At 58.9% G+C, this 113,287-nt stretch carries 99 protein-coding genes, 3 tRNA genes and 3 pseudogenes (1 of these 105 cut by a window edge); 70 read left to right on the forward strand and 35 right to left on the reverse strand.

Annotation, left to right across the window (positions count from 1 at the left end):
- Positions 1-231: 231 nt before the first annotated feature.
- From narI to ABRP84_RS06755, 5 genes and pseudogenes are all read right to left on the reverse strand, one after another.
- A complete protein-coding gene (narI, locus tag ABRP84_RS06735; protein ID WP_005280178.1) occupies positions 232-1,011 on the reverse strand; it encodes a respiratory nitrate reductase subunit gamma in 780 nt (259 codons plus the stop codon).
- Between the two features lie 10 nt (positions 1,012-1,021).
- A pseudogene (narJ, locus tag ABRP84_RS06740) lies at positions 1,022-1,849 on the reverse strand (nitrate reductase molybdenum cofactor assembly chaperone).
- Positions 1,850-1,857: 8 nt separating this feature from the next.
- Complete coding sequence (gene narH / locus ABRP84_RS06745; RefSeq protein WP_349853103.1) at positions 1,858-3,450, reverse strand: nitrate reductase subunit beta; 1,593 nt, start codon at positions 3,448-3,450, stop codon at positions 1,858-1,860.
- Positions 3,450-7,187: a nitrate reductase subunit alpha gene (locus ABRP84_RS06750; protein ID WP_349853104.1), complete on the reverse strand. Its 3,738-nt coding sequence runs from the start codon at positions 7,185-7,187 to the stop codon at positions 3,450-3,452. The genes narH and ABRP84_RS06750 overlap by 1 nt, the downstream gene beginning before the upstream one ends.
- Before the next feature lie 19 nt (positions 7,188-7,206).
- The gene (locus tag ABRP84_RS06755; protein ID WP_349853105.1) at positions 7,207-8,532 is read right to left on the reverse strand and encodes a nitrate/nitrite transporter; all 1,326 of its coding nucleotides are present in this window, start codon (positions 8,530-8,532) and stop codon (positions 7,207-7,209) included.
- Positions 8,533-8,760: 228 nt separating this feature from the next.
- Here ABRP84_RS06755 and ABRP84_RS06760 point away from each other — a divergent pair, with 228 nt between their 5' ends.
- A complete protein-coding gene (locus ABRP84_RS06760; RefSeq protein ID WP_349853106.1) occupies positions 8,761-9,240 on the forward strand; it encodes a molybdopterin-binding protein in 480 nt (159 codons plus the stop codon).
- Between the two features lie 51 nt (positions 9,241-9,291).
- On the opposite strand, the gene mobA is transcribed toward ABRP84_RS06760, so the two are convergent.
- The 5 genes from mobA to ABRP84_RS06785 form a co-directional block, all read right to left on the reverse strand.
- Positions 9,292-9,867, reverse strand: coding sequence for a molybdenum cofactor guanylyltransferase (gene mobA, locus ABRP84_RS06765; protein ID WP_349853107.1), 576 nt, complete (start codon positions 9,865-9,867; stop codon positions 9,292-9,294).
- On the reverse strand, positions 9,867-10,346 hold the full coding sequence (moaC, locus tag ABRP84_RS06770; RefSeq protein ID WP_023026346.1) for a cyclic pyranopterin monophosphate synthase MoaC: 480 nt from the start codon (positions 10,344-10,346) through the stop codon (positions 9,867-9,869). Before moaC ends, mobA begins: the two co-directional genes overlap by 1 nt.
- Positions 10,347-10,361: 15 nt before the next feature.
- Positions 10,362-11,567 (reverse strand): molybdopterin molybdotransferase MoeA, encoded by a 1,206-nt coding sequence (locus tag ABRP84_RS06775; protein WP_349853108.1) that lies wholly within the window; start codon positions 11,565-11,567, stop codon positions 10,362-10,364.
- A gap of 11 nt (positions 11,568-11,578) precedes the next feature.
- On the reverse strand, positions 11,579-12,691 hold the full coding sequence (gene moaA, locus ABRP84_RS06780; protein WP_349853109.1) for a GTP 3',8-cyclase MoaA: 1,113 nt from the start codon (positions 12,689-12,691) through the stop codon (positions 11,579-11,581).
- A gap of 61 nt (positions 12,692-12,752) precedes the next feature.
- Positions 12,753-14,540 carry a long-chain fatty-acid--CoA ligase gene (locus ABRP84_RS06785; RefSeq protein WP_034659269.1) on the reverse strand — a complete coding sequence of 596 codons (1,788 nt, stop codon included), beginning with the start codon at positions 14,538-14,540 and terminating at the stop codon, positions 12,753-12,755.
- A gap of 374 nt (positions 14,541-14,914) precedes the next feature.
- Between ABRP84_RS06785 and rho the strand changes: the two genes are divergently transcribed.
- The 25 genes and pseudogenes from rho to ABRP84_RS06910 all read left to right on the forward strand — a co-directional run bounded on the left by rho (position 14,915) and on the right by ABRP84_RS06910 (position 37,231).
- A complete protein-coding gene (gene rho / locus ABRP84_RS06790) occupies positions 14,915-16,792 on the forward strand; it encodes a transcription termination factor Rho (RefSeq protein WP_349853110.1) in 1,878 nt (625 codons plus the stop codon).
- Positions 16,785-17,861, forward strand: coding sequence for a peptide chain release factor 1 (gene prfA, locus ABRP84_RS06795; protein WP_349853111.1), 1,077 nt, complete (start codon positions 16,785-16,787; stop codon positions 17,859-17,861). Before rho ends, prfA begins: the two co-directional genes overlap by 8 nt.
- Before the next feature lie 9 nt (positions 17,862-17,870).
- Positions 17,871-18,704, forward strand: coding sequence for a peptide chain release factor N(5)-glutamine methyltransferase (gene prmC / locus ABRP84_RS06800; RefSeq protein WP_349853112.1), 834 nt, complete (start codon positions 17,871-17,873; stop codon positions 18,702-18,704).
- A 32-nt stretch (positions 18,705-18,736) separates the two neighbouring features.
- The gene (locus ABRP84_RS06805; protein ID WP_023026353.1) at positions 18,737-19,405 is read left to right on the forward strand and encodes an L-threonylcarbamoyladenylate synthase; all 669 of its coding nucleotides are present in this window, start codon (positions 18,737-18,739) and stop codon (positions 19,403-19,405) included.
- Positions 19,406-19,419: 14 nt separating this feature from the next.
- Entirely contained in the window at positions 19,420-20,595 is a 1,176-nt protein-coding gene (locus ABRP84_RS06810; RefSeq protein WP_349853113.1) for an MraY family glycosyltransferase, read from the forward strand.
- Positions 20,596-20,605: 10 nt separating this feature from the next.
- Positions 20,606-21,037 carry a Cg1360 family ATP-synthase-associated protein gene (locus ABRP84_RS06815; protein WP_349853114.1) on the forward strand — a complete coding sequence of 144 codons (432 nt, stop codon included), beginning with the start codon at positions 20,606-20,608 and terminating at the stop codon, positions 21,035-21,037.
- A 442-nt stretch (positions 21,038-21,479) separates the two neighbouring features.
- The gene (atpB, locus tag ABRP84_RS06820) at positions 21,480-22,280 is read left to right on the forward strand and encodes a F0F1 ATP synthase subunit A (protein ID WP_005280195.1); all 801 of its coding nucleotides are present in this window, start codon (positions 21,480-21,482) and stop codon (positions 22,278-22,280) included.
- Positions 22,281-22,384: 104 nt separating this feature from the next.
- Positions 22,385-22,624: an ATP synthase F0 subunit C gene (locus tag ABRP84_RS06825; RefSeq protein ID WP_005280196.1), complete on the forward strand. Its 240-nt coding sequence runs from the start codon at positions 22,385-22,387 to the stop codon at positions 22,622-22,624.
- Between the two features lie 43 nt (positions 22,625-22,667).
- Positions 22,668-23,237, forward strand: coding sequence for a F0F1 ATP synthase subunit B (locus ABRP84_RS06830; protein ID WP_349853115.1), 570 nt, complete (start codon positions 22,668-22,670; stop codon positions 23,235-23,237).
- Positions 23,238-23,243: 6 nt separating this feature from the next.
- A complete protein-coding gene (locus ABRP84_RS06835) occupies positions 23,244-24,059 on the forward strand; it encodes a F0F1 ATP synthase subunit delta (RefSeq protein WP_349853116.1) in 816 nt (271 codons plus the stop codon).
- A 60-nt stretch (positions 24,060-24,119) separates the two neighbouring features.
- Entirely contained in the window at positions 24,120-25,760 is a 1,641-nt protein-coding gene (gene atpA, locus ABRP84_RS06840; protein ID WP_349853225.1) for a F0F1 ATP synthase subunit alpha, read from the forward strand.
- Positions 25,761-25,810: 50 nt separating this feature from the next.
- Complete coding sequence (locus ABRP84_RS06845; RefSeq protein ID WP_349853117.1) at positions 25,811-26,800, forward strand: F0F1 ATP synthase subunit gamma; 990 nt, start codon at positions 25,811-25,813, stop codon at positions 26,798-26,800.
- Between the two features lie 3 nt (positions 26,801-26,803).
- A complete protein-coding gene (gene atpD, locus ABRP84_RS06850; protein ID WP_349853118.1) occupies positions 26,804-28,249 on the forward strand; it encodes a F0F1 ATP synthase subunit beta in 1,446 nt (481 codons plus the stop codon).
- Positions 28,250-28,259: 10 nt separating this feature from the next.
- Positions 28,260-28,634, forward strand: coding sequence for a F0F1 ATP synthase subunit epsilon (locus ABRP84_RS06855; protein WP_023026361.1), 375 nt, complete (start codon positions 28,260-28,262; stop codon positions 28,632-28,634).
- A gap of 182 nt (positions 28,635-28,816) precedes the next feature.
- Positions 28,817-29,296 carry a DUF2550 domain-containing protein gene (locus ABRP84_RS06860; protein ID WP_005280203.1) on the forward strand — a complete coding sequence of 160 codons (480 nt, stop codon included), beginning with the start codon at positions 28,817-28,819 and terminating at the stop codon, positions 29,294-29,296.
- A 21-nt stretch (positions 29,297-29,317) separates the two neighbouring features.
- Positions 29,318-30,010 (forward strand): endonuclease NucS, encoded by a 693-nt coding sequence (gene nucS, locus ABRP84_RS06865; protein WP_349853119.1) that lies wholly within the window; start codon positions 29,318-29,320, stop codon positions 30,008-30,010.
- Positions 30,010-30,294, forward strand: coding sequence for an Rv1322 family protein (locus tag ABRP84_RS06870; protein WP_237791990.1), 285 nt, complete (start codon positions 30,010-30,012; stop codon positions 30,292-30,294). Before nucS ends, ABRP84_RS06870 begins: the two co-directional genes overlap by 1 nt.
- A gap of 10 nt (positions 30,295-30,304) precedes the next feature.
- Positions 30,305-30,613 (forward strand): thiamine-binding protein, encoded by a 309-nt coding sequence (locus tag ABRP84_RS06875; protein ID WP_034653892.1) that lies wholly within the window; start codon positions 30,305-30,307, stop codon positions 30,611-30,613.
- Positions 30,613-31,530 (forward strand): tetratricopeptide repeat protein, encoded by a 918-nt coding sequence (locus ABRP84_RS06880; RefSeq protein WP_349853120.1) that lies wholly within the window; start codon positions 30,613-30,615, stop codon positions 31,528-31,530. The genes ABRP84_RS06875 and ABRP84_RS06880 overlap by 1 nt, the downstream gene beginning before the upstream one ends.
- A 50-nt stretch (positions 31,531-31,580) precedes the next feature.
- Complete coding sequence (locus tag ABRP84_RS06885) at positions 31,581-32,399, forward strand: ABC transporter ATP-binding protein (protein WP_349853121.1); 819 nt, start codon at positions 31,581-31,583, stop codon at positions 32,397-32,399.
- Positions 32,399-33,226 carry an NUDIX hydrolase gene (locus ABRP84_RS06890; RefSeq protein WP_349853122.1) on the forward strand — a complete coding sequence of 276 codons (828 nt, stop codon included), beginning with the start codon at positions 32,399-32,401 and terminating at the stop codon, positions 33,224-33,226. Before ABRP84_RS06885 ends, ABRP84_RS06890 begins: the two co-directional genes overlap by 1 nt.
- A pseudogene (locus ABRP84_RS06895) lies at positions 33,223-34,357 on the forward strand (THUMP-like domain-containing protein). The gene ABRP84_RS06890 and the pseudogene ABRP84_RS06895 overlap by 4 nt, the downstream one beginning before the upstream one ends.
- Before the next feature lie 26 nt (positions 34,358-34,383).
- Positions 34,384-35,166 (forward strand): electron transfer flavoprotein subunit beta/FixA family protein, encoded by a 783-nt coding sequence (locus ABRP84_RS06900; RefSeq protein ID WP_349853123.1) that lies wholly within the window; start codon positions 34,384-34,386, stop codon positions 35,164-35,166.
- Between the two features lie 8 nt (positions 35,167-35,174).
- The gene (locus tag ABRP84_RS06905) at positions 35,175-36,116 is read left to right on the forward strand and encodes an electron transfer flavoprotein subunit alpha/FixB family protein (RefSeq protein ID WP_349853124.1); all 942 of its coding nucleotides are present in this window, start codon (positions 35,175-35,177) and stop codon (positions 36,114-36,116) included.
- Positions 36,116-37,231, forward strand: coding sequence for a cysteine desulfurase family protein (locus ABRP84_RS06910; protein ID WP_349853125.1), 1,116 nt, complete (start codon positions 36,116-36,118; stop codon positions 37,229-37,231). Before ABRP84_RS06905 ends, ABRP84_RS06910 begins: the two co-directional genes overlap by 1 nt.
- Here the strand turns inward: ABRP84_RS06910 and ABRP84_RS06915 are convergent.
- Positions 37,228-38,406 carry an HNH endonuclease signature motif containing protein gene (locus ABRP84_RS06915; RefSeq protein ID WP_349853126.1) on the reverse strand — a complete coding sequence of 393 codons (1,179 nt, stop codon included), beginning with the start codon at positions 38,404-38,406 and terminating at the stop codon, positions 37,228-37,230. The two genes, ABRP84_RS06910 and ABRP84_RS06915, sit on opposite strands and share 4 nt — an antisense overlap.
- 206 nt (positions 38,407-38,612) lie before the next feature.
- Here ABRP84_RS06915 and ABRP84_RS06920 point away from each other — a divergent pair, with 206 nt between their 5' ends.
- Positions 38,613-39,776, forward strand: coding sequence for a glycoside hydrolase family 25 protein (locus ABRP84_RS06920; protein WP_349853127.1), 1,164 nt, complete (start codon positions 38,613-38,615; stop codon positions 39,774-39,776).
- On the opposite strand, the gene ABRP84_RS06925 is transcribed toward ABRP84_RS06920, so the two are convergent.
- Positions 39,757-40,593 carry a spermidine synthase gene (locus ABRP84_RS06925; protein WP_349853128.1) on the reverse strand — a complete coding sequence of 279 codons (837 nt, stop codon included), beginning with the start codon at positions 40,591-40,593 and terminating at the stop codon, positions 39,757-39,759. The two genes, ABRP84_RS06920 and ABRP84_RS06925, sit on opposite strands and share 20 nt — an antisense overlap.
- 96 nt (positions 40,594-40,689) lie before the next feature.
- Here ABRP84_RS06925 and mnmA point away from each other — a divergent pair, with 96 nt between their 5' ends.
- A complete protein-coding gene (mnmA, locus tag ABRP84_RS06930; RefSeq protein WP_349853129.1) occupies positions 40,690-41,775 on the forward strand; it encodes a tRNA 2-thiouridine(34) synthase MnmA in 1,086 nt (361 codons plus the stop codon).
- Entirely contained in the window at positions 41,776-42,693 is a 918-nt protein-coding gene (locus tag ABRP84_RS06935) for a uroporphyrinogen decarboxylase/cobalamine-independent methonine synthase family protein (RefSeq protein WP_349853130.1), read from the forward strand. It abuts the gene before it with no gap.
- Positions 42,694-42,714: 21 nt separating this feature from the next.
- Here ABRP84_RS06935 and ABRP84_RS06940 read toward each other — a convergent pair whose 3' ends face one another.
- On the reverse strand, positions 42,715-43,386 hold the full coding sequence (locus tag ABRP84_RS06940) for a 3'-5' exonuclease (protein ID WP_349853131.1): 672 nt from the start codon (positions 43,384-43,386) through the stop codon (positions 42,715-42,717).
- Between the two features lie 45 nt (positions 43,387-43,431).
- Here ABRP84_RS06940 and ligA point away from each other — a divergent pair, with 45 nt between their 5' ends.
- A complete protein-coding gene (gene ligA, locus ABRP84_RS06945; RefSeq protein ID WP_502879793.1) occupies positions 43,432-45,501 on the forward strand; it encodes an NAD-dependent DNA ligase LigA in 2,070 nt (689 codons plus the stop codon).
- Between the two features lie 11 nt (positions 45,502-45,512).
- Here ligA and ABRP84_RS06950 read toward each other — a convergent pair whose 3' ends face one another.
- The gene (locus ABRP84_RS06950) at positions 45,513-46,175 is read right to left on the reverse strand and encodes an ACT domain-containing protein (RefSeq protein ID WP_349853133.1); all 663 of its coding nucleotides are present in this window, start codon (positions 46,173-46,175) and stop codon (positions 45,513-45,515) included.
- Positions 46,176-46,374: 199 nt separating this feature from the next.
- On the opposite strand from ABRP84_RS06950, the gene gatC reads away from it, so the two are divergent.
- From gatC to ABRP84_RS06965, 3 genes are all read left to right on the forward strand, one after another.
- The gene (gatC, locus tag ABRP84_RS06955; protein ID WP_349853134.1) at positions 46,375-46,671 is read left to right on the forward strand and encodes an Asp-tRNA(Asn)/Glu-tRNA(Gln) amidotransferase subunit GatC; all 297 of its coding nucleotides are present in this window, start codon (positions 46,375-46,377) and stop codon (positions 46,669-46,671) included.
- A complete protein-coding gene (gatA, locus tag ABRP84_RS06960; RefSeq protein ID WP_349853135.1) occupies positions 46,672-48,159 on the forward strand; it encodes an Asp-tRNA(Asn)/Glu-tRNA(Gln) amidotransferase subunit GatA in 1,488 nt (495 codons plus the stop codon).
- Between the two features lie 104 nt (positions 48,160-48,263).
- On the forward strand, positions 48,264-48,779 hold the full coding sequence (locus ABRP84_RS06965) for an META domain-containing protein (protein WP_349853136.1): 516 nt from the start codon (positions 48,264-48,266) through the stop codon (positions 48,777-48,779).
- A 77-nt stretch (positions 48,780-48,856) separates the two neighbouring features.
- Here the strand turns inward: ABRP84_RS06965 and ABRP84_RS06970 are convergent, their stop codons facing one another.
- Complete coding sequence (locus tag ABRP84_RS06970) at positions 48,857-49,180, reverse strand: hypothetical protein (RefSeq protein WP_349853137.1); 324 nt, start codon at positions 49,178-49,180, stop codon at positions 48,857-48,859.
- Positions 49,181-49,227: 47 nt separating this feature from the next.
- Between ABRP84_RS06970 and ABRP84_RS06975 the strand changes: the two genes are divergently transcribed.
- The 3 genes from ABRP84_RS06975 to ABRP84_RS06985 all read left to right on the forward strand — a co-directional run bounded on the left by ABRP84_RS06975 (position 49,228) and on the right by ABRP84_RS06985 (position 52,697).
- Positions 49,228-50,604 carry a DHA2 family efflux MFS transporter permease subunit gene (locus tag ABRP84_RS06975; RefSeq protein WP_349853138.1) on the forward strand — a complete coding sequence of 459 codons (1,377 nt, stop codon included), beginning with the start codon at positions 49,228-49,230 and terminating at the stop codon, positions 50,602-50,604.
- A 23-nt stretch (positions 50,605-50,627) separates the two neighbouring features.
- Complete coding sequence (locus ABRP84_RS06980; RefSeq protein WP_349853139.1) at positions 50,628-51,659, forward strand: ATP-dependent 6-phosphofructokinase; 1,032 nt, start codon at positions 50,628-50,630, stop codon at positions 51,657-51,659.
- Positions 51,660-51,731: 72 nt separating this feature from the next.
- The gene (locus tag ABRP84_RS06985) at positions 51,732-52,697 is read left to right on the forward strand and encodes a bile acid:sodium symporter family protein (protein ID WP_349853140.1); all 966 of its coding nucleotides are present in this window, start codon (positions 51,732-51,734) and stop codon (positions 52,695-52,697) included.
- Here the strand turns inward: ABRP84_RS06985 and ABRP84_RS06990 are convergent.
- Positions 52,694-53,479 (reverse strand): DUF4261 domain-containing protein, encoded by a 786-nt coding sequence (locus ABRP84_RS06990; RefSeq protein WP_349853141.1) that lies wholly within the window; start codon positions 53,477-53,479, stop codon positions 52,694-52,696. The two genes, ABRP84_RS06985 and ABRP84_RS06990, sit on opposite strands and share 4 nt — an antisense overlap.
- A 57-nt stretch (positions 53,480-53,536) precedes the next feature.
- On the opposite strand from ABRP84_RS06990, the gene gatB reads away from it, so the two are divergent.
- From gatB to ABRP84_RS07005, 3 genes are all read left to right on the forward strand, one after another.
- Positions 53,537-55,042: an Asp-tRNA(Asn)/Glu-tRNA(Gln) amidotransferase subunit GatB gene (gatB, locus tag ABRP84_RS06995; RefSeq protein WP_239275322.1), complete on the forward strand. Its 1,506-nt coding sequence runs from the start codon at positions 53,537-53,539 to the stop codon at positions 55,040-55,042.
- Positions 55,043-55,170: 128 nt separating this feature from the next.
- Positions 55,171-56,223 (forward strand): NAD(P)-dependent alcohol dehydrogenase, encoded by a 1,053-nt coding sequence (locus ABRP84_RS07000; protein ID WP_349853142.1) that lies wholly within the window; start codon positions 55,171-55,173, stop codon positions 56,221-56,223.
- A 202-nt stretch (positions 56,224-56,425) separates the two neighbouring features.
- Entirely contained in the window at positions 56,426-57,856 is a 1,431-nt protein-coding gene (locus tag ABRP84_RS07005; RefSeq protein WP_349853143.1) for a YkvI family membrane protein, read from the forward strand.
- 102 nt (positions 57,857-57,958) lie between these two features.
- Here the strand turns inward: ABRP84_RS07005 and ABRP84_RS07010 are convergent, their stop codons facing one another.
- Entirely contained in the window at positions 57,959-58,684 is a 726-nt protein-coding gene (locus ABRP84_RS07010; RefSeq protein WP_349853144.1) for a LysE/ArgO family amino acid transporter, read from the reverse strand.
- A 69-nt stretch (positions 58,685-58,753) separates the two neighbouring features.
- On the opposite strand from ABRP84_RS07010, the gene ABRP84_RS07015 reads away from it, so the two are divergent.
- Positions 58,754-59,626 (forward strand): ArgP/LysG family DNA-binding transcriptional regulator, encoded by an 873-nt coding sequence (locus tag ABRP84_RS07015; protein ID WP_349853145.1) that lies wholly within the window; start codon positions 58,754-58,756, stop codon positions 59,624-59,626.
- Here ABRP84_RS07015 and ABRP84_RS07020 read toward each other — a convergent pair.
- The gene (locus ABRP84_RS07020) at positions 59,595-60,692 is read right to left on the reverse strand and encodes a glutathione S-transferase family protein (RefSeq protein WP_349853146.1); all 1,098 of its coding nucleotides are present in this window, start codon (positions 60,690-60,692) and stop codon (positions 59,595-59,597) included. The two genes, ABRP84_RS07015 and ABRP84_RS07020, sit on opposite strands and share 32 nt — an antisense overlap.
- Positions 60,693-60,885: 193 nt before the next feature.
- Between ABRP84_RS07020 and ABRP84_RS07025 the strand changes: the two genes are divergently transcribed.
- The 3 genes from ABRP84_RS07025 to ABRP84_RS07035 all read left to right on the forward strand — a co-directional run bounded on the left by ABRP84_RS07025 (position 60,886) and on the right by ABRP84_RS07035 (position 62,699).
- A complete protein-coding gene (locus ABRP84_RS07025; protein WP_349853147.1) occupies positions 60,886-61,797 on the forward strand; it encodes a DoxX family protein in 912 nt (303 codons plus the stop codon).
- Between the two features lie 145 nt (positions 61,798-61,942).
- Positions 61,943-62,398, forward strand: a complete 456-nt coding sequence (locus tag ABRP84_RS07030; protein ID WP_349853148.1) for a cb-type cytochrome C oxidase subunit IV — start codon at positions 61,943-61,945, stop codon at positions 62,396-62,398.
- A complete protein-coding gene (locus tag ABRP84_RS07035) occupies positions 62,388-62,699 on the forward strand; it encodes a transcriptional regulator (protein WP_349853149.1) in 312 nt (103 codons plus the stop codon). Before ABRP84_RS07030 ends, ABRP84_RS07035 begins: the two co-directional genes overlap by 11 nt.
- Here the strand turns inward: ABRP84_RS07035 and ilvD are convergent.
- Together ilvD and ABRP84_RS07045 are read right to left on the reverse strand one after the other, a co-directional pair.
- Entirely contained in the window at positions 62,696-64,549 is a 1,854-nt protein-coding gene (gene ilvD / locus ABRP84_RS07040) for a dihydroxy-acid dehydratase (RefSeq protein WP_349853150.1), read from the reverse strand. The two genes, ABRP84_RS07035 and ilvD, sit on opposite strands and share 4 nt — an antisense overlap.
- A gap of 55 nt (positions 64,550-64,604) precedes the next feature.
- A complete protein-coding gene (locus ABRP84_RS07045; RefSeq protein WP_284782927.1) occupies positions 64,605-65,147 on the reverse strand; it encodes a PH domain-containing protein in 543 nt (180 codons plus the stop codon).
- 301 nt (positions 65,148-65,448) lie between these two features.
- On the opposite strand from ABRP84_RS07045, the gene ABRP84_RS07050 reads away from it, so the two are divergent.
- The 9 genes from ABRP84_RS07050 (at position 65,449) to ABRP84_RS07090 (ending at position 76,103) form a co-directional block, all read left to right on the forward strand.
- Complete coding sequence (locus ABRP84_RS07050; RefSeq protein ID WP_349853151.1) at positions 65,449-67,299, forward strand: acetolactate synthase large subunit; 1,851 nt, start codon at positions 65,449-65,451, stop codon at positions 67,297-67,299.
- A 3-nt stretch (positions 67,300-67,302) separates the two neighbouring features.
- Positions 67,303-67,818 (forward strand): acetolactate synthase small subunit, encoded by a 516-nt coding sequence (gene ilvN / locus ABRP84_RS07055; RefSeq protein ID WP_023026400.1) that lies wholly within the window; start codon positions 67,303-67,305, stop codon positions 67,816-67,818.
- Positions 67,819-67,920: 102 nt separating this feature from the next.
- Positions 67,921-68,934, forward strand: coding sequence for a ketol-acid reductoisomerase (gene ilvC, locus ABRP84_RS07060; RefSeq protein WP_005280254.1), 1,014 nt, complete (start codon positions 67,921-67,923; stop codon positions 68,932-68,934).
- Between the two features lie 127 nt (positions 68,935-69,061).
- The gene (locus ABRP84_RS07065) at positions 69,062-70,852 is read left to right on the forward strand and encodes a GmrSD restriction endonuclease domain-containing protein (protein ID WP_349853152.1); all 1,791 of its coding nucleotides are present in this window, start codon (positions 69,062-69,064) and stop codon (positions 70,850-70,852) included.
- Positions 70,836-71,747 carry a hypothetical protein gene (locus ABRP84_RS07070; protein WP_349853153.1) on the forward strand — a complete coding sequence of 304 codons (912 nt, stop codon included), beginning with the start codon at positions 70,836-70,838 and terminating at the stop codon, positions 71,745-71,747. The genes ABRP84_RS07065 and ABRP84_RS07070 overlap by 17 nt, the downstream gene beginning before the upstream one ends.
- Before the next feature lie 64 nt (positions 71,748-71,811).
- Complete coding sequence (serA, locus tag ABRP84_RS07075) at positions 71,812-73,398, forward strand: phosphoglycerate dehydrogenase (RefSeq protein ID WP_349853154.1); 1,587 nt, start codon at positions 71,812-71,814, stop codon at positions 73,396-73,398.
- Between the two features lie 132 nt (positions 73,399-73,530).
- Positions 73,531-74,550 carry a 3-isopropylmalate dehydrogenase gene (locus ABRP84_RS07080; protein WP_349853155.1) on the forward strand — a complete coding sequence of 340 codons (1,020 nt, stop codon included), beginning with the start codon at positions 73,531-73,533 and terminating at the stop codon, positions 74,548-74,550.
- Positions 74,551-74,665: 115 nt separating this feature from the next.
- Positions 74,666-75,478 carry a fumarylacetoacetate hydrolase family protein gene (locus tag ABRP84_RS07085; RefSeq protein WP_284782948.1) on the forward strand — a complete coding sequence of 271 codons (813 nt, stop codon included), beginning with the start codon at positions 74,666-74,668 and terminating at the stop codon, positions 75,476-75,478.
- Positions 75,479-75,530: 52 nt separating this feature from the next.
- Positions 75,531-76,103, forward strand: coding sequence for a class I SAM-dependent methyltransferase (locus ABRP84_RS07090; protein WP_502879795.1), 573 nt, complete (start codon positions 75,531-75,533; stop codon positions 76,101-76,103).
- A gap of 10 nt (positions 76,104-76,113) precedes the next feature.
- On the opposite strand, the gene ABRP84_RS07095 is transcribed toward ABRP84_RS07090, so the two are convergent.
- Positions 76,114-77,217: an isochorismate synthase gene (locus tag ABRP84_RS07095; protein WP_349853156.1), complete on the reverse strand. Its 1,104-nt coding sequence runs from the start codon at positions 77,215-77,217 to the stop codon at positions 76,114-76,116.
- Between the two features lie 109 nt (positions 77,218-77,326).
- Between ABRP84_RS07095 and ABRP84_RS07100 the strand changes: the two genes are divergently transcribed.
- On the forward strand, positions 77,327-78,433 hold the full coding sequence (locus ABRP84_RS07100) for a CE1 family esterase (RefSeq protein WP_349853157.1): 1,107 nt from the start codon (positions 77,327-77,329) through the stop codon (positions 78,431-78,433).
- A 24-nt stretch (positions 78,434-78,457) separates the two neighbouring features.
- Here ABRP84_RS07100 and ABRP84_RS07105 read toward each other — a convergent pair whose 3' ends face one another.
- The 7 genes from ABRP84_RS07105 to ABRP84_RS07135 are packed head-to-tail and all read right to left on the reverse strand — an operon-like array spanning position 78,458 to position 88,078.
- Entirely contained in the window at positions 78,458-79,972 is a 1,515-nt protein-coding gene (locus tag ABRP84_RS07105) for a choice-of-anchor M domain-containing protein (protein ID WP_023026421.1), read from the reverse strand.
- The gene (locus tag ABRP84_RS07110) at positions 79,969-80,889 is read right to left on the reverse strand and encodes an anchored repeat-type ABC transporter permease subunit (protein ID WP_349853158.1); all 921 of its coding nucleotides are present in this window, start codon (positions 80,887-80,889) and stop codon (positions 79,969-79,971) included. Before ABRP84_RS07110 ends, ABRP84_RS07105 begins: the two co-directional genes overlap by 4 nt.
- A complete protein-coding gene (locus tag ABRP84_RS07115) occupies positions 80,886-81,620 on the reverse strand; it encodes an anchored repeat-type ABC transporter ATP-binding subunit (protein WP_370657774.1) in 735 nt (244 codons plus the stop codon). The genes ABRP84_RS07110 and ABRP84_RS07115 overlap by 4 nt, the downstream gene beginning before the upstream one ends.
- Positions 81,607-82,497, reverse strand: a complete 891-nt coding sequence (locus ABRP84_RS07120; RefSeq protein WP_349853159.1) for a choice-of-anchor M domain-containing protein — start codon at positions 82,495-82,497, stop codon at positions 81,607-81,609. Before ABRP84_RS07120 ends, ABRP84_RS07115 begins: the two co-directional genes overlap by 14 nt.
- Positions 82,490-83,995 carry an anchored repeat ABC transporter, substrate-binding protein gene (locus ABRP84_RS07125; RefSeq protein WP_349853160.1) on the reverse strand — a complete coding sequence of 502 codons (1,506 nt, stop codon included), beginning with the start codon at positions 83,993-83,995 and terminating at the stop codon, positions 82,490-82,492. The genes ABRP84_RS07120 and ABRP84_RS07125 overlap by 8 nt, the downstream gene beginning before the upstream one ends.
- Entirely contained in the window at positions 83,995-85,587 is a 1,593-nt protein-coding gene (locus ABRP84_RS07130; protein ID WP_349853161.1) for a choice-of-anchor M domain-containing protein, read from the reverse strand. The genes ABRP84_RS07125 and ABRP84_RS07130 overlap by 1 nt, the downstream gene beginning before the upstream one ends.
- A gap of 52 nt (positions 85,588-85,639) precedes the next feature.
- Complete coding sequence (locus ABRP84_RS07135) at positions 85,640-88,078, reverse strand: choice-of-anchor M domain-containing protein (RefSeq protein ID WP_349853162.1); 2,439 nt, start codon at positions 88,076-88,078, stop codon at positions 85,640-85,642.
- 257 nt (positions 88,079-88,335) lie between these two features.
- Between ABRP84_RS07135 and gltX the strand changes: the two genes are divergently transcribed.
- The 3 genes from gltX (at position 88,336) to ABRP84_RS07150 (ending at position 90,239) form a co-directional block, all read left to right on the forward strand.
- Positions 88,336-89,829, forward strand: coding sequence for a glutamate--tRNA ligase (gltX, locus tag ABRP84_RS07140; protein ID WP_239267982.1), 1,494 nt, complete (start codon positions 88,336-88,338; stop codon positions 89,827-89,829).
- A 226-nt stretch (positions 89,830-90,055) separates the two neighbouring features.
- Positions 90,056-90,127 (forward strand) — tRNA-Gln (locus tag ABRP84_RS07145).
- A gap of 39 nt (positions 90,128-90,166) precedes the next feature.
- Positions 90,167-90,239: transfer RNA gene (locus tag ABRP84_RS07150), tRNA-Glu, on the forward strand.
- Between the two features lie 198 nt (positions 90,240-90,437).
- Here ABRP84_RS07150 and ABRP84_RS11280 read toward each other — a convergent pair.
- Positions 90,438-90,569 (reverse strand): annotated as a pseudogene (locus tag ABRP84_RS11280) (IS1249 family transposase); the annotation flags it as partial.
- Positions 90,570-91,365: 796 nt separating this feature from the next.
- Between ABRP84_RS11280 and ABRP84_RS07155 the strand changes: the two are divergent.
- From ABRP84_RS07155 to ABRP84_RS07165, 3 genes are all read left to right on the forward strand, one after another.
- Positions 91,366-92,409, forward strand: a complete 1,044-nt coding sequence (locus ABRP84_RS07155) for a hypothetical protein (protein ID WP_349853163.1) — start codon at positions 91,366-91,368, stop codon at positions 92,407-92,409.
- A gap of 478 nt (positions 92,410-92,887) precedes the next feature.
- Positions 92,888-93,424: a hypothetical protein gene (locus tag ABRP84_RS07160; RefSeq protein ID WP_349853164.1), complete on the forward strand. Its 537-nt coding sequence runs from the start codon at positions 92,888-92,890 to the stop codon at positions 93,422-93,424.
- Positions 93,425-93,767: 343 nt separating this feature from the next.
- Positions 93,768-93,840: transfer RNA gene (locus ABRP84_RS07165), tRNA-Glu, on the forward strand.
- A 318-nt stretch (positions 93,841-94,158) separates the two neighbouring features.
- Here the strand turns inward: ABRP84_RS07165 and ABRP84_RS07170 are convergent.
- From ABRP84_RS07170 to ABRP84_RS07185, 4 genes are all read right to left on the reverse strand, one after another.
- Positions 94,159-96,348: a YhgE/Pip domain-containing protein gene (locus ABRP84_RS07170; RefSeq protein WP_349853165.1), complete on the reverse strand. Its 2,190-nt coding sequence runs from the start codon at positions 96,346-96,348 to the stop codon at positions 94,159-94,161.
- A complete protein-coding gene (locus ABRP84_RS07175; RefSeq protein WP_349853166.1) occupies positions 96,345-99,017 on the reverse strand; it encodes a YhgE/Pip family protein in 2,673 nt (890 codons plus the stop codon). The genes ABRP84_RS07170 and ABRP84_RS07175 overlap by 4 nt, the downstream gene beginning before the upstream one ends.
- A 233-nt stretch (positions 99,018-99,250) precedes the next feature.
- Entirely contained in the window at positions 99,251-99,544 is a 294-nt protein-coding gene (locus ABRP84_RS07180; RefSeq protein ID WP_239267650.1) for a hypothetical protein, read from the reverse strand.
- Between the two features lie 217 nt (positions 99,545-99,761).
- A complete protein-coding gene (locus tag ABRP84_RS07185; protein ID WP_349853167.1) occupies positions 99,762-100,445 on the reverse strand; it encodes an IclR family transcriptional regulator in 684 nt (227 codons plus the stop codon).
- Between the two features lie 52 nt (positions 100,446-100,497).
- On the opposite strand from ABRP84_RS07185, the gene leuC reads away from it, so the two are divergent.
- The 3 genes from leuC (at position 100,498) to ABRP84_RS07200 (ending at position 103,457) form a co-directional block, all read left to right on the forward strand.
- On the forward strand, positions 100,498-101,919 hold the full coding sequence (leuC, locus tag ABRP84_RS07190) for a 3-isopropylmalate dehydratase large subunit (RefSeq protein WP_349853168.1): 1,422 nt from the start codon (positions 100,498-100,500) through the stop codon (positions 101,917-101,919).
- A gap of 22 nt (positions 101,920-101,941) precedes the next feature.
- A complete protein-coding gene (gene leuD, locus ABRP84_RS07195; RefSeq protein WP_349853169.1) occupies positions 101,942-102,532 on the forward strand; it encodes a 3-isopropylmalate dehydratase small subunit in 591 nt (196 codons plus the stop codon).
- 136 nt (positions 102,533-102,668) lie between these two features.
- Entirely contained in the window at positions 102,669-103,457 is a 789-nt protein-coding gene (locus ABRP84_RS07200) for a hypothetical protein (RefSeq protein ID WP_349853170.1), read from the forward strand.
- Between the two features lie 29 nt (positions 103,458-103,486).
- Here the strand turns inward: ABRP84_RS07200 and ABRP84_RS07205 are convergent, their stop codons facing one another.
- Positions 103,487-104,485 (reverse strand): NUDIX hydrolase, encoded by a 999-nt coding sequence (locus ABRP84_RS07205; RefSeq protein ID WP_349853172.1) that lies wholly within the window; start codon positions 104,483-104,485, stop codon positions 103,487-103,489.
- A gap of 150 nt (positions 104,486-104,635) precedes the next feature.
- On the opposite strand from ABRP84_RS07205, the gene ABRP84_RS07210 reads away from it, so the two are divergent.
- Positions 104,636-105,634: an NAD(P)H-dependent glycerol-3-phosphate dehydrogenase gene (locus ABRP84_RS07210; protein ID WP_349853173.1), complete on the forward strand. Its 999-nt coding sequence runs from the start codon at positions 104,636-104,638 to the stop codon at positions 105,632-105,634.
- Positions 105,635-105,656: 22 nt separating this feature from the next.
- On the forward strand, positions 105,657-106,724 hold the full coding sequence (locus ABRP84_RS07215) for a D-alanine--D-alanine ligase family protein (RefSeq protein WP_349853174.1): 1,068 nt from the start codon (positions 105,657-105,659) through the stop codon (positions 106,722-106,724).
- A gap of 14 nt (positions 106,725-106,738) precedes the next feature.
- Here ABRP84_RS07215 and ABRP84_RS07220 read toward each other — a convergent pair whose 3' ends face one another.
- Positions 106,739-107,638 (reverse strand): DUF3515 domain-containing protein, encoded by a 900-nt coding sequence (locus ABRP84_RS07220; RefSeq protein WP_349853175.1) that lies wholly within the window; start codon positions 107,636-107,638, stop codon positions 106,739-106,741.
- Here ABRP84_RS07220 and ABRP84_RS07225 point away from each other — a divergent pair.
- The 6 genes in view from ABRP84_RS07225 to rsmD are tightly spaced (at most 19 nt apart) and all read left to right on the forward strand, a layout consistent with a single transcriptional unit that may run on beyond the window.
- Positions 107,586-108,623, forward strand: coding sequence for a thiamine-phosphate kinase (locus tag ABRP84_RS07225; protein WP_349853176.1), 1,038 nt, complete (start codon positions 107,586-107,588; stop codon positions 108,621-108,623). The two genes, ABRP84_RS07220 and ABRP84_RS07225, sit on opposite strands and share 53 nt — an antisense overlap.
- A 2-nt stretch (positions 108,624-108,625) precedes the next feature.
- Positions 108,626-109,264 (forward strand): uracil-DNA glycosylase, encoded by a 639-nt coding sequence (locus tag ABRP84_RS07230; RefSeq protein WP_349853177.1) that lies wholly within the window; start codon positions 108,626-108,628, stop codon positions 109,262-109,264.
- Between the two features lie 10 nt (positions 109,265-109,274).
- On the forward strand, positions 109,275-110,627 hold the full coding sequence (locus ABRP84_RS07235; protein WP_349853178.1) for a DAK2 domain-containing protein: 1,353 nt from the start codon (positions 109,275-109,277) through the stop codon (positions 110,625-110,627).
- A 2-nt stretch (positions 110,628-110,629) separates the two neighbouring features.
- The gene (locus tag ABRP84_RS07240; RefSeq protein ID WP_349853179.1) at positions 110,630-112,756 is read left to right on the forward strand and encodes an ATP-dependent DNA helicase RecG; all 2,127 of its coding nucleotides are present in this window, start codon (positions 110,630-110,632) and stop codon (positions 112,754-112,756) included.
- 19 nt (positions 112,757-112,775) lie between these two features.
- Positions 112,776-112,988, forward strand: a complete 213-nt coding sequence (locus ABRP84_RS07245; RefSeq protein WP_349853180.1) for an acyl-CoA carboxylase biotin carboxyl carrier protein subunit — start codon at positions 112,776-112,778, stop codon at positions 112,986-112,988.
- A protein-coding gene (gene rsmD, locus ABRP84_RS07250; protein ID WP_349853181.1) for a 16S rRNA (guanine(966)-N(2))-methyltransferase RsmD crosses the window boundary here: on the forward strand, positions 112,989-113,287 show its 5' portion. It continues 295 nt past the right edge of the window; 299 of the gene's 594 nt are visible here — the first part of the coding sequence; it begins with the start codon at positions 112,989-112,991; its stop codon lies off the right edge, out of view.

The following is a 113,287-nucleotide window of genomic DNA, read 5'->3' on the forward strand; positions in this document are numbered from 1 at the left end:
GTTCCACCTCTTACCGTGAGCGCGAAGGTCGGGGGTTCTTTATTGGCCACCTCCCTTGGCGCTCACTGGGTGGTGATTTCACGGGCACACTGCTTTCCCGGTGAGCGCGAAGGGTGGGTGGGGGCGCGGGTGCGCATGGGTAGCGCAGGAGTAGTTGTAGACAAAAGGAAACCACCGCGGGCCATCCAAATACTGGACGACGCGCGGTGGTGAAAAGGACCGAGGAACTACCTAGGCACCGTGGCCAGGGGTTTCTCCCTCCAATTGCTTCCGGTTGGAGCGGATAGGCTCCCACGCGGTATTGGAGCGCATCGGGGTGGTGCGTTCATCGCGGGAGCGGTACACCACGTAGGGGCGGGTGACGTAGCCAACCGGTGCCGAGAATGCGTGGACGAGGCGGGTAAAGGGCCACACGGCGATGATGGTGAAACCGCAGAGGACGTGGACCTTAAATTGCCATGGGGCACTGGCCATGAGGTCGGGCTGGATGTTGAAGATCAACAGCTGGCGCAGCCACGGGGAGATGGTTTCGCGGTAGTCGTACCCACCGGTGCCGGCGAGGTCAAAAAGCTGCAGGGTAAAGGTGGCAAAGGAACCCGATACCAGCGCGAGGCCGAGCAGCGCGTACATGACCTTGTCCGAGGTGGATGTGGACAAGAACACGGAGCGGTTCTTTAGCCTGCGGTACAGCAAACCGGCAAAGCCCAGCAGAACCGCCAGCGCGGCAATGGAGCCTGGAATGGTGGCCAGGAGGTGGTAGGCGTGATCGCTGATGCCAACGGCCTGGGTCCAAGACTTGGGGAATGCCAAGCCCATCAGGTGGCCGATGACGACGAAGACCATGCCCCAGTGGAAGAGCGGCGAGGATAAACGCAGCAGCTTGGATTCATAGATTTGGGAGGAGTGGGTGGTCCAACCGAATTGGTCGGAACGCCACCGCCAGAAGATGCCCACGAAGAACGCCGCGATGGCTAACCACGGGAAGGCACCCCAGAGGAAGTTATCAAACATAATGTGGCTCCTAGACGAGGTCTGGTTGGGTAGTGGGGAAGGGAAGGTCTGCAATGCCGACCATCTCGGCGGGTGGGCCGGTGCGGATGAGATCGACGTACTTTTGCGCGGTATCAGAATCGACTTCTGGAAGGGCCTTGCACAGCGCGACGATCAAGCTGACATACGGCGAACGCTCGCGAGCGAGGGCCGCGCGCAGCACCTCGATTCCTTCGCGGTAGCTGGCCACCAATTCAACGGCGCGCTCGTGGGTTTACCCCTCGCTCATGGCGAGGGCTTCGAGGACCACGCAGAGGTGATCGGGTAGTTCTTCATCCGAAATCTCGAAGCCGAGCGACTCCAATTGCTGGCGGAAGGACAAAATGGCCATTCCGCGCTGGCGGGTATCGCCGACGGCGAAGTAGGACAGGTACAGCGCGCAGCGTCGGCGCTGGTCAAAGGTCTCGACGTAGTGTTCTTCCAAGCCGCGGGGGCCGATGCTGCGGGCCCATTCGGCGAAGTTGATGAAGTCGGTGGCGATGGCCAGCGGTAGGTCATCTACTTGGTCTTCGACCGCGGAGAGGCGGTCAAAGATATCTTCGCCGGGGTAATTCAGCAGCACGGACACGGCCATGGCGACGATTCGCCGCTGGTCTTCGGTGACTTCGACCGGCGTGACAAATTCATTGGGGACTTGACCTGTGTGGGTGCGCAGCGTCTTTTCGACGTCCTTGGCACCGCCCATGGAACCGATGCCAGCGGGTGTTCCGAATCCAGCCACGGGGGCATCGCCACCCTGCGGGGCCGATTGCCGCTGCAGGGATTCCTGGCGCTTGCGGAGTTTATCGAAGATATTCACGGCTTAACCTACTTCCGCGGCGGGAACATGGCATCGGGCCGGTCACCGCTCCAGGAGAGTAGCGAGACCTTGCCCTGTGGTTCGGCGCCGTGGGTGCAGGCTTCGGGTGCGCCCATGCCCAGGTCGTGGAAGACGTCTTCGGAGGCCTTGGCCGGGTCCACATCGCCGAACGGGTCCAAGTCGGTAATGCCGCGCGGGGATTCGGGCGAGGCGGTGGGGATGACGTAGCGGTCATCGTATTTAGCGATGGACAACAGGCGGTACATGCCTTCCATCTCCCTGCCTGTCATGCCTACTGCCTGGGCGATTTCCTCCTGCGGCTCATTGCCCAGGTTGATATCGCGCATATACGAGCGCATGGCGACGAGCCTGCGCAACGACTTTTCCACTGGGACGGTATCGCCGGCGGTAAACAGGCCAGCCAGGTATTCCAGCGGAATGCGCATATTCGATAGCGCCGAGAAGAGGATCTTGTGGTCCTCGCCGTCGTTGCCGGTCGCGGTCACCTTGTCAACGATGGGGGACAGCGGCGGGATGTACCAGACCATCGGCAGCGTGCGGTACTCCGGGTGCAGCGGCAATGCGACGCCGTACTTGAAGATGAGGTCGTAGATCGGGGACTGCTGTGCTGCATCGATCCAGGAGTGCGGGATGCCCTCGGCCTGGGCCGCGCGGACTACCTCCGGATCGCGGGGGTCGAGCATGATCGACTTTTGGGCCTCGAAAAGGTCCTGTTCATTTTCGGTAGAGGCGGCCTCGGCGACGCGGTCGGCATCGTAGAGGATGACGCCCAAGTAGCGCAGGCGGCCTACACAGGTCTCGGAGCACACAGTGGGTTGGCCAACCTCGAGGCGCGGGTAGCACAGCGTGCACTTTTCGGCCTTGCCGGTCTTGTGGTTGAAGTAGACCTTCTTATACGGGCAGCCGGATACGCACATGCGCCAGCCGCGGCAGCGGTCCTGGTCCACTAGGACGATGCCGTCTTCGGTGCGCTTGTACATCGCGCCAGAGGGGCAGGAGGAAACGCAGGTCGGGTTCATGCAGTGCTCGCAAATACGCGGCAGGTAGAACATGAACGAGTCCTCGATTTCCTTCTTGACCTCGAGGTTCATGTTGTGGAGCACGGGGTCATCGTCAAGCGTGGCAGTAGAGCCACCCAGGTTATCGTCCCAGTTGGAGGACCATTCGATCTTGCCGATGTCCCGGCCGTCGATCTGAGAGACCGGTTTGGCGGTGGGCTGGGTCTTCTGTCCCGCCTCGGCGCCCATGAGGTCCTCGTACTGGTAGGTCCAGGGCTCGTAGTAATCCTGGATGGTGGGCAGGTTGGGGTTGTGGAAGAGGGTGGCTAGCTTTTTGAGGCGCCCGCCGGCCTTGGGCTTGATCTTGCCAGACGCCGTGCGCTCCCAGCCGCCCTTCCACTTTTCCTGGTCCTCCCAGGTGCGCGGGTAGCCGAGGCCGGGGCGGGTTTCGACGTTATTGAACCAGATGTACTCGGTGCCTTCGCGGTTGGTCCATGCCTGCTTACAGGTAACTGAACAGGTGTGGCAGCCAATGCACTTGTCCAAGTTCATGACCATGGAGATTTGGGCCATGACTTTCATTAGTAGGATACCTCCTGGGAACGGCGGCGAACGCGGGTGACTTCATCGCGGTTATTGCCGGTAGGGCCGATGTAGTTGAAGTGGTAGGTTAGCTGGCCATAGCCGCCAGCGATGTGCACCGGTTTGATGGAAATGCGGGTCAGCGAGTTGTGCGTGCCGCCGCGGCGGCCGGTGTGCTCGTTGATCGGCGTGCCCACGGTGCGCTCCTGTGCGTGGTTGCACAGCATGGTTCCCTCTGGGATGCGGTGGGAAACGATGGCGCGGGCGGAAACAACGCCGTTGCGGTTATATACCTCAACCCAGTCATTGTCCGTGACGCCGATTTTCTCGGCGTCCTTATTGGACATCCAGACCACCTGGCCACCGCGCGAGATGGAAAGCACGTGCAGGTTGTCAAAGTACTGCGAGTGGATGGACCACTTATTGTGCGTGGTGAGGTAACGCAGGGTGACCTCGGCCTCGCCCCGGTCATTGGTCAATTCCGTGCCCGGCGCGAATTCGCCGTGCATGTGGACGTGATCGAGCGGCGGGCGGAAAATCGGCAGCGATTCGCCGTAATCCATGAACCAGTCGTGGTCGATGTAGTACTGCATGCGGCCGGTCAGCGTGTGCCAGGGCTTATCAAACTCGACGTTGATGGAAAAGGCGGTGTAGCGGCGCTTATTACGCTTATCGGCGGTCCACTCCGGGGAGGTGATGACCTCCTTCGGGCGTTCCTTGATATCGTCCCACGTGATGCGTACGTCTTCATCGGGAGCGCCCAGCGGGGTGAGATCCTTGCCGGTGCGCGAGGACAGGAACTCAAATCCCTGCTTGGCTAGCTCGCCGTTGGAGACACCGGAAAGGTGCAGGATGGCGTCGATGACCTTGGTGTCCTTGGACAGATCCACCAGCTCGCCCATCGAGGTCTCCGTGGTGCCACAGATGAGCTCGAGTTCTTTGACCTGCTTTTCCACGTTGAACTTGGTGCCGTGCACGCCGGTGCCGGCCTTGGCGGGAAGCGGGCCCAGGTGCGCCCACTTTTCGTAGACCTTGGTGTAATCGCGCTCGACAACGTGCAGCTTTGGCATCGTGACCCCAGGGATAAGGCCCTGTTCTTCGGGGTCGGGGACGATGCCGTTGGGCATGCCAAGCTCGTCCGGGCTGTCGTGGTGGCTCGGCTGGGTAATGACATCGCGTTGCACGCCCAGCCACTTGGTGGCTTTATCAGAGAGGGCTGCGGCCAAGTCCCGGAAGACCTCGTAGTCCGAGCGGGCCTCCCACGGCGGGTTAATCGCCGCGTTAAATGAGTGCAGGTACGGGTGCATGTCAGTAGAGGACATGTCGTGCTTTTCGTACCAGGTTGCGGCCGGGAAGATGAGGTCCGAAACCAGCGTGGTGGAGGTATTGCGGAAGTCCGTGGTCATCATCAGATCCAGCTTGCCCTCCGGTGCCTTATCCACCCACTTGATGCTGCGCGGGCGGTCTTCAGGGGCGAGTTCTTCCGCGGTAGCGTCCGAGTCGATGCCCAAGAGGTGGCGCAGGAAGAACTCGGTGCCCTTGGCGGACGAGCCGAGCAGGTTGGTGCGCCAGTTGAGCAGGATGCGCGGCCAGTTCTCCTCAGCAGACGGGTTGTCATAGGAGAACTCTAGGCGGCCGCTTTCTAGCTCTTGGACCACGTAGTCATTGATGTCCATGCCGGCCCCATCGGCTTCATCGGCAAGGAAGAGGGAGTTGCGGTTGAACTGTGGGTAGGCCGGCATCCAGCCGCGGCGCATGGATTCTGCCATGGTATCGGAGACCATCTTGTCCCCGATGGAACCGTGGCTAGCCAGCGGCGAGCCCAAGTGGGACGCGCGCGAATTATCGTAGCGGTACTGCTCTGTGGCGAAGTAGTAGAAGCCGGTGGAAATCATGTGGCGCGGCGGGCGTTGCCAGTCGGCGGCCATGGCCCACTGGGTCCAGCCGTTGATGGGGCGCAGCTTTTCCTGGCCCACGTAGTGTGCCCAACCGCCGCCATTGACGCCCTGGGTGCCGCACATGGAGGTTAGCGCCAAGAAGGTGCGGTAGATATTATCGGCGTGGAAGTAGTGGTTGACGCCAGCGCCCATGATGATCTGCGAGCGGCCCTTGGAATCCGCGGCGTTTTGTGCAAATTCGCGGCCGATGCGGATAGCGGTATCGGCAGCCACGCCCGTGAGCTCTTCCTGCCAGGCGGGGGTGCCGACCTCGCTGGCATCGTGGAAGTCCTTCGGCCAGCTACCCGGCAGGTGGAGATCCTCGCGGTCGACGCCGTAGTGGGCGAGCATGATGTCAAAGACGGTGGTAACCAGCTTGCTGTTGACCTCGCGGACGGGGACGCCGCGGTGGACGATGCCCGCGCCAATGGGCTTGTCGGTCCCCACGTCCTCTGGGTTGGTATCCAGGTCAAAGCGGGGGAAGAGCACCTCGGCGGTGTCAAAGCTATCGGTTTCTGCGATGGACATGACCGGATCGGCGTTGTCCAATGCTAGGTTCCACTTGGCGCTTTCGTTATCCCAGCGGTCTGCCACGGTGCCGCCTGGGTCAACGATGCGCCCGTCTTCTTCCATCACCAGGCCACGGTGGGTGGCGTTGGGGGAGGAATTCAAGGTGGCATCGGCAAGCTGCGAGGCGGTGAGGAACTTACCTGGGGTATATGCGCCGTCGCCGTGGTCTTCCAGGGATACCAGGAAGGGCGAGTCGGTGTATTTGCGCATGTAGTTCAGGAAGTACGGTTCCTGGCGGTCCACGTGGAAGGTCTTCAAGATGACATGCCCCATGGCAAAGGCGAGCGCGGCGTCCGTGCCCGGCTCGATGCGGGCCCACTCATCGGCGAACTTGGTGTTATCCGCAAAGTCGGGCGAGACCACGACGACTTTGGTGCCCTTGTAGCGCGACTCCACCATGAAGTGGGCGTCCGGGGTGCGGGTGACCGGGATATTCGAGCCCCACATCATGAGGTAAGAAGAGTTGTACCAGTCGCCGGATTCCGGGACGTCGGTCTGGTCGCCGAAGGTCTGCGGCGATGCCGGCGGTAGGTCGGCGTACCAGTCGTAGAAGGAGAGCGCGACGCCACCGATGGACTGCAGGAAGCGCATACCCGCGCCGTAGGAAATCTGCGACATCGCCGGGATCACGGTAAAGCCATTGATGCGGTCAGGACCGTACTTGCGGATGGTGTAGACGTGCGCGGCCGAGGCGATATCGATGGCCTCTTCATATGAGATGCGGATAAGCCCGCCCTTGCCGCGCTGGGAGATATACGCCTTGCGCTTTTCGGGGTCTTCCTGGATGGCGCGCCATGCCAGGACGGAGTCGCCGTGCTTTGCCTTTTCCTCGCGGAACATATCAACCAGCACGCCGCGTGCATACGGGTAGCGCACGCGGGTAGGAGAGTAGGTGTACCAGGAGAATGAGGCGCCGCGCGGGCAGCCGCGCGGCTCGTATTCCGGCATATCATTGCCGGTGGTGGGGTAATCCACCGCCTGCGACTCCCAGGTGATGACGCCGTCTTTGACGTAGACCTTCCACGAGCAGGAACCGGTGCAGTTCACGCCGTGGGTGGAGCGCACCATCTTGTCGAAGGCCCAGCGGTTGCGGTAGAAGACATCTGCCTGGCGGCCGCCCTTTAAGAAAAGTTGCTGACCAGAGTCGGTAGCTTCGCCTTTGCGCAGGTAGGCACCGAACTTAAAGAGCGGATTTGAAGAGCCCTTTTCGGGCGCGAAGTATGCAGTCATGGGGGTTGAAAGCTCCTAATTATCCGGGGAATGGGGCGTTGGGGCGGGCGTAGTAGATCCACACCAACACCGTGGTGATGGCAAAGTACACGGCGCAGCCCCAGAAGAACGTCGGTGCAGACATCATGGAGAGCAAGACACCTGCGACAAACGGGCCGAAGGCGCCGATGGCACCGGTCCAACCGATAACGCCGCCTGCTTGGCGCTTGGGCAAAATCATGGGCATCTGCTTAAACGTGCCGGCATTGCCCAGGCCAGTGAAGAAGAAGAAAATGAGCATGGTGCCCAGGAACCACCAGACCTCATCCGGCTCGTCCGGGGTGAGGAAGAAGGTGGCCACGACGGTAAAGATGGTCATGCCCAGGCAGCCAATGAAGGTCCAGATGGCGCCGCCGAACTTGTCGCACAGCGGGCCCCACAGCGCGCGGACGAGCGCGCCGATGAGTGGTCCCAGGAAGGCGTAGCTCGCGCCGGCAGGTAGGTTGTCGTAGGTGCCGGCAAATTCGGAACCTTCGCCGAAGATCTGGTTAATAAGCAGCGCGGTTTGCGCCGCGAAGCCGGAAAATGCGCCAAAGGTCATGAAGTAGACGACGGTAAGAATCCAGGTGTTCTTATTGCCAAAGATGTCCATCTGCTGGCGGAAATTCGCCTTCACGGGAACGTCCTTGAGCAGGGTCCACGCGAGGAATGCGCCGACGATGGCCCACGGCACCAGGAAGATGGCGGGGTTGTGGACAAAGATTTCGCCGTCATCGGTGCGCTGCGGGGCGACAAAGCCCACGCCCAGCAGGGTAAAGCCCATGAGCCATGGGGCGACCAGCTGGATAAAGGAGATGCCGAAGTTACCGATGCCAGCCTGGATGCCCAGCGCGGTACCGGACAGGCGCTTGGGGAAGAAGTAGCCGGTCGAGGGCATGAATCCGGAGAACACGCCGCCACCGATGCCGGAGAGGAAGGCGAGGGTCAGCAGCCACCAGTATGGGGTGGAGGAGTCTTGCACCGCGAAGAACCAACCCAGCATGGGGATGATAAATAGCAGCGACGAGCTGAAGACGAGCTTGCGCGTGCCCAAGATGGGCGGCAAGAACATGAAGATGAGGCGGAAGATACCACAGGCCAATCCGGGGATGGCGGTCAGCCAGTAGAGCTGGCTGCGGGTTAAGTCGAAACCAATCTGGTTCAACTGCGGAGCAATTGCCGATACGAGGTACCAAGTGGCAAAGCCAATGATAAGGACAAATGTGGAGATCCACAGTGTGCGCCAGGCAATTTTGGAATCCCAGTGGTCGGAATCTTCTGGATCCCAACCTTGGATGACTTTGCCTGAGGTATCAAGAGCAGTCATGATTTCCTCACAGGTAGTAGGTCGTTCAACTCCTCAATCTACCGGCGACTATGCTCGAACGGGTAAATAAAAACGGTAAAATCCGTATCTAATTACGGCATACAAATGTTGCGTAATTCTTGATCGATTCCGATACCGCAGGTTAGCCCCATGCCCCAAGTGTGTTCGTATCGAAAACTGAATGATGTGATATTAACCACACTCCACAGTGGGAAAGGAATGAGACTTATGTCCCAAAGAAAGGCACAGATAATCGTCAGCTCGGACCGCATTTTGTCCGGGGAAAAACCGAACCGCGCCGGGGAGAAAGCGGTAGAAATCCTGCGCACCCACGACATCGATGTCGCGCCACCGAGCATCGTGCCGGAGGGCTATACGCCAGTCGACGACGCGCTGCGCACCGCCCTGGATACCGGCACCGATATCGTCGTGGTCATTGGCGGCACCGGTATCGGGGCGACGAACCTGACTCCAGAGGTCACCGAGCGCTATATCAAGGCCCGCCTCTACGGCCTGGAGACCCAGGTGCTCCTGTGCGGGCTCGGGTCCTCGCCCAAGGCGGGCCTCTCCCGCGGGATCATTGGCATGACCGACCACGGCGGCGGCAGCCTCATCATCAATTGCGCCTCATCCACCGGTGCCGTGGCAGATGCCCTTGGGGTTATTGCGCCGCTGCTTGCCGATGTCTTCCGCTCCCGCGGCGAATAATTCTCCCTCACCCTCCCTTCGCGCTCACGGAGTGGGCGGACTGTGGCTGCTTTAGCCGCGCCGGTGAGCGCGAAGGGCGGGGTGGGGCGGAATATCCTGCAATTCGGCAGGGGTATCGTAATCGTGCTCGGCACCGGTGCCGGCCACCTCGACGAAATCGGCGCCGCAGATAAGCCTGCGCACGGAGACATTGCGTGTTGACTGCAGCGCGCCCAAGCGTTCAAAGAGCGCAGCGGTATGCCATAGCGAACACAGGGGTTGTAAATACCCATCCGCGGCGCGGGTAATCGCGGCGCCGGCGGTGGGCGCGGCATGCAACGCGCCATTAAGGCGCGGCAGCAGTTGCGGCGAATCGGGCGCATCGACCGCGAAGAGCGCTAGGCGGTCGCAATGCGACAAAGCGCGCGCACCGGCCTCGATACCGGCTACGGGGCCGCCGAAAAGCGGCGACTCGCACACCTGCGGCAGGCCGAGGTAGTGCGGGGAAATAACGATAGACGGCATGCCATAGGGAAGCTGGCGCAGCAGGCGGTCCACCAGGCGCAGGCCAAAGGCACGCACCTGCGCCTTATCGGCCCCGCCCATGCGGCGCGATTGTCCACCGGCCAAAATGATCGCGCCGTCCATTAAGCCTCCGGGAGGGTCCTGGACCAATCGCCGGAGCGCCCACCCGATTTCGCCACGATGCCACAGCGGCGGATAAAAGCAGAACGATCGACGCCCTTGACCATGTCAATGAGCGCCAAGGCGGCAACGTTAACCGCGGTCAGCGCCTCCATTTCCACGCCGGTGCGGTCGGCGGTGCGCACGGTGGCGGTGATCTTCACGTGGGCATCGGCAAGCTCGAGATCCACCGCGCACCCATGCACGCCGATGGTGTGGGCGAGCGGCAAAAGCTCTGGGACCTTCTTCGCCGCGGAAATGCCGGCGATGCGTGCGACCGCCAGCACGTCACCCTTGGGCACGGTGCCCTCGCGCAGCGCGGTCATGACCTCCGGGGAGCAGGCGACCTCGCCCTCGGCGGTGGCGGTGCGCACGGTCGGCTGCTTCTCGGTCACATCGACCATGTAGGCGGTGCCGGCGGAATTGAGGTGGGTAAACTCCATGAAACATTCTCCTCGTTAGTACAGATAGACGGTGGTTTCTTCGCCCGCGGCGGGGGCGGGGCCTTCGATGATGCAATACCCATTGGTACCGGCCAGCGAGACCACGCGGTGGCTGCCGCGGCTTAACGCGCCAGTAATCCTGGGGTTTCCCGCAAAGCTCACGGCGACCGGAACGATGATGGGGCGCGTGCGTGCAGGTGGCAGCGGTACCTCGACCTTTGCGCGCAGTTGGACGGCCTCCCGCGGGTGGGGCTGCCCCGATAAGGCTGCGATAAGCGGGCGGGCATAGAGCTGGAAACCGACGAACGCCGCCACCGGATTGCCCGGCAGCGCGAGTACTGGAACACCCCGCCACGTGCCGATGCCCTGCGGCGCGCCGGGCCGCTGGTGAACGTGCCCGAACCACGAATCGTCGCCCGTGCCCAGCACCCCGTGCACCACGTCGAAGGCGCCGGCCGATACCCCGCCGGAGGTAATAATGAGGTCGTGGGATTCGCTGAGCTCATCGAGCAGCCGGGATAACTCCGCGGGGTCGTCGCCCACGTGGGAGTAGGACTCCGTGTGGGCGAGGGAGGCGAGCATCGGCCCATTGGAATCCGGCAGGCGCCCTGGGACAAGTTCATCCGGATAGGCGGATAGCTCATTGCCGGAAGAAATCACCGCGATGCGCGGGCGCTGGTAAGCCTTTACGGAATAGATACCGGTGGAAATAAGCGCTGCGATAACGGCGGCATTGGCGGTGGTGCCGGCAGTAGCAACGACGGTGCCGTGTTGTATATCTTCTCCAGCGGGGCGGATGTGCGTTTTTGCAGGCGCGGCGGTGATGGTGACCTCGCGCGGCAACTCCGTGGGACCAGGCGGGACAGAGGTGTTTTCTACTGGGACGACTAGAAGGCCAGTGGCATTGCCTACGGGCGCGCCGGTCATGATGCGCACCGCATGGCCTGCGGGAACTTCCTGGGCGGTAGCTCCGGCGGGGACATCGCCTGCAACCGGCAGCGTCCACGGACCTGGGCCCGCGCCCGAAATATCTGCGGCGCGGACGAGGAAGCCATCCATGGCGGAATTGGCAAACGGCGGGACGGGAAAGCGCGCTGTGGCATCTTCCGCTAATACCCGGCTTTGCAGCGCGGGGCCAACGGGAACGGCCTCCGCGCGCGGTGCCGGAGCTAGTGCCAGAACCGCGGAAAGGTGCTCAGAAATGGAACGCGATGCGGACATAAATAATTAGATTAGCCGCCAATGGCAGACATGGGACGATCCGGCTGCAAAAAGCCCTCATCATCAATGCCGTGGCCTGGTTTCTTCGTCCACATTTCCCCGGCCCATGCCTCCATCAACTCCTTGTCGCTGGCGCCAGAGCGCATGAGATCTCGCAACTGGGTTTCGGAATTGCCAAACAGGCAGTTGCGCACGGCACCATCGGTGGTAAGCCGCGTGCGGTCGCAGTCGCCGCAGAAGGGGTGGGTTACCGAGGCGATGATGCCGAGCTTGCCGGCGGTGCCGTCGGGGGCGATGGCATCCCACAAAGCGGCCGGGGCCGATCCGCGCGGCTCGCGCTCCGGGCGCATGGAAAAGTGGCGTTGTAGCCGGTGCAAGATGTCATCTGCGGTGACCATGTCTTCGCGGCGCCACTTTTCCCGCGGGCCGAGCGGCATCTGCTCAATAAAGCGCAGCTGGGCGCCCTGGTGCAGCGCATAGTCCGCCAGCGGGACGATATCTTCTTCATTGACGCCGGGCATGACCACGGCATTGATCTTGACGGGATTCAATCCGGCCTCGGCCGCAGCGGCGGTGGCCTCGAGCACGTGGGAGAGACGGTCGCGGCGGGTGAGTGCGGCATAGCGCTGTGGATCGATGGTATCCAGCGAGATATTGATGCGGTCGAGGCCTGCTGCGGCAAGCTTTGCGGCGCGCTTTTCCAAGCCCAAGCCGTTGGTGGTCAGCGCCGTCGACGGCGCGATGCCTTCATCCGTGGTGAGTTCCTTGGTAGCGGCGATGATTTTTTCCAAGGATTTGCGCAGCAGCGGCTCGCCGCCGGTAAAGCGCACCTGGCGGATGCCGAGCTTTTCCACGCCGAGGCGGATGAGTCGGATGGTCTCATCATCGGACAGCGTTTGCTGCGTGGGCATCCACTCTAAGCCTTCGGCTGGCATGCAGTACGTGCAGCGCAGGTTGCAGCGATCCGTCAACGATACGCGCAGGTCGCGGGCCCTGCGGCCATAGCGGTCAACCAAGGCGCGCGTGCCGTCGCTTGCCGCAGCAGGTAAATCCTCCGGCGGCTGCGACCGGCCCACGGTGGGCAGGGGCAGGGAGACCGCTGAAGAAGACGTTGGTGAAGTCATTGCTGCCAGTCTAAGAGTGGGGAACAAGGTACACCAAGCTACAACGCAACCTGGCCGGGGATTATTCCTCGTTTTCCCGGTTAAAATCGCTTTCGTCGATATCGTCAAGGCGCTGCGCTTCACCCGGGCCCTTGAGGCGGATGATGTTGTATTCGCCTTCGGCCAAGTGGGTACGCAAATCCTTTTTATCGAACTTGCCCACTGAGGTCTTATCGATCGACTTTACAAAGGTCCAGTACTCCGGCAGCATCCAGCTGGGCAATTCCTTGTGCAGGCTCTGGCGCAATTTTTCGGCCGTTTCGATGGTGGGAGAGGCTTTCTCATCTAAGACGGTCACGGCGAGGGGGCGTTCCACCCACTGCTTGTCCGGGTAGCCAATCACCGCGGCTTCCACCACATCGGAATTGGCCATGATGAGGTTTTCCAACTGCACCGAATAGATCCACTCGCCGCCCGAGCGGATGACATCGCGGGCGCGGTCCTCAACGGTGAGGAAGCCGTCCTTCGTCACAGATCCGACATCGCCGGTGCGCAACCAGCCATCCGCGGTGAACTTGGACTCCGCGGCCTCGACCGGCTTGCCGCGGAACTCGGAGGCCACCTCGCCCGGCTCGGCGGTGGGGGAATGATAATAAGAACCGGTCACGAGGTTGCCACGCACCTGGAGCTCACCGGCATTGCGGTCGGTCTTGGATACCACTTGGCCGTCATTTACCACGCGGTACTGCAGCGAAGCTGCAATCTTGCCCTGGGAGATGCGATAAGCCCAGCGGGTATCGCCGGAGGCACCCTGCGGCGGGCGGGCGACGCTGCCAACCGTCGAGGTTTCCACCATGCCCCAGACGTGGACCACGTCGACACCGTAATGCTCCTCCCACATCTTAATAAGCTGCGGCGGCACAGGTGAGCCGCCGGCGAAGATCTCCGTCAGAGTCATGCGCTCTGGCGGATTGTGCATGTAGTGCACGAAGAGCTGGATCCAGATGGTAGGCACGCCGTGGGCCACGCGCGGCGACGTGGCCGCGATGACCTTGGCGAGTGTGGGGGCGGAGACGTCGGCATCGGGAAGCACGAGTGGGGTGCCCGTCATGAAACACGTAAAGGGAACGCCCCAGCTCAGCACGTGATAGATGGGAATGCAGCACAGGAAGGTTTCGCCGTGGGTAATGCACAGCGAATCCGAGGAACGCAGCTGCATGGCCTCGAGGTAGAGCGAGCGGTGGGAATATAACACGCCCTTCGGTGCGCCAGTGGTGCCGGTGGAATAGCACAGTGCGGCGGCGGTGCGCTCATCGAGCTCGGGCCAATCGTAGATGGTAGAGCGGCCATCCAACAGGGCCTCATAGGAATAAAACTCGATGCCGCGCGGAAAGTGGTGGGCAAAGCGCTGCGGCGATTGGGAACCGGTAAAAATCACCGAATGCACGGAAGGCGCGCCGTTTAAAACCGTGCCCAACTGCGGGGCAAGCCGGGGATCGCAGACGATGACGGAGACCTCGGCATGGCTGATGATGTGCCGAATCTGGTCATTCATCAGCTGCTTATTCAGCGGGGTAAAAACTGCGCCCTTGCAGGCGGAACCAAACATGACCTCGAGGTGTTCGGCGCAATTCCACATGAAGCTACCCACGCGCTGATCACCGGTAATGCCGAGGTCATCGTGTAAAACATGGGCAAAGGCTGCCGCGCGGGCAGCGATATCGCGGAAGGTAACCTTTTCTGCGGGGCCAAACTCGGACCCGGTTCCCTCGCCGTGCCAGGTGGTCACAGTGGTATTGCCGTGCACTGACGCGCCGTATTCCAAAATACGGGTTAAAGACAGGGGAATATCCATCATCGTGGAAAGCATGCTTCCACTGTAGCGGTGTCCAAGTACTCACCGCGAAGCGAATGCGCTATAATTGCCTTCGACTGATAGGAAAGCGGGAAAATCTTCCCAATCCTATGCAATCGGGCCCAGTGACAGGTCCCATCGTTATACATTGCCCACAGTCGTTTCTTGAATTCTTCCGCCCCCGCGTACTGGCTACAAGGGGGATTTCCCTTAAGGTAACCGGAAGAGGCCTCATACTTATTGCCCGGCAGGGTGCGCTAGCGCCTTGGCACGAGGGCGAAAAGATAAGAAAAATACACATCGGCTTCCAGTGCACCCGCCCAAGCTTCCCTGAAGTGGGGGAGGGCGGATCCCAACTATGGACCTGGTCAAGCAACGAAAGGATATCCGTGAGCGATACGGACAACACCGCGGCACAGGATCTCGCATCCCTGAAGCTGCCGGAATTGCGCAAAATGGCCGCTGAGCGCGGCCTTCGCGGCGTCTCTGCCCTGCGCAAAGGGGATCTCATCACCGCCATTAAAACCGGTCAGGTTCCCGCAAAGGCGAAGGCAAAAATAGAGCAGGCAGAAAAGGCCGAAAAGGCCGAGAAACCCGCTGAGGATGCGGCACCTGCCAAGCAGAAAGATAAACCGTCCAAGAAGGATGACCGCGGCGAGAGCGATAACGGCAAATCCGGCGAACAGCAGAACAACCGCGGCAAAGACCGCAAGGACAACGGCGACGACCAGCGCTATGAGTCGCGGTCGCAGGCCCGCCGTGCCCGCCGCAACCGCGCCCGCCGCCAGGAGCGCCAAGAGCAAGGCGATAATAACCGCGGCGAGAATAACCGGGGTGACAACAATCGGGGCGAGGGGCAGAACCAGAATCGCCACCAGGATCGCCGCGATGACTCCCAGGATGGCTCCGATAACCAGGGAGACAAGCAGGGCGAGAAGAACGGCGATAATAATCACCGCAATAATCGCAATGACGATAATAATTTTGACCGCGGCAACCGACGCGGCCGTCGCAACCGCCGGAATCGGCGGGGTGGCAGGGGCAATAATGATAACCACGGCGGCGGCAATGACCTGCAGGTACGCGAGGGCGATGAGCTGCAGGCAGTTGGCGGCATCTTGGATGTCGTAGACAATAACGTCTCGTTCCTGCGCACCACTGGGTACCGCGCGGGCGATGCGGATGTCTTTGTTAATAAGAACATTGTGCGCCGGCTGGGCCTGCGCTCTGGTGATGCCATTACCGGTCAGGTCAAGGTGGCTGGGCCTACCCACACCCACGGCAATGGCCGCAACCGCCGCAAGTACAACCAGTTGGTGCAGGTCGATACCGTCAATGGGATCGATCCTGAAGAGGCCAAGCAGCGCCCGCATTTTAATAAGTTGACGCCGCTGTATCCTAACCAGCGCCTGCGCTTGGAAACGGATCCAAAGATCCTCACCACCCGCGTTATCGACCTGATCATGCCGATTGGTAAGGGCCAACGCGCGCTCATCGTCTCGCCGCCGAAGGCCGGTAAGACCACGATTTTGCAAAACATCGCGAATGCGATTGCTACCAATAACCCCGAGTGCTACCTCATGGTCGTGCTGGTGGATGAGCGACCCGAAGAGGTCACGGACATGCAGCGCTCAGTGAAGGGCGAGGTCATTTCTTCGACCTTTGACCGCCCGCCATCAGAGCACACCTCCGTTTCCGAGCTGGCCATCGAGCGCGCCAAGCGCTTGGTGGAGCAGGGCAAGGACGTCGTGGTGCTGCTGGATTCCATCACCCGCTTGGGCCGCGCCTACAACAATTCCTCCCCGGCGTCGGGCCGCATCCTGTCTGGTGGTGTGGACTCCAATGCGCTCTACCCGCCAAAGCGCTTCTTGGGCGCCGCCCGCAATATCGAAGAGGGCGGTTCGCTGACCATCATCGCCACCGCGATGGTGGAGACCGGTTCTACTGGCGATACCGTCATCTTCGAGGAATTCAAGGGCACGGGCAACGCGGAACTGAAGCTGGACCGCGGGATCTCGGAGCGCCGCGTATTCCCGGCCGTGGATGTTAACCCCTCTGGTACCCGCAAGGACGAGCTCCTGCTGGTGCCTGAAGAGGCGCGCATTATGACCAAACTGCGCCGCATCCTATCGGCTCTGGATTCCCACCAGGCAATTGACCTGTTGATCAAGCAGCTTAAGAAGACCCGCTCGAATGGCGAGTTCCTCATGCAGGTGGCTTCTTCGGCACCAATGGCTGCGGATAAGGACGAGGAAGACTATGTCTAATCAAGTTTCCATGGTTGATGACATTGTGTCGGAATACCAGGGCATTGAAATGCAGATGGGCGACCCAGAAATCGCCGGCGATCAGCAGGCTTTTCGCAAGCTGTCCAAGCGGTACGCGGAGTTGCGCCCCATCATCATGGTCAACAATGAGCTGACCCAGGCGCGCGAGGATCTCGCGGACGCCAAGGAGATGGCTTATGAAGACCACGACTTCCAGGAAGAAGCGGACCGCCTGGCGGTATCTGTGGAAGAGCTAGAAGAAAAGCTGGCTGACCTGCTCGCCCCGCGCGATGAGCAGGACTCGGAAGACATCATCATGGAGATCAAGGCCGGTGCCGGCGGCGAAGAAGCCGCGCTCTTTGCCGGCGACTTGGCCCGCATGTACGAGCGTTTTGCCGATAAGATCGACTTTAAGTGGGAGGTCTTGGGTCTTAACGAATCCGATTTGGGCGGAGTGAAGGACATGACCATTTCCTTCCGCGCTAAGTCTCCGACGCGCGATGGCGCGTGGTCCGTATTCAAGTTTGAAGGCGGCGTCCACCGCGTGCAGCGCGTGCCGGTCACGGAATCGCAGGGCCGCATCCAGACTTCTGCCGCCGGAGTGCTGGTGTACCCGGAGCCGGAAGAGGTGGAATCGGTCAATATCGATGACAAGGATATCCGCGTCGATGTGTACCGCTCCTCCGGTAAGGGTGGTCAGGGTGTGAACACCACCGACTCCGCGGTGCGCATTACCCACCTGCCCACGGGCTTGATTGTTACCTGCCAGAAGGAACGTTCGCAGATCCAGAACAAGGCCCGCGCCCTGCAGGTGCTGCAGGCCCGCCTGGATCAGATGGAACGCGAGGCCCGCGAGGCCGAGGCTGGCGAGCAGCGCGCCTCCCAGGTGCGCACTATGGACCGCTCCGAGCGCGTGCGCACCTATAACTGGCCCGAAAACCGCATTACGGATCACCGCATTGGTTATAAGGCCAATAACCTGGATTCCGTGTTGAACGGCGATATGCAGGATCTCATCAAGGCCCTGCAGGACCAGGAACGCGCCGAGCGCCTTGAGGCCGAGGGATAATAGCGGTCGATGGAATCGTACGGTGAGGCGCTGCGCTATGGGGTGCAGCGCCTTCGCGTTGCTGGGGTAGGAAGCCCCGAGTGGGATACGCGCATCCTCATCTCTCACCTCATTCACTGCGGGCATTTGGATATTCCGCTGCATGAGCTACCTATGCCCGGCTTTGACGTGGCCTTTGAGGCGCTTTTGCGCAGACGGGAACAGCGCGAGCCACTGCAATACGTGCTGGGTACGGCGTGGTTTGGCCCCCTGGATTTGAAGGTGGGTCCGGGCGTGTTCATTCCGCGCCCGGAAACGGAGGTGATGGCGGATTGGGCGGTCCACCACGCACCAGGCTCGCGCATGGTGGATTTGTGCTCGGGTTCGGGCGCGCTGGCGCTCTACCTGCAGCATTACGTACCGCAGGCGGAGGTTAAGGCAGTAGAGCTTTCCGATGCCGCCCTCGAGTTCACCCGCGCCAATACCCACCGCACCGGGGTAGAGGTGGTGCAGGCGGATGCGACCGACATCCAGACTCTGGCGGACTGGAATGGCACGGTCGATCTCGTAGTGAGCAACCCGCCTTATGTACCGGAAGATCCGAATTTGCAGCCGGAGGTGTATCACGATCCGCACGTGGCCGTCTTCGGCGGCGATGACGGCATGGGAGTAATCCGCGGGTTGATTCCCACGATCGCCAGGCTTCTGCGGCCTGGTGGGATCATGGCGATTGAACACGACGATACGACTGGCGATGCAGTGTGTGATTCGGTGCGTGACCACGGTGGCTTTTCCCATATCGCTCCGCTTAAGGACTTAACTGGCACGCCGCGCTTTATTACCGCGCAGCGCGCGGTAAACTAAGGCATCACCGTCGGGCAAGAAGGGGACTATTGATGCAAGGAAAAATTTATAATTGCGCCGATGACACTGAGCGTGAGGAAGGCGTGAGCATCGCCACCAAGGCCGCCAAGTCTGGGCGGCTTGTGGTCATGCCCACCGATACGCTTTATGGCTTGGGCTGCGATGCCTTCGATAATGACGCGGTAGCCAATCTGCTTGCCACCAAGCAGCGTGGGCCGGATATGCCGGTTCCCGTGCTCGTCGGATCCTGGAACACCGTGCGCGGCCTCGTCGCCTCGTATCCCGATTCCACCCGTGACCTCGTTGAAGCCTTTTGGCCAGGCGGACTATCCATCGTCGTGCCTCAGGCCCCGTCCCTGCCGTGGAACTTAGGTGATACCCGCGGTACCGTCATGCTGCGGATGCCCCTTCACCCGATTGCCATCGAGCTTTTGCGCGAGGTAGGGCCGATGGCGGTTTCTTCTGCCAATATTTCTGGACACCAACCGCCGACGACCGCGCAAATGGCCAAGGCTCAATTGGGCAAGGCCGTCACCGTTTATTTGGATGGGGGAGAAACGGACATCGGCAAGCCCTCGACCATCATTGATCTCTCTGGTGACCATCCATTCCTACTGCGCGAGGGTGCATTATCCGCGGAAGAGATTGGTGAGGTCCTCGGCGTCTCGGCTGACTCGTTGCGCACACGGCCCCAAGGATAGAAGGAGCATTTCGCGTGAGCGGCACTGGCGTACCGCTGCGCGAGTTGGCCTTGGTCATCCTCGTTGCAGCGACATTTACCTACCTGACCACCGGCGTAGTGCGATCCTTTTTGGTCCGCACGGGCCGGGTGGCAGAAATTCGCCTGCGCGATTCCCACTCCCAGCCCACACCCCGCATGGGCGGGCTCGCCATGTTTACCGGCTTTGGCGCGGCGATATTCCTCGCAGCCCAGCTTCCAGCCTTGACTCGCGGGTTTATGCCCGTCACCCCCGAGATGAGTGCGGTGTTGTGGGCGGCGCTGGCCATCGTGCTTTTGGGGATTGCCGATGACTACCTGGAACTCGGGGCCCTCATCAAGCTTTTTGGGCAGCTCTTTGCCGCCGCCCTTATGAGTGGCTTGGGACTCACGTGGACGCTGCTCTTTATCCCCTTCGGTGGCGGCACCACGGTAGTCCTTGACCAGATTCAAAGCACCCTCCTTACCGCTTTTTTCACGGTCCTTCTCATCAATGCCATCAACTTCGTTGACGGCCTCGATGGCCTAGCCGCGGGCCTTGGGCTCATTGCAGGCGGCGCCATTTTAGTCTTTTCGCTCACCGTTCTGCATGACCAAGGCGGGGCGGTATCGGCGTATCCACCCGCCATTATCAGTGCCGCTTTGGTGGGGATGTGTGCGGGCTTTTTGCCTCATAACTTTGAACCCTCTCGAATTTTTATGGGCGATTCCGGCTCCATGCTTATCGGCCTCTTGCTCGCCGCGGCCTCCACTTCCGCCTCCGGCAAGATCAACATGTCCCTCTACGGCACCGTGGACATGGTGGCGCTTATGTCACCTATCCTCGTGGTGATCGCTGCGGTGTTTATTCCAGTCTTAGACCTTGTCTGGGCGGTAATTCGCCGCCTATCCCAGGGGCGCTCGCCGTTTTCTGCGGATAAGGCACATATCCACCACCGCCTTTTGTCTCTGGGGCATACGCACCGGCGCACCGTGCTCGTGTTGTACCTCTGGGTGTCTGCGGTTGCCTTTGGTGCGGTGTCGTTTTCCATCGTGCCAGCCCCAGTGGCAATCGGCCTGTCCATCATGGCGTTGTTGATTGCCTTTGGTGCGACGCTGATTCCACTGCGGCAGGGCAAGATTGGTCTCAGGTCGTCGGATGATTGCGTAGTGCGTGACTCTCCGAGCGCGTGATGTAGGGTGAATGTCCGTGAGTGACACAACGGAAAATGCTAATTTCGATGACCCGCGCCTGCCGCTGCAGCGCGCCGTGAAGAGGGGGGCTACCGCCCTCGGCATCTTTACCATCATTTCCCTCGCCGTCTGGGGTGGGGCACAAGGTGTCGCCGGGCTCTGGGGCGTTCTCGTCGGCGCTGCCCTCGGCGGCGGCTTTGTCTTGTTTACTGCGCTGTCGGTGCTCTTTACCGCCCACTCGACGCCCTCCACCACCATCGCGGTGGTATTGGGCGGTTGGCTTATCAAGTTGATCGTCCTCATCGGAGTTCTGGCGATTATCCGGGACATGGATTTCTATGACACGTGGGCGCTCTTTCTCACCGTCGTCGTAGCGCTCATCGTTACCTTAGGTACCGAGGTCTGGGCCGTGGTCACTTCTAGGGTTACCTACGTGTCTTAACTGGGAAAGAGATGGCTAAGCCGTCGCGTGCTGGGCTGGTGCGCGGCGGTCTTTTTATGCCTGCATGCTGGCATTAATGGAAAATGGCCACCCCCGAGGAGGTGTGTTGTCCCGAGGGTGTGATCAAATGCACGTTTGTGAATTGAGCAGGAATAGCGCGGTTTTGTATGGCAAAAGACGGAAATGGCGCTATCGGGTGTGGCTTATGGGGCCCCCACGTGCGAAAACTGTTGATCCAGCTGATACGATTTGCAACGGGTTACCGCGGGGTTAAGTGTTGCGCTTGAATCCTGCACGGTAAATCCCTGTCTTGTTCACGCTGATGTGCGACGGAGTCCGTGTTCAAGGCAGAGAGTTTGAGACGTCCATCGCACCACAGAGGCCAGCTATTGGCTGTGTGGCCCGAACACGGGAGAGAACGCTGAGCGTTACAACATTGGCTATGAAAGGGCACTTCCATACGCCCGATCTAGGTGAAGAATTCTTCCCGGGGCAAATTGATGCCGACCATCTGTTTTTCGGCGACTTCGCCGATGGATGGTTCGCGCTTGATCGCCTGATGCTGATTCGCATTTTGATGACGCTAATTGTGGTGATCCTTTTCTGGGCTGCCTTTAAGAACCCTAAGTTGGTTCCTTCTGGCATTCAGAATGTAGGCGAGAACGCGGTCGACTTCGTCCGCGTCCATATCGCCGAGGACATTTTGGGTAAGAAGGAGGGAAAGCGATTCCTGCCAATTATCGCTAGCATCTTCTTCGCGGTTCTGTTTATGAACGTCGCGACCGTTATCCCGGGACTGAACGTCTCGCCCAACGGTCGTATTGGTATGCCAATTGTGTTGGCAGCCGTTTCGTACATCGTCATGATTTACGCCGGTGCCAAGCGTTACGGCTTTGGTAAGTTCATTCGCTCCTCCGTAGTGATTCCGAACTTGCCACCGGCATTGCACCTTTTGGTGGTACCGATTGAGTTCTTCTCTACGTTCATTCTGCGACCGGTTACCCTTGCAATTCGTCTCATGGCGAACTTCCTTGCTGGACACATCATCCTGGTTCTTCTCTTCTCTGCTACGAACTTCTTCTTCTGGCAGCTAAATGGTTGGACCGTCCTGTCTGGGCTGACCGTGGTCTTGGGCTTGGCGATGAGCCTGTTCGAGATTCTGGTCATCTTCTTGCAGGCGTACATCTTCGCCTTGTTGACGGCGGTGTACATTGAGTTGTCCTTGCACGCTGATTCGCACTAAGGGCGAGGTCGACGAGCGCGACCGAGTAATCCACCTAATTACACAACACTGACATTCGGTCCGGTTCGGACTGAAGATTTTTACGAAAGGGAACGACTTTCACCATGAACGAAATCATTCTGGCACAGGATGCTGCTACGACGTTCGAAGGCTTCGGCACCATCGGTTACGGCCTGGCTGCTATCGGCCCTGGTATCGGTATCGGCATCGTCGCCGGCAAGACCGTTGAGGCTATGGCTCGCCAGCCGGAGATGGCCGGCCAGCTGCGTACCACCATGTTCCTGGGTATCGCCTTCACCGAGGCCCTGGCCCTTATCGGCCTCGTTGCCGGCTTCCTGTTCTAAAAGTACGAGTTTTCCAAACCGAAACTTTTAAGACGGGAGACCTATGAATAACGTCGTTTATTTGCTTGCAGCAGAGGGCGAGGAGAACCCAGGTTCGGGTAGCTTCTCCGTTCTTCTGCCCAAGAACTATGACATTTTCTGGTCTTTGCTGTGCTTCATCGTAATTCTCTGGTTGTTCTGGAAGTTCGTACTTCCTCGTTACACCAAGTTGCTCGAAGAGCGTGAAGACCGGATTGAGGGCGGCATGAAGCGCGCTGAGGCCCAGCAGGCCGAGGCCAAGGCTGCTCTAGAAAAGTACAATGCTCAGCTGGCTGATGCCCGCGCAGAGGCAGCCGAGATCCGCGAGCAGGCGCGTGAGCGCGGCAAGCAGATCGAGGCTGACGCGAAGAGCCAAGCGGAAGAGGAATCCCGCCGCATCGTCACCAATGGCGAAAAGCAGTTGGAAGCTTCTCGTGCGCAGGTTGTTACTGAGCTGCGTTCCGAAATGGGACAGAACTCCATCAACTTGGCAGAAAAGATTCTGGGCGGCGAGCTTTCTGACGCCTCCAAGAAGTCCTCTACCATCGATGGCTTTTTGTCCGAGCTCGACTCTGTGGCACCGGCCGGAAAGTAGGCAACTATGAAGGCAGCTAGCCGCGAAGCACTCGCGAACTCACAGTCCCGTGTGGATGAAATCCTCGCTGGCGATAAGAACGTCGCTAGTGCAGTCCAAGCGGGCCTAGACATTTTCGAGGTCGTCGACGTCTTGGATGGGGACCGCGAATTGCGCGTGTCCTTCATTGACGTCGCAGCCCCGGCTGAAGCGCGCAAGTCCTTGGCCGAGAATCTCTTTGGCTCCAAGGTTTCTGCCGGTGCGCTAAGCATCTTGCAGGAAGCAGCGGCGAACCAATGGTCTTCGCCGAAGGACTTTGTCAACGGGCTTGTTTCCTTGGGTCGCCGCGCATTGCTGCGTGCCGCCGAGGCACAGGGCCAGTTGGGCCAGGTCGAAGACGAGCTTTTCCGCTTGGCGCAGATTTTGGACCGCGAGGGCGAGCTTACCCAGCTGCTTTCCGATCGAACTGCTGAATCCGCACGCAAGCGCGGATTGCTGGCAAACGTGCTCTACGGCAAGGTGACGATGTTTACTGAAGCGCTCGCGCTGCAGGCCATCAGCCGCCCAGAGCAGAACCCAATCGATGACATAGCCGGATTGGCCGATGCTGCAGCAGCCCTGCAGGATCGCACCATCGCGCGCGTAGTCGCTGCGGGTGAATTGAATGAAGGCCAGCAGGCAGTACTCGCTGAGAAGCTGGGCAAAATTTATGGTCGTGCGATGTCCATTCACTCTGAGGTTGACACCAGCCTCCTCGGTGGCATGCGCATCCGCGTCGGCGATGAAATCATTGACGGCTCGACGGCAGGCAAGATTGCCCGCTTCCGTGCCCAGATGGTGTAGCCGAAACGACAGAAACGATTTAAGTAAGTGCTGGAAGATACTACCGAGAGCAGGAAGAACATGGCGGAGCTGACGATCTCCTCCGACGAGATCCGTAGTGCGATTGCGAACTACACCTCGAGCTACTCCGCGGAGGCCTCCCGTGAGGAGGTCGGCGTGGTCATTTCGGCAGCTGACGGTATTGCGCAGGTTTCTGGCCTGCCATCCGTTATGGCGAATGAGCTGCTCGAGTTCCCCGGCGGCGTAATTGGCGTCGCACAGAACCTTGACACCAACTCCATCGGTGTCGTGGTCCTGGGTAACTACGAGTCCCTCAAGGAGGGCGACGAGGTTAAGAGGACCGGAGAGGTCCTTTCCATCCCCGTGGGCGAGGACTTCCTCGGCCGCGTTATTAACCCACTGGGCCAGCCCATCGACGGCTTGGGCCCAATCGAAAGCGAAGAGGAGCGCGTCCTCGAGTTGCAGGCACCTTCGGTGCTGCAGCGCCAGCCGGTTGAAGAGCCAATGCAGACCGGCATCAAGGCTATCGATGCGATGACCCCGATCGGCCGTGGTCAGCGTCAGCTGATCATTGGCGATCGTAAAACCGGTAAGACCGCGGTGACCATCGATACCATTTTGAACCAGAAGGCCAACTGGGAGTCCGGCGACAAGGACAAGCAGGTCCGTTGTATTTACGTCGCCATCGGCCAGAAGGGCTCGACCATCGCCAGCGTGCGCCGCACCCTTGAGGAGCACGGCGCGCTGGATTACACCACCATCGTGGCGGCCCCAGCTTCTGATTCCGCCGGCTACAAGTGGCTGGCACCGTTCTCCGGTGCCGCATTGGGTCAGCAGTGGATGTACCAGGGCAACCACGTCCTGGTCATCTACGATGACTTGACTAAGCAGGCTGAGGCCTACCGTGCAATTTCGCTGTTGCTGCGCCGGCCACCGGGACGCGAGGCCTACCCAGGTGACGTCTTCTACCTGCACTCCCGCTTGCTGGAGCGCGCTGCAAAGCTTTCCGATGACATGGGTGCCGGTTCTATGACCGCACTGCCCATCATCGAAACGAAGGCTAACGACGTCAGTGCCTTCATTCCGACCAACGTCATTTCCATTACTGACGGTCAGGTATTCTTGGAGTCCGACCTCTTCAACCAGGGTGTGCGCCCGGCTATTAACGTCGGTGTGTCCGTCTCCCGTGTTGGTGGTGCGGCACAGACCAAGGGCATGAAGAAGGTTGCCGGTAACCTCCGTCTTGACCTGGCTGCATACCGTGACCTGCAGGCATTCGCTGCCTTCGCATCCGACCTTGACTCTGCGTCCAAGGCGCAGCTGGAGCGCGGTTCCCGCCTGGTCGAGCTGCTGAAGCAATCCGAATCCTCGCCGCAGCCGGTGGAATACCAGATGGTATCTATCTACCTCGCTGAGGCAGGCATCTTCGACGTCGTTCCCGTCGAAGACGTTCGCCGCTTCGAGGTCGAGGTGCACGAGTACCTCAACGCCAATACTCCAGAGGTCTTTGAGCAGATCGCCGGCGGCAAGGCGCTTAGCGATGAGTCCAAGGAAGCACTCGAGGCCGCAGCCAAGGAGTTCGCTCCTACCTTCCGCACCTCCGAGGGCCACAATTTGGGCACCGAAGAGCCTGTAGATCCTTTGGACGAAAACGACGTGAAAAACACCGAGCTCAACGTCTCCCGGAAGACGGCTAAGTAGAGTTCAGCTCTCGTAATTAACCGTCTATATGAAAGAAGGGAGGAGAAACGATGGCTAATCTTCGCGAATTACGCGACCGCATCCGGTCCGTGAACTCGACTAAGAAGATCACTAAAGCCCAGGAGCTCATTGCTACCTCGCGCATTACCAAAGCGCAGACTCGGGTGGAAGCCTCTCAGCCGTATGCGATTGAGCTGACCAATGTCATGAACAGGTTGGCTGCAGCGTCGACGCTAGAGCACCCTATGCTGCGCGAGCGTGAAGACGGCAACGTCGCCGCGATTCTCGTAATCACCTCTGACCGAGGCATGTGCGGTGGCTACAACAACAACGTCTTCAAGAAGGCAGCCCAGCTCAAGGCCCTCCTCGAAAGTAAGGGCTACGAGGTAGTTCGCTACGTCACCGGCAGCAAGGGCATCGGCCACTACAACTTCCGCGAGGAAGAGGTAGCGGGCAGCTGGGATGGTTTCTCTCAGGATCCAACCTGGGAGGGCACCCACGATGTGCGTCGCCACATGATCGATGGCTTCGTTGCTGGTTCGAAGGGCACTACCAAGGGCCGCGAGGGCCTGCATGCGGAAGGTGAAGGCGCAGGTGTTACCGGCTTCGACCAGGTGCACGTGGTCTACACCGAGTTTGAGTCCATGTTGACTCAAACCGCGCGTGCGCAGCAGCTTTTGCCTGTTGAGCCGGTAGTGCAGGGCGAGGAGTACGAGATGGGTGACTCCGCACTGGAAGATCCGGAGCCGACGGAAAACATTTCCGCTGACTTCGAGTTCGAGCCGGACGCGGATACCCTGATGGAAGCGCTGCTTCCGCAGTACGTCTCGCGTATCCTGTTTGCTATGTTCTTGGAGGCTTCGGCTTCCGAGTCCGCTGCACGCCGTACAGCTATGAAATCTGCTACTGACAATGCAACCGAGATGGTCAATGACCTGTCTCGCGTGGCCAACCAGGCCCGTCAGGCGCAGATTACCCAGGAAATTTCAGAGATCGTCGGTGGCGCTGGCGCGCTATCTGACAGCGCAGAAAGTGACTAGATTATGACTACAGCTCTGCAAGAGCAGAATGCACAGTCTTCGGCAGTCGCCGGTCGTGTCGTGCGCGTCATCGGTCCGGTGGTGGACGTGGAATTCCCACGCGAGGCACTTCCGGCCCTGTACAACGCACTCCACGTCGAGATTAAGCTCGAACCTGTGGCAAAGACCGTCACCCTCGAGGTCGCTCAGCACCTCGGTGACAACCTCGTTCGTACCGTGTCCATGGCACCTACCGATGGCCTCGTCCGTGGCGCCGAGGTAGTCGACTCCGGAGAGCCTATCTCCGTTCCCGTCGGCGACGTTGTCAAGGGCCACGTCTTTAACGCCCTCGGTGACTGCCTCGATGAGCCGGGCCTCGGCCGCGATGGCGAGCAGTGGGGCATCCACCGCGAGCCACCAGCGTTCGACCAGCTCGAAGGCAAGACCGAAATCCTCGAGACCGGCATTAAGGTCATTGACCTGCTGACCCCATACGTTAAGGGCGGCAAGATCGGCCTCTTCGGTGGTGCAGGTGTGGGTAAGACCGTCCTGATTCAGGAAATGATTACCCGTATTGCCCGCGAGTTCTCCGGTACGTCGGTCTTCGCCGGCGTCGGCGAGCGCACCCGTGAGGGCACCGACCTCTTCCTGGAAATGGAAGAGATGGGCGTTCTGCAAGATACCGCACTTGTCTTCGGCCAGATGGACGAGCCACCAGGAGTTCGTATGCGCGTGGCTCTGTCCGGCCTGACCATGGCGGAGTACTTCCGCGATGTGCAGAACCAGGACGTGCTGCTGTTCATTGACAACATCTTCCGTTTCACCCAGGCCGGCTCCGAGGTATCCACCCTGCTGGGTCGCATGCCTTCCGCCGTGGGCTACCAGCCAACCTTGGCTGATGAAATGGGTGTGTTGCAGGAGCGCATTACCTCCACCAAGGGTCGTTCCATTACCTCTCTGCAGGCCGTTTACGTGCCTGCCGATGACTACACTGACCCGGCCCCAGCCACGACCTTCGCTCACTTGGATGCGACGACCGAGCTGGACCGTGCCATTGCTTCTAAGGGTATTTACCCGGCAGTGAACCCGCTGACCTCTACCTCTCGTATCCTCGAGCCAGGCATTGTGGGCGAGAAGCACTACGAGGTAGCACAGCGCGTCATCGGTATTCTGCAGAAGAACAAGGAACTGCAGGACATCATCGCCATCCTTGGTATGGACGAGCTGTCTGAAGAAGACAAGGTGACTGTGCAGCGTGCCCGCCGTATCGAGCGCTTCTTGGGCCAGAACTTCTTCGTTGCGCAGAAGTTCACCGGCTTGGAGGGCTCCTACGTGCCGCTGCAGGACACCATCGATGCCTTCGAGCGCATCTGCAACGGTGAGTTTGACCACTACCCAGAGCAGGCCTTCAACGGCTTGGGTGGCTTGGACGACGTCGAAGCTGCATACAAGAAGTTGAACGAGAAGTAGGGAGAGGCACATGGCTGACATCACCGCCGAATTGGTTTCCGTCGAGCGCTCATTGTGGTCTGGTCAGGCCTCCATAGTGACGGCTGAGACCACCGAGGGTGAGATCGGCGTGCTTCCCGGTCACGAGCCTGTGATCGGTCAGTTGATCGACAATGGCGTAGTGACCATCCACCCAGTTGATGGCGCGCGGCGCGTTGCCGCCGTCCAGGGTGGCTTCCTCTCCGTTACCCAGGACAAGATTACCGTCCTCGCTGATTGGGCCATCTGGTCCGATGAGGTGGATGAGGCCAAGGCGGAAGAGGACTCCTCTTCGGCTCATGAGCTCACCAAGTCCCGCGGTGAGGCTGCATTGCGTGCACTTCGCCGCGCAGCAAAGGCTGAATAAACCTTGGATTGGTAGGAGAGGGCAGCAATAGCCGCCCTTCCTGCTCTCAGAAGAGCGCACCGGAATTTATCCGGTGCGCTTTTCACGTTTTCTTTGCCTTTTCTTATTGGCGCAGAAGCGGAATCAGGCGCTACAATCCAAATAAATGTTCTTTCACTAACCAAGGATGGCGTGTGGAGCCCATGAATTCAACGGTTATCTCGGTGGTCCTGTGGGCCTTAGCGTTGGTGGTACTGCTGGTAGTCCTGCTGGCGGCCCTGCGATTTTTTACTCTGCGCTCGCGGGGAACCGCGGTATTACTGCGCTCAATGCCGGCGAAGGATAGCTTTTCTTGGCGCCACGGCGTGCTGCGCTATACCGGAGAAGTTGTAGAATACTTCAAGCTGCGCTCCGTATTCCCACGCTATAACTTGTGGTTTAATCGCCTCGACATCACCATTTTGAACTCTCGTTCTTTGGATGATGACGAGGCTTCTTTCATGTCTGATGCCACCGAGGTGGTGCACTTTAGCACCGGGGATGCGGAATACGAGCTGGCTTCCGATGCCCGCGGGATCATGGCCTTCGAAGCTTGGGTAGAGGCGGCGCCGTCCAAGCGGCAACAACGCTTCGACTACAAGCAGTTGCGAGAGCGAGCCACCCGGCAGTCCAAGCGCCAATAGCAACAGGCTAGGGTAGTAGCCATGCGCTTAGTAATCGCCCGTTGTTCAGTTGATTACGTGGGACGGCTCGACGCCCACCTGCCCTTGGCGGACCGCCTGCTCATCGTCAAAGCAGACGGCTCGGTATCGGTTCATGCCGATGACCGCGCGTATAAGCCGCTGAATTGGATGACGCCGCCGTGTACGGTGCAAGAATCCGCCATCGAGGACGTGGATGGCAATGACACCGGCGAGGTCTTGTGGCTAGTGGAAAACCCGAAGGGTGAGCAATTGCGCATCACAATCGCGGAAATCCACGAGGATATCTCCTATGACATGGGCGAAGACCCCGGCCTAGTAAAGGACGGCGTGGAGGCGCACCTACAGGAGCTTTTGGCCGAAAAGATCGACACGCTGGGCTCCAATTTCACCCTCGTGCGCCGCGAGTATCCCACGGCCATTGGCCCAGTGGACATCATGGCTAAAGATGCGGATAACCGGAATATCGCCGTAGAAGTCAAGCGTCGCGGTGGCATCGACGGAGTAGAACAATTGACCCGCTACCTTGAGCTATTGAATCGCGATGAGTTAATCGCGCCTGTATCTGGCATCTTTGCGGCGCAAGAGATCAAACCACAGGCCCGAACGCTGGCCGAAGACCGCGGCATCCGCTGCGTGGTTTTGGATTACCAAGAGCTGCGCGGACTCGAGTCGAAAGAATTGCGGTTGTTTTAATGCCACGGCGAAATAGGCGAAAACCACAGGAATTCCGGCCGCTGCCCAAGGACGGCTCCACCTTCTTTGGTTCGCAGACGGTCGAGGGCCCCAGCTGGACGCACGGGGAGCCCTATATTATGCGGCACATCGGTTCCGCGCGGGCGCAAAAATTCTATATCTGCCCTGGGTGTAACCAAAATATTCCGCCTGGGGTGGCCCACATCGTCGCCTGGCCGCGCGATACCGGAAGGCAGGGTGATGACCGCCGCCATTGGCACCGGCATTGCTGGGAGCGAAGGTAGACTTGCGGGCATGATTGTTGCATTTTCAGTAGCACCCGCAGTGGTGGATAATGACTCCGGCGAGATGGCTGATGCCGTGGCGGAGGCGGTCCGCGTGGTGCGGGAATCCGGCCTGCCCAATGAAACCAACGCCATGTTTACCCTTGTAGAAGGCGAGTGGGACGAGGTTTTCGGCACGATTAAGAAAGCCACCGAAGCGGTGCGTGCGGTATCGCCGCGCACCTCGTTGGTTATTAAGGCCGACATCCGCGAAGGCGTGACGAATCAATTGACAGATAAAGTAGACGCCGTGAATCGTCGTTTAGCTAAGGAGGATTAATGACTTCTGCGAATAATGCTTATGTAGGCGGTGCCCTCGATCTCAGCCAGGTCAAGGCGCGTGCGGAAGCCCGCCAGCAGGCGCAAGAGCAGCCGCAGGCTAGTGGAGTCCAGCCATTTTTTACCGTCACCGAGGCGAATTTCGAGACCGAGGTGGTGCGCCGCTCCACTGAGGTGCCGGTCGTCGTCCTTATCGGCACCCCGCGCTCTACCCAATCCGATCAGCTGAAGCAGGACCTGCAGGAATTAGCCGCGGCGGGAAACCTAAGCTTCCTCGTAGGCTACGTGGATGCGGACGCCACTCCACAGGTCGCGCAGGCCTTCGGCGTGAAAAACCTGCCTACCGTGGTGGCCATTGGCGCCGGCCAACCGCTGACCAATTTCGAGGGAGCCCAGCCGAAGGAGGCCCTTAAGCAGTGGCTGGATAGCTTGGTAGAAAACGTTGGACCGCAGCTTAAGGGGCTCGAGTCTGCACCGGCCGCAGCGGAGGAGGAAGAAGAGGACGACCCTCGCCTGCAAGAGGCAGAATCCTTCCTGAACTCGGGCGATTTCGATGGCGCTATTAAGGTCTACGAATCCATCTTGGAAGCGGAACCGGATAATACCCAGATTAAGCAGGCGCGGGACACAACGAAGCTTCTCGAGCGGCTGGACCCAGCCAATCAATCCGAGGACCCGATTGCTGCCGCGGATGGGGATAAGGGGGACATCGGCAAGCAGCTGCGTGCCGCCGATGCCGAAGTCGTCGCAGGTGCCCCTGAAAAGGCCTTTGACCGCCTCATCGAGGCCATGAAGGTTACCGCCGGCGATGAGAAGGCCCAGCTCAGGGAACGCCTGCTCGAGCTTTTCGGCCTCTTTGCCGGCAATGATCCGCGCGTTCTTGAAGCGCGTACGAAGCTGGCAAGCGCGCTGTATTAAAGCCGGCGGAGCTGTGTCAATTACTGCGGGCGGTGAATAGATCAGTCACAATGGAAGGCGTGAACGACGTAACCCCAACTGATCAAGACTGGCTCATCGACTTCCGTGGCGTGGAGCTTCGCCGCGGTGGCAAGAACTTGGTAGGGCCCGTGGACTGGCAGGTCGAGCTCGATGAACGCTGGGTCATCATCGGGCCGAATGGTGCCGGAAAGACTTCCCTGGTGCGCATGGCGGCCGCGGAGGAATTTCCCTCCAAGGGCACGGCCTTTTTGATGGGCGAGCAAATTGGCAAGACTGATATGCGTGACCTGCGCGCGCTGATTGGTCTTTCCTCTGCTGCCGTGCAATCGCGCATTCCCGCGGATGAGCGGGTCTATGACCTCGTCATTTCCGCAGGTTACGCGGTTTTGGGTCGGTGGCGCGAAGAGTATCAAGACATGGACTTTTCCCGCGCCGATGACATCCTGGCCCAGGTTGGCGCTCGCCACCTAAAGGACCGGACGTGGACGACGCTTTCGGAAGGCGAGAAGAAGCGCGTCATCCTCGCCCGCGCTTTGATGTCCAATCCGGAGCTGCTCATCCTCGATGAGCCTTCTGCCGGCATGGACCTTGGCGGGCGCGAAGATCTCGTGGGATACTTGGGCGATCTCGCGATGGATCCGGACGCCCCAGCCATTGTCATGATTACCCACCACGTGGAAGAAATCCCGTACGGCTTTACCCACGCGATGCTTCTGGATGAAGGAAAAGTGGTAGCAAAGGGGCTCATTAACTCCGTGCTGACCTCGGAGAACCTATCCCAGGCCTTTCACCAACCCATCCAAGTAGATCGCATTGGGCAGCGTTACTTTGCCCGCCGGATATCTTAATGACCAACCAGATTCATGACCGGCTCGATGCGATCGACGCCAGCGATACCACCGGGTTTAACGGTGGGCGCATGGCGGCGACCGTGCTCTTGCTTCGCGATGGCCCCGACGGGCTCGAGGTCTGGGTCCAAGAACGCGTGAGCACCATGCGTAACTACCCGGGCCATGCCGTATTCCCGGGCGGTGGGGTAGACCCGCGCGATTTCCCACCGCGTTCGTGGGATTCCGGTGACTTGTGGGCCGGAAAGTCCGTTGTGGCTATGGCTCGGCGGATGGGAGTCACCAAATACAAGGCCCACGCTCTCGTTTTCGCCGCGGCCCGCGAGCTCTTCGAGGAATCCGGTACCTTGTTTGCGATCCGGGATGACGGCACGATTTCTAATGCGCGCCGGTATCACCGCGAGCGCAGGCTCCTAGAAGACCACACCATCTCCTTTACCGAGTTCCTTAGCAATAACGGGATGCGCGTCGATGCCGATATGCTCCTCCCATGGGCCCGGTGGGTGGGGCAAAGCAAAAACCATTGGTTCGATACTTTTTTCTTCGTTGGCCTGCTTCCGAGCGGGCAGGAGCCGGACGGGGACACTCACGAAGCAGATGATGCCGGATGGTTTTCGCCGCAGCTCATCCTGGAGGGCTGGCGGGCCGGTCTCGTCCGCCTCGTAGTTCCCACGTGGGCGCAGATGCAACGGTTATGCAAGTACTCCACCGTCCAAGAGGTGCTTGATGATGCTTCCTCGTCCGACCTTCGCCCCGTCATCGGCGACCTCCGCGACGATCCGCAATATGCGGAATATTTCGCCACCACCCCTACAGAGCGTATATGAGTTTTAACCTCGATGAAGTCCGTTTCTTAAGCGAGCATAACGCCGAACTGGCTAGCTGGGACTTGGAGCTGAGCAAGGCTTCGCAGCTGAAGGATTTGGAAAAGCTGAAAGCAGCCTACGGCGATTATGCGCGCTGTGCCATGGAGCTACTTACTGCTCGGCGGGGCAGAAAGTTGCCTGAGACCTGGTTAATGGATGCCGATTCCGCGCAGCAAGCCACCCCGCTACCCGTCGCACGATATCGTTCCGAGTTCTTGCAGCAGCGGGGAATGCGCACCGTCCACGATGTCACGTGTTCCATCGGCACCGAAGGCTATGCATCGTGCCTTGACTACTTCGGCTCCGATATCGATGCCTCCCGCCTTGCCATGGCCCGGCATAATTTAGATTCTGACTCTTTTTTTTCAAGCAGATGCACTCACCACCACCTCTACGGCGGATGTCATTATCGCCGATCCCGCCCGCAGGAAGGCAGGGCGGCGGATTTCTCGCCCGGAGGATTTGCTGCCACCGCTGCCGGACCTGATTGCCGCGCACAGGGACGCACACGTGGCCATCAAGTGTGCACCCGGCCTTGATTTTAGTGACTGGGACGGGTTGGTCACCGTCAGCAGCGTCGATGGGGCAGTTAAGGAAGCGTGCCTTTACACACCAGGCCTCGGAACGGGCAGGCACGCGGTGATGATTCAGGGCGAGTCAGTTGACGTTCTCACGGATCAAGAGCAGAACCTGCCTGAGGCTGGCGAAATCGGCACCTACCTCATTGATCCAGATGGGGCAGTGGTGCGCGCGGGACTCGTGCAGCACTATGCGGCGCGCGAGGGCTTGTGGCAGATCGATCCGCGTATTGCGTACCTGACGGGTGAACGTATCCCGCGGGGAATGTCGGGATTTCCATTCATAGAAAGGGTCCCCCTAAAGCGCCTAAAATCGGTATTAAAATCTTATGATGCAGGTAGCCTAGAAATCCTTGTGCGCGGCGTCGATATTGACCCTGACCAGCTAAGAAAACAGATGAAGTTGAAGGGATCGCGGCCTTTCGCGGTCATCATTACGCGAATTGGCTCACAGGGTATCGCTTTGCTCTGCCAACCCCGAGTATTATCGTCCGAAGATAATTACGCAACATAAATCTATCGGAAAGGTGAGTGCCCCTAATGCCAACGATTGTGGCTCTGGTCAAGCATGTACCGGATACGTGGTCCACCAAATCTTTGGAGGATGACCACACCCTGGATCGCACCTCCGTGGACAACATCATTGATGAGATTAATGAATACTCCGTGGAACAGGCGTTACGCCTGCGCGATGATAATCCGGATGAAAACTACCGTGTAGTCGCTTTAACGATGGGCCCCGCACAAGCAGACGATGCCCTTCGCAAGGCGCTTGCGATGGGCGCAGATGACGCGGTCCTTGTATCCGATGACGCCCTAGCCGGCGCGGATGCATTGTCTACCGCATGGACGCTGAATGCGGCGATTAACACGCTAGAGGATGTCCAATTGATCACCTTGGGCAATGAGGCTTCCGATGCCTCGACCGGAACGCTTGCCGGATTGCTCGCTGAGTACCGCCAACTGCCCGCATTGACCGAGCTGCACCAGGTGGAGCTTTCGGGCAGCACGGTAAAAGGCAGCCGCGAAGACGCCCGCGGAACCTGGGAGCTCGAGGCCGCCCTTCCTGCGATTGTTTCCGTCACCGATAAGGCGGATAAGCCGCGCTTCCCCAACTTCAAGGGACTTATGGCCGCTAAGAAGGCGGAGATCACCACTCTGAGCGTGGCCGACCTGGGCATTGATGCCATTGCGCCGACCACAACGGTCACTGAATCTTCCAAGCGCCCGCCGCGCACGGCTGGCGAGGTTATCTCTGAACCGCAGCCGCAGGATGCTGCGAAGAAGATTGCTGACTTCCTAGCCGCAAAGAACTTGATTTAGGAGTAGAAATGTCTCACGTTTACGTACTTGTTGAACACGATGCAGACAGCATTCTCCCCGTTACCGGTGAGCTCATTACCGCCGCACGCGAATTGGGGACGGTGTCTGCGGTGGTCGTCGGCAAGCAGGCAGATGCCTTCGATGCCGAACTAGCCGCGCTCGGTGCCGCCCAGCTGGTGCAGGCAACGGCGGAGGATTATGACCAGCGCCTGGTGACCCCTGAGGTTGATGCTTTGCATGCCCTGGGCGCAGCCAATCCGGCACCCATCGTTCTGGCCGCCAGCCCGACGAATAACGAGATTGCGGGCCGCCTGTCCGCTCGCTTGGCTTCCGGCGCGCTCGCGAATGTGGATTCCATCAAGGCGGATGGCTCTGCAACCATGACCATTTTCGGTGGCACTTACGAGACCACCTCGCAGGCTTCTGGCAGCTGCCCGATTTATACCCTGCAGCCGGGTTCCGTTGCGGCGGAGCCCCAGCAGGTGGAAACCCAGGCGGCCCCAATGCCACTGCCTGCGGAAACCGAGAAGGACGTCAAGGTTAATTCCTTTACTCCGGCCGAAAAGTCCGCCCGCCCCGAGCTCACCGCAGCCAAGGTCGTGGTTTCCGGCGGCCGCGGCGTCGGCGATAAATTCGGCGAGATCGTAGAGCCGCTTGCCGATGCCCTCGGTGGCGCCGTCGGCGCAACCCGCGACGTCGTCGATGAAGGCTTCTACGATGCCACCCACCAGGTGGGTCAGACAGGCGTGACCGTGTCGCCAGATCTCTACATCGGCCTGGGCATCTCCGGTGCCATTCAGCACACCTCGGGCATGCAGACCTCCGGCACCATCGTGGTGATTAACCAGGACCAGGATGAACCGTTCTTCCAGATCGCCGATCTCGGCGTCGTCGGTGACCTGCACGAGATCGCCCCAGCTTTGACCGAGGAATTGAAGGCGCGCCAGTAATGCCGCACTATTTCGACTACGCAGCAACCCAGCCGATGCGCCAATCCGCCATCGACGCATGGGTTGCCGCCTCCGGATCGCTCAATTCCAGCGCCCAGTACGCCTCTGGCCGCAGGGCACGCTCCGTGCTTGACGATGCCCGTGAGAAAGTCGCCTCCCTCCTCGGCTGCGAACCCATCGAGGTCATCTTTACTTCTTCCGGCACCGAGGCGGATAATATCGCTATTCAGGGCCTTTATGCGGCGGGAAACACCAACCGCATCATCTCGACGGATATTGAGCACCCAGCCGTGCGCGATACCGTTGGCAAGCTTGCCCAAGCCGGCGCCACCGTGGACCTGCTCCCCGTAGACCGCACCGGGCACATCAGCGACGGGGGCGCCTTCGCGGAGCCTGCCGATCTTGCTACTTGCATGTGGGCCAATAACGAAACCGGTGCGATTCAGCCCATCGAGGAGCTGGCCTCCCTCGCGCAACAATCCGGTATTCCCATGCATGTGGATGCGGTGCAGGTAGCGGGCAAGCTGCCCATCAATTTTGCGGAATTGGGCATCACAACGCTCGCCGCCAGCGCCCACAAGTTTGGCGGCCCGCGCGGTATCGGCGTGCTATTGGCCAAGCGCACCCCAGCGCCGCACCCGATATCCTATGGCGGCGGCCAAGAGCGCGGACTTCGCCCAGGCACGGTGGACGTCGCCAGCGCCTCCGCGCTTGCCGCTGCGTTGGAGGAGTCCATCGCCGAAAGCGCTGCCGAGGGCAAGCGCATCACTGGACTCCGGAACAAGCTGCGGGATGGGATCCTTTCTTCCGTTGACAACGTCGTGGTGAATTCCACCGAACCATGCTTGCCGTCGCACCTACACGTTTCTTTCCCTGGCACTGATGGCGACAGCCTCATCATGCTGCTGGACTCGTTGCAGATTGAGGCATCGACAGGCAGTGCCTGCAGCGCAGGCGTCAACCGCATGTCCCATGTGCTTTCTGCAATGGGCGTCAGCGAGGAAGAAGGAATCGGATCCCTCCGGTTTACCTTGGGGCGCCTTACCTCCGAAGACGATGTGGATTACGTGCTCGCGCACTTGCCGGACGTCGTTGCTCGGGCCCGCACGGTTTAGGTATCAGCCCTTTCTTTGGCAGCATTGCGCCGCGCGGCGATTGCCTGGGCAACGGTGAGCGCCCAGTTCTTATTCTTCGCCGCTAGCGGCCCTTGCGGTTCGTCGTATTCCCACCGCCCGTCTTGGAAGAGCCAGATAATGTCTCCGCTGTGCGGATCCATGATGTAAAAGGCGCTTTTATCCGTTTTTACATTGTGATGGTGCTGGCACAACGAGGCCAAATTTCCCGCCGTTGTTTTTCCTCCCTCTGAGAAATCAATCCTGTGGTCCTTCTGGCACTGGTATGCTGGGCGGTTGCACCCTGGCCAACGACACACACCATCGCGACCTTCCACATAGGCACCGATGAGCGGCGGCGTGGAGTAGGCCGGGCTTACCCTTGTTGCCGCCTGGTCCATATCCCTTGTCGTAGTCGGGGTTAGCCGGTCTGCGGTATCAGGGTGTACCCATCCATAGCCCTGGATAAAACCGGGAGCCGCTTTTATATCGCTGGCGCGGTACATATATAGATGCACCTGAGATTTATCTTCGACGGTTCCGAGGATCAGCTGGGCTAGGGCATCGGCCTTGCTGATTCCGTGTTCTTCCGCCGTGCGCTGAACAACCTCGTCAATGAGGATGAGCGCGTCTTCGTCGAACTCTACGTTTAACCCTGCTCGTCCGCCCGCGGTGGGGTAGATGAAATAGGATTCATTTCGCGCGTCCTCTTCCTCGGGCTCCTTGTCTCCCGTAGAGTCCGGGGATTCCATTGTGATGAGCCCGTTGAGCTTGCGGCGCAAGGCAGCATTTGATGGAAAACTTTGGCCCGGTTTTGTAGGGGTGAGATACTCTTCTAATTCGGCGTCTATGCGTTGAAGGGTGCCGCTGTCTACTTCGCCGAGCTTACTTAAGACGGCGTCGATGGTGATAAGCCGAGAGAAGTCGAGGAAGTAGTAGGTTTCCTGCAGTAGTTGGGTGCGCGGCAACTCTTCTAAGCGGTACAGGGCCATGGTGATATCCCTCGTGCGCCGTTCGCTCAAGCCGGTGCGCCCGGCCAAGGTATGGCACGAAATATCGAAATCGTCTTCTAGGTTGGGTCGAATTTCCTTCCAGAGTAGGTAGTCGGACTTTCTATTGCAGGTGGCACTAACCGCGATGTCATCGTGTGGGTCAGTGATGAGGTAGTAGGGTTCCACGGCGATTATCCCCCGAATTTCGCACTAAGTTTCTAATTTCCATAGATTTACCATAAGGCAACCACTAGACCCGCGCAAGCTGAAAAGCGAATATATGTTCTAGATGGTACATTTCCAGCGATACTGTCTACGCGAGTGAAAAATTTGTCTCCATGATGCGTGTGTTGCACATGTGGTTAGTGTGAATGGTTGTTAGACTCTCGCGCATGACAACTATGAGGGCATTCCGCAAGAGCATCATCGCGATTATCGCTGCAGTTGCAGTCACGGTGAGCGGGACCGCTGCCGCGCAGGCAGCACTGGGAACCAACGCACCGAAAGGCATTGATATTGCTGCCCACCAGCACCCCGGTGGCATGCCTATTGACTGGAATAAGGTGAAATCTGACGGCCAGTCCTTCGCCTTTGTTAAGGCAACCGAGGGTGGAGACTGGATTAACCCGCACTACGTTAAGGATATTCAGGCGGCCAATGTGCACGGCCTGAAGACTGGCGCATACCATTATGCGCGCCCGGCTGGCGATGCGAAGACGCAGGCTGCTAACTTTGCGGCGCAGATTGCGTTGGCGCCGAACCAGACGTTGCCGCCGGTGCTTGATATCGAGGTCTCCGAAGGCAAGTCGGCCTCCCAGCTGGAGAGCTGGATCGAGGAATTTACCTCCGAGCTCAAACATCTGACCAACCGCACCCCAATGATTTATACCTACAAGTACTTCTGGATGGGCGAGATGAATAACTCCCAGAAGTTCTCCAATATGCCACTGTGGTTGGCGGCATACCAGGATGAAGCCCCGGATCCAGTGGGTGGGTGGCAGAACCTGTCCTTCTGGCAGCGATCCGGATCAGGCAAGGTCGCTGGTATTCCCACCGACGTGGACATGAACCTCTTTAATGGCTCGAAGCAGCAGCTAGAGTCTTTTAGCGGCGGCAATTACGTTGATATTGGCGGCGCGCTCGATAGCCTCGTCCTCGACGATGGTGTGGACCTGAGCTCCGATAGCACGCCGCTGATTGGTGCAATCTTCGCCCTTGCGGCTGGTCTCATCGCAATGCCCCAGTTTGCCGATGCCGCCAAAGACGCCGGGCTCGATGCCCAGGCTGCTGAGGGCCTGGCAGATTTTGTGAAGGCTTTGGAAGACGAGGACGCTCTACCTCTCAAGCAACTTGGCAAGATGGCGGTTGGTGACTTCACCGTGGGCGACTTGGCGATGCTGCTAGAAAACGCTGGCCATGTCAATGGCGTCGACAAGGGCGAGGTCTCCGGCGCCCAAGTCGAAGAAGCCAAGGATGCCGCGAAGAAGGCCGGTGCCGATGTCCCCGACTTCGACGCTAATCAGGTGGCCGAGCTGCTCAATCGTGTGCTGAAGTAGCTCCCGCAAAGAATTTTCGGGTCCAGCTTTCATCCTTAAAGTGAGCTGGGACGGCCCCACCTAAGAGTGCCTTTGCCAGCTGAGCGGCTTGTATCGAGCCCTCAGCTGGCAGTTGCGTATCTGAGGCCAGCAAGATGATGTTTCCATACCGGCGCCCCTTGAGCATGGGCGGGTCAGCGATGACGGCGAGGTGGTCGAAGACCTCAGAGAGCCCGGCTAATTCTTGCTTCGCCAGCTGGAGATCCGAGTAGTCGCCGCAGTTGGCCACGTAGAGGCCGCCGGCTGAAAGAGATGACTTCACCGCGCGGAAAAACTCCACCGTAGTCAGGCTTTTCGGGGTTTTATCCCCAGCGAATACATCGCGGATAATGATATCGCGGCTAGCGGGCAGAAAACCTTCGGTCTCTTTTCGGGCATCGCCGGGGCGGATCTTGACGGTGGGGGAACGGGGGACATCGAAAAGCTCGCGGACTAATTCGCCCAGCTTGGCATCGAGCTCGACCACCGTATGGCGGCTGTCCGGCCACAGGTCGGCGAAGTAGCGTGGAAGTGAGCAGCCGGCCCCGCCGAGGTGGGTAACGCGGAGTTTATTGGGCGAGACCGTATTAAGCTGCTCTACCGCAGCTGCGATCCAGCGCATGTATTCAAAGTCGAGTTCCTGCGGCTCGCCCAAGACGATATGGCTGCTAGGAACGCCATTGACGTTAAGGATATAGGCCCCGTCGCGGAATTCATCCGGTATGACCTCGGCGGTGCCGGTGGAGATCTCGTAGGTGCCGGTAATGCTTGACCTGTTCGCGGCTCGCTTTCTACCCATGGGATTCAAGCTTAGGGAATGGAATCGATTTAAGCTGCGTTGGGGCAAGGGAGTACACTTTCGGGCCTGTAGTCGAGGTATTTAAAGGGGAATGCAATGCGAGTATTGGTAGCAATGTCTGGCGGCGTGGACTCATCTGTCGCCGCCGCCCGCGCGGTGGAGGCTGGTCACGATGTCGTCGGCGTGCACCTGGCGCTGCATAAGGACGCGCAGCAAACGCGCGAAAAAGCCCGCGGCTGCTGTTCGCTGGAGGATTCCGCCGATGCCCGCCGCATCTGCGATAAGCTGGGCATTCCGTTTTATGTCTGGGACTTTTCGGAGGAATTCAAGGAAGAGGTCATCACGGACTTCGTGGATTCTTATGCCCGCGGTGAAACCCCGAATCCTTGCCTGCGCTGCAATGAGAAGATTAAATTCCGCGCGCTGCTGCAAAAGGGCATGGCCCTAGGCTTTGATGCCGTTGCGACCGGCCACTACGCCACGCTTGATGATGATGGTTATATGCGCCGCTCAAAGGATGAGAACAAGGACCAGTCTTATGTGCTCGGCGTCATTTCTGCCGAGGAGCTGGAGCACTGCTTTTTCCCCATCGGTGATACCCCCAAGCCGCAGATCCGCGAAGAGGCTGCGGCGCACGGTTTCTCCACGGCGAAGAAGCCGGATTCTTACGACATCTGCTTCATTCCAGACGGCAATACCCAGCAGTTCTTGGGATCGCGTATCGGGCTTCGCCCCGGCATGATTGTGGACCAAGAGGGCACGGAGCTTAAGGAACATGATGGCGCGTGGAACTACACCATCGGCCAGCGCAAGGGCCTGGACATCAAGGCCCCGGCTGCTGATGGCCGCCCGCGCTATGTCACCGATATCGATGCTGCATCGGGCACGGTGACCGTCGGCGCGCGCGAGGACCTAGCGGTCACCGCCATCCGTGCCGATCGCCTGAAGTACCTGCACCCTGGCATGGACGGCGACTTCGAGTGCGAGGTGCAGGTTCGCGCGCACGGTTCAGTAGTGCCGTGCACCGCCCACGTGGACCGCGCCGCCGATTCGATGCGCCTGGAGCTCAAGGAGCCACTGTCTGGCGTTGCCCGTGGACAGGCTGCGGTGCTGTACCTGCCATCCCCGGATGACCTCGGCGATATCGTCATCGGTTCCGGCACCATCTGCGAGACCCTGTAGATGACTGGATTCGCACTCGGGCCCATGCCCGGCACGTCCATGGCGGAGGCAGCGGACATCATCATGGGTGAGACCGAGCTTCCCGCCCTCCCACAGCTGCCGGAACGCGGGTTGGGCTCCGATTCGGTGGGACGCACCGCAAGCATGCTTGAGGCCATCACCATCGATCGCGGCCCCCGGTCGTGGCGCATGACGGCCCGGCCCCAGCTGCTTACCCGCCGCGCGTGGGATCGCCTCGAGCGCGACCTCGATGAGGTACAGCAGGTGTGGGGAGAGACCGTGCCTCGCATCAAGGTGCAGGCTCTCGGCCCATGGTCACTGGCGGCCAGCATTGAGCTTGCCGATGGCCACCGCGTCCTCACCGATTCCGGTGCCTTTGCGGAGCTTTCCGATGCCCTGCTGCACGGCATCCGCACCCACGCCACCGACGTCGCACGCCGCTTCCACGGCGAGGTCGTGGTGCAACTGGATGAACCGCTGCTTGCCGATGTCATCGCTGGCCGCATTCCAGGAACCACCGACTTTGATTCGATCCCCGCCGTCCCTGACGAGGTGGCACTCGAGACCCTCCTGCGCTTTGAGGCGGATTATCTCTATTCCCCGCCGCTGTGGTCGGTGGCTAGGGCCGCGAAGACATTCCTCATTGATGCGCGCTACCGTGACCGCCTTTCTACCCCGGAGCATTTCGATGGGATGGGCGAGCACCTGTCCGAAGGCCGCCGCGTCGGTGTCGCACTTTCCGGCAAAGACGCGCGGGCAGAGGCGATTTCACTTGCCCGCCACCTAGACCGCATAGGCATGCCGCGTGAGCTGCTCGTGGATCACTTTGATGTGTTTCCGGTTCGGGCATCGGCAAGCTCATTGCGCTCTGTAACCGAGACCGCCGGAATCCTCACCCGCGATGCGGGCGACCTTTAAGCGGCTGCGGTGAGGAGCGCGCTAGGAAATTAGCGGCCACGCCGTCGAGACATCGGAGGCATCGCGGCCCTTGCCCTCTAGGTACTTCTTGAAGGCGACGCGGTCCTCGTACCACTTGACCGCCTGGAACTCCATGAGCTCGTTTTCGTCCATCTGTGCGAGGTTGGGGTAGTGCTGGCGTACCTGCTTCCAGGCCACGCGGGCGGCAGCGAGGGCATCGGCAGTGGCCTCGTGCGCATTGCCCAATTCCACGCCGTAGTGCTCGCACACCGCGCCAAGGGTGCGCTTGCCCTTGCGCCACTTATCGCTCACGCGGTCAATGACGTACGGGTCAAAGACAGGGCCGGTGACCGTGAAATCGCCGGTAAGGCTGCGCAGAACGGTAAGGTCGAAGGCCGCGTTATACACAATGAGCGTCAGGCCGTCGTCCCACGCGGACTTGATGGCATCAACCGTGTCTTTGAGGACTTCCTCGTGCGGTCGGCCTTCAGCCTGAGCCTTTTCCGTTGTGATTCCATGCACGTCGGTGGCGGCTTGGGGGATCTCGATGCCGGGATCCGCAAGGTACTCCACCTTCTGGACATCGCGGCCGTCAATGCGGACCAAGGCAGAGGTAACGATACGAGCGTCTTTGGGGTTGGCGGAGGTGGTCTCAAGGTCGAAGGCGAGCATGCGGGAGGCGTCGAAGTTCATGGTCCATACCTTAGTAGCTAGCCCGGACATGGGGGATCGCTAGACTTGGATACCGTGACTAATCCAGCTGATGTGCAACGTGAATGGAACGACCTGGCGCAGGAAGTGCGCCGCCACCGCAACCTGTATTACAACGGTGAATCCGCGATTCCCGATGCCGACTTTGATGCGCTTTTCCAGCGCCTGATGGACCTAGAAAAGCAGCATCCGGAGCTGGCGGTTCCGGATTCGCCCACCCAGCAGGTAGGTGCTGCGCCGAACGCCGGTGAGGACATTGAACACCTCGAGCGCATGATGAGCCTAGACAATGTCTTTAGCGCCGGTGAGATGCAGGACTGGTTGGATAGGACGCCCGCCAAGACCTACCTGACGGAGCTGAAGATCGATGGCCTCTCCATTGACTTGGTCTACCGCAATGGACGTTTGGATACCGCTGCTACCCGTGGCGATGGCACCGTGGGTGAGGAAATTACCGCCAATGCGCGGGTCATTTCTGATATCCCGCACGAACTTACGGGCACCGAAGAGTACCCAGTCCCGGACCTTATTGAAATCCGCGGTGAGGTCTATATGCGTCCCGAAGATTTCGAAGAAATCAATGAGGAGCGCGCGGCAGACGGCAAAGCGCGGTTTGCCAATCCCCGCAACGCTGCGGCCGGCGGGCTGCGCATGAAGGATCCCGCCGAGGTGAAAAAGCGCCGCCTGCGCATGGTGTGTCACGGCCTAGGCGCGCGGGAGGGATTTTCCCCCTCCTCCCAGCACGATGCCTATAAGGCTATCGCCGCATGGGGGCTGCCCGTATCGCCCTATACCAAGCAGGTGCACTCCGCCGCAGAAGTACAAGAGGAAGTATCTTACTGGGCCGAACACCGCCACGATGCGATTTTTGAAATGGATGGGCTCGTGGTCAAGGTGGACGATTTGGGCTCACAGCGCCAGCTCGGGGCCACCTCCCGCGCACCCCGCTGGGCCATTGCCTATAAGTACCCGCCTGAAGAGGTCACGACGAAGCTGAAAAACATCGAGGTCGGTGTGGGGCGTACGGGGCGGGTTACCCCCTTTGCCATCATGGAACCGGTCTTTGTCTCCGGCTCCACGGTGTCCATGGCCACCCTGCACAATCAGTCTGAGGTCAAGCGCAAGGGGGTGCTCATTGGAGATACCATTATTATCCGCAAGGCCGGCGAAATCATTCCTGAGGTATTAGGTCCCGTGCGCGAACAGCGCGATGGCAGCGAATACGAATGGAGCTTCCCCACGCAGTGCCCAGCCTGCGGCACGACGCTCGCCCCACAAAAAGATGGCGATGCTGACTGGCGATGCCCCAATACCCAATCCTGCCCAGCCCAGCTCTCCGCGCGCCTGGAATACCTCGCCTCCCGCAAGGGCCTCGACATTGAGGCGCTGGGGGAGAAGGGGGCCATGGACCTCATTGAGAACGGCATCCTCACCGATGAATCCGAGCTCTTTGAGCTAACGGAAGAAAAACTGCTTGCTTCCGATGTCTATACGGCCAAGCGCGATACGAAGGATAAGCGCAGCAAAAAAGAGGGCAACGCCAAGGTCAATACCGCGGGCAAGAACCTGCTGCAGAACTTAGAAGAGGTCAAAGACCGCGACTTCTGGCGCGTGCTGGTCTCGCTGTCCATTCGCCACGTCGGCCCCATTGCCGCCCGCGCCTTGGCAGCGCGCTACGGCTCCATGGAAAAGCTGCGTGCCGCTAAGACCGAGGATCTTGCAGAGGTAGACGGTGTGGGTGCAGTCATCGCTGAATCCTTCCACGCCTGGTTCGAGGTGGACTGGCACCGCACCATCGTCGAGAAATGGGCAGAAGCCGGCCTAGCCATGGAGGTAGCCGCCGAGGACAGGAAAGAACAGACCCTAGAGGGCCTGACCATCGTTGTCACCGGCAGCCTCGACGACTTCACGCGCGATTCCGCCAAGGAAGCCATCATCAGCCGCGGCGGAAAGGCAACCGGTTCCGTATCGAAGAAAACCTCCTACCTCGTCGCCGGGGCCAATGCCGGCTCCAAGGAGGACAAGGCCCGCGACCTCGGGGTGCGTATCTTGAACGAAGAGCAATTCCACACGCTCTTAAACACCGGGGAGGTGTAGCCGCGCCGGGCTTATTTGAGGAAGGCACCCAAAATCGTGCCGATGTGGCCGAGGTGCTCTACCTCGGAGGCCAAGTATTCTGGCCCGCCGGTACGCCCCATGGCGATGACCATCCCGGTATCTCCCAGAGGAGCGGCGGCCAGGGCGGAATCGAGCAGCGCCCAACTTTCTGGCACCCACTCGTCTTTATCGGGGTGCAGGGTGCGCGCGCTGTCGATGTTGAGGTCGACCGGAATCGTATCGTCATCGGCAGGAGCCGCGTTGGAGGAGGCGACGCGGTGAATGGGCTCATTATTGTCAATGACGATGGCCCACGTGGAGGTCGCCGCCTTCGGGATGGCCGCGACGACTTCCTCCATTGCTGCCGTGACGTTTGAGGCATTGGCGGCAACGCGCGCTAATAGTTCGATCTGCCCGCGCCGGTCCACGCGGCCGCTGAAGGGCCGGATGGAATCTACTTCCACGCCTTGGACGGAGGCGGCGGCGGTAATGAGGGCATCGGCCATCGCGTCTGCGGGAAGCTCAATGACAATGTCATCCATGACGGTGCCATCCGGGAAGGTTTCTACGATGTCAACGGATTGGATATTGCCGTCAACCAGCCCGAAGGCCTCCGAAAGCTGGCCCAAACTACCAGGGGTATCGGGAAGCAGGACACGGATTAGGTAAGACATTAAGTCGCACGCTTTCAGTAGCTTGTAGTCCCATTTACGATACCTGGGTCACAGTACGGCGTTCAAGGGGCAATAATTCGGGGTGACTCGGCAACTGCGCGGGTAGGTGCAGTATTATGGAGCCTTAGCAATTTACATAGTACGCGCGGGAAAATAATTTTCACCTGCGCGTCGATTATGGAAAAAGGATGGAGTTCGCGTGTCTGAGATTTCGCGTGATGAGGTAGCCCACCTTGCCAAGCTTTCCCGCCTGGCATTAAGCGATGAAGAGCTAGCCCAATTCGCAAGCCAGATTGATGAAATTGTTGATTCCGTTTCCGCAGTAAGGAACGTGAACACTGAAGGCGTGGAACCGATGAGCCACCCGCACTCCGTGGATGCACCGATGCGCGAAGACGTTATCGTGCGCACCCTTACCGCAGAGCAGGCCTTGGACCAGGCGCCGGCCGTGGAAGATGAGCGATTCGTCGTGCCGCAGATTTTGGGAGGAGAGTAAATGACCAACGTTGTCGTACCTGCGGAGGGACTGACCTCTTTGACCGCCGCCGAGCTCGCGGAGAAGATTCACGCGCGCGAGGTGACCTCCCGCGAGGTTACCCAGGCCTTTTTGGATCGCATTGCGGAAACCAACCCGGAACTCAACTCCTTCCTGCACGTGGGGCAGGAGGGAGCATTGGCGGCTGCCGATGTCGTGGATAAGGCCCTCGACGCCGGCGAAAAGCCCGCATCGGCACTGGCCGGTGTGCCGCTGGCTCTAAAAGACCTGCTGGTTACTACCGATGCCCCCACCACCGCCGCATCCAAGATGCTCGAAGGCTACATGTCTCCGTATGACGCGACGGTGACCAAGCGCCTGCGCGAGGCCGGCATCCCGATCCTTGGCAAGACGAACCTGGATGAGTTTGCGATGGGTTCGTCTAATGAGAACTCCGCATTTGGCCCGGTTCACAACCCGTATGACACCGAGCGCACCCCGGGCGGTTCCGGTGGCGGTACCGCAGCAGCGCTGGCTTCGGGGCAAGCTCCATTAGGTATTGGTACCGATACCGGCGGTTCCATCCGCCAGCCGGCGGCGCTGACCAATACCGTGGGCGTAAAGCCCACCTACGGCACGGTATCTCGCTACGGCCTGATTGCAGCCGCGTCCTCGCTGGACCAGGCGGGTCCCTGTGGCCGTACCGTCCTGGATACCGCGCTCTTGCACGAGGTTATTGCCGGCCACGATGCCTTCGACGCCACGTCTGTAGACAGGCCTGTTGCCCCCGTGGTGGAGGCCGCCCGCGAAGGCGCGAATGGCGATTTGAGCGGTGTCAAGGTTGGCCTCATTAAGCAATTCGAGCGCGATGGCTGGCAGGACGGCGTGATGGAGAACTACCACGCCGCCGTGGAACAGCTGCGCGAGCAGGGCGCGGAAATCGTCGAGGTGGACTGCCCGCACTTCGACGAGGCCTTGGCTGCCTACTACCTGATCATGCCGTGTGAGGTCTCGTCCAACCTGGCCCGCTTCGATGGCATGCGCTACGGCCTGCGCGCTGGCGATGACGGATCCCACTCCGCGGAGCAGGTCATGTCCCAGTCGCGCGCAGAGGGCTTCGGCCCCGAGGTCAAGCGCCGCATCATGCTGGGCACGTATGCGCTGTCCGTGGGCTACTACGATGCCTACTACTTGCAGGCGCAGCGCGTGCGCACCCTCGTGGCCCAGGACTTTGCCCGCGCCTTTGAGCAGGCTGACGTACTAGTCTCGCCGACCACCCCAACCACCGCGTTCAAGCTGGGGGAGAAGGCCGAAGACCCCATGGCGATGTACAACTTCGACCTGTGCACCTTGCCGCTAAACCTGGCCGGCCTGTGCGGCATGTCCGTGCCTTCCGGCCTGGCCGCCGATACCAACTTGCCTACCGGTTTGCAGATCATGGCACCGGCTTTCCAGGATGACCGCCTGTACAAGGTGGGTGCAGCCTATGAAGCTAAGCGCCAAAGCTAGCCGCGCTATCTAAAATTGTTGTCACTGTGAAATAGCTGCGGATTAGATAACGATTCGTTTACACCCCTGTTGGATGCCCATCCGGCAGGGGTAGATTATTGGGTATGACTTTGAAAAAGATTGCAACCGCGACGATGTCCGTCTCCGCAGCTGCGCTCATGACCATGGGCGTAGCAAACGCTGAGGAACCCGCAGCAAACCCGGCACCGGCTGAGCCCGGCACCGAGGTGGCAGACACCACCGCCAAGAGCGACCTGGTGGAATCCCTGCCGGCAGACGCTGACAAGCTGGTGCCCAACATCGAGGGCCAGACCATCACCGGTGAGCTGCACTCCGTTAAGGAAGACGGTCAGTTCACCGTGCAGTTCGACAAGGATCAGTCCCTGGTTCTCGATGATGGCTGCAATACCTACACCACCTCCTACGATGTGGATAAGGATGGCACCATTCACGTAGGTGACTTCGTCTCCACCAAGGCGGCGTGTGATGACCACACCCAGGCACTTTCTGATTCCCTGCGTGACGTCCTCGAGTCCGAGCCTTCCTTCTATGCTCTGCCTGACGGCCAGGCCGCACTGGGCACTGAGGACAACGCCGTTGTCTTCAACGTTGTGGAGTAAATACTCACAAAACCATTCAGCACCATGATCCTCCTTGGCGGGGGACCATGGTGCTGTCGTGTATGTGGCGGGGTGGACTACTTGGCATCGGAAAGCGCGTAGGCAGCGCCTGCAGAGGCGGCCGTCACGGTGAGGACTGCTGGCCAGGAGCCAATCTTCTTTGCCAATGGGTGGGAGGCGCCGAATGCGCCGACATACAGGGCGGATAGGCCCGCTGTCGTGGCTGGGTTGGTCTTCTTGGCCCAAGAGCGGCCGGCCCACAGGCCCGCTGCGCCGAGGATGACGCCGCCGAGCGGGCGAATGCCGGTCTCGCGGGCGGTGACCCAACCACCGATTAGGCCGAGGGTAACGGTGGTGGCGGTGGATACGTCTTGTGGCTTTTTGATATCAATCATGGACATGGTGGCCAGTCTAGGCCTGATTTGTGTGCCCCGCTAGAATTCCTGCCATGACTGTGGAGACTAACCTGCCATCGGAGCGCCAGGCATGGCTCGCCATGTTCGCCCTATCCCTCGGTTTCTTTGTATCCCTGTTGGACCAATCGATGGTGGCCATCGCCCTGCCGGATATTCAAGCGGATTTGGGCGCCACGGTCAATGAAATCATGTGGGTTTCCGCCGCCTTTTTGCTTGCCGTGGTGGTGCCGCTGCTTTTTACGGGGCGGCTTGGTGATGTCCTCGGCCAGCGCGCCCTGTTTTGCATCGGCGTGGCGCTATTTGGGATCGGCGCAGTAGCGTGTGCGCTGGCGCCATCGATAGAAGTGCTCATCGTCGCACGCATCGTGCAGGGCCTAGGGGCCTCGCTGGAGATGCCACAGACGATGTCCGTTATTAACCGGGTATTCGCCCGCGAGCGGCGTGGGCGCGCGCTCGGGGTGTGGGGGATCATCGGCTCCGTGGCGTCATTGGCTGGGCCGCTGATCGGCGGGTTCCTCGTGGCTTCTTTTGGCTGGCAGGCGGCCTTCTGGGTGCATATTCCATTCGTTATCGCCGCCATCGTGCTGGCCCTGCTGTGGATACCGAAGCTGCCGACGACAGCCCAGGACATCGATAAGCCTTCTGCCGTGGTCTCGCTCATTGCGCTTGGTTCCATCGTCTTTGGTATCCAACAAGGCCCAGAGCTGGATTGGGATTGGCGGGTGCTGGTGGTGCTTGCCATTGGCATAGTTGCAAGCATCGCGTTCGTGCGCCTGCAGGCTAGCGCGCAGGATCGTGGCTCTACGCCGCTCTTTCCGGTGGAGCTCTTCCACAACCGCAATTATGCGGCCGGTTCCGTGGGCATTTTGACCATGGGCTTTATGGCGGCTTCGGTCATGTTGCCGGTGATGTTGTGGTTGCAATCGGTTAAGGGGCTATCCGCCGGGGAGGCCGGCATCATCGTGGCTCCCATGGCGCTGGTCTCTATGCTGATGTCACCTATCGCGGGCATTCTTACGGACGCGGTGAATCCGCGTCTGATGGGGCTGGTGGGATTTAGCCTCATGATCGCCTCGCTGTGTTTGGCTTGGTGGGTCATGCATGCCGATGCCAATCCGTGGTGGCTGGCATTGCCCATCGCAGCCCTAGGAATTGGCCAGTCCTTTATCTGGGGATCCAACGCGGCAACGACGCTGCGCGATATTTCACCTCATCACATGGGTGCCGCGTCCGGAGCGTATAACACCTCCCGCCAGGTGGGATCCGTGGTAGGCGTGGCTTTAGTCTCCGCCGTGATGCAAACGGGTAATCCCACCACGGCGATTATCAATTCGATCCTGGTAATTGTTATCGCGCTGGTGGTGGGGCTTATCTCTTCGCTGCGCTACGTGGACACGCTGCATGGATAAAAATCCTGCGCTAAATTGGGGTTATGCGTCTAGCTGTACTGACTTCCGGTGGCGATTGCCCCGGCCTGAATGCTGTAATCCGTGCGGTTGTGCGAACCGCATCCAACGAATTTGGCGATACCGTCGTGGGCTATGAAGACGGGTGGGTTGGCCTTTTAGAAGACCGTCGGCGCGATCTCTACGACGATGCCAGCATCGACCGGATTCTTCTGCGCGGCGGCACCATCTTGGGCACCGGCCGTCTGCACCCCGATAAGTTCAAGGCCGGCTTGGAGCAGATCAAGACGAATATGCGCGAGGCCGAGGTCGACGCCCTCGTCGCCATCGGCGGCGAAGGCACGCTCAAGGGCGCGAAGTGGCTTAACGATAATGGCATCCCCGTCGTGGGCGTGCCGAAGACCATTGACAATGACGTCAACGCCACCGACTACACCTTCGGTTTCGATACTGCGGTATCGGTGGCAACTGATGCGATCGACCGCCTGCACACGACGGCGGAGTCGCACAACCGCATCCTCATCGTGGAGGTCATGGGCCGCCACGTAGGCTGGATTGCTCTGCATGCCGGCATGGCCGGCGGCGCACACTACACGGTGATCCCAGAAGAGCCCTTCGATATCGCGGAAATCACCAAGGCGATGGAACGCCGCTTCCAGATGGGCGAGAAGTACGGCATCATTTGCGTGGCCGAAGGCGCCCTGCCGAAGGAGGGCACCATGGAGTTCGAAGCCGGCGGCGTCGACCAATTTGGCCACCAAACCTTCAACGGGATTGGCCAGGTCATTGGGGATGAAATCAATAAGCGCACCGGCTATGACGTGCGCACCACCGTCTTGGGGCACATTCAGCGCGGCGGCACGCCCACCGCGTATGACCGCGTTCTGGCGACCCGCTATGGCGTGCATGCCGCCCGGGCGGCGCATAATGGGGATTCAGGAATGTGTGTGGCCTTGCACGGCGAAGATATCGACCTCGTGCGACTAGAAGAGGCCGTGGGCACACTAAAGACGGTGCCAGATGCCCGCTACCGCAATGCGCAAGCGCTCTTCGGCTAAGGTCCTTTAAACCTCGACCGTCTCGAATATTAAGATCACCCTCTCACATGGTGGGAGGGTACTCTTTTGTATATGAGTACCGATAGCGCTACAGAAAAACAGGAAGAACGACAAGCGCTCATCGCGGCGCTGGGTTTTCCCATACTCGTAATCATCGGCGGCATTATTGGTTATCTTGCCCCTGACACCGCGGCATCCTTTGCCCCGCAGGTAACGCCGCTGCTGGGCATCGTGATGTTTGGCATGGGGCTTACACTCAAGCCCGTCGATTTTGCGCTCGTAGTACGCCGGCCGCTGCCGGTGGCGCTCGGCGTGGTAGCGCAATTCGTCATCATGCCGCTTATCGCGCTCGCCGTGGTGGCAGTCATGGATCTGCCAGAGGCGGTTGCGGCTGGTGTGATTTTGGTCGGCTGCGCCCCAGGTGGCACGAGCTCTAACGTGGTGTCCTACTTAGCGCGCGGCGATGTCGCGCTTTCGGTGACCATGACCTCCATATCTACGCTCTTGGCTCCCATCCTCACCCCGCTGTTGACCTTGTGGCTGGCGGGTGAATACATGCCGGTTTCCGCGGCATCGATGGCGTGGTCCATCGTGAAGGTGGTGCTCGTCCCGGTCATCGCGGGCATCGTCATCGGCATGCTGCTTCCCCGGCTCGTGGCAAAGGTTCAAGCGGCTTTGCCGTGGATCTCCGTAACCGCGATTGCCTTGATCGTGTGCATCGTGGTCGGCGGCGCGCATGACAATATCGCCACCGCCGGTGCGCTGGTCTTTGCCGCCGTGGTTATTCACAATGCGTGCGGCTATGGCCTGGGCTACCTCGCGGGCCTCTTTACTCGCCAGCCGGTTCCGGTGCGCCGCACCATGGCCGTGGAGGTAGGAATGCAAAATTCCGGGCTGGCCACCAGCCTTGCCTCTTCCTACATGAGCCCACTGGCTGCCTTGCCCGGCGCCGTCTTTTCCGTGTGGCACAACTTGTCCGGCGCGATCCTGGCTGCGCTGTGCCGTTTTAGCGATGCCCGCAAGGCCAAAGTCAGCTAAAAATTAATGGTGACAGCGGGGAAGTTCTGGTCTACGAACCAGGGCTCCTCCGTGATGGTGAGTGGGGCCTGGCCTTCCTCGAAGGCCAAGGTATCGCCGCCTTTGACGGTGGCGCCTTGCAGGATGTGGTTGGCGATATTTGCCAGCTTGTAATAAAGATCCGTGGGATCCATCGAGCTGCTGCGGGCCTGGATTTCCGGGTGGCCCGCTTGGACCAGGCCCACGGAGTAGCCGCGGAGCTCGCCACCCGATTGCGTAATCCATACCGGCGCGATGTGCATGGGGGCGAGGTTATTGCGCACGGCGTCATTAAACATCGCCGGGGAGATGGAGACGTTCCCGCGCGGGTTGTGGATGATGAGGCAATTGGGGTGCTGGGCTACGGCGGACGTCGCCTGGGACAGCAGATCGAGGTGCTCGCGGCGCGGCTCGCGAAATTGATGGGAAAGGTCGTGTTCCTTGTTATCAGGAAGGACCGAGACGAGCACCTGGGATCCCGCAGTGTTGAGGTCGCAGGCATCGGCGCTCAAAATGGGGTGGAGGCCGTAACTATCTGGGGTGGGTGCAGAATCAATGGTCTGGTAATGCAAGAGAAACGCGCCATCGATAGGAACTACAAGGCTGCCTGGGTTCTTGCCGGGAGTGATTTCGCCGACGCGCGCAGAAAAGATGCCGCTGACGGCGTCTTTGATCTCATCGGTAGTAGGGGCGGTGGAAAAGACCGCGATGTTGATGAGTGGGGCATCGACAAGCGAATTGTCTACGGTATGTGGAGTCGTCATGACAGTCACCCTAGGGGCTAGCGCGCGAGAGTGCACGGACGTATTAAGATGGCACGCATGACTGCTGCGATGTATGACCTGATGGACTTTGACGAGGTCCTCGACAAGTATGAACCGGTAATGGGCATGGAAGTCCACGTGGAGCTGGATACGGAAACCAAGATGTTTTCCACTTCTGCCACGAACTTCAGCGCAGCCCCTAACTCCAATACCGATCCGGTATCGCTGGGCCTTCCCGGGGCACTTCCCGTGGTTAATTCCAAGGGCGTGGAGGGCGCAATCAAGATCGGCCTGGCGCTCAATTGCTCCATCGCGGAATCCTCGCGCTTTGCCCGCAAGAATTACTTCTACCCGGACCAGCCAAAGAACTACCAGATCTCCCAGTACGATGAGCCGATTGCTTATGACGGCTACCTCGACGTCGTGCTGGAAGACGGCACGGAATGGCGCGTGGAAATCGAGCGCGCCCACATGGAAGAAGACACCGGTAAGCTGACCCACCTGGGCGGCGCCGATGGCCGCATCCACGGCGCTACCGCATCCCTGGTGGACTGCAACCGCGCGGGCATCCCGCTCATTGAGATCGTTACCAAGCCCATCATCGGTGCCGGCGAGCGCGCCCCCGAGGTGGCGAAGGCCTATGTATCGGCGCTGCGCGAGCTCGTCGCGGCATTGGGCGTGTCCGATGCCCGCATGGACCAAGGTTCCATGCGCGTGGACTCCAACCTTTCCTTGCGCCCTATCGGCCAAGAAGAATTCGGTACCCGTACCGAGACGAAGAATATCAACTCCATGCGCTCGGTCGAACAGGCCGTACGCTTTGAGATGCAGCGCCAGGCACAGGTATTAGAAGATGGCGGCAGCATCGAGCAGGAGACCCGCCACTACCAAGAAACCGATGGCTCTACCTCTAAGGGCCGCCCGAAGGAGACCGCGGAAGATTACCGCTACTTCAATGACCCGGATTTGCCGCCGGTCATCGCCCCGCGCGAGTGGGTAGAAGAGCTGCGCGCAACCCTTCCGGAGCTGCCGTGGGTCCGCCGCGCTCGCATCCAAAAGGAGTGGGGCATTAAGGACGAGGAGATGCGCGACCTAGTCAACGCGGGCGCGCTGGATCTCATCGTGGAGACGGTCGAAGTCGGCGCGAAGCCGGACGAGGCTCGTTCCTGGTGGGTGTCTTATCTTGCAGGTAAGGCCAATGAGCAGGACAAGACCCTGGCTGAGCTGGATATCACCCCGGCCCACATCGCCCGCGTCATCGCCTTGGTCAAGGAAGGCAAGCTGACCACCAAGCTGGCGCGCCAAGCCGTCGATGGCGTGCTGGCGGGCGAGGGCGATGTTGATGAGGTCGTCGCCAAGCGCGGTCTCGAGGTCGTGCGCGATGATGGGGCCATCGAAAAGGCCGTGGATGATGCCTTGGCCGCAAACCCGGACATCGTGGAGAAGTACCGCGCCGGCAATAAGAAGGTCACCGGCGCGATCGTCGGTGCCGTGATGAAGGCGACGCAGGGCAAGGCGGATCCGGGTCAGGTTAATAAGCTGATCGCGGAAAAGCTGAGCTAATACGCCACTAATCTAGCCAGTCTTCGTCCCTGCTTCCACAAGGGGGCGGAGGCTGGCTTTCGTGGTTTTTAAATTGACCACAGTTTTCATTTGGGCAGGTCAGGACGGCAAAGCGTAGACTATGTGACATGCCAATTAAATCTAAAGTTCTGCAAAAAACGAGCCCAGATGCACCTTTTCGCACCGTAGAAATCGAACGGCGCGATCCGCGCGAAGATGACGTCGTCATCGATATCAAGGCGGCAGGCATTTGCCACTCGGATATCCACACTATTCGCAATGAGTGGGGCGAGGCCCACTTCCCGCTGACGGTGGGCCACGAGATCGCTGGCGTGGTCGAAGCAGTAGGGGACAAGGTCACCAAGTTTAACGTGGGCGACCGCGTGGGGGTCGGCTGTTTGGTCAACTCCTGTGGGGTGTGCGAGCAGTGCCGGAATGGGCAAGAGCAAAACTGCTTGAACGGCTCGGTGGGAACCTATAACTCTGAAGACGTTGATGGAACCATTACCCAAGGCGGCTATGCGCAAAAGGTTGTGGTCAATGAGAATTTCGTGTTGACGATTCCAGAAGGCCTCGACTTTGATGTTGCTGCCCCGCTGTTGTGCGCCGGAATTACCACCTACTCGCCTTTGGCCCGGTGGCAGGTCAAGGAGGGCGATAAGGTAGCCGTCGTTGGCCTTGGCGGTCTGGGCCACATGGGTGTGCAGATCGCCGCCGCCAAGGGCGCTGAGGTCACCGTGATTTCCCGTTCCCTGCGCAAGGAAAAAGAAGCCTACAAGCTCGGCGCGCAGCGGGTGTTGGCAACGGGTGAGGCCCCCGACTTCTTTGCCAACCACAAGGGCGAGTTCGACTTGATTTTGTCTACCATTTCCGCCTCCTATTCCCTCAATGACTACCTGCAGCTGTTGAAGCCGCGGGGGATCATGTCTGTGGTCGGCCTGCCGCCGGAGGAACTGGGAATCACGATGGGCAACCTCGTTGGTGGCGGTAAAGTATTGACCGGAAACAATATTGGCGGCATTGCCGAAACCCAAGAGATGCTGGACTTTTGTGCAGAACACGGCATCGGCGCGGTCATCGAAAAGGTGGGCGTTGATGACGTTGACGCAGCCTATGAGCGGGTTGTTGCCGGTGATGTGAAGTTCCGTTTTGTCATCGATACGGAAACTTTCGCGGACTAAGTATGTAAGCTACTTCATCGACAAAAGATGATGTATTGTATTTCACGCACGTGCAAGTAGGATTTCGCTATTGGCTTACGTACCATGTGCACAGGAGCACACTCCTGCGCCGCGCCTCCCCGCACGTGTCGGGGGATAAGGAGGGGGCCTGGGACGCGCGCACTGGTGTGTGAAAATTATCCGCTACAAAAGTTAGGCAACTGTGTCTTATAAAAATATTCTCGCCATGGCCATGTCCTTCGTGGGCCTGCTGGTAGGCGCAGGCTTTGCTACGGGCCAAGAGGTCGTGCAATATTTCACCGCCTTCGGCACCTGGGGCATTCCCGGCATCGTGGTAGCAGCGGCCATTATGACGCTGGCGGGCACTGTGTTCTTGCAATTGGGCAGCTACTTCCACGCCACTGAGCACAACACGGTGTTCCGTAAAGTCACCCACCCAATCGTGTCCAAGCTGTTGGACGTCGCCGTTATCATCACGCTCTTCGCCATCGGCTTTGTGATGCTTGCTGGCGCTGGTTCCAATATGGAGCAGCAATTTGGCTGGCCGGCGTGGATTGGCTCGACGGTGATGCTGGGGCTCGTGATTGCCGTCGGCATGATGGACGTCGATAAGGTGTCCAAGGTCATCGGTATGCTCACCCCGTCCATCATCATTGCCGTCGTTGGTGTGGCCATCTACACCATGTTCAATATGCCTGATGATGTCAGCGCGGCCATGGACGCCTCCAGCCAAATCGATACCCCGATTGGCAACTGGTTGGTCTCCGCGCTGAACTACAACGGTCTGGCTTTGATGCTGGCGGTATCCATGTCGTTGGTCATCGGCGGCGATAACATTAGCCCGCGTGAAGCTGGCTGGGGCGGCGTCGTAGGCGGCGTTGTCTACTCCATCATGATGGGCCTGGCAGGCTTCTCGCTGTTGATGAATGCCGAGACTATCGGGGACTCTGACATCCCGATGCTGTCCTTGGTCGATGACGTTCACCCAGTGTTGGGCGCGATCATGGCAATCATTATTTACCTGATGATTTTCAATACCGCCATTGGTATGTTCTACGCATTGGGTAAGCGCCTCTCTGCAGGCAACGAGGCTAAGTTCCGCGTTATCTTTATCGCAGGCTGTTTCGCAGGTTTCGGCGTCTCCTTCTTCGGTTTCAAGACCTTGATGCAGTACGTCTACCCGGTCATTGGCTACATGGGCATTGCGATGGTGGCCGTCTTGGTATTCGCGTGGTTCCGCAGCCAGTCCAAGATTCAGGACGAGGCACTGCGCCGCGAGCGCGTGCGTTCGCTGATGCACCTCAAGCTGAATCCGAATAAGGATTATGACGCAGAGCGTTACGACGATGAGATTGGCCAGCACCTCGAGGATTCCAATATGGATAGCGAGGCGCTCTATGAAGAGCTCGTGACCGAGGTGACGGAGAAGCTCGACAGTGATGACAACGTGGACTTTGATAAGGAAGAATTTGAGAAGGAAAACCAGGACGATCACACCTACTACGTCGAGCGCGAAGGCGTAGAGCACGACCGCTCGCCGGAAGAGATTGAACAGTGGATCGAAGAAACCGGTGCTATCGGTGACCCAGAGGAAGATGATGAGTCTTCCGAAGCGGAAAATTCCCAGAAGTAATCTCGCCTTAGAGCAGTAAGTATCCCTCCCCAGGATTTCCCGGGGAGGGATTTTCTTTGCCTTGTGCTTGCCGATGCCCCCCCTTTAGCGGCAGGTAGCAGATTAAAGCAGGAGGAGCTTGAGGGTCAGTCCAATCATGATGACGCCGATACCAACGTTAATCCAGCGCCATACCTCGGGGCGGGAGAGGACGTGGGAGAAGCGGGCTGCGCCAAAGCCAATGACGGGGAACCAGGTAAAGCTGGCGGCGATGGCGCCGCCGGCGAAAAGCCACCGGCCAGGGTTGCCATACTGGTTGGCGATGCCCCCGAGCATGACCAAAACATCGACATAGGCGCCAGGATTGAGCCAGGTCAGTGCGAGCGCGGTAAGGAGCGGCTTGACCCAAGAGGGCGAGCGCTTTATCTCTTGGCGCTGGGTGGTGGTAGCGGTGGCTACAGAGCCATGGCCGGTGCCAGCCCCACCCGAGGTGTCCCCGTCGCCGTCAAAGGTCGCAACTTCCTCGGTGGCATTGGGAGGAGTGGATTCCACGTCGATGGCCTCGCCCTTGGTTTTGAAGGCATCGCGGAAGCAAGTGAAGGTAAAAAACGCGAGGTAGGCCGCGCCGATGTACTTAAGTACCTCAAGCGCAGTGGGAAAGCGCTCCACCAAGTAGCCGACACCGGCGGTGCCGGAGGTGATAAGGATGACATCGGAAAGCGCGCACACCACGGTGATGAGCCCGATGTGATCGCGGCGGATGCCGTATTTCAACAGCATCGCATTTTGGGGGCCGACGGCCACAATGAGGGATAAACCAAGCACAAAACCAGCTAGCACGATGGACATGCCTCTAGTGTGAGTCCAAGCCGTAAATAAGTCCAGTTAATCCATCTTCATATGGTTTAGAATAGCTTCATGAACCCCGTACATTTGGAAACCTTGCTGGCCATCGTGGAAGAAGGGAGCTTTGAGGTTGCCGCTTCGGTCCTGGGAATTTCTCCGTCTGCGGTAAGCCAGCGCATCAAGGCATTGGAGGCGAGCACCGGTCGCGTTTTAGTACGGAGAGCGAATCCGGTGGGGGCGACGGAGGCCGGGGAGATCTTGGTGCAAGCAGCCCGGCGTATGGCGTTGGTGCAGGCGGAAACCGATGCCCGGTTGGGCCAGCGCCTAGCGCGCGTGCCCCTGTCGGTGGCCATCAACTCCGATTCGCTGGCTACATGGTTTACGCAAGTGTTAAGCGATACCGCGCAGCGGGGCGACGTTGCGCTGCGTATCCGCATCGAGGATGAGGCGCGCACCCTAGCTATGCTGCGGCGAGGCGATGTCCTAGGAGCCGTGACGAGGGAACATTCACCGGTTTCGGGGTGCGATTCCACGTTTTTGGGGACCATGCGCTATTTCGCCGTCGCCGCCCCACACATCGCGGAGCGCTTCCACGCGGGCAAGCTTACCTGGGAGACGATGCCGCTGGTGGGCTATGGCCCCAATGACCAGGTGCTCGATGATGCTATGCGGGAGCGCTTTATTGACTCCCACGTCGTGCGCGCGCGGGTTTCGCAGATTCCCTCTTCGGAAGGCTACCTGGAGGCCGTGCGCGTGGGCCTGGGATGGGGACTTTTGCCGCAGGCCCAGGCCCAGCCGCTGGTAGAATCGCAAGAGCTGCTGCTTCTCGATGACCACCAGCTCGACATTGACCTCTACTGGCAGCGCTGGCGCCTAGAATCCGAGGTCTTAAGCGATCTGACACGGTCTGTGATTAACGCGGCTGCGGCGCTGGGAAGAGCTTAAGCTGGAAGTCTTCTGGATTCTTTACTTCCTCGCCAGCGGGAATAGGCTCTGGGAGTCGCGTGCCATCGGCAAAGGGCTGGCCGCCAAAGCGGTCGCGATCATGGGCCTCGGCTAACCAGGACATATCCGGCCCGACCGGGACGACTTGGGTGGGGTTGATCTCGGTGTGCGTGGCAAAGTAGTGCTGCTTGATTTCAGTAAAATCGGCGGTATCACCAAAGCCGGGTAGCTGGAATAGTTCTTGCAGGTAGCCGCGCAGGTTTGGCAGTTCCTGGATCTTGTGGCGCGAGCACTTGAAGTGGGAATAATACACGGGGTCGAAGCGCACCAGGGTAGCGAACAGGCGGATATCGGTTTCTGTAATGTGTTCGCCCACCATGTAGCGCTGGGTGCCCAGGCGGTTGTCTGCCCAATCGAGCGCCTCCCACAGCTGGGCATAGGCTTTTTCGTAGGCTTCTTGCGAGCCGGCAAAACCGCAGCGGTAGACGCCGTTATTGATGCCGTGGAAGATATAGTCGTTGAGCTCTTCCATCTCCTCGCGGTGCTGCTCCGGGAAGAGATCTGGGGCGCCTTCTGCCTGGAAGTCTGTCCACTGTTCAATAAAATCGCGCACCATCGAGGGGTAATCATTGGTGACCACCCGGCCCGTGGATTCTTCTACCAAAGCGGGCACGGTAATCCCGCAGGGATAGTCCGGGAAGCGCTTGAAGTAGGCTTCCTGCAGGCGTGTGTAGCCCAACACCGGGTCCACTTTGTCTTCGTCCAAGTCGAACGTCCAAGACCGCGCATCGTGCACGGGGCCGGCGAGGGCGAGGGAAATGGAGTCTTCTAAGCCCAACAAGCGGCGGGCGATGACCGCGCGGTGTGCCCACGGGCACGCGCGGGCGGCAACCAAGCGGTAGCGGCCAGCCTCCATGGGCCAATAAAAGGTGCCATTGTCTTGTGCGGTCACCTCGGATACCTCTGGGGAAATGCGGTCTTCGATATAGGTGGTATCGCGAATAAACTCGCCGTCTGGTGAAGCATTGCGGGCATCTCCGGCCCAATCGGAGTCGTGTGAAGTCATCGATTCATTTCCATTTCTCGTGGATGCCAAAGGCGGGTGGTTCCCCACCGGCAATTAATGTTTATATGTCAACTATATAACCTTGTTGTTGGTGCAACAAGATTCGGGGCAAGGGGGACGGGGATGTAGGCTCGATTGCGGCGCGCCGTTAAAGGTACCGCAAAACTGCAGGCAAGTGTCTTAAATTGGTCATATGAGCGATAAGCAGCAACCGGATAAAGCTAATCCCCTAGACGAGGATCTCAACGTCCCAGCCTACGATTCTACGCAGCGGGATAATCCTGATGTCTTCGCACGCGCAGGTCGCGCCGAACCACAGGAAATTCGGCCACAAAACCAAGAGGCGGCGGAGACGGAAGTACTGTCCAATCCTGCCGCAAGTGGGACTGCGCAGGAGAAAAACCAGGGATCCACAGGTGAGGAAACCGCCGTGTTGGGCCCTGCGAGCTATGGCGCTGCTCCCGCAGCGGCGACACAGACCGAAGGGATTGCGCCGGAGGATGTTGGCCTGACCCCAGAAGAACAGGCAGAACAAGAGCGCAAGCTACAGCAGGAACAGGAGGACAAGGAAGGTTATAAGCGCTATGGGCGCCGCGGCACCATTGACTTTGGCCTCTTCTTCGTCCGCTTGGCGGTGAGCGCCTACCTCATAGTTGCCGGCGTGGCCACTTTCTTCTCACTGGGCGATGGTAGCGGAGTCTCCGGGCTGGAAAGCGATTACTCTCAGTACGCTTGGGGTGATTCGTTTGCCCTTGCGGTGCCGACCGTGCAGCTGATCGCCGGAGCATTCCTCCTATTGGGCCTGATTAGCCCGCTTGCGGCCATGCTTGGCTTGGTCGTTACCGGTTTCACCGCCTTGCACGAACTGGCGGAATCGGGTGCCGGTTTGCAGGTCTTTGACTGGCCGGACTCGGTATGGCTGTCCTTGGTGCTTTTTGTTATCGCGATTGGCCTGCAATTTACTGGTCCTGGTTTCATTTCCTTGGACTTTGGTCGCTCTTGGGCGCGACGCCCACTGGGTACGTCGTGGGTCTTTGTGGTGGTCGGTATCGCCATCTTGGTTGCCGTGTGGTTCTTTGGCGCGGCTGTAAACCCCATTGCTTAGGCCGTTATTCGCTACCGAGTGAGTGGATCCCCGCTGCATCGCATGCGGCGGGGATTTTCTTTCTACCCTTACTTTCCGGTATGGAGAGTGATAGGATTGCTATAATAGAAAGTAAGGAATGCTGGATTTCAGATGGTGATAGAAGATGGATGATGAGCTAAAGAAATCACTTGAGTTTAATGACAGCCTGCAGGATCAAGGTGCGGAGCGCAGGCGTCTCATGCAAAATATCCTTTTCGTTCTCGCATTGGTGGCGTTTTATGTGGGGATAAACCTTTTTGCTGAAAAAATTCACCCCGCAGTGGCGATCATTTTCTACTTCGCCCTTATAGGCATCTTGGTGTGGGCGCTGCTTCATCATCAGAGCAAGGTTCGGCCCAGCTATCGCCAGGATCCATATACACAGCCTAAAGCCGATAAGAAATACTATGCTGGGATGGCAGTAATGCTTGCGCCGATCTTTGGCGGTACCATGCTGCGCGAGCACACTTGGATCCATTTAATCGTCATCGCGGTGTGGGGCGTGGTGATGGTGTGGGTGCTGCAATCCCGAGCCTTGGATCTTCAAGCGCGGCAGGGGGAAAACGACGATGTTAAGTGAGATCGACCCTGTCATCTATCCGCTCAATCGCTTCAAAATCTGCGCGGTATTAAATGCGCGGGGCGCGGTTGAAGGGCAGGTGCGCCGCGAAATGCGCTTCGCTGCGCTCCGGGAAGAGGTGGGGCAATCGGCCGCCACCTTATCCAAACAATTAACCGCCTTGGAAAAGGAAGGCTATATCAGCCGGTTTCGCGAATATGGTTCTTCCCGCGATAAGGACACCGTTTGGGTCATGCTCACTGCTCGTGGCAAGTCCGCATTCGATGCCCACCTCGCGGCTATTCAAGAGATGGCGCGTTAGTTTACATAGCCGTCTACCACTCGAACCGCGCCGCGGTCTGCGGAGGTCGCCATCGCGGCATAGGCGCGCAGCGCCTTGGTAATGGGGCGGTTGCGGTCCACCGGCGTCCACGGCTTGTCGCGCTGTTCTTGCGCGGCGCGGCGGCGTTCCAATACATCATCGTCCACGTCGAGCGTGAGCTCGCGCTCGTGAATATTGATGGAAATGGTATCGCCATTTTCGATGAGCCCGATGAGTCCCTGGTGGGCGGCCTCCGGGGAGATGTGGCCGATGGAAAGGCCGGAGGTGCCGCCGGAAAAGCGGCCGTCGGTAATCAAGGCGCAAGCCTTGCCTAAACCTGCGCCCTTGAGGAAGGACGTCGGGTGGAGCATCTCCTGCATGCCGGGGCCGCCGGATGGGCCCTCGTAGCGAATGACGACGACATCGCCGGGCTGGACCTCTTTATTCAAGATGATGGACACGGCCTGCTCCTGGGACTCCACCACGCGGGCTGGGCCAGAGAAGGTCCACAGTTCTTCCTCCACGCCGGCCGCCTTGACGATAGCCCCGTCCGGCGCTAGGTTGCCGCGCAGGACCACCAGTCCGCCGTCGGAAGAAAAGGCGTGGTCAGCATCGTGAATGCAGCCATTGACCGCGTCAGTATCTAGTTCATCCCACCGGTTGGACTGGGAGAACGGCTCCGTCGTGCGCACGCCACCGGGGGCGGCGTAGTACAACTCGCGGGCCTGATCGGTTACGCGGGGATTGCGGATATCCCAATCATCGAGCCACTGCTCCGCATTGTCATAGAGGGCGGTGTGCACCTTGAGATTGAGGTGACCCGCGCGGCGCAGCTCGCCCAAGATGGCCGGAATGCCGCCGGCGCGGTGCACATCCTCAATGTGATAGGTGCCGTTGGGCGCGACCTTGGACAGGCAAGGCACGCGGTAGGAAATGTCATTAATATCATCCAGCGTGAAGTCCACTTCGCCCTCTTGCGCTGCGGCGAGGGTGTGCAGGATGGTGTTGGTAGATCCGCCCATGGCCATATCGAGGGCCATAGCATTGGTAAAGGCTTCCTTCGTGGCGATATTGCGCGGCAGGACGGACTTGTCTTCTTCGCCGTAGTAGCGGCGGCACATATCCACGATGGTGGAGCCGGCCTTTTCAAAAAGGTCACGGCGCGCGCTGTGGGTGGCCAGAGTGGTGCCATTGCCCGGAAGCGCCAAACCGAGCGCTTCGGTCAAGCAGTTCATGGAGTTAGCGGTAAACATGCCGGAGCAGGAACCGCAGGTGGGGCAGGCGGATTCTTCGACCTGGGCCAAACCGGCATCGCTAACGCTGTCGTTCGCGGATGCGGTGATTGCGGTAATCAGGTCGGTTGGCGCATGGGCAACGCCATCGACCACGACGGCCTTGCCGGCCTCCATCGGCCCGCCCGAGACAAAGATCGTGGGGATATTCAAGCGCATCGCGGCATTGAGCATGCCCGGGGTGATCTTATCGCAGTTGGAGATGCAGACGAGGGCATCGGCAGTATGCGCATTGGCCATGTACTCGATGGAATCGGAGATGATTTCGCGCGAGGGCAAAGAGTACAGCATGCCGCTATGTCCCATGGCAATGCCGTCATCCACTGCAATGGTATTGAACTCCTTGGGCACGCCACCGGCTTCGCGGACGGCATCGGCGACGATATCGCCGACGTTTTTCAGGTGCACGTGGCCGGGGACGAACTGCGTATAAGAGTTGGCGATGGCGACAATCGGCTTGCCAAAGTCATTTTCCTTGGTGCCGGTAGCGCGCCACAAGGCACGCGCACCGGAGGCTTGGCGTCCGACGGTGGTTACTTTAGAGCGCAGTGGGAACATGGTTTAAGTCACCATTCCTTTTAGATTGGTCAATGGGGAGGAGGAGAAAGTGGATTTAGTTTTCTGCCGAATCTTTAAGCTCGGGGTGTTTTTCTAGGTACGCAGCATATTCCTCTTTGCTTAGGAGGATCTGCTGCCCGTCGCGGTGTACGATGACGACCTTGTCGTCGGCTGCCTCGCGGCCCTGGGTGAGGGCATCGGGAATGCGCCCGCGGGATGCTTGTGCCAAGCGGGGCAGTGAGTTGAAGGTTACGCCAGGCAGGTTATGTTTCGCACCATTTTTAGTCTGCGCGAAGGCCCGGGCGCGCTGGAAGCCAATTCCGGCGAAATCATCCCATGCGATGGAAACGTTTTTCCGGAATGCATAAGAAATGGAGATGCCTTTCTCAGAGACCCGCGTGCGGGCCTTGATGACCCACCAGAGGCCGATAACGGGGATAATGAGCAACCACCCTAGGTATTTGGGCGCCCATCCAATGCTCAATAAGGCGATCGTGGACAAAATTAAAATGCCCAAGATGTGGTCGCGAGAAGGGGTGAAGACCTCTGCCTGGGTGGTGGACTGACGAGGTTGTTTGTCCTGTGCTGGTGGGGTCATAGTGTGCCAGCCTAATTGACCATGCGGTGGGGAAGCGAACCATTTTTTCGCCGTGTTTCAACGTATGAGAAAGTTTTCCCAAAAGGGGGTAACTGCTTCCAGATATAATTCTATCGGTATATAGTTGGAAATATGATCATTATTCGACTTCAGGTGGTACGAGCGCGGCGGTGACCGCGGCGTTTCCTGAACGTCGACGCTTTCGCCCCCGCAGACCACCGGCCGCGGGGGCTTTAGTTGTAACTAGGGCGTTTTCGATGATCAGTTTCCCTGACAGACCAAACCAAGGAGCACATACACCGTGGTAACGACATCCTCGCCCACGCCTGCTTCCGCGGCCGCTGCAACTTCTGCTGCGTCTGCGGAGCGAATGAGTGGGGCTCATGCTATTGTCCGCACGCTGGAAGATCTGGGCACCGATCTCGTATTCGGTATTCCCGGCGGTGCCGTGCTTCCGCTCTACGATGCACTGCATGGTTCAACGAAGCTTCGCCATGTGCTAACCCGCCATGAACAAGGTGCCGGCCACGCCGCCGAGGGCTATGCGCAGGCTTCCGGAAAGGTGGGCGTGTGCATCGCTACCTCCGGTCCTGGTGCGACCAACCTGGTTACCGCGCTTGCCGATGCCAACCTGGACTCCGTTCCCATCGTCGCCATCACCGGCCAGGTGGGCAGCAACCTTTTGGGCACCGATGCCTTCCAAGAGGCCGATATCCGCGGTGTCACCATGCCCATTACCAAGCACAACTACATCGTGACGGATCCCGCAGAGATCCCTTCCGCTATTTCGGCCGCCTTCCACTTGGCTTCTACCGGCCGCCCCGGTCCGGTGCTCGTGGATATCCCGAAGGACGTGCAAAACGGCTTTTTGGATTACCACTTTCCGGAAACGCTTGACCTGCAAGGCTACAAGCCGGTTACTAAGCCGCACCACCGGCAGGTGGCCCAGGCCGTGGAATTGATGTCGCAAGCGGAAAAGCCCGTGCTCTACGTCGGCGGCGGAGTCGTTAAAGCTAATGCCTCCCAAGAGTTGCTGGAGTTTGCGGAACTCACGAATATCCCTGTGGTTACCACCTTGATGGCGCTGGGGACCTTTCCGGACTCCCACCCGCTGCACCTGGGAATGCCGGGCATGCACGGCACGGTCCCAGCCGTCGCGGCGATGCAGCGCGCCGATCTCATCATTGCCATCGGTGCCCGCTTCGATGATCGCGTGACCGGCGATACCTCAACATTCGCACCCAATGCGAAGGTCGTCCACGCCGATATTGACCCAGCTGAGATTGGCAAGATCCGGGAAGTTACGGTCCCCATCGTCGGCGATGCCAAAAAGTGCTTGACCGCGTTGAGTAAGGAGTACCGCAAGAAGGATGTACAGCCGGCCGCCGAGGTGAAACAGTGGCATGATTACCTGCGCGGCATGCAGCAGCGTTTCCCGCGCGGTTATGAGCCCACCGATGATGGCCTGCTGAACCCGCAATTCGTCTTGGAAAAGCTCAGTGAGACCGTGGGGCCGGAAGCTATCTACTGTGCGGGCGTGGGCCAGCACCAGATGTGGTCCGCGCAGTTCTTGGACTTTGAACACCCGCGTTCGTGGATCAACTCCGGTGGTGCTGGAACCATGGGCTATGCCGTTCCCGCTGCCTTGGGTGCAAAGGCAGCGCGTCCAGAAAAGGAAGTCTGGGCCATCGATGGTGATGGCTGCTTCCAAATGACCAACCAGGAACTTACCACCGCCGCCGTGGAAGGCTTCCCGTTTAAGGTTGCCGTCATTAATAACGGAAACCTTGGAATGGTCCGGCAATGGCAGACGCTGTTTTATGGCCAGCACTATTCGCACACCAAGCTGCGCGAAGAAAACGCCTTCACCCCGGACTTCGTCCGTTTGGCCGAGGCACTCGGTTGTGAAGCCATCCGGGTCACGAGCGAAGAAGAAGTCGTTCCGGCCATTAAGCGCGCGCAGGCAATTAACGATAAGCCAGTTGTCATTGACTTCATCGTCGGCCAAGATGCGCAGGTGTGGCCGATGATCGGTGGAGGTGCCTCCAATGAGGAAATCCAATACGCCCGCGGCCTGCGCCCGCTTTTTGATGAAGCTGAATCCGCCGCGGAAACCCCGGCTGAGATTGACGAAACCATCCAGGAGGCATAAACCATGACGCAAAACGAGGTAACTCGGCATACCTTATCGGTATTAGTTGAGGATGTAGAAAGCATCATCGCCCGCGTGGTGGGAATGTTTAGCCGCCGTGGCTACAGCCTGGTGTCCTTGGTCTCCGCGCACACGGAAACCCCCGGAATTAACCGGCTGACCATCGTTGTGGATGCCTCTGAGGTGATCATTGAGCAGGTAACGAAGCAGCTCAATAAGCTCATTCCGGTTATCAAGGTCGTGGAACTTAAAGAAGATTCCACCGTTGCTCGCGCCATCATGCTGGTGAAGGTATCGGCCGATAATTCCAACCGCGCGCAGGTGGTGGATGCGGTAAATATCTTCCGCGCCCGCGTGGTGGACGTGGCAAAGGAATCGGTTGTCGTGGAGGCTACCGGTACGCCGGGCAAGCTCGCGGCGCTGCTTGAAGTTCTCGAGCCCTTCGGGATTCGTGAACTCGTGCAATCGGGCCACGTAGCCTTGGGGCGCGGCCCGAAGGCGACGGCTCCCAAAAAGTAAATAAAATCTCACGATGTGAACACATTGTCCCGCGCAGTGGTATATACTCTGCGTTAGGACGCTTCATTACAGCTTCTCCTACCAAAGAATTGAGGATTTGAAATGGCTATTGATACCTACTACGACGACGATGCTGACCTGTCGATCATCCAGGGCCGCAAGGTAGCTGTTATCGGCTACGGCTCCCAGGGTCACGCCCACTCCCAGAACCTGCGCGATTCCGGCGTTGAGGTTGTTATCGGTCTGCGCGAGGGCTCTAAGTCCGCAGCCAAGGCGGAAGAGGCTGGCTTCGAAGTCAAGTCCGTCGCGGAGGCATCCAAGTGGGCCGACGTCGTTATGCTCTTGGCGCCGGATACCTCCCAGAAGGAGATCTTCGAAGAGCACATTGCCCCGAACCTGGAAGACGGCAATGCACTGCTATTCGGTCACGGCCTGAATATCCACTTCAAGCTGATTGAGCCGGCTGCGTCCGTCACCGTCGGTATGGTCGCGCCAAAGGGTCCGGGCCACTTGGTCCGCCGCCAGTTCGTTGACGGCAAGGGCGTTCCTTGCTTGATTGCCACCGAGCAGGACCCGAAGAACGAGGGCCATGACCTGACCTTGTCCTATGCCGCTGCGATCGGTGGCGCCCGCGCCGGCGTTATCCCCACCACCTTCGAGGCAGAGACGGTCACCGACCTCTTTGGTGAGCAGGCCGTCCTGTGTGGTGGCGTCGAGTTCCTCATCCGCAATGGCTTTGAGGTCCTCACCGAGGCCGGCTACGAGCCAGAGATGGCTTATTTCGAGGTCCTGCACGAGATGAAGCTCATCGTGGACCTGATGTTCGAGGGCGGCATTGCCAACATGAACTACTCGGTTTCTGATACCGCCGAGTTCGGTGGCTACATCTCCGGCCCGCGCATCATCAACGCTGATACCAAGCAGCGCATGAAGGATGTCCTGTCCGATATTCAGGACGGCACCTTCACCAAGCGGCTGCTCGCCAACGTTGAAGGCGGCAACAAGGAACTGGAAGACCTGCGCGAGGAATTTGCACAGCACGAGATCGAAAAGACCGGCACCAAGCTGCGCGATCTCATGAGCTGGGTAAAGAATCCATTGGACGCTACTGCCTAGTCAGTCGCTGAAGGCATTGCGGCCCGCGGGAAAAGCCCCGTGGGCCGCTTTTGTGCCTTGGCCCTAGCGTTATTCCAGCGCTACGTCTGTGAAATACCGATGAGGTGTAACGGGTAGTATTGGCACTATGGGTTTTACGACGCCAAGCTATGATCTTAAGGATCTTTTTTCGCGGATCGACCGCGGTGATATCCAGCTTCCGGATTTCCAGCGCAGCTATGCCTGGGATGAAGACCGCATTCGCTCACTTATCGTTACGGTCCTGCGTGGCTATCCCATCGGCGCGCTGATGGCCCTGGATACGCGCAATGAAAAGATGCGTTTCCGCCCCCGAGTGTTGGCGGGTGCGCCCGAGTTTGGCGTCGAGCCCGGATTGCTCCTGCTGGACGGTCAACAGCGCCTTACCTCCCTTTATCACTGCTTTAACGGCGAGGGTTTTGTTAAGACCACCGACTTCCGGAAAAAGAAGGTTCACCGCCGCTTTTTCATTGACGTCCGGGCCGCGGTAAGCGGGGACTTGCTTGCCGATGACGCCATTTTCGCCGTCGACCAGAACGGCGAGATCTGCTCGCACTTCGGCCCCGATATTGATGGGGCTATCACCTGCCGCCAGGATGGCCTGGATAATATGTGCATCCCTGTGGCCTCGCTACTCAGCGAGGAAGGCACCAGCATGCTTTTCGAGCTCGCCGCCACACACGAGCGGTACAGCGCCGAGCTCGCTGCGTTCAATAACCGCATCGTGCGTCCCTTGGCGGGCTATGACATCCCGATGATCCGGCTATCCCGCGAAACGGAGCAGGCCGGAATCGGTTCCATCTTTGCCCAGGCGAATTCCGCCGGCCTGCAGATGGATGTCTTCGATCTCTTAACCGCCGTCTTTGCTTCTGAAGATCCCACCTTCCACCTTGCTAACGATTGGCAGCAGGTGGAAAAGGACCTGCGGGATTCTCCCGCGCTCGATGGCATCGGACGCAATGAATTCCTCTCCGCAGTATCCCTCTTGGTCACAGGGGAGAAGGGCAATGCCGGCGGCCAGCGCGAAGATATTTTGAAGCTGTCCCTATCCGAGTACAAGGCGGCCGCGCACGACCTGCGCATCACCTTCCACGAGGTCGCCGAATTCTTGGCGCAGCGCCGCATTTTAAGCCTCGATCAGGTTCCTTATACCGAACAGATCGTGCCGCTAGCAGTCATCATCGCGCGCCTAGCAAAGCGGTCCGGGGCGCTTTCTAGCCAGCAGGCATGGGATCGCATCGACCAGTGGTTCTGGTGTGGCGTCTTTGGTGAGCTCTATGGCTCTTCCGCGGTGCCGCTGCGCGCCGCCCGCGACGTGGATGAGGTGACCGAGTGGGTGGCCGGGGCCACCGATGACGTTCCCAAAACGGTCGCAGATGCAGGATTCCGGGAATCCCGCCTGCTCTCGGTCGATGAAAACGATGGCGTTTGGCACGGAATCTACGCCTTACTCATGGCTCGTGGCGCGAAGGACTGGCGGACGGGCAGCGAGTTTACTCGCCATACCTTTGAAGAGCTCAAGCCTGGATTTTTCCCAGTATTCCCACTGAATTGGTGCCAGCGCCACGGGGTGGATTCGGTCTTGGCGCAGTCGGTCATGAACTTTACCCCGATGGGCAAACGCACAGAGGTCGTCCTCGATGGATTCGCACCGAATCGCTACCTGCCACGCGTGCAATCCAAGTCCATCATGGAAGACGAGGAATTTGATGCCGTCTTGGCGTCGCACGACCTCGATGTCGCTAACTTAAGGGAATCGAAGATTCAGGAATTCTTGGCGGATCGGCGCCATCGTTTTGTGAACTTGGTGGAAGAAACCTTGGGCATTCCCGTCATTCGAGATGTCGATGAAGCAAACCTGGCCGGCGGTGAAGAGGGGCCACATGCATTTGGCCGCTAAGAGGTTCCGGGCGGCTGCAGCGGTTATCGCAGCCTCCCTTGTACTTGTCGGCTGCGGCGATGCCTTGCAGGAGCCCAAACTGGTAAAGCGTGGGCTGTCGGATCTCTCCGAGTCCGACGTTGAGCTTGAGCGCGCCAAGTCAGAGAATCAAAACCGCCTTATCGATCCCAAATTCGCTGGCAAGTTTGAAATCATCGATGATCCTAGCGGCATTGACGCTGCGCGGACTTTTTTCGAGGACTCTGACTCGATGGTGCTCTTTGCACCCGATGCTAAATCCGAACTGCGCGCGGCGACGTTGGCTATTAACCAGCACCTGCCGGCCGTGGAATACGATCGCTCGCGCCGCGGTGACATCCTCAACCTGGTAGGTGACTTGGAAGTAAAACGACTCGTCATCATTGGCGATATTCCGTGGACACAATCCAGCGGTGATTTCACTGTCATCAAGGACCCGGGAACGCACGAAGCGTTGGGAGATTTCACGGCATTCCAATATGAGTCCAAGGTGGTCGCCGCGCCGAAACAAATGGTCAAGGACATCGCGCGGCTGGATAAAACACCTTACGTTGAGTTGCGCCCTGCCTGGATTCCTTATGAGGGTGAGCCCGACGACGATGGTAAAAAGTTATCGCCCGTTCCGGCACAGTCGCGGCGCGATGGCCAGATGGCGCCCAATATTGTGGCCACGGCGGATAGCCCGGTAGCCAATGTCATTACGGCCGCGGCCTATGGTGGCTCGGTATTGGTGATGCCGACGGCAGATCCGCTGGAAGATAAGCGGAGTATGGCCATGGTGGCGGGGCTGGACGAGGGTTCACTGATTGCTTTGGGCCCGGAATTCGGTCAAGTGAAAGAATTTAAGGAAAAAATAAGGCAGGGCACCCCAAACTGAACTACACTTCCTTCACACGCGGTGATTTTCGCGTAATGCACAACGAATTGAAACGAAGGATGATATGTCGAAGCCGGTAGTTCTTATCGCCGATAAATTGGCCCAATCCACAGTGACGGCTTTGGGGGATTCTGTCGAGGTGCGCTGGGTAGATGGCCCGAACCGTGAGGAATTGCTTGCTGCGGTTCCAGAAGCAGATGCGCTGCTCGTGCGCTCTGCCACCACGGTCGACGCTGAAGTTCTAGAAGCCGCGCCCAAGCTTAAGATTGTGGGTCGCGCGGGCGTGGGACTCGATAACGTGGATATTGACACCGCCACCAACAAAGGCGTCATGGTGGTCAACGCTCCTACCTCCAATATCCACTCTGCGTGCGAGCAGGCGATTGCCTTGCTTTTGGCCACTGCCCGCCAGATTCCAGCGGCGGATCAGTCCTTGCGCGAGGGCGAGTGGAAGCGCTCTTCCTTCAAGGGCGTGGAGGTCTACGGCAAGACTATTGGTATCGTCGGCTTCGGCCACATCGGTCAGCTTTTTGCACAGCGGTTGAGCGCCTTTGAAACGAAGATTATTGCCTACGATCCTTATGCCAATCCGGCGCGTGCAGCAGCGCTCGGCGTGGAATTGGTCGAGCTGGAAGATCTGATGGCGCAGGCAGATTTTGTCACCATTCACCTGCCCAAGACGCCGGAGACCGCCGGTATGTTCAATGCGGAGCTTTTGGCCAAGGCAAAGGAAGGCCAGATACTTATCAACGCCGCCCGCGGCGGCCTCGTAGACGAGCAGGCCTTGGCAGATTCCATTACCTCGGGTCACCACCGCGGTGCGGGTTTTGATGTGTACTCCACGGAGCCGTGCACGGATTCCCCGCTCTTTAAGCTCCCGCAGGTCACGGTGTCGCCGCACCTGGGTGCGTCCACTGTGGAGGCACAGGATCGCGCTGGTACCGATGTCGCTGCCTCGGTACTCAAGGCCCTTGCCGGCGAGTTCGTCCCTGATGCGGTCAACGTCTCTGGCGGCACGGTGGGCGAAGAGGTCGCCGGCTGGCTCGACCTTGCCCGCAAGCTGGGTCTTACCGCAGGGCGCCTGCTTGATCAGGCTCCCGTCGCCGTGGAGATTGAGGCCTGCGGCGAGCTGTCCACTGAGGATGTGGACGTGCTGGGCCTTTCGGCCGTACGCGGTCTGTTTAGCGGTGTGACTTCGGAGCCGGTTACCTTTGTCAACGCGATGCAGATTGCTGAGAGCCGTGGGGTCGAAGTTTCGGTCTCCACCAACCCAGAATCCAAGGGGCACCGTTCTTCCTTGCAGGTCAAGGTCATTAGCGCAGAGGGCGTGACGTCCTCGCTCACCGGTGCGCTCATCGGTATCGATGGCACCGAAAAGTTTGTGCGCATCAACGGCCGCGGCGTGGATATGCGGGCCGCGGGCCGCAACCTGTTCTTCCGCTATGCCGATGCCCCAGGCGCGCTGGGTACCGTGGGCACCAAGCTGGGCGCGGCGGGTATCAACATCATCGCCGCGGCCTTGACGCAGGGCAAGCAGGAAACGGATGCCGTGCTCATCTTGCGCGTGGAGTCCGAGGTGCCAGATTCTCTCATCGAGGAGATCAACTCCGCCCTTGGCGCTACGTGCCAGCAATTCGATATGGATGAATAACCTCACCGCAGGCTAGGACGATTAGCCTAACCGCGTACTCATGCCCGCCCATCGCGCAGACTTACTGCGATGGGCGGGTTTTCTTTGGTAGGCTAAGGCCTAATCCACTATGTGAGAAAGGAATCCTATCCAATGAAATTAGCGGTTATTGGCGGCGACGGTATTGGGCCGGAAGTAACGGCGGAAGCCCTGAAGGTGTTGCGCGCGGTGCGCAGCGATATTGAAACTACCGATTATGACTTGGGCGCGCGGCGATACCTGCGCAATGGCGAGCTTTTAACGGACGCAGACTTAGCCAGCTTGCGCGAGCACGATGCCATTTTGCTGGGTGCCATTGGCGCGCCAGGTGAGGTTCCCCCTGGTGTCTTGGAACGCGGCTTATTATTGAAGATGCGATTTGCGCTCGATCACCACGTAAACCTGCGCCCTTCCATTTTGTATCCCACGGCCCACTCGCCGCTGGCTAATCCGGGCGAGATCGACTTCGTCGTGGTGCGTGAAGGCACCGAGGGCCTGTACTGCGGCAATGGCGGCACGCTGCGGGAAGGAACGCCGCACGAGGTAGCCAGCGAGGTTTCGCAAAATACCCGCTTCGGGGTAGAGCGCGTGGTGCGCGATGCCTTTGAGCGAGCATCGCAGCGCCGCAAGCACCTGACCCTGGTGCACAAGACCAATGTGCTCGTCAACGCCGGCGATCTGTGGCACCGCACGGTAGAAGAAGTTGCGACGGAATATCCGCAGGTGGAGGTGGACTACAACCACATCGATGCCGCGACCATCTACATGGTGACGGATCCGTCCCGCTTTGATGTCATCGTGACCGATAACCTCTTTGGGGACATCTTAACGGACTTAGCAGGCGCTATTACTGGCGGAATTGGGTTGGCTGCATCGGGTAATATTGATGCCTCGGGTAAGAACCCCTCCATGTTTGAGCCGGTACACGGTTCGGCGCCCGATATTGCCGGACAAGGCATCGCGGATCCGACCGCGGTCATCTTGTCAGCGGCGATGCTCTTGCGGCAGCTGGGCGATGAAGACAATGCGCAGAAGATTGAAAAGGCGGTGGCGGGGGACATCGCCAAGCGCGGCGATACCCCAATCAAGACCGTCGAGGTGGGGGACCGCATCGCGGGGAGCCTGCAGGCTTAAGCGTAAGAAGTCCTTCGCATGAATGCGGTGTTGGCAGCGAACTGAATAATCTTTGCAAATTAACACCGCAAACTTTGCACACATGTAAAGGCTACCTTTTAGTAGGATGGCCGTTATGCGTTTAGGACGAATTGCACACCCAGAAGGAATTTGCTTTGCCATCATTGACGGGCCACAAGACGCCCCGATGGAGGAGCTTGTAGCTAAAGAGATCTCCGGCACCCCGTTTACCCCGCCGGAGCCCACCGGCCGAGAATGGAAGCTGGGCGAGGTGCGGCTCTTGGCGCCGACCCTGCCCACCAAGGTAGTGGCGCTTGGCCGCAACTATGCCGACCACGTGGCGGAGGTATTTAAGAAGTCCTCCGATAAACTGCCTCCAACCATCTTCTTGAAGCCCTCGACTGCGGTCATCGGCCCTAATGAGGCCATCAAGATTCCGGATTATGCCACCAACGTGGAATTTGAGGGCGAGCTGGCCGTGGTTATTTCCAAGCCATCGAAGAATATCAAGGCTGAGAACTGGAAAGACCACGTGCTCGGCTATACCATCTGCAACGACGTCTCCTCCCGTGACCTGCAGTTCAAGGATGGTCAGTGGGCGCGCGCCAAGGGCATTGATACCTTCTGCCCCTTGGGTCCGTGGATTGAAACGGACCTGGATAGCTTGGATCTTGATGATCAGAAGATCAATGCGTACCTGACCCACGATGGTTCCCGTGAGCAGAAGCAGGATTCCAATACGGATCAGATGATCGTCAAGATGGGCGGCATCTTGGAAGAGATTTCTGCCGCATATACTTTGCTGCCTGGCGATGTCATCACTACCGGATCGCCCGCCGGAACCGCCCCGATGGTGCCAGGCGATACCATTGAAATTGAGATTCCAGGGGTTGGCACTTTGCGCAATACCATCTCTAGGGCGCAGTAGGTTCACCCAAAAGCAGCTGCCGCTGGCGAGGTACTGGTAGAAGGAGAACGGCGTGCCGGAGCATTCGCATCAAGGCCACCACGGGTCTGCGCCCAGCGCACAGGAAATGGAGGAGCGCTATCGGTCTGCTGCGCAGGTGTGGTCGGGGAGTCCGAATACCACGCTGGTGGACTATGCCAGCGACCTTCCAGTCGGTACCGCGCTCGATATCGGCTGCGGGGAAGGCGCCGATGCCCAGTGGCTGCACGAGCGTGGCTGGCAGGTGCTCGGCATCGACTTTGCCCCGACGGCCGTGGCTCGGACCAAGGCGCGGGGAGTGCCCGCCGAGGTTGCCACCTTTGATGAATTCAGCCACGCCCCATTTGATTTAGTCACCGTGCATTACGGCAGTGTCCGTGCCACCGCACGGGAAGTAGCACTGCTGGAAAAGCTCGTCGCCAAGGGCGGAACCTTACTCTATGTTCACCATGACATGCAGTCAGAAGAGATTGCCATGCCGGAATGGCTGGCGGAAAACCTGACCGAATTGACGGTGCAGACCTTTCGGCGATCGCCGCGCCGTGTTTCTGGCGGCGCGGGAGCCCACCACACCAGCGATGTAATCCTCGTGGCGAAGCGGCTCTAAGTCGCACCGCTTAAAGGCTCAGCGCCCGTAAGATCGTCTGGAGCTTGGCGGTGGTTTCTTCCAGCTCCGCTTGGGTATTGGAGGCACCCACTACGCCGCCGCCGGCCCAGGCGCGGGCGGAGAGGCCATCGCCGGCAACTTCCGCGCAACGGATAGCTACCATGTATTCACCGTCGCCGGAGCTATCGCACCAGCCGACGGTGCCGGCATAGAAGCCGCGGTCGGTCTCTGCGGTCTCAATAAGCGCCTGCGCAGCTTCCGTCGGCGTGCCACAGATTGCGGGGGTGGGGTGGACAACTTCTGCCAATTCCAGGGCGGTGAGGTCTTTATCCCGCAAGGTACCGGTAACCGGCGTGCCCAAGTGCCACATCTCATTGGTGTGTATGAGCTGCGGGGTATCGGGGATATCGAGGCTGCTGCACAGTGGTTCTAGCACCTTGCGCAGGTGATCTACCACAAAGGAATGCTCGAGCAGATCCTTGGCTGAGTGCAAGAGGTCTTGGCTGGCAATGTGGTCCGCCGCTTTATTGGCCCGGCGCGGGGTAGAGCCGGCGAGCGGGAATGCAGACACGGTCGAGCCTTGGCGCTTGATCAGCACCTCTGGCGAAGAACCGACCAGCATGGCCCCTGGGCGGCCCGCAGGGGAGAGATCCGCAATGAAGCCATCGCGGTTGACGGAGAGATCGATAAGGCGCGCGGCCACCAGCCGCGGATCGATGGGGGAGGTAAATTCGATATCGACCGCGCGGGCTAAAACCACCTTTTCTAGCTTCGAGGTTTCGATGGTGCCGATGGCCGCCTCCACGCGGCGTAGGTGCTCTTCGGGTTCTGGATCAAAGCCCACGACGCGGGACTTGAGCGTTTGATTGCGGTAGAACGCATGTGGCTCTAGCGGGCCGTCTTCCCGGATGATTGATTCTGGCACGGTCAGGGCGGCGGGGGTATCGGAATCAAAGGGGATGGCGCCAACGACCATCTCGGCCTCGCCTCGGTGCAGGGCGTCAACCGCAGCCTCGGCACTGGTAAAGGTGTTCCGCGCACCTTGGGTACGGACAGACCCCGTTGCTCGCGAGAGCAAGAAATCGGGGGCGGTGCTTGGTCTGTCTTCGTGCATGGGGATCTAGCTTAGTGCCTCGTTAAAAGTTGGTAGAAATTACCCTCCGCCAAGCGTGTGGGCCCCCGCGGGCACAACCGATGTAACTATTGTTACTTAAGTGGCTAATGTGACTAAAGTTTTTCTTCGATTTACCTATCTCTTGTCCGCGCTCCTAGTGGCAGGCGCAGCCTTAAGCGTGCCGGCAATGGCGCAGGAACAAGAAGATGTCGGATCACCGGTAGAACCGACGCACCCAGTGCCTGTGCCAGAACAAGACCACCACTCCGGCGAGCCCGTGATTCCAGAACCAGATGGCTCGCATTTGCTTCCAGAAGGCGTAACTGAATCGACGCCCCGCGATGTTGAGGCGCACACGCCTGATGACGGTGAGCCACCAGTTCCGGGTAATTCGGAGCCGGCTCCTCCTGCACCTTCTGCTGATCCCAGCATTAATCCTGATCCGCCCATTGCACCGGGAACTATGGAATCGCTCGAGATGGAACACGAAGGAAAACAGCGCCGCTACCTGGTGCGTATCCCCGATAATTATTCGCCCGAGAAACCATCCCCGGTGCTTTTTGGATTTGGCGGTTGGGGAGATTCCCCGGAAAACTTCTCCAGTTACGCCCGAATGGGAAATACGTCAGCCACCGATGAGGCCATCATCATTTACCCGGAGGGCTACGAACGCGCTTGGGAAGCAGCGCCATATGCCAAAACTCATGACGGTGAAGATATCCGCTTTATCAAGCGCATCTTGGATGCTGTAGATGCGGACTATCACGTGGATCGCAATCGCGTCTACGCCATGGGAATGTCCAATGGCGGGGGCTTTACTTCCGTATTGGGCTGTCACGCGCAAGATACGTTTGCTGCGGTTGCCATGGTCTCCGGAGCTTTTTATAACCCCGTTGAAACCAATTGCGGGGATGCGCCAATGCATACACTCATCATGCACGGCACCCGCGACCAGATGATGACCTATGAAGGCGGTGACCGGCACGAAGCTGGTTATCTACCTGTGCGCACCGTCTTGGGAGGGTATCTCAACCGCAATCGCTGCGATATGACCTTCCAATCCCAGGCGGATATTGGAGGAGCCGAGCGCCTGAACTTCAACGGTTGCCAGAAGGACGTGGAATTGGTCAAGGTGCCTGCCGAACACACGTGGTTTTGGCAGCCGGATACCCCAAATGTTGTGTGGGACTTCCTATCTACCAAGACACGCGTGTAGCCCTAGGCGGTACTTTTCAGGCTTCTAGTCGATGCGCGGGATCTGCGTCGTGGCATCATCGGCCTGCGGCGGCATTGGCTGTTCTGGCTCCTCAGGCTGTTCGCCGGCTAGCTTTTTCTTGCGGAAGAATTGGACATAGACCAAAAGGCCAATCCCTAGCACCAGTGCGAATGCACCGAGGCCCGCCAAAATGCCCGCCCAAAAGCTGCTCTTGGTCAGTGAGGCGGTGTAAGCGGCACCGGAAAGCGCCTCATTGTTGTGGTCCTTGCCACCCGCGGACGCGTTTGGCACCGGCGCCGTGCTGCGGTTCTCAGACTTAGCGCCCTTAGATTTGCTGTCCTTAGCTTTGCTGCTCTTGGACTTCGGGGTGGACTTGCCCGCGGATTTCTGGCCAGAACTACCGCCGGATTTGGATTGTGCAGCCTTAGAACCGGAGCGAGAGCCGCTGCTTGCCGATGCTCCCTTCGACGAGCCCCCACCCGATTTGCGCGACGCAGCACCAGAGCCGGCCCCAGAACCGCGAGCAGTGCCCTTGGTGGATCCGGACTTCGACCCAGACTTGGAGCCTTGGTTAGATCCCTGCTTCGAACCAGATTTCTTGGCTTCTTTCGAGCCTCCGGACTGGCCCTGCTTAGACGGCTTATCGCCGGATTTATCCTTGGCGTCTTTGTCCTTCTTGTTATCGCCCTCGAGGAATTTTTGGCCTTCCTTCAGGGTATTTTCCAGCTCCTTATCCAGGCCCGCGATGGCCTTATCTACGCCTTTAATATCCTTGGCCAGCTGTTCTGGGCGGGAGGTTCCGCCCGAAGGGGCACTGGCCTCGGCATCGTCGGATTCTTCGTAGTCGACACCGCACAGCTCTGCTGCATCTGCGTCATCGCCGACGAGGAATCCCGCGTGCAGGTGGTGGCGGGAGCCATCGGGAAGCTCAAAGGTAAAGCTGACGGCGTAGGTGCCCGGCTTGGTAAAAGCGAAGGCGGGGTGAGCGTGGGATCTGCCGGGATAATCCCAGGCGGTTCCGTCCTCGGTATCCATACGGACCTTGAGGTCGCCGATGCCCTCGTTTTGGAAGGCCACAATGCGGCCATCCTCGGGGCCAGACGCGATGGCCATGCTGAGAGTCGCGGTCTGCTTGGATCCGAGGTAGTCCTCGGAGAGTTCTTGGGTATTAAAACCGAGCCACGGAACATCCTCAATCTGGGTTTGCGGCAGCACCCATCCTTCCTCGGGCAAGGATGGGATATCGAGAGCAGAAATACGCTGCTTGTTCTTATCCGCTACCTCGACAGCGAATTCTTCCGACTGGTATTCCTTGCGTGCGTGGTCATCTTTGACCACAAAGTTGATATCCCCGCCATCATCTTTCAACGCCATGTCTTGGTGGCCTTCGGTAATGCGGATAAAGTCCTCAGCGCTGCAGGTCTCTGCGGCATGCGCGGTGGTTAGAACGGAAGAGGGCAGGCCCACACCGGTGAGGGTTCCCACGCTGAGGAATCCGGCGGTGCCTAGGGCAAGAGCGGTACGGCACAAGGGTTTCATGATTCGATGGTTTCCTTTCGTGGGGTGTTCTCGGAAGCGTTCGCTGGCACGCGAAGAGAAGAGTGGCCTGGCTTGCGGCGAGAGCGTAGGAAGGGATGCAGGGCCCAGACAATGAGAAAGAGGACCGTGAGCGTGAGCACGATGGTTGCGCCCGCGGGAAGATCGATGGCCCACGCCAAATAGATGCCAAAGAAGCTGCACACTGCGCCGATGATGGCGGAGAGGAACATCATCGTGGTCAGGTTGGCCGTGAGCAGGCGCGCCGTGGCGGCCGGGGTAATCAGCAGGGCGAGGACCAAGATATTGCCAATGGTGCTTACCGAAATGACCACCGCGGCGGTCACGCACAAGTAGAGGATGATATCCAGTGCAAAGACCGGCAGGCCCATGGCGCGGGCGGTCTCCCGGTCCAAGCAGGTGGCATTGAGCTGCGGGCCAAAGGCCACGACCACGGCTAGGACCACGAGGCAGACGCTCGCGGCGACGGTGATATCTGTGCGCGAAACGCCGGTCAGTGATCCGAAGAGGAAGCTGGTCAGCGAGGCGCTATAGCCGTCCGTGCGCGAGATGATCACCATGCCTAAGGCGAAGGCGGCGGCAAAAAAGATGCCGATGATGGAATCGGCGCGCACGTGGTTGCGTTGCGAAAACGTGGCGATAAGCACCGCGACGACCGCACCGGCAACCGCCCCGCCCAAGAGGACCGAGGTCTGCAGCGCAAAGGCGATGGCCAGGCCCGGGAACACTGCGTGTGAGACGGCATCACCAATAAAGGCCATGCCACGCAGCACCACATAGCAGCCGATGACCCCGCACACGATGGCGGCGATGAGCGAAATGCCTACCGCCCGGGCGAGGAAATCGAGGTGGGGATTGGTTAAATCCCGCAGGAAGTCGATAAATGAGATATCAATCATGCAGCCACTCCAATCGCAGCGAGCAACGGGGACGAGGCACTGACGCCAAACGCGTGGGTCCACGGATCTTTCTCGGCCAAAAGCTCCTCGGCGGGGCCGTCTGCAATGACCGTGCGATTAAATAGCACGAGGCGCTTGCACGTGTGCGCCGCCTCAGACAGGTTATGGGTAGACATCACGATGGATTTTCCTTGCGCCGCAAGCTCGGCGAAAAGCTCCAAAAGGGCCTCGGTATTCGGGGCGTCGAGCCCGGTAAAAGGCTCATCGAGCAGCAAGACCTCCGGCTGGATGGCGAGGGCGCGGGCGATCAGTACTCGCTGGCGCTGGCCGCCAGAAAGCTCCTCGATGGGTCGGGAGGCAAATTCTTCCATATGCACCAAGCGCAGCGCCTCCGCAGCGGCGGCATGATCCTTTTTCTTAGGGCGCTTGAACCACCCGATGAGCCCGGTACGCCCGCTGAGCACGGTGCGGTACACGTTGATGGGAAAACCCCATTCCACCTCGTGGCGCTGGGGAACATAGCCCACAGACCCGGTGACGGTACACGTGCCGGAGGAGGGGATTAGGCCCAAAATGGCGCGCATCAGCGTGGTCTTGCCCGCGCCGTTGGGGCCTAGAAGCCCAATGAATTCACCGGTACCTACCTCGAGGTTGGCGTCTTCAATCACGGTGCGGCCAGATAGCGCTACCTGCAATCCGCGCACCTGAATGCACGGCTTAGACATGGCCATCGCCTCGCTTGCGGGATTTCACGAGCACGGCAACACCGGCGATCAGCACGATAATTCCGCCGCCGACCAAAACATAAACCCATACCGGCAGGGAAGAATCTTCGGTCGCGGCGTCTGCTGGGCTCCACTCCGCATCCTGGGCGGCCTGGATATCTGCGCCATCGCCCACGGCGAAGGTCAGCACGCCATCGGTACTAAACTCCTCGCCGTCTGTGGTCTCGCCCTTGATCCGGATGCCCACCTGGTGGGTGCCAGGTTCCGTAAAAGTCCAGTTGGCGTGAGTGTGCGTATTGAGGTCTACCCAGAACTCAGACTCGCCTTTTTCTGCCGTTGACCACAGTAGCTGGGGTGCTTCAAAGCCGCCGTTTTGCAGAAAGAGGGAAAAGTCCCCTGGGCCGGAGTGGCCGAGAAATTCCATGGTGACGCCGCGATCGGCGTTATCGACAAGCGAAGGCGCCTGGGTATTCCATCCCAGCCACGGGACGCCGGCCTGCTCAGTCTGCGGGACAACCCAGACATCCTCGCCAGATTGTGCACCGACGAAGCTGAACTCATCGGTATCCGGCAGCGTTTGCTGGGCCGCATCGCCTACCGAGAACACCAGGTCATCAAGGTGGAGCCACACCGGGGAATCGCCTGCATCATCGCGGGCCAATAGCTCGGCATCGGAGCCGTCTAGCAGCGTGCCGATATCAACGTGGCCCGCATCGATGACCTTTTCTTCGCCCTCGGGCGCCACGGTTTCATCCGCGCCGACCACCTGTGCGAGGTCGCCGGCCCAAGCCGGCGTTGCGGATACGGCTAAGCCGGCGGTGACGATGCAGGCCGCCGTGCGAGTGGCCGCGCGGGTAACGGTTCGAGAAGCAAGGTTAAGCATGGTTATCTCCATTCGAAGGATGTAGGCAACGCTGCAGCGAGTCAGCATTAAATTTCATGAGATCGATATAAGTAGGCACGGCATCATCAAGCGTGTCGCCGTAAATGGGGCACAGCTCCACGTTTTGCTGCGCGGCAGCCTCCTTCAGCGTGCTGGCGCTGGCCTGTTCCACTGGCTCCACAAAGACCGCGGGAAGGTGCAGGTTCTCCAGCGTCCGGCGCAGGGCAATGACTTCCCGTGGCGAAGGTTCAATGGCGGGGTTGGGCGTCACGAACCCGGCCACCGACAGGCCATAGCCCTGCTCTAAGTAGGCATAGCCGTGGTGGGTGGTGACCAAGTGCCGGTTGCTCTGCGGGATGGAAGAGATCGCGCGGTCTACGTACCCGTCAAGCTCGCGCAGTTCTGCGATATAGGACTCGGCACGAGCGCGGTAATCGGCGCCGTGGGACGGATCCGCATTCGCCATTTCTTCAGCGATCACATCAACATAGGCAATGGCATTGTCCACGTTGTGCCATAGGTGCGGGTCCACCTCGCCGTGGATGTGTTTACCCAAGACCGCCTGGGGGAGCAGGTACGTATCCGCACCGGGCGTTCCCAAGAAGCGGTAGGCGGGATCCGGCGGAATGGGCTGCAAAACCGAGGAGGGGACCGCCACCGCGGCATCAGCGGGATCAAAATGCTGGTCTTGATCGCGCAGATCAATAGATCCCTCTGCCACGTCAGCGGCAATATCCACGTGGCCGGAATCAATGACATCCATATCCTCCGGCGGGTTCACGCCTACCGCGACGGTGAGATGCTCTACCTCAGTGCCATCTGCCTGAAAGCCCAGCTTATAGATGCCCGGTTCCGAAAAGCCCCATGAGACGTGCGTGTGCGCATTGGCTGGGAGGGTGACCGCATCATCGCTGGCGTCGATGCCATCGGCGCTATTAAACAGCACTTCCGGCGTACCGAAGGTGGAGACCACGTAGGCTGCGACATCGCCTGGCCCCTCGGCAGAGACCATGCGGAAATCCACGCCGGAGTTGCGCTGCTCGGCACCACTAATGCGCAGGCCCAACCAGATGGCATCCAGGGAGACATCTTCTACTAGCGGCACGAGGGTAGCGCCGCGGGTGGAGGCGGAGTCAGCGACTTCCACCACGGGTGCGTCCGTGGATTCGTGCAGCGTATCTATCAGCGATTGCGGTTCCAAGAGGTATCCATTGTTCAAGGCGAGGTCTGCATTGGCCACGTTGCGCACCGTGCGCAGCGTGGGCTCAAAGGTGTGCGGGTCCTTTCCACTCGGGATAAGCCCGGTGACCGAAGCATCCTCGCCTGCGACGTGGCGGGCCATATCCGCCAGAATGGGCGTCGTGGCGACCACGCTGAAGCGATCAGAGGTATCCACCGCTGCCGAGGTCGTGCAGCCTGCCGCGAGGAGGGAGACGCTACAGAGCGCCCCTACGGCCTGCAGCCCGCGCGGTACGAAACGGTAGTGGGACACTGGCATTAATTCTTTGCCCTCGCGACAGCGAGTCGTGCAATGCCCAGGCCAAGGAACAGCATGCCCAAGCCGAGCACACCGATTCCGAGTGGCATGGTGGGGGTCCCAGTATTGGCAAGAGCCGCGTTACCGCCCTTACCGGATGCGTTCGCACCGGAACCGCCAGCGGCATCCTGGCCAGCACCGGAGCCATTAGAGCCCGCGCCGGCTGCGGCGCCAACACCACAGTCGCCGCCATCCGGGTTCACTTCCGCGCCCAGGTCGAAGTGGCCATTATCGAAGGAGCCATCTGGCCTGCCACCGCCGACGACAAAGTGCAGCGTTGCTTGGCCTGCTACTTGCTTGCCGGCAGAGGTCTGGGCCACCTTGCGGATCGTCACGTCATAGGTGCCCTGCTTTTCGAAGACCCAGTTAGGGTGCACGTGGGTATTGGGGGCGATATTGTAGCTGCCTTCCACAGCGCCGTTCGCGCCGCGGAACCATTCATCGCCGACGATCTTGCCCAGGCCACCCTGGCTGTAGACCATCATGGCACCAGGGCCCTTCATATCGACGAGCTCCCAAGTAACATCACCTGGAATGTGTTCGCGCATGGAGGGGCTCTGGGTATTCGCACCGAGCCACGGCACGCCATCGACCTGCGTAGAACCAATCATCCAGGCTTGGCCGGCCGAAACAGGTCCAACATCTTCTGGCAGCTCGACGCCGGAATTATCGGAGAGGTAAAAAGTTGCGCCATCGGCATCGCGCCACTGCGGCGGCGAGACCGTATCGTCTTTAATCTGCGGGATAATACCCGGACGGCACTCTGGATCCGTGGACTGTCCGCCGCTTGCAGCGTTGCCGCCTTGGCCACCCTCGGAATTGCTGTGTCCAGCGTCATTGCCGGAGTTATCTGCATCGCCAGAACCGCCCGCAGAACGGTGACCGGAGACTGCCTCTCCGCCCTCGCCCACCTGCCAGGTATAGGTGACTGCGTTACTGGTTTGGCCATTAGAGGAGGCCTGAACGGTCATCTCATAGGTACCGGCCTCACTAAAGGCCCAGTTGACGTGGCGGTGTGCAGGACTCGGCTGGTTAATAACCTCGCCGCTGGTCAGCTCCATCGAACCGGAATTGGTCACGGCACCGACGTTGCCGAACCCAGAGGTTTCAAAGACATAGACTGAGCCCGGCCCAGAGATATTGGTGAACTCGAAGTCAACGTTGGTGAATCCGCCATCGCGTGCCGGCTGAGTATCCCAGCCCGGCCAGATGATATTTGGGTCTTGAGTTTGGGGCAGGAAGTAGGTCGATTCTCCAATCTCGGGAACGGCCTCGGTGGCATCGGACCATGCCGATTCCACGACCTGGAGCAGCACGTCATCGCCAGGGCGCTGGACGTGCGAGCCGGTGACATCTTCCTGCATGGATAGGTGTAGCTGGCCATCAGGTGCCGTGACGTAGAACGCGTCGATATGTCCGGAATCAAAGACCTCATCGAAGGCCAAGGCCGGTGTGACCGGAACGAAAAACGCGATGAGGGCGGTAATCACCGCCGCGATGATGCGGCTGCCAGGCCGGTGAGCTCTGGTGCGCGAAATGGTGTTGGTATCCATGGTTGAATTTCCTTTAAAGCGCCAGGGGGTCCCCTGAGCTGTGGATTAGTAGTTAGATGCGCCAGCCAAAGCGCTCACGAATGAGATCTTGGTTGTCGCGGAAGAAGTTGTAGAAGGCCTTGAAGGTGATGCCAAGAACCGCAGGCAAGACCAGAGCCCAAGGATTAAACGATGGCCCCGCAGGAGTAGACGGCTTAGATGGCTCGGACGGCTTCGAAGGCTTAGACGGTTTCGAGGGCTTGGATGGCTTTGCCGAGTCCGAAGGCTTTTCGGACGGCGTCTCGGAAGGCTTTTCCGATGGGGCATCGGATGGCGCAGCCGTAGAACAGGACTTCACCGCGTCATCACCAATGGCAAAGGTCAACGTCTGTGGCTTGGATGCAAGTTCTTTGCCGTCGGTAGTAGTTGCCGTATAGGTTGCCTCAAACGTGTAGATGCCCGGCTTAGTAAAAGCCCAGTGGGTATGCCTATGCGATGCGAAGGTGGTCTCGATCGTGTGATCGTCTTCGGCGGAATTGGCAAGGATGTCATATCCAACGCCCCTGGTTTTATCGATATATACGCCCCACTCAGCGCCCTCTGGCGTGTGCTTGGGCTTGAGGTTCAAATTGACTTGGCCATCTTTCATCTTGGAGTAATCCAATTTTTCGGTGTTATACCCCGGCCAGATGATGGCTTGGTTCTGCGTCTGCGGCAGGTGGTAGAAACGGTCACCGATGTTGCCAAGGAAATCGAACTCCTTATCACCCAGCTGTCGGGAGCGGGGAGTAAGCGCGTTTTTGTGCACGCCAAGTACGACGTCATCCAACGAGCGGTCTACCGAGTTCTTATCAATTTGTCCTGTGTCATCGCGTAGGACGGTGCGGAAACCATCGTCAGTAGGCAGTGCCTTGATATCGACGTGCCCGCGGTCAAGTACCTGCTTTTCGCTGCAGCGCTGAGCTTCCTCGTCCTGTGGCGGTTGAGATGGTGCAGGCGTATCGCCGGGTGCGGGTGAATCGCCGGACCCAGGTTTTTCGCCTGGGGTAGCGGCGTTGTCATCCGCGCTGGTAGAAAGCTCGCCTGTCGCTTCGTAGTTTTCGCCGAATTCGAAGGGCTCAGCTAGCACCGTGCTGCCATGTCCTGCCTTGACAGTGGAGTGCGGGAAGACGTTTACTTTGGCAATCGTGTTCTTAAAGAGTTCGCCATTGGTAAAAGTTGCCTCTCCGTGCCCGTTGGTAATTGGGGCTTCCACTGGTGCCGTGGGTTCCGCGTCGTTCTTGTCGTCATAGAGACCACCAGTCATCACGCCGCTGAAGTTATTGTCCTCCATGTCGATGATGATTTTGGTTCCTTCTTCGCCCTGTTTGCGCATCCGCACCGTATAGCCGGTTTCTTGCAGCGTTACCTCTTCGGTGGGGGCCAGCTGGCGCGGATTTTCGGCTTCTTCCCATGCCTCTGCGGCATCAGAAGAGTCGGTGTGGACAGAAGAGCCTGGGGTAAATTCCACCTGCTGCGAGATCCAGCGCGGCGCATCGCCTTCTGGGGTAAATACCGCCTGGATATTAGACGAGTCTGGGCCCATGTACTCATCCCACTCGGCGTGGCCGTCGGCGACAGGCAGATCGGTGAGGAAGTAGCCATCGATAAGCAGCGTAAGCGTGCCGGATGCCTTATTTTCCGCATCGAAGGAAATGGTGGTGAGCTTATCGGCACCGTCCTTTTCCGGGTTCTGCTTTTTGTCCATGCTCAGGCTGTAACCAGCAGCGGCGGCATCGCCGGAGGAGGAGCTATCGAAGCGTTCCTTGAGGCTTGGGGTCTTGTCATCCTTTGGCTTTTGCCCGCCCACTTGGTAGCTGGTGGTTTGCGGCTCACTAGCCACGAGCTGCCCATCCGCCGTGCGAGCGGTGGTGCGATAGGTCAATCGATAACGGCCGGGCTTGGTAAAGAGAGTGGCGTTATGGGTATGGGTACCGGCATTGAGGTATGTAGAGTGCGGTGAGTCTTGGAAGGAGCCCAGCATGCGATGGAGCTCGGCGCCGTCTTTATCGTCCTTGTTGGTAAAAAGCTCCACGTCGCCTGGGCCATCCACGCTTAAGAGGTCGAGGAAGGCGATGTTATCGCGGAAATCTTTCACGGGAAGCCCAGTGTCTGCGCCGAAACCGATCCAGATGGGTTCTTGATTGGCGGAGGCTTGGTACGGGGCCGTGTAGTAGGTGGTGCCTGTAGGACCGATGTAGTCCTGCGTGCCGTTTTCTGGCAGGGAATACATAAAGTTCTGGCGGCGCTTACCGTCCTCGTCTTCGCGGTTATAGCCTTTGCCTATCCAGGCAACGGTGTCATCGATAAGCGGAGTTTGGCCGGAAAATTCGGATCGCAGTAGGAAGTTGTCTCCTTCCCAAAAGCTCTTGGGGGAATCGACGTGGGTTTGGGTTGCGATGTGTTTGCCATCGTCGGGGCCGGCGTAGGCGGTAGCCGGGGCAATCAGCGCGATCGTGCTGAATGCGGCCATGAAGCGAATACGAGGAGAAGCCACCAGCGCGTTACCTTTCTGCAGTTGTCAGTAGTTCACCTCGAAACTATAGAAAATGATTCCCATTACTGGATAATCTTTTGGAAACCATTCCCGTTTACCTGTGCGTTTATAATGAAACCCGTTACCATCTACCCCTTTTTGCGTGTAGTACAGTACATGGGGGCGCACTTTTGGGTGGTAGGGTGAGGCGCTGGTTTGGGCTGGTGCGGACTGTGTCCTGTGACTCCACTACGATGGTGGCCATGACTGAAGTTCGCGTTAGATTTTGCCCTTCTCCCACCGGTACCCCGCACGTTGGCATGGTGCGCACGGCCCTGTTTAACTGGGCCTATGCCCGCCACACAGGCGGAAAGTTGATATTCCGTATCGAAGATACCGATGCTGCCCGTGACTCGGAAGAGTCCTATCAGGCCATCATTGACTCCTTGACCTGGCTCGGATTGGGCTGGGATGAAGGTGTCAACGTGGGTGGCCCGCATGAACCGTACCGGCAGTCCCAGCGCATGGACATTTATAAGGATGTGCTCAATAAGCTTATCGATGCCGGACATGTCTATCCCGCCTACTCCACCGCTGAGGAGGTAGAAGAGCGGCACAAGGCCGCAGGGCGCGACCCCAAGTTAGGCTATGACAACTACGACCGCGACCTGACGCAGGAACAGATTGATGCTTTTGAGGCTGAAGGTCGCAAGCCCGTATGGCGCCTGCGCATGCCGGACAAGGATTGGGCCTGGACTGACCTCGTGCGCGGCGAGATGTCCTTCAAATCCGAAACGCAGCCTGACTATGTGGTGGCGCGCTCCAACGGCGCCCCGCTGTACACCCTGGTTAACCCGGTCGATGACGCGTTGATGCGCATTACCCACGTGCTGCGCGGTGAGGATCTGCTCTCGTCCACCCCGCGCCAGCTGGCCATGTATGACGTGCTGAAGGAAATCGGCATCGCGGAATTTACCCCGGAGTTTGGCCACCTTCCCTTCGTGATGGGTGAGGGGAAGAAGAAGCTGTCCAAGCGCGACCCGCAGTCCAACCTCTTCAACCACCGCGATAACGGCATCATCCCGGAGGGTATGCTCAACTACCTGTCGCTGTTGGGTTGGTCCCTGTCTGCAGATCAGGACATCTTCAGCATGGACGAGCTGATTGAGAACTTCGATGTCAACGATGTTCTGGGCAACCCCGCGCGCTTTGACCAGAAGAAGCTCGAGGCCATCAACGCCGATCACATTCGCCTGCTCGAGCCCCAAGAGTTTGCCTTCCGCCTGCGCAACTACCTGACGGAGTACACGGATTTCCCGGCCGATTATGACGGCGAGAAATTCGCCTTCGCCGCGGACTTAGTGCAAACGCGCATTAAGACGCTTGCCGATGCCTACGGGCTACTCAGCTTCCTTATCACCCCCGATGCTGAGCTCACCTTGGATGAAAAGGCGGCCAAGAAGAACCTGAAAGACGACGCCGTCCAGCCGCTCGAGGTGGGCATTGACACCCTTGAAGCGGTAGAGGAGTGGAAGACCGACGCTATTGAAGCCGCGCTCTCCAAGGCGCTCATTGAAGATCTAGAGTTAAAGCCGCGCAAGGCCTACGGCGCGCTGCGCGTAGCCATTTCCGGCGCCCAGGTGTCGCCGCCGCTCTTTGAGTCCATGGAACTTCTTGGCAAAGAGTCCACCTTGGCGCGCCTGCGTGCTGCCCGCGAGGTAACTCCGTACGTTCCAGCTGCGGAGTAAATCGACACCACCAGAAGTGTGGACGGCGCAGCCCGTTAAAGCGGCGGATGAACATCGAACTACACAGATGTCATCCGCCGCTTTATTTTAGCTCAAGAAAAACGCCTAAAAATGCCAGTTGCGCTGGCGATTTGGCGCATTGGGTAACGATCATTATAGTTATAACACGTTGCAGCGAGCAAGGGAGCGCAGCCGATAAGGATGCGATTCCAAGCAAGTGAGCAAATGGCCTATGGTGTAATTGGCAACACAGCGGTTTCTGGTACCGCCATTCTAGGTTCGAGTCCTGGTAGGCCAGCAGTGAAAATGCTTTTTGAAGCAGGCTCACTAGTTCTATGCCCCGTTCGTCTAGAGGCCTAGGACGCCGGCCTCTCACGCCGGTAACACGGGTTCGAATCCCGTACGGGGTACAAATATAGGTGGTTTCACGTTTCTGACCTGCAAAGTTCACGAAACCACGCACTGTCAAAAGAAATCCCGATTCTCGCCAATGAGAATCGGGATTTGATTTGTTTTCCCGATTCCTGGCGCTTAAGGGTTAAACGACAAAATGTGTTGTTTTCCGGCGTGTCGGGTTAAACGACATTTTGTGTTGGTGGATGCGTGGTTTAGGGCATGTGGCCTTTGCGTATTTCCATAGAGTGGTTATAGGCACTGTCGAAAGTTGCTGGTCGGCCGTATTTACGGCCGCTGGTGGCTTGTGTTTCTTGGCTGGCTAGGGTGTGCGCTTTGGCTAGGGCCTGGCCTCTGATGCGTCCACTTTCCTGGCTCGGCCTCTAGCGCGAGTGACAGTGGCTTTACAGGCGTTCCATCGCCATTGCTGGCGGATTGGTGCTTGTAGTCCCGTATTTTGGTGCACACCTCGCTACAGACGGGGCATCGAGGATGATTCTTACTCATCCATTCATCGTGAACCTAGGCGCCTAGCACATCAGCACGCCCCGGCGGTATTTCAGGTCCGAGGCTGCGTTATGTCTCCGGATAAGTGAAATAGTCCTAATACCAGCAGGCCAGACGGGCTAAACATATAACTTCACCAACACATCCTGTCGTTTAGGCCGGCCCGTACGGGCGTTGGTCTTTAGGCTGCGGCTGGGGGAGCTTGTGGCGCTACGTTACCGAACGTGTTCCAGTCGGAGACTCGCTTACACGGCTGAGTTGGAACCGGGTCGCTGGCATTCGTATTCAAGTCGAATACGACTCGGCGAAGGAACTTCTGAATCAGGTGAATGTTGACACCCGCGATGCTGAGTGCAGTCACGAGGGTCGCGTTAGCGAATCCCCGCACGAGACTGAGACTCTTGTCGCCCAACCCCATACGCCCGTTCTTGAGAAGGGCGTTTTGGCTTTCAATCGTGTTACGTCCACGGCGGTATAAAGTGGTCCAGGTTTTCCCATCTACTCAAACGGAACAAACCTGGGACACTTCAGATAAAGATTTGGTGGCGGTGTGGGGCTTTTCACGGAAACAGAGGTGGCGAGGGGCTGTGGGTGGTTTAGGGGTCCGTGTCTGCGCTGCTTACTAGGATGCGAGGCATGACTCCTAAATATTCCCAAAAGAACCCCTTTCCTCGCTGTGACATCGAGACTTGTTGGATCTGCCGAGAGCGTCCGGCCGACTCGCAGGAGCATGCATTCAAAGCCAGTCGAATCCGTGAGCTGATGGTTGATGGGGAGCCACTTCATGTGCCCGTGGACGGCGTTGTCTATAAGGTTCGCGGACCTAAGTCCAAGACTGTGAAGTTTGGAAAGACCATTTGTCAGAAGTGCAACAATGAGCTGACGAAGCCGTTTGATGATGCTTATGACCACTTCATCGCTTTTCAGTATGAGCACTTTGACTACTTCCGCGAACGTGACGAATACCAATGGTCAGAGATCTTCGAGGGGACCAACTTCACGCAACGCAACCTTGAACGCTACTACCTCAAGAATGTGGGATGCCGGATGGTTGACGCGGGTGCACGTGTGCCAGAAGAGATTCGGACATACTTGTTTAACGACTGGCAACTGCCCTCGCATAGCTTGCTCTTCTTTCGCAATTACGAAGTTGACGAAGCCTTTCGGAGCCTCAGCACAATAGACGGCGGGGAACAGGCTGATTTCATGAATCCGTACGCCAGAGCGAGCGCTATCGGACTGGACAGGAATGTCTACGTGCCGGGTCAACCGCTGGGCTATTTTGCTGCGGTAATTCAAGATGGCCCTGTTGGAGTCGTATTCCAGTGGGCAGAGCCGAGTCTCGAAGAAATCCCTCCACTCACCTTTGGCATTCAACCGAACTTCTTCATGCGGGATCGGGAAATGTTTCAAGGGCCAATCCGTGAACTACTCAACACCTGGGATGACTACACGCGAGGCATACTTCTTTACCGCGACCTTGAGAAGACTCGGGTGGAGTTGGAGAAACTTACCGCGCAATTAAAAGACCCAGCTCTGCAGCCTATTGAAAAGCTCTCTGTTTTGTACATTGCGCAGACCAAGCAGAGAAGGCTCAATGCGTTGCTCGCAGAGCTTAAGGAGTTCTTACCCGAAGCGCTTCGGCTTACAGGACAGGATAAACACGGCAACGGCTATTAAGTCTGTGCCGACCACTGTTCGCCAGACCGTCGTCTCTCAGCTCCCCGCAGAGACTGTCACTCAGACTCAGACCGCAACAGTGACTTCGACTCTTGCAGCTCCGACCGTAACCAAGACCGGGCCTGACCCTCGACGTGTCCACTTTCCGAGTTCAGGCCCAAAGTCCTCAAGAGGTATGGGGTGCTGGATCCCGATGTCCTGTTGACGTTCCCGTACGACTCAGATGGACTCCCCGATGGGGAATTGGAGTTGTGGCATTTGGAGCTTCGGCGTAGCTATCTGCACTGGCTGATTCGAAATGCCGTCGCAGTAAAGCGGGAAGGGGATAAGTTGCCAGCGTCGCAGGTGACGGGGTATGCGCCGGTGCGGGAGTGGCTTGAGACTCTCTAGGTTTTGGATTCCTCGTGGTGTCCGTATCAAGTCCAGATACGCATATAGGTGTAGTTCCTCAATTAGACATTTGTAATAGACTCAGCGCATGACTCTGGAATTATGCGTTACTATTGCTCTCGCTGCAGTAGGTTGGTTGTTTGGTTTTATTAAATGGTGGGGCCAGCATAAGCAGTCGAAGCTTGCGGAAAAGGCGCAGAGCGAGCGCGATGCTGTAGCTAAGCGCTTGACCAAGGCGCAAGAGAAGATCGCTGAACAGCAAGATAAGCTCGTGCAAGCGTCACGCGAAAATGCTGACTCCATGAAGCTTATTGCCCAGCTGCAGAAAGACGATTCCAATAGGTTCATTTGGGAAATCTCCTGGGACGGCGGGGATCGTTATCGTGTGACTAACAAGTCCCGTAGGACAGTGCACAAAGTGACTGTGATTAATGACAGCCCGATAGTGGGAGATGATGAGGGTACTGCGGAGTCGATGAAACCTGGAGATTCCATCATGTTCTTCTACGCCGCAGTTTGGGGATCCGACTACAAGGCGGAAGTGTCGTGGACTGATGAGTTCGGTAACGAATACTCTCGCCCCGTCAATTTTAAGAAGCAGGGCTCCGTCGAATTTATGGAGTAGCCGTCCCATTCGCACGCGAACTTACAGTTAGAGTCGAAGCTGGTAGCTGCATTACCATGGTGCAAGAGTATTTGCAGATCGGTGGTTTGGGCTGGCGGGCAGTTTCGTGAAAGTGCCAAATAAAATGATTCCTCCAGCCACTGCGGTTGGAGGAATTTTTCGTATGCGCGCTTGCGGTCTAAACGGGGGTTAAGTGGGTCTTAACCGGGGGATCTATTGGCGCGAATTCCCGCACTATCTGCTGATTTGTATTGTGTTTACCCATCGTTTACTGTTTAACGAGTCCGCAGCAAGCAAGTTAATTGCCCGCACAGCTTTTGATTTGCCTGCTACGTGCGAACGAGCCCCGTTCGTCTAGCGGCCTAGGACGCCGGCCTCTCACGCCGGTAACACGGGTTCAAATCCCGTACGGGGTACATATATTGGCTGCGAGCGTTAACGCTCGCAGCCTTTTTCTTTTTGCCGTTTTCTTCTCGCGCCTCCAGGAGAGTTTAAACAGCCCTCGCTGCGCCCCATTGAACATCGCGCTTTGGGGAGAGCACGGTGGGCGAGGTGGGGCATCGGAAAGCGTCTGCTGTCGCCGCAGCCCTCCCTTCGCGCTCACTGGCTCATCGAGGACTGGGGCGGGGTCAGCTGCCTGTGAACGCCAAGGGAGGGAGGATGGGGCCGCCACTGCAAAAACAACGCCCAGCGAGCCTCTCAGGCTGCACTGGGCGTTGTGTGTAGGCGTGTGGCTAGGCCATGACCTTCGTCTTCTTAATCGCCTTCTGGAGGCGCTTGTGGTAGTTATCCATGGCGGGACCCAAGAACAGGCCGAGGATGAGTGCCGGGATGGCGAAGAGAAGGAGCACGCCGAGCTCACGGAGGATGTCGGCCTCGTAAATGCCGGCGATGGCGCTGCGGAACGCGTCGATGCCGTAGGTGGCCGGCAGCCACGGGCTGACATTTTGGAACCACTCTGGAAGAAGCGGCAGGGGATAGGCGCCGCCGGAACCGGAGACTTGGATGACCAAAAGCAGAACCGCGAGGGCCTTGCCCGCGCTATCGAATGTGATAACCAGTGAATATATTATCAACATAAACACCAGTGAGATTATCCACGAGGCAAAGAGCATCATGAATGGGTGCTCGGGCTCGATCTCCACGAAGAAAACCAGGCTGAGGACGACGAGGGTGGCTTGGGCGATGCCGATGAGCCCAAAGGTAAGGAAGCGGCCCAGAAAGACTTGGTTCCTGGTGAAGTGATCCTTCTTGTCGAGGCCTTCGTTCTTCTTCAAGTACTTGCGCTCGGCGTTGGTGTGCACCAGCACGCAGGCAAGCAGGGCACCTACCCACAGTGAAAGCGTGAGGTAGAACGGCGTCATACCAACACCGAATGCAGCAACATCGTAGATGGGCTGGCGGTCCACGTTGACCGGCGAAGCGATTCGGGAGGCCAGTAGCTCGGGATCATCGCCAATGAGACCGGCGAGCTGGCTGAGGTCACCGCCGTCGCGGATCTCATCGATCTTTTGGCTGAGCTCGCCAAAGCGGCCCGCCTGCTGCTGCAATGTACCGGATAGGCTTGCGGTTAGATCGCGCACCCGCACGAGGGCATCGTTGTCATTAGAGATGGTATTTCGGATGCCCGCGATATCGCGCTTGACCGCATCAACATCGTTGGCAACCGTACCCACACTATCTCCCAGAGCCGCTAGCTGTGGCTTCAGATTAGAGTTATAGGAGTTGCGGGCGTTTTCGACGGCCTGCTTGGCGCTGGCAATCGCAGCTTGCGTTTGCTGCTTGGACTCTTGGGAATTCCCGCCGTTTTCGATGTTATCGGCCGTAGAGGTCAAGGAATCGTGCAGCGCATTGCTCTGGGCGATGCTGGCATCCAGCTGCCCCATCATGGCCGCATAGCCTGCCGCTACCGGGCCTGGGAGATCGACCTTATCGGCTTCTTTCTGGATGCTGTCCTTCACGCCTTGGAAGGCTGCGGTCTGCTGTCCCACGCGGTCCGCGGCAGTGCGGAAGGTTTGGGCGGTCTGCGCGGAGGTGGCGCTGGCATTGTTCAGCAATTCCTCGATTTGTGAGGATAGGACCTCGTAGCTCTGCGTCGTCGCGGCAAGGGACGCATCCAAGGAACCAGTGGACTCATCCAGCGTGGACTTTAAGATATCGATGGGTGATTCGCCGTTGTCATTGGTGGTACTGGAGGCCTGGTTTCCCGCTTCATTCAGGATGTTATTGGCCGCCTGGGTGAGCGGAATGGTGGAATCTACCAGGTTACTCAGCGCCATGACCGTGCCAGAGGCTGCATCGAGGCGCGACTGTACGGTATTGACTCGGTTGTGCACGTTGTTGAGCGCGGCCTGGGTATCGCCCTCATCAAGGTACTGGTCCAGCGAGGAAATGACGCCAAGACCCACATTGGACACAACGCGGGTAAAGGACTCGTCGATCTTCTCGATCACACCGGTAGCGCTGCGTTGGGTAATCGTGGTCGACAGCGCGTTCTTCTTCTCATTGGTATAGAGATTAAGTTTGCTTGGCTCGGTGCCTTCCACGTAGAAAGTGAGGAGGTTTGAGCTGAAATCCTTGGGCAAGACGATGCCTGCGTAGTACTCACCGGACTTGGTGCCCTCTACGGCATCATCGCTATTGGTAAGAACCCAATTGATTTCGTCGTTGCGGCTGAGCTGGGATAAAACCTCATCTCCCAAGTTAAGCTTGAGCGAAGCTAGGTCGCTTTGGTGGCCCTCGTCCTCACTGGCGACGGCGATTTTGAGCTGTTTGGTATTGGCAAACGGGTCCCAGCTGGCGAGCACGTTAAAGGTGGTAAAAAGCAGCGGGATAATGGCGAGGCCGAAAATGATGACGGCGGTCATTACGTTGCCACGGATGGCCTTGAGGTCATCGCGGAGAATGGTCAGGATGTTGTTCATGACTTATCTCCCTTTCCGGTTTCTTCGCCGTCGTCGGCGGGCTTATCTGTGGTATCGCCCTGCGATTGTGGGGTAGAAGATATTTCGGGGTGTTTATCCGACTGGACATCTTCTAGCCGATACTGATTGGGGTTTTGGCGTTGATGTTCTAGGTGCTGCTGAATTTCTTCATCGCTGAGATCCGCCAAGCGGTTATCGTGCGCGATGCTTTGTTTCACGTATTCCAGCGAGCAAATGACCGCGACCGCAATCAGCGCCACAAGGCACGCAATGCCGAAAAGAATCGCTTTCTGTTCCGGCATGAACCGGGAGCAAATCACGAGTGCGAGCACCAAGGCTATCCCGATGGCGATCGTGAGCTTCATTAGCTGAGAATAATTCTTCCGGGCGGTCATCCACTTGGTATCCAAGCTCTTTTGGTATCCCTCGCGGTCCGCGGAAGCATACAGGAGGTCGGTAAAACGGTAGCGGCTGCCGATCAGGTGGACCTGCTCGTTGATAACGAGCCCGCCCTTGGCCAGCTCATCATTGACCAGCATGGTGACATTGGACAACCCGCGCCTTAAGAAGGTGCCCATGAGGTAGGCGACAACTGCCATGCCGGTCAGCGCGGCGATATCGCGGATGTAATGGGTGCCGTAGAACCCGCCTACCGTCTCGCGCATGGCATCGATGCCGTAGGTAAAGGGCAAGAAGGGGTGGACGGCGCGGAAGAAGTCCGGCGTCATTTCGATGGGGTACAGGCCTGATGCGCCGGGAATCTGAATGAAGGCCAAGACCACCGCTATGCCGCGGCCCACGTGACCGAATGTCGAGACGAGGCCATAGGTAATGCTAAGGTAGCACAGGCTGATAAATACAGAGGTAAGGATATAAGCGGTGGCGCTGACGTGCTCAACGCCGATGACTAAGTTACCGATGGAAACAATAAGCGCCTGGGCAATGGCGAAAAAGCCGAGGAGCAAGAAGCGCGAGAAGTACGCCTTATTGATGGTCAAATCTCGGCGGCCCTGTGGGTCAACCTCGGCGCGGAAAATGATTAGGAGCATAAAGGCACCGATCCACAGCGTGAGGTTGATAAACAGCGAGGACATGCCGGAGCCGTAATGCGCGACGGGGAAGACTGCATGGCTTTCCATCTCTGCGGGCGAGGAAAGGAATGAAGACACGTGGTCCGTATCAAGACCGTTGACGGACTTCAGCACGGTATTGTTATTGGCCGTGTTGCTCAAGGCAATAACATCGGTGCGCGCGGAACGAAGACCTTCTTCAACGCGATCCAGATCAACCGAGAAGCGCTTTACCACTTCTTGGGCGTGGGTCAACTGCTCGTCGACGCCCCCGAGAAGCCCGTCCGTTTGCCCAACCAGAGCCTTTTGGCTGTTGAGCGAGGCAGATAGCCGCCCAGCGGTAGCGGAGACATTAGAAAGCGCAGAATTGAGCTTAGGTAAGCCGTTGGCCACGTCATCGCGCAGTCCGTGGGAATCATCGCGGGCCTGGGATGCCATGGAATTGAGCAATTCCGAGGTCTTATTCAGCGAATCAAGGGTGGCATTAGTATCGCTATTAAGGGAATCCAGCTCTCCTAGCACCGCGCGGTTTTGATCGTTGCGGTCACGCAGATCAGAAACCGACTGGTTGATCTGCTGGGAGACCTCTGGAGGAAGGGCTGGCAGGGAAGCGACTCCGGCTAATTGGTCGATGGCTTTATCAGCCTGACCGAGGATGCCTTGGGCGCCGTCTGTCGCGGCATCGACGCGGTTGAGAGCGCCGTTTAACCGCCCGGTGACAGAACCGATATTGGCATTGGCGTTTGCGGTGCCATCGGCAAGCGCAGTCGTGCCTTGGATATAAGCGGCTGTTGCATCGTCGGCGAAGGAAGTAACTTCCTTTTGCACCTCGTCGGTCAAGGAGGTGACCTGGTTTAAGGCCTGCTGCGCGTCATCAATCGTGGTCTGCACAGAGCCGAGGGACTGACGAGCCTGTGCGATGGTGGGGCGAGCATCGTCGATAGTGGTGTTGACATCCGCCAAGGAATTGCGCGAATTGGCCACGGTATCGGCGGTCTCTGAGAAAGAATTCGCGGTATCACCCGCGGTGCTATTGATCCTATCGCTGAGGTCGCCGCCGGAGTTTCTCAACTCGGTGGAAACCGATTTCGCGACGTTTTCATTAAAGGTCGCGCTAATCGTGGTTTCGAGGGTAGAAGAACCAGAGTCAGTGACCTTGGGGGCAATGGCATTGATTTTTTCATTGACCTGATACTCCAAGGTGGGCTGAGAATAGGTGCCTTGGAACAGGCTGACAAAGTCGGAAGAAAAATCCTCCGGCACGATGATGGATGCAAAAACGTCGCCGGATTTCACGGCGTGTTCAGCCTCGCCGCGGTCCATAAACTGCCAGCCGAGCCTGTCATTGTTGTGCAGCTTTTCCATCATCTGCCCGCCGACGTCAATATCGCCGGTGAGATCTGACGAGGCACCCTTGTCCTCGTTCACCACGGCTACCTTGAGGTGTTCGGTATTGCCATAGGGGTCCCAGAAACCGGAGACATTGACCCAAGAATATAAGGCAGGGGTAATCATCAAACCGATGAGAATCACCCAGACTTGCGGCGTCCGCCACAGGCGGACGAAGTCTTGGAGAAAAAGCTTCCAACTAGTAATCACTCGAAAGACCGTAGCACTGAAACGGTGTTAACTAATAGTCATGCAGGCAGATTCCGCGAAATTGACAGCTTGATTGCCTCTTGGCCACCGTGCGACGTACGCAATTGTGGCTAGGGCTAATAAAAGGTTAATTCACGCTGGGCTAATGCGCAGAAAAACGCCGCGATACTCCATGCATCAAAGCGGTGGATTATCGCGGCGCTAGGGCGCTGCAGGGCGCGTGCCGGCGCAGCTTAGTGCTCGTCGTAGTGATCGCCGTGAGCGGCGTGGCGGTGACCGTCGTGGATGTAGTCAACGTGGTCGCCGTGAGGGACAGCAACGTGGCCGCAGCCCTCACCATGGGTGTGGTCGCTGTGAGGTTCAGCCTCAATGTGCTCGTTGGTCTCGCACTCGTCCCAGTGGCCCTCGTGCTCGCGGTGGATGTGACCATCGTGCACGAAGTCGGTGTGATCCTCGTGCGGGAAAGCAACGTGGCCGCAGCCTTCGCCGTGGGTGTGCTCGTGTTCAGTGTGGGTAGCGTGAGTCATAATCATGAATCCTTTCTGTGCCTTTGGGGTCAAGGAGTGTCCTTTTCGTTTTCACTCTGTTTTCATTAAATCATGTTTTCAGTTCGGTTTCAATAGCGTGCGGGAGATTTTCGATATTTTTTCAATAGGCTACGGCGGGGTGGGGGATGTGGAGGTAAAACGCAGCAACGTCCTGGGCCGGTGGGAGGTCCAGGGCGTTGGTGAGGCATTGGTGAGGCTAGAGAAGCTCTGAAAGCTCTTGGGCGGCGGAGGTTAGCAGGCGGGCGTACTTCTTGGCGGGCGAGGGGCGGAAGCGCTCAGCGGAACCGGAGATGGACAGTGCGGCGCGAAAAACGCCGGAAGAGTCAAAGACGGGGGCGGAAATGGAGGCTAGGCCAGCTTCGCGCTCTTCGATGGATTCTGCATAGCCTTGGCGGCGGGCGGCTTCTATATCAGCGACGCTGAATTGCGCGGCGTCTAGGGGGAAGTCTACGTAGCCTGCGATGATGCGCGCTGCAGAACCGGAGGTCAGTGGCAGCTGGCGGCCTACTGGGACCACGTTGTGTAGGCCGGACGTGGGCTCGCGGGTGGCAATGCAGGTGCGGGTGGTTCCCGTGAATTCATAGAGCTGAATGGACTCACCGGTGCGGTCGAGGAGTTGGTCCATGATGGGGCCTGCGACTTCTAAAATGTGGTCGCGGTTGCCGGGGAGTGCAGGACCGGCCTTCCACTTTCCTTCAGGGGTGCGTACGAGGATGCGGTGCGCTTCTAACGCAGTGGCTAGCCTGTGTGTCGTTGCCCGAGGTAGTCCCGTGGTTTCACATAACTCATTAAGGGTCGATGGATGGTTTGCGGCGGCCATCATGATGGCCATTGCACGATCTAGTACCTTAATGCCGGAAACTGCGCTATACTCTCCCATATAATGAAATCTACGTCCCAAATTATGAGATTTCAAGTGTGGAGTGATGTTTATGAACCAGAAGCTGACCTTGGCAGAAAAAGTATGGCGTGACCACGTTGTCCAGCAGGGCGACGCGGGCGCACCAGACCTTATCTATATTGACTTCCAACTTTTGCACGAAGTTACCAGCCCGCAGGCCTTCGATGGGCTGCGCCTGCAAGGTCGCACAATGCGGCACCCGGAACTGCACCTGGCCACCGAAGACCACAACGTGCCGACGGAGGGGATTAAATCCGGCAATCTCTTAGAGATTAAAGACGAGGTATCGCGCACCCAGGTTTCTACCCTGCGCAAGAACTGCGAAGAATTTGGCGTGCGGTTGCACTCAATGGGTGATGAGCAACAAGGCATCGTGCACACCGTTGGCCCACAGCTGGGCATTACCCAGCCCGGCATGACTATTGTATGCGGCGATTCGCATACCTCGACCCACGGTGCATTCGGCTCCATCGCCATGGGCATTGGTACCTCAGAGGTAGAACACGTCATGGCCACCCAGACGCTTTCTTTGAAGCCCTTTAAGACGATGGCCATCGAAGTCACCGGCGAATTGCAGGAAGGCGTCTCCGCAAAGGACCTTATTCTGGCCATCATCGCCAAGATTGGCACCGGCGGTGGCCAAGGATTCATCATCGAATACCGCGGTGAAGCCATCCGCAAGATGTCCATGGAAGCCCGCATGACCATCTGCAATATGTCCATTGAGGCCGGTGCGCGTGCCGGTATGGTCGCACCCGATGAAACGACGTTTGAGTACGTCAAGGGCCGTGAGTTCGCCCCAAAGGGCGCCGACTGGGATAAAGCGGTGGATTACTGGAAGACGCTGCCTACTGACGATGGCGCCGAGTTCGATCGCGTCGTAGAAATCGATGGATCATCCCTGACCCCATTTGTCACCTGGGGAACGAACCCGGGCCAAGGCCTGCCGCTGGGCGAAACCGTACCGGACCCAGAAGACTGCGGCGATGACAATTCCAAGGCCACCGTGAAAAAGGCCTTGGAGTATATGGACCTGCAACCAGGAACCCCACTGCGCGATATCAAGATCGATACCGTCTTCGTGGGATCGTGCACCAATGCTCGCATCGAGGATCTGCGCGCCGCCGCCGAGGTGGTCAAGGGGCGCACCATTGACGCCAATACGCGCATGATCGTGGTTCCTTCCTCCGCGGTGGTCAAGGCCGATGCGGAAAAGGAGGGCCTAGACCAGATTTTCCAGGAGTTCGGAGCAGAGTGGCGCACGGCGGGTTGTTCCATGTGCCTGGGCATGAACCCTGACCAACTGAAGCCAGGGGAGCGGTCTGCATCAACATCCAACCGTAACTTTGAAGGCCGGCAGGGCCCTGGTGGGCGAACCCACCTCGTTTCCCCACAGGTTGCTGCCGCTACCGCCGTCACCGGATACCTGTCCAGCCCGGCTGACCTGAAATAAGCACGCGAGAAAGGTTGAAATAATGGAGAAATTTATCACCCATACCGGCACGGGAGTCCCGCTTTGGGCATCCAACGTGGATACGGACCAAATCATTCCCGCGCGCTACCTCAAATCGGTCAAGCGCACGGGCTTTGCGGAGGGGCTGTTTTCCAACTGGCGCTCTGATTCCACCTTCGTACTTAACCAAGAGCAGTTTAAGGACGGCTCCGTACTCTTTGCCGGCCGCGACTTCGGCACCGGTTCCTCCCGAGAGCACGCAGTATGGGCCTTGCGCGAATACGGCTTCAAAGCAGTATTCTCCTCCCGTTTTGCGGATATCTTCCGAGGTAACTCGGGAAAGTCTGGTCTGCTTACTGGGCTGATGGAACAAGAAGACATCGAGCTTATTTGGAAGCAGTTGGAGGCTGGGGAAACCCAAGTCACGGTCGATCTGGAGGCGCGCACCGTTCGGATTGGCGAAAACACCTACTCATTCGACATCGATGACTATACGCGCTGGCGCCTGATGGAAGGCCTCGATGACATTGGCATCACGCTGCGCGATGAAGAGGCGATCACGAGCTTCGAGAACTCTCGCGCTAGCTTCAAGCCCGCGGTTCACGCGGACTAATCCAGCAGGTGCGCCCCACGCTTTGCCGGGGCGCACACCACCGTCGTCATGATCCGGGGCAGTGGTGGGGTAACGGTCGAGTAACAAAACTGACTTCGCAAGCGTGCAGCTGGGTTTATCTATTATTCTCTGCGGTATGACTTCGCCTTATTCCGGATCGCGCGACCATGATGGATACAATCACCGCTCCCAACAGCCCTACTCAGGTGGGCAGCCGGGATATTTTCGTGAGTCGACCGCTCCAGGCGACATCGATGCCGTCAACATTATTGGCGATAGTTTCCGCTATTTCGGCCGCAATTGGGTACCGTGGCTTGTTGCCCCACTAGTGCAAATGGTCGTCCTTTTCGTCGCATACCTCATCATCGCCGTAGTCTTTGCCGCCGGCGGCGGCTCCCTTTCCATCGAGGCGGCGACCGAGGGAACCGCCTTGGACGGTTCCCTCGGCGTACTGGGCGTGCTATTACTCGCCCTCGCGGTAATAGCCCTGTTAATTGTCTATCTGTGGGCAAATGCAATCTGGTACCAAGCCGCTAATAAGCAGGTCAATGGCCAGGATTTGATGTTCGGGGATTTCTTCACGTTCAAAGGCATGGGCGGCATCATGCTGGCCTACCTCGTCACTAGCGTGGTCATCAGCATCGGCTTAGTCCTGCTGGTAATTCCCGGACTTTTCGCCCTGTTCTTCTGGTGGTGGGTCCCCGCCGTCAAGGCAGCGCGCCCAGACCTAGGCTTGGGTGACTGCTTTAAGCTTTCCGCGGATATCGCAAAGAGGAACATCGGTACCACCTTGCTGGTCGGTATCGTGCTCATCATCCTCTACATGGCGCTGGGCTCAACCGTGGTGGGTGTTGTCGTGCTGCTGGGGCTCATGGCCTTAGCCCCCACCCTCTTCGTGCGCCGCAACCTTGGCATGCGCGGCTAAGGGCTAGGGGCTCGCGCGGCCCGAGCTATCTAGCGCACAGGCAGGGGGCTGGGAAGGTAATCAGTACCGGTTAATTCACCATTGTTGAAGGACAAAACCCACACTGAGGCCTTTTTAAACTTCAATTCCTCCTGTGGCTTCTTGAGGAATTGCGGGGCTAAGTCCTCGATGATGCCGGGGATGGTCTGTCCCTGGCTGATAATGACCGGCACACCGCCGTCGTTTACGACGCGACGGAAAGCCTTTGTGGCGGCCGCCGGGTTCTTTTCCCACACCTCGTCGCCAAAGTCCTTATTAATGGCAATGTCTTTACCCAGCTCATCGGCAAGCGGCGCGGCGGTTTGCTGGCACCGGTGCGGGCGAGCCGAATAGATCGCGGTGGGGTGGTAGGCCGCCAGCATGGGCACGAGCATTTCTGCTTGGCGGCGCCCCTTCTTATCCAAAGGCCGCAGGTTGTCATCGCCCTCCCACTTTTTGCGGTCGTGGGCGTGGGCGTGGCGAACGTACAATACGCGCGTTGTGGGGGCGAGCTGCAGACGCTTTTGTGCCTTGGCCACGACGTCGGTGTCAACGTCGTAGGACAAAAGCTGCTGTGCTTGGTCAATGGGCACCCAACGCAGCTCATCGGTCTCATCATTGGGCGTATAGGTGCCGCTGAGGTAGAACGCCGCCCAGTAATAGACCACTTTGGTGCGCCCCTGCACGGGGTAGGTGACCTTGCCAATCAACTTGCCCAGGCGTACTTGGAAGCCGGTTTCTTCCTCAATTTCGCGCGCCGCGGTGGTGGGCAGAGATTCGCCTGGGTCCACCTTCCCCTTGGGCAGGGACCAATCGTCGTAATGCGGGCGGTGAATGAGCGCGATTTCAGGGTTCGCGGGGTCGCCGCGCCAGACTACGGCGCCGGCGGCAAGGGTAGTGCGGGGAAACTCTTTGGCGGGATTCACCGGAATTTCTTGGTGCCGGCCGGAAATGAATTTTTCGGACTTTTTATCTTTATCGGTCTCGTGCATCTTCTTCGCGCTCGGCATAGCTTTTCGTGCCTTTCTTCGGTGACTGAAAAATTGGCGTTAACCTCATAATCATTGTTCCACGGGGGAGATCCCTGCCGCATCCTTGCCACGCCCAGAGCGATAAATGCCTTAAGGTGGAACTAATAGGAAAAACGTTTGGAGGAAGCCATGGTAAAAGTAGCGGTAATGGGTGCCGGTTCCTGGGGCACCACCCTGGCCAAGGTATTTGCGGACGCAGGCAACGATGTCACCCTGTGGGCGCGACGGGCCGAATTGGCGGAAGCGATCAACGAAACGCATACCAACCCTGATTACCTGCCGGATATCCACCTTCCGGCGGCACTGCGCGCCACGCACGATGAGGCAGAGGTGCTTTCCGGCGCGGATATCGTGGTCTTAGGCGTGCCGTCCCAGTCCTTGCGCGCCAACGTGGAACGGTGGGCGCCCCTATTGCCCGAGGATTCCACGCTAGTCTCCATATCCAAGGGCGTAGAAACCAGCACGCTCAAGCGCATGAGCGAAGTCATCGTGGATGCAGCCGGCGTGGATCCGCAGCGCGTGGCGGTGCTATCTGGGCCCAACCTAGCTAAAGAAGTAGCGCAGGGGCAGGTTACGGCGACGGTCATCGCCTGCACTGACGAAGAACGCGCCAAGGCGGTGCAGGCGGCCATCGCCGCGCCCTACTTGCGGCCCTATACAAATACCGATGTTATCGGCGCGGAGATCGGTGGTGCTTGCAAAAACGTCATTGCCTTGGCCTGCGGCATGGCCTCGGGCAAGGGCTTGGGCAATAACACCATGGCCACGATGATTACCCGCGGCTTAGCGGAGATTACCCGCCTGGGCACGGCCTTGGGCGCGGAGCCGTTCACCTTTTCCGGCCTGGCGGGGTTGGGCGATTTGGTGGCTACGTGTAACTCCACGCTCTCGCGTAATAGGACCTTCGGTTATCGCCTCGGTCAAGGCGGCAGCCTAGAAGAAGCGAAGACGGCCACCAATGGCCAGGTAGCAGAGGGCGTGTTTTCCTCTGATTCCATCTTCCGCCTAGCCCGGCAGGCTGGGGTAGAGATGCCCATTACGGAAGCCGTCTACGGAGTGTGCCATCAGGGCATGGCTGTCGATGATATGATCATCGCCCTTATGGGTCGCTCCAAGAAGTCGGAGTAGCAGAAAGGTAAAATCATCGCCCATGACTGAAAAGACCCGCGTGGCCGTCCTTTACGGTGGCCGCAGTACCGAGCACTCCGTGTCCTGCGTATCCGCAGGCGCAATCATGAAGCACCTCGATCCGGAAAAATTCGAGGTGGTGCCCATCGGCATTACGCGCGAGGGTACGTGGACGCCGGGCGATACCGAGGGCTTAGAAATCGTCGATGGCGTCATGCCTGAGGTCAAGCGCGGCACGGAATTGGCGCTTTCTGCGGATCCATCGCGTAAGGGTGAAATCCGCACGATTAGTGACGGTTCGCTGTATGCCCACGTTGACGTTATCTTTCCCATTCTCCATGGGCCTTATGGTGAAGACGGCACCATGCAGGGGCTTTTCGAGCTCTCCGGAATCCCTTATGTGGGCCCTGGCGTATTGGCGTCCTCGGTGGGAATGGACAAGGAATTTACCAAGAAGATTTTATCCGCCGCGAGCCTGCCGGTGGCACCAGAGGTCATTGTGCAGGGCCGCACGGAATTGACCGCGGAAGAAAAAGACCGCCTTGGCCTGCCGGTCTTCGTCAAACCCGCCCGCGGGGGCTCTTCGATTGGAGTATCCAAGGTGAGCGACTGGGCGGATTTTCCAGAAGCCGTGCGCATTGCCTTGGAAGACGATGACAAGATTTTGGTCGAGCCAGAAATCGTCGGCCGCGAGGTAGAGGTCGGCGTCCTGCAATACCCAGATGGCGAGCTTATTGCCTCGGTGCCGGCGCTGCTCAAGGGCATTGATGACTCCGATGAGGGCTTCTATGGCTTTGAGACCAAATACCTAGATAACGTGGTCACAGCCCAAATTCCCGCGCCTTTCCCAGAAGAACTCACGGCGCAATTGCGCGATATGGCGATTCGGGCCTTCAAAGCGCTCAACTGCGCCGGCCTTTCCCGTGTGGACTTCTTCGTCACTGAAGAAGGCCTGTACATCAATGAGGTCAATACCCTGCCGGGATTTACCCCGATTTCCATGTACCCGCAGGTGCTGGCGGCCTCTGGCGTGGATTACCCCACGCTGCTTGAGGTACTCATCGCCAGCGCAGAAGCCCGCACCGCGTAGGTCTGCGGCTTCCTTTACCTTTCTGGGACGTGCTCCGCGGTGATATCGCTTAGGGCCACCAGTGCTGCCTGCGCGGAATCCTGCGGGGCGTGCAGCGCCAGGTAATTCTCGCGGCCTAGCGCAAACCAGGTTCCAGCAGTAGTGCCTTGCGCCAAGGTCGTGTCCTCAAACCACGCAATGTCGTTGACCTGTTGGAGCTGCACGCCTGCCTCGTAATTTTCCGGCTGGGCGACGCCACAGCGCGCGACGATGTCCTCGTGCCCCTCAGAGCTCCACACGTAGGTGTCCTTATCGTCTACATCGCGGCGGTGGTAGCCATCCGCAATCTCGTCCGGCAGCGCCTTTTCTACTGCGGCGCAGCGGTCATTTTTGGCCGGTTTCAGATCGCGCAACGGGGCAGGGTGGGTCTCCGCTGGCTTATTCTCCAGGGTAGAAACGGCCTCGTTGAGGTCCTTCGGCTCTTCGTCATTAAAAGTCGTTACCGCCACGACGGGAAAGCGTTGGGTCGAATACCAGGTAGAAAGGTTAGAGCCAGATGTTGCGTCCTTGACCTTGAACCACTGCTCACCATCGATATCTTGCGTGGTGGAGTAATCGGTGTACTGGAAGGGCATGGCAACACCACAGCGCGCCGTTATCTTTTCCTGGGAATTGGCGGCCCAGGCGGCAACGCCGGCGGGAACGGGTTCCGCAACATCGGCGCGCGGTTGACCCATGGCTTCATCGGGAAGCGCATGCACAAAGTCCGTGCACGCCTGCGAGTTGGCCTCGGGGGAATCCACCGGGGAGACCGCCACGGGGGCCTTGGCTGTGTTTGTGAATACGTATTTCGCGCCGAAAAGGACCGCTAGAACCATCACTATGGACAACCCAAGTGAAATGAAGATCGCGGTGCGGTTAAATTGGGATGTCATAGGGGCTCATTTTATCGAAAGGATGCCGGTGAACTTAAGTCAGACTCTCGCGGACGTGGGGGAGCAGGCGGTGATTCGAGAAATCACAACGGCCGCTCCCAGTAGCTTGAATGGCGATGATGCTGCTGTGCTTTTCGCGGCACCACCTAATTCACGCACGGTGGCCTCTACCGATCTGATGGAAGATGGCCGGCACTTCCTGCGGGAATGGTCTACGCCGCGCGAAATTGGCAAAAAGGCCATTCTGCGCAACTTCGCCGATATCGAAGCCATGGGTGCGCGCCCAGTGGCGGCCCTTTTAGCTATCGCTGCACCGAGCGACACGCCGGTGAGTTTTGTCAGGGGCGTGGCCAAGGGCATCGCCGAGCATTGCTCTTTCTACAATGCTGAGCTGGTGGGCGGGGATATTACGAAATCGGACCTGCTGGTTATCAATATCACCGCCATTGGCTTTTTGGGCGGCAGCCGGGCCGCGTTGACCCTTGATGCGGCGCGGGCGGGCCAGAAGGTCGTGGCCCACGGCGAGATTGGCCACGCCGCAGCAGGCTTGTCCCTGCTGCAGCGCTTTGGCCGCAATCTGCCGGCAGAGCATGCGGATTTGTACCCGCTCATTGATGCCCAATGCGCCCCCTGGCTCAGCCCCGGACGCGGCGTTATTGCCCGCGCCGCCGAGGTTACGGCCATGACCGATAATTCCGATGGCCTCATCCAAGACTGTGGGACCATGGCGCAGCGCTCTGGTGTACACATTGATTTGGATGTCGATGCCATCCAACCCGATCCACTCCTGCACGCCGCGGCCGCCGTCCTTGACTGCGATCCGTGGCAATGGGTCCTAGCCGGCGGCGAGGACCATACCCTGATTGGAACCACCGCAAAGCAGGCGCCTTCGGGGTTCCGGGAAATCGGCACCGTCTCGCGCGGCAGCGGCATCACCGTAGATGGTCAACGACCCCGTTATGCAGAAGGATGGGCAGGATTTTAGATATGCACCCGACTTACCATCCCTCGTGGGAACCGGTTCTCGCGCCGGTGCTGGAGCAGCAGTGGCCACGGATTTCTCAGGCGCTGGACAATCAGGATTACCTGCCGCCGGCAGAAGACGTATGCAGGGCATTGCAGATGCCGCTTGACGATGTCCGCGTGCTCATCGTTGGCCAAGACCCCTATCCCACCCCGGGCCACGCGATGGGGATGGCCTTTTCCACCAAGCAGGGGGTTAAACCCCCGCGGTCCCTGGTCAATATTTACCGCGAGCTGTATGACGATGTGGGCGTTCGCGGGCGCGAGGACGGCGATCTAAGCGCCTGGGCCGACCAGGGAGTCTTGCTCCTTAACAGGGTGCTAACCGTGGCACCGGGACAGGCGGGCTCGCACCGGCGCATTGGCTGGGAAGAGGTGACCGAAGCCGCCATCCGCGCTCTTAACCGCACCCCGATGGTCGCCATATTATGGGGCCGCGATGCCCAATCCTGCGAGCGCTTCCTCCCCGATGTGCCTTGCATTACCTCCCCGCACCCTTCGCCGCTCTCGGCCAGCCGCGGGTTCTTTGGTTCCCGCCCATTTTCCCGGGCAAACGCCCTTTTGCGGGACCAAGGCGCGCGAGAGATCGCGTGGGACTTGTAAACTATTGCGCATGTCATACCCCAGCACGCTGGACGCTCACGGATTGCGCAATTGGGCGCACCGCGCTGTAGGCGAGCTTTCCCATCGTCGCGCCGAAATCAATGCGCTCAACGTTTTTCCGGTGCCGGATTCTGATACCGGCTCGAATATGGCGCACACCATGGAAGCCGCCGTCGCCGAGGTGGAAAAGGGTGGCGGCGACGTTGCGGCCGCGCTTGCGATGGGCGCCGTGCGCGGGGCGCGGGGAAATTCCGGAATGGTCCTCTCGCAGGTCCTGCGCGGGATCGCGGAGGCCACCGTGGATTCCAGCATCGATGGCGCCATCTTTGCCGCCTCCCTCATGCATGCGGTAGAGCTCGTGGACCGAGCCATTGCAGAGCCGGTGGAAGGCACGGTCATTACCGTATTGCGGTGTGCGGCAGAAAAGGCGGAGCACACCGCGCGGCAACCCGAATCTAGTTTTCACGGCGTCGTAGCGGAGACGATTTCGGCAGCCCAGAAAGCCCTTGCGGAAACACCCTCGCAGCTGCCAGAACTGCGTGCAGCCGGGGTCGTGGATGCAGGCGGTGCCGGTTTAGTCATCCTTTTAGAAGCCCTCCTTGCAGAAATCGAGGGCACTACCAGCCACGCAGCCGAATCCATGGAAGAGACCGTCACTGAACTCGAGGTGGTCTTCTTTTTCGAAGGCGATAGCGCGGTACTGAAGGAGAAGATTGCCCCCTTGGGCACGAGCCTGGTCATCGCGCAGGCAGGAGAGGATAGCGCCTCCATCCATATCCATTCCACCCAGGCCGGTGAGGTCATCGAAACCGCCTTTGCCGCAGGATCGGTCAGTAACTTGCGGCTTGAGGCACTTCCGGAGACCTCGGCCCCGCGCGGAGACACTGGCGCCGGTCATACGCGCACCGTCTATGCCGCAGTGCCCGCCGGCCCCGTGGCTGAGCTTGTGCAGTCCGCTGGGGTTACGGTGGTCGAACCAGGAGAAACCATCCACGCGGCTGGCGAGGACATCGTCTTATCCAGCGGGCTAGAAGAACACGCAACTGCAGCGCATACCGTGGACATTTCTTCGCTTGCGGCGGGGCTTGCCGCCATCTCCGTCTATGAGCCGGATAATGCGGATACCGCCGCGGTAGTAGAATCCATGCGCGATGCGGCGCAGTCGATGCGGGTGGCGCACCCAGCGGAAGAATCTGAAGAAGCCATCGCTAAGATGTGCCGCCAGCTGCTCGCCGCAGGCGGGGAGCAGGTCACGGTCATTAGCCCGCTTACTATCTCGCAGGAAGAATTGGCGGCAGAGCTTGGCGTCGACGTTGTGGCCCTGCAGGTGCCGGATATTCCCACTGAGATTGGGGTGGAATAGCGATGCTTGGCTGGCAAGATGATCGCCCGTTGACCGATGTCTTGGATAAAAAAGACGCTACCAAGATCACCAAAGCGCTGGGATATAAGACCTGCGGGGAACTCTTAGCGCACTATCCGCGCGATTACATTCGCCACAATCAAGACGTGGGGCTTGGCGATGCCGCCGAGGGCGAGATCGTCACCGTCACCGGAACCGTAACGGGAATAACGACCCGCGATACGGGCAAGACCACCATCATCAACGTCCAGCTCGATGGTCATATTATCGCCACGTTTTTTAATGCAATGTACGTCTTGCGCATGCTCCATCGCGGGCAGCGGGTTATGATGAGCGGAAAATTGAAATATTTCCGCCAGCAGCCCCAGCTACAACAACCGGATTTCGTAGAAATCGATGCCTTCGGACGCCCAGACGGGGAACTCGCCGCCTACCAGGCGCCTGCGGCGGGAAAGAAGAAGCCCCAAAAGGCAACTGGGTCCCTGCGCAACCTGTCCCAATTCGGCCGACTCGATAAATTATTGCTCGAGCGGGAATGGATCCCGGTATATCCCGCCACGGCAAAGATCACCTCGTGGTACCTCATGGGGGCCATCCACTACGTGCTCTCGCACACCCCAACCATCCGGGAACCATTAGACCAGCAGATGATTATCAGCCTGGACCAAGCGGTGCGCGAAATCCATGAGCCCGGCGCGGCTGGCCCGCAGCGCGCGATCCAGCGCCTCAAGTACAACGAGGCGCTCTCCATTGGCCTGGTCATGGCGCTGCGCCAGCGCGATGCGCACGCGCACACGGCGCCGACGATGCCCGCCATTTTGGGCGGCTTCCGCGAAGAGTTATTGACCCACCTGCCTTTTGAGCTCACACGAGGCCAGCGACGGGTCATCACTGAGATCGATGATGACCTGTCTGGTTCCTTACCCATGATGCGCTTGTTGCAGGGCGAGGTGGGCTCGGGAAAAACCATGGTCGCCACCTGCGCCATGCTGCAGGCCATCGATGCCGGAAGCCAGGCGGCGTTGCTTGCTCCCACCGAAGTCTTGGCCTCCCAGCACGCGGCTTCCATTGGTACGTCGGTCCCAGAAGGGGTCAAGGTGGTGCTCCTCACCGGCTCCATGCGGACAGCTGAGAGGCGTCAAGCCCTTCTCGATATCGTCTCAGGTGAGGCAAATATCGTCATCGGCACGCATGCCATCATTCAAGAATCGGTAGAGTTCTTCGATTTGGGTTTGGTGATCGTGGATGAGCAGCACCGCTTTGGCGTCGAGCAGCGCGATAGCCTTCGGTCTAAGACGCGCGAGGGGATAAGCCCCCACGTCTTGGTCATGACGGCGACGCCCATCCCGCGCACCATCGCCATGACGATTTTTGGCGATCTCGCGGTATCGACGCTTGCTGAGCTGCCCGGTGGGAGAAAACCGATTCAATCCGCCGTGGTAGCGGAGTGGCGCCCCATATGGGTGGCGCGGGCGCTAGAGCGCATCCGTGAGGAAGTAGCGCATGGCCACCAGGCGTATATCGTCTGTCCGCGCATCGAGGGCGAGGGCGGCGTTGTTGAGTTGGCGGAACAGCTTGCCGCCGGCCCGTTGAGGGGATTGCGGGTAGATATCCTGCATGGCAAGATGCCGAATAAAGATGAGGTCATGACCTCTTTTGCTCGGGGAGAGATCGATATCTTGGTATCGACCACGGTTATCGAGGTGGGCGTCGATGTTCCCAATGCCACGGTCATGCTCATCCGCGAGGCAGAGAACTTCGGCGTCTCCCAGTTACACCAATTACGCGGGCGCGTAGGCCGCGGCGGCAATGCGTCCATTTGCCTGATGCATACGAAAGCGGAGGATAATTCGCCCTCGTATAGGCGCATAACCCAGATTGCCCAGACCTCGTCCGGGTTTGACCTTGCGGAATTAGACCTTCGGCAACGCCACGAGGGCGATATCCTGGGTGCGGTGCAATCTGGTACGCACCGGACGCTGCGGTTGCTCAACCTTGCCGATGACCAAGATATTGTCGAGCGCACTCACGCGGATGCGTATGCCATGGTCCAGCGCAACCCCCAGTTAGCTGAGGAGCTGACGCGGAATTTGAGTCAAAGCGAGCAGGAATACTTGGAGAAAAACTGAGAGGGGTTAGGCTATGGGTATGAAAATCTTCGCCCCCTTCGCGGGCATCGTTCGCTGCCATGTCGATGTAGGCGAGAAAATTAGCACTGGTCAGGCGCTAGCCACCGTTGAGGCAACGAAGCTGGAATCGCCCGTTTTATCCCCAGGCCCAGGGACTATTTCTCATATAGCGGTGGCAGACTTTAGCGATGTTATTGGCGGAGACTTAATTATGGAGATTGGAGAAGCGTAAATGACGCGGATTATTTCAGGCGAAGCGCGGGGGCGGACTATTAAGGTTCCTGCAGAGGGAACGCGCCCGACCGCTGATCGCGCACGGGAAGGCCTCTTTTCCTCGTTGAATGCCCGCTGGGGATTCTCGGGCTCCAAGGTGCTGGACTTATTCGCCGGATCCGGCGCCTTGGGGTTGGAAGCATTAAGTCGTGGGGCTGATGAGGCAGTCCTAGTGGAGTCTAACCCTGCGGCGGTCTCCACCATCAAGTACAACATAGGCGTGGTCAAGCATCCTGGTGCACGCGTGGAGGAAAGGAA

The organism is Corynebacterium sp. KPL2861, from assembly GCF_040225475.1.
Lineage (GTDB): Bacteria > Actinomycetota > Actinomycetes > Mycobacteriales > Mycobacteriaceae > Corynebacterium.

What these genes read in the sequence shown, in the direction of transcription:
- ABRP84_RS07110 (WP_349853158.1), bottom strand. Translation starts at nt 80,889, where the DNA reads ATGATTGATATCTCATTTATCGACTTCCTGCGGGATTTAACCAATCCC.
- ABRP84_RS07220 (WP_349853175.1), bottom strand. Translation starts at nt 107,638, where the DNA reads ATGACATCCCAATTTAACCGCACCGCGATCTTCATTTCACTTGGGTTG.
- ABRP84_RS07120 (WP_349853159.1), bottom strand. Translation starts at nt 82,497, where the DNA reads ATGCTTAACCTTGCTTCTCGAACCGTTACCCGCGCGGCCACTCGCACG.
- ABRP84_RS07205 (WP_349853172.1), bottom strand. Translation starts at nt 104,485, where the DNA reads ATGCCGAGCGCGAAGAAGATGCACGAGACCGATAAAGATAAAAAGTCC.
- ABRP84_RS06905 (WP_349853124.1), top strand. Translation starts at nt 35,175, where the DNA reads ATGTCTCACGTTTACGTACTTGTTGAACACGATGCAGACAGCATTCTC.
- ABRP84_RS06760 (WP_349853106.1), top strand. Translation starts at nt 8,761, where the DNA reads ATGTCCCAAAGAAAGGCACAGATAATCGTCAGCTCGGACCGCATTTTG.
- gatA (WP_349853135.1), top strand. Translation starts at nt 46,672, where the DNA reads ATGACCAACGTTGTCGTACCTGCGGAGGGACTGACCTCTTTGACCGCC.
- ABRP84_RS07200 (WP_349853170.1), top strand. Translation starts at nt 102,669, where the DNA reads ATGACTTCGCCTTATTCCGGATCGCGCGACCATGATGGATACAATCAC.
- ilvC (WP_005280254.1), top strand. Translation starts at nt 67,921, where the DNA reads ATGGCTATTGATACCTACTACGACGACGATGCTGACCTGTCGATCATC.
- narI (WP_005280178.1), bottom strand. Translation starts at nt 1,011, where the DNA reads ATGTTTGATAACTTCCTCTGGGGTGCCTTCCCGTGGTTAGCCATCGCG.
- ABRP84_RS07065 (WP_349853152.1), top strand. Translation starts at nt 69,062, where the DNA reads ATGGGTTTTACGACGCCAAGCTATGATCTTAAGGATCTTTTTTCGCGG.
- ABRP84_RS06785 (WP_034659269.1), bottom strand. Translation starts at nt 14,540, where the DNA reads ATGCTTTCCACGATGATGGATATTCCCCTGTCTTTAACCCGTATTTTG.
- ilvD (WP_349853150.1), bottom strand. Translation starts at nt 64,549, where the DNA reads ATGTTCCCACTGCGCTCTAAAGTAACCACCGTCGGACGCCAAGCCTCC.
- ABRP84_RS07125 (WP_349853160.1), bottom strand. Translation starts at nt 83,995, where the DNA reads ATGCCAGTGTCCCACTACCGTTTCGTACCGCGCGGGCTGCAGGCCGTA.
- ABRP84_RS06830 (WP_349853115.1), top strand. Translation starts at nt 22,668, where the DNA reads ATGAATAACGTCGTTTATTTGCTTGCAGCAGAGGGCGAGGAGAACCCA.
- ABRP84_RS07020 (WP_349853146.1), bottom strand. Translation starts at nt 60,692, where the DNA reads ATGACTTCACACGACTCCGATTGGGCCGGAGATGCCCGCAATGCTTCA.
- ABRP84_RS07035 (WP_349853149.1), top strand. Translation starts at nt 62,388, where the DNA reads ATGTTAAGTGAGATCGACCCTGTCATCTATCCGCTCAATCGCTTCAAA.
- serA (WP_349853154.1), top strand. Translation starts at nt 71,812, where the DNA reads ATGTCGAAGCCGGTAGTTCTTATCGCCGATAAATTGGCCCAATCCACA.
- atpA (WP_349853225.1), top strand. Translation starts at nt 24,120, where the DNA reads ATGGCGGAGCTGACGATCTCCTCCGACGAGATCCGTAGTGCGATTGCG.
- ABRP84_RS06755 (WP_349853105.1), bottom strand. Translation starts at nt 8,532, where the DNA reads ATGACTGCTCTTGATACCTCAGGCAAAGTCATCCAAGGTTGGGATCCA.
- leuD (WP_349853169.1), top strand. Translation starts at nt 101,942, where the DNA reads ATGGAGAAATTTATCACCCATACCGGCACGGGAGTCCCGCTTTGGGCA.
- ABRP84_RS06845 (WP_349853117.1), top strand. Translation starts at nt 25,811, where the DNA reads ATGGCTAATCTTCGCGAATTACGCGACCGCATCCGGTCCGTGAACTCG.
- mnmA (WP_349853129.1), top strand. Translation starts at nt 40,690, where the DNA reads ATGCGAGTATTGGTAGCAATGTCTGGCGGCGTGGACTCATCTGTCGCC.
- ABRP84_RS06805 (WP_023026353.1), top strand. Translation starts at nt 18,737, where the DNA reads ATGCAAGGAAAAATTTATAATTGCGCCGATGACACTGAGCGTGAGGAA.
- mobA (WP_349853107.1), bottom strand. Translation starts at nt 9,867, where the DNA reads ATGGACGGCGCGATCATTTTGGCCGGTGGACAATCGCGCCGCATGGGC.
- ABRP84_RS07025 (WP_349853147.1), top strand. Translation starts at nt 60,886, where the DNA reads ATGAGCGATAAGCAGCAACCGGATAAAGCTAATCCCCTAGACGAGGAT.
- ABRP84_RS07085 (WP_284782948.1), top strand. Translation starts at nt 74,666, where the DNA reads ATGCGTTTAGGACGAATTGCACACCCAGAAGGAATTTGCTTTGCCATC.
- ABRP84_RS06880 (WP_349853120.1), top strand. Translation starts at nt 30,613, where the DNA reads ATGACTTCTGCGAATAATGCTTATGTAGGCGGTGCCCTCGATCTCAGC.
- prfA (WP_349853111.1), top strand. Translation starts at nt 16,785, where the DNA reads ATGTCTAATCAAGTTTCCATGGTTGATGACATTGTGTCGGAATACCAG.
- ABRP84_RS06900 (WP_349853123.1), top strand. Translation starts at nt 34,384, where the DNA reads ATGCCAACGATTGTGGCTCTGGTCAAGCATGTACCGGATACGTGGTCC.
- ABRP84_RS07080 (WP_349853155.1), top strand. Translation starts at nt 73,531, where the DNA reads ATGAAATTAGCGGTTATTGGCGGCGACGGTATTGGGCCGGAAGTAACG.
- ABRP84_RS06870 (WP_237791990.1), top strand. Translation starts at nt 30,010, where the DNA reads ATGCCACGGCGAAATAGGCGAAAACCACAGGAATTCCGGCCGCTGCCC.
- ABRP84_RS06990 (WP_349853141.1), bottom strand. Translation starts at nt 53,479, where the DNA reads ATGACGACTCCACATACCGTAGACAATTCGCTTGTCGATGCCCCACTC.
- ABRP84_RS07185 (WP_349853167.1), bottom strand. Translation starts at nt 100,445, where the DNA reads ATGGGAGAGTATAGCGCAGTTTCCGGCATTAAGGTACTAGATCGTGCA.
- ABRP84_RS06890 (WP_349853122.1), top strand. Translation starts at nt 32,399, where the DNA reads ATGACCAACCAGATTCATGACCGGCTCGATGCGATCGACGCCAGCGAT.
- ABRP84_RS06950 (WP_349853133.1), bottom strand. Translation starts at nt 46,175, where the DNA reads ATGTCTTACCTAATCCGTGTCCTGCTTCCCGATACCCCTGGTAGTTTG.
- ABRP84_RS06935 (WP_349853130.1), top strand. Translation starts at nt 41,776, where the DNA reads ATGACTGGATTCGCACTCGGGCCCATGCCCGGCACGTCCATGGCGGAG.
- ABRP84_RS07095 (WP_349853156.1), bottom strand. Translation starts at nt 77,217, where the DNA reads ATGCACGAAGACAGACCAAGCACCGCCCCCGATTTCTTGCTCTCGCGA.
- ABRP84_RS06940 (WP_349853131.1), bottom strand. Translation starts at nt 43,386, where the DNA reads ATGAACTTCGACGCCTCCCGCATGCTCGCCTTCGACCTTGAGACCACC.
- ABRP84_RS06920 (WP_349853127.1), top strand. Translation starts at nt 38,613, where the DNA reads ATGACAACTATGAGGGCATTCCGCAAGAGCATCATCGCGATTATCGCT.
- atpB (WP_005280195.1), top strand. Translation starts at nt 21,480, where the DNA reads ATGAAAGGGCACTTCCATACGCCCGATCTAGGTGAAGAATTCTTCCCG.
- ABRP84_RS07160 (WP_349853164.1), top strand. Translation starts at nt 92,888, where the DNA reads ATGACTCTGGAATTATGCGTTACTATTGCTCTCGCTGCAGTAGGTTGG.
- ABRP84_RS07225 (WP_349853176.1), top strand. Translation starts at nt 107,586, where the DNA reads ATGGACAACCCAAGTGAAATGAAGATCGCGGTGCGGTTAAATTGGGAT.
- ABRP84_RS07070 (WP_349853153.1), top strand. Translation starts at nt 70,836, where the DNA reads ATGCATTTGGCCGCTAAGAGGTTCCGGGCGGCTGCAGCGGTTATCGCA.
- ABRP84_RS07115 (WP_370657774.1), bottom strand. Translation starts at nt 81,620, where the DNA reads ATGGCCATGTCTAAGCCGTGCATTCAGGTGCGCGGATTGCAGGTAGCG.
- ABRP84_RS07245 (WP_349853180.1), top strand. Translation starts at nt 112,776, where the DNA reads ATGAAAATCTTCGCCCCCTTCGCGGGCATCGTTCGCTGCCATGTCGAT.
- ABRP84_RS06860 (WP_005280203.1), top strand. Translation starts at nt 28,817, where the DNA reads ATGAATTCAACGGTTATCTCGGTGGTCCTGTGGGCCTTAGCGTTGGTG.
- narH (WP_349853103.1), bottom strand. Translation starts at nt 3,450, where the DNA reads ATGAAAGTCATGGCCCAAATCTCCATGGTCATGAACTTGGACAAGTGC.
- leuC (WP_349853168.1), top strand. Translation starts at nt 100,498, where the DNA reads ATGAACCAGAAGCTGACCTTGGCAGAAAAAGTATGGCGTGACCACGTT.
- ABRP84_RS06965 (WP_349853136.1), top strand. Translation starts at nt 48,264, where the DNA reads ATGACTTTGAAAAAGATTGCAACCGCGACGATGTCCGTCTCCGCAGCT.
- ABRP84_RS06875 (WP_034653892.1), top strand. Translation starts at nt 30,305, where the DNA reads ATGATTGTTGCATTTTCAGTAGCACCCGCAGTGGTGGATAATGACTCC.
- ABRP84_RS06910 (WP_349853125.1), top strand. Translation starts at nt 36,116, where the DNA reads ATGCCGCACTATTTCGACTACGCAGCAACCCAGCCGATGCGCCAATCC.
- ilvN (WP_023026400.1), top strand. Translation starts at nt 67,303, where the DNA reads ATGACGCAAAACGAGGTAACTCGGCATACCTTATCGGTATTAGTTGAG.
- ABRP84_RS07135 (WP_349853162.1), bottom strand. Translation starts at nt 88,078, where the DNA reads ATGGCCGCATTCAGCACGATCGCGCTGATTGCCCCGGCTACCGCCTAC.
- ABRP84_RS07240 (WP_349853179.1), top strand. Translation starts at nt 110,630, where the DNA reads ATGCTTGGCTGGCAAGATGATCGCCCGTTGACCGATGTCTTGGATAAA.
- prmC (WP_349853112.1), top strand. Translation starts at nt 17,871, where the DNA reads ATGGAATCGTACGGTGAGGCGCTGCGCTATGGGGTGCAGCGCCTTCGC.
- ABRP84_RS07000 (WP_349853142.1), top strand. Translation starts at nt 55,171, where the DNA reads ATGCCAATTAAATCTAAAGTTCTGCAAAAAACGAGCCCAGATGCACCT.
- ABRP84_RS07180 (WP_239267650.1), bottom strand. Translation starts at nt 99,544, where the DNA reads ATGACTCACGCTACCCACACTGAACACGAGCACACCCACGGCGAAGGC.
- ABRP84_RS07015 (WP_349853145.1), top strand. Translation starts at nt 58,754, where the DNA reads ATGAACCCCGTACATTTGGAAACCTTGCTGGCCATCGTGGAAGAAGGG.
- ABRP84_RS07130 (WP_349853161.1), bottom strand. Translation starts at nt 85,587, where the DNA reads ATGGATACCAACACCATTTCGCGCACCAGAGCTCACCGGCCTGGCAGC.
- ABRP84_RS06885 (WP_349853121.1), top strand. Translation starts at nt 31,581, where the DNA reads ATGGAAGGCGTGAACGACGTAACCCCAACTGATCAAGACTGGCTCATC.
- ABRP84_RS06975 (WP_349853138.1), top strand. Translation starts at nt 49,228, where the DNA reads ATGACTGTGGAGACTAACCTGCCATCGGAGCGCCAGGCATGGCTCGCC.
- ABRP84_RS07230 (WP_349853177.1), top strand. Translation starts at nt 108,626, where the DNA reads ATGCACCCGACTTACCATCCCTCGTGGGAACCGGTTCTCGCGCCGGTG.
- ABRP84_RS07155 (WP_349853163.1), top strand. Translation starts at nt 91,366, where the DNA reads ATGACTCCTAAATATTCCCAAAAGAACCCCTTTCCTCGCTGTGACATC.
- ABRP84_RS07045 (WP_284782927.1), bottom strand. Translation starts at nt 65,147, where the DNA reads ATGACCCCACCAGCACAGGACAAACAACCTCGTCAGTCCACCACCCAG.
- ABRP84_RS07215 (WP_349853174.1), top strand. Translation starts at nt 105,657, where the DNA reads ATGACTGAAAAGACCCGCGTGGCCGTCCTTTACGGTGGCCGCAGTACC.
- atpD (WP_349853118.1), top strand. Translation starts at nt 26,804, where the DNA reads ATGACTACAGCTCTGCAAGAGCAGAATGCACAGTCTTCGGCAGTCGCC.
- ABRP84_RS06925 (WP_349853128.1), bottom strand. Translation starts at nt 40,593, where the DNA reads ATGGGTAGAAAGCGAGCCGCGAACAGGTCAAGCATTACCGGCACCTAC.
- gltX (WP_239267982.1), top strand. Translation starts at nt 88,336, where the DNA reads ATGGTGGCCATGACTGAAGTTCGCGTTAGATTTTGCCCTTCTCCCACC.
- ABRP84_RS06855 (WP_023026361.1), top strand. Translation starts at nt 28,260, where the DNA reads ATGGCTGACATCACCGCCGAATTGGTTTCCGTCGAGCGCTCATTGTGG.
- ABRP84_RS07010 (WP_349853144.1), bottom strand. Translation starts at nt 58,684, where the DNA reads ATGTCCATCGTGCTAGCTGGTTTTGTGCTTGGTTTATCCCTCATTGTG.
- ABRP84_RS06970 (WP_349853137.1), bottom strand. Translation starts at nt 49,180, where the DNA reads ATGTCCATGATTGATATCAAAAAGCCACAAGACGTATCCACCGCCACC.
- ABRP84_RS06775 (WP_349853108.1), bottom strand. Translation starts at nt 11,567, where the DNA reads ATGTCCGCATCGCGTTCCATTTCTGAGCACCTTTCCGCGGTTCTGGCA.
- ABRP84_RS06835 (WP_349853116.1), top strand. Translation starts at nt 23,244, where the DNA reads ATGAAGGCAGCTAGCCGCGAAGCACTCGCGAACTCACAGTCCCGTGTG.
- ABRP84_RS06985 (WP_349853140.1), top strand. Translation starts at nt 51,732, where the DNA reads ATGAGTACCGATAGCGCTACAGAAAAACAGGAAGAACGACAAGCGCTC.
- ABRP84_RS07235 (WP_349853178.1), top strand. Translation starts at nt 109,275, where the DNA reads ATGTCATACCCCAGCACGCTGGACGCTCACGGATTGCGCAATTGGGCG.
- moaA (WP_349853109.1), bottom strand. Translation starts at nt 12,691, where the DNA reads ATGACTTCACCAACGTCTTCTTCAGCGGTCTCCCTGCCCCTGCCCACC.
- ABRP84_RS07210 (WP_349853173.1), top strand. Translation starts at nt 104,636, where the DNA reads ATGGTAAAAGTAGCGGTAATGGGTGCCGGTTCCTGGGGCACCACCCTG.
- nucS (WP_349853119.1), top strand. Translation starts at nt 29,318, where the DNA reads ATGCGCTTAGTAATCGCCCGTTGTTCAGTTGATTACGTGGGACGGCTC.
- ABRP84_RS07030 (WP_349853148.1), top strand. Translation starts at nt 61,943, where the DNA reads ATGGATGATGAGCTAAAGAAATCACTTGAGTTTAATGACAGCCTGCAG.
- ABRP84_RS07105 (WP_023026421.1), bottom strand. Translation starts at nt 79,972, where the DNA reads ATGAAACCCTTGTGCCGTACCGCTCTTGCCCTAGGCACCGCCGGATTC.
- gatB (WP_239275322.1), top strand. Translation starts at nt 53,537, where the DNA reads ATGACTGCTGCGATGTATGACCTGATGGACTTTGACGAGGTCCTCGAC.
- ABRP84_RS06825 (WP_005280196.1), top strand. Translation starts at nt 22,385, where the DNA reads ATGAACGAAATCATTCTGGCACAGGATGCTGCTACGACGTTCGAAGGC.
- ABRP84_RS06750 (WP_349853104.1), bottom strand. Translation starts at nt 7,187, where the DNA reads ATGACTGCATACTTCGCGCCCGAAAAGGGCTCTTCAAATCCGCTCTTT.
- moaC (WP_023026346.1), bottom strand. Translation starts at nt 10,346, where the DNA reads ATGGAGTTTACCCACCTCAATTCCGCCGGCACCGCCTACATGGTCGAT.
- ABRP84_RS06815 (WP_349853114.1), top strand. Translation starts at nt 20,606, where the DNA reads ATGTCCGTGAGTGACACAACGGAAAATGCTAATTTCGATGACCCGCGC.
- ABRP84_RS06980 (WP_349853139.1), top strand. Translation starts at nt 50,628, where the DNA reads ATGCGTCTAGCTGTACTGACTTCCGGTGGCGATTGCCCCGGCCTGAAT.
- ABRP84_RS07170 (WP_349853165.1), bottom strand. Translation starts at nt 96,348, where the DNA reads ATGAACAACATCCTGACCATTCTCCGCGATGACCTCAAGGCCATCCGT.